The sequence below is a fragment of the Pseudomonas sp. Pseusp21 genome (assembly GCF_059492145.1).
This window is the reverse complement of sequence record NZ_CP168520.1, coordinates 230,687-344,727: the sequence shown is the minus strand read 5'-3', so window position 1 is coordinate 344,727 and position 114,041 is coordinate 230,687. Positions and strand designations below refer to the sequence as shown.

104 protein-coding genes, 1 tRNA gene and 4 pseudogenes (1 of these 109 cut by a window edge) are annotated in these 114,041 nt (G+C 60.2%); 65 read left to right on the top strand and 44 right to left on the bottom strand.

Annotation, left to right across the window (positions count from 1 at the left end):
- Positions 1-718, bottom strand: partial view of a nitrite/sulfite reductase gene (locus ACEN93_RS01535; RefSeq protein WP_495610937.1) — the 5' portion only. The gene continues 956 nt to the left of window position 1, outside the view; only the first 718 of its 1,674 coding nucleotides appear in the window; the start codon lies at positions 716-718; its stop codon lies off the left edge, out of view.
- A gap of 255 nt (positions 719-973) precedes the next feature.
- On the opposite strand from ACEN93_RS01535, the gene ccoN reads away from it, so the two are divergent.
- Both ccoN and ACEN93_RS01525 read left to right on the top strand, forming a co-directional pair.
- Complete coding sequence (gene ccoN, locus ACEN93_RS01530; RefSeq protein WP_085667259.1) at positions 974-2,401, top strand: cytochrome-c oxidase, cbb3-type subunit I; 1,428 nt, start codon at positions 974-976, stop codon at positions 2,399-2,401.
- Between the two features lie 15 nt (positions 2,402-2,416).
- Entirely contained in the window at positions 2,417-2,638 is a 222-nt protein-coding gene (locus ACEN93_RS01525; RefSeq protein WP_074690898.1) for a hypothetical protein, read from the top strand.
- A gap of 132 nt (positions 2,639-2,770) precedes the next feature.
- Here ACEN93_RS01525 and ACEN93_RS01520 read toward each other — a convergent pair whose 3' ends face one another.
- Positions 2,771-3,262 (bottom strand): hypothetical protein, encoded by a 492-nt coding sequence (locus tag ACEN93_RS01520; protein ID WP_039772365.1) that lies wholly within the window; start codon positions 3,260-3,262, stop codon positions 2,771-2,773.
- Between the two features lie 116 nt (positions 3,263-3,378).
- On the bottom strand, positions 3,379-3,888 hold the full coding sequence (locus ACEN93_RS01515; protein ID WP_074690896.1) for a GNAT family N-acetyltransferase: 510 nt from the start codon (positions 3,886-3,888) through the stop codon (positions 3,379-3,381).
- Between the two features lie 410 nt (positions 3,889-4,298).
- Between ACEN93_RS01515 and ACEN93_RS01510 the strand changes: the two genes are divergently transcribed.
- Positions 4,299-4,670: a DUF6124 family protein gene (locus ACEN93_RS01510; RefSeq protein WP_103386887.1), complete on the top strand. Its 372-nt coding sequence runs from the start codon at positions 4,299-4,301 to the stop codon at positions 4,668-4,670.
- A gap of 147 nt (positions 4,671-4,817) precedes the next feature.
- On the opposite strand, the gene ACEN93_RS01505 is transcribed toward ACEN93_RS01510, so the two are convergent.
- The 13 genes from ACEN93_RS01505 to ACEN93_RS01445 form a co-directional block, all read right to left on the bottom strand.
- Positions 4,818-5,795: a LysR family transcriptional regulator gene (locus ACEN93_RS01505; protein ID WP_495610936.1), complete on the bottom strand. Its 978-nt coding sequence runs from the start codon at positions 5,793-5,795 to the stop codon at positions 4,818-4,820.
- Positions 5,796-5,834: 39 nt separating this feature from the next.
- Entirely contained in the window at positions 5,835-6,782 is a 948-nt protein-coding gene (locus tag ACEN93_RS01500) for a peptidylprolyl isomerase (RefSeq protein ID WP_495610935.1), read from the bottom strand.
- Complete coding sequence (locus ACEN93_RS01495) at positions 6,779-7,246, bottom strand: YbjN domain-containing protein (RefSeq protein ID WP_039772356.1); 468 nt, start codon at positions 7,244-7,246, stop codon at positions 6,779-6,781. The genes ACEN93_RS01500 and ACEN93_RS01495 overlap by 4 nt, the downstream gene beginning before the upstream one ends.
- 29 nt (positions 7,247-7,275) lie before the next feature.
- Positions 7,276-7,905: a DNA repair protein gene (locus ACEN93_RS01490; RefSeq protein WP_495610934.1), complete on the bottom strand. Its 630-nt coding sequence runs from the start codon at positions 7,903-7,905 to the stop codon at positions 7,276-7,278.
- 16 nt (positions 7,906-7,921) lie between these two features.
- Entirely contained in the window at positions 7,922-9,619 is a 1,698-nt protein-coding gene (locus ACEN93_RS01485; RefSeq protein ID WP_495610933.1) for a putative porin, read from the bottom strand.
- 39 nt (positions 9,620-9,658) lie between these two features.
- Positions 9,659-10,363 (bottom strand): energy transducer TonB family protein, encoded by a 705-nt coding sequence (locus ACEN93_RS01480; protein ID WP_074690891.1) that lies wholly within the window; start codon positions 10,361-10,363, stop codon positions 9,659-9,661.
- Positions 10,364-10,366: 3 nt separating this feature from the next.
- Positions 10,367-10,792, bottom strand: a complete 426-nt coding sequence (locus ACEN93_RS01475; protein WP_007955109.1) for an ExbD/TolR family protein — start codon at positions 10,790-10,792, stop codon at positions 10,367-10,369.
- 11 nt (positions 10,793-10,803) lie between these two features.
- Positions 10,804-12,603 (bottom strand): DUF2341 domain-containing protein, encoded by a 1,800-nt coding sequence (locus ACEN93_RS01470; protein WP_495610932.1) that lies wholly within the window; start codon positions 12,601-12,603, stop codon positions 10,804-10,806.
- A 14-nt stretch (positions 12,604-12,617) separates the two neighbouring features.
- Positions 12,618-14,213 carry a ShlB/FhaC/HecB family hemolysin secretion/activation protein gene (locus ACEN93_RS01465; protein ID WP_495610931.1) on the bottom strand — a complete coding sequence of 532 codons (1,596 nt, stop codon included), beginning with the start codon at positions 14,211-14,213 and terminating at the stop codon, positions 12,618-12,620.
- A gap of 56 nt (positions 14,214-14,269) precedes the next feature.
- Positions 14,270-14,896: a transposase gene (locus ACEN93_RS01460; protein ID WP_074690888.1), complete on the bottom strand. Its 627-nt coding sequence runs from the start codon at positions 14,894-14,896 to the stop codon at positions 14,270-14,272.
- A gap of 297 nt (positions 14,897-15,193) precedes the next feature.
- Positions 15,194-16,402: a DSD1 family PLP-dependent enzyme gene (locus tag ACEN93_RS01455; protein WP_495611538.1), complete on the bottom strand. Its 1,209-nt coding sequence runs from the start codon at positions 16,400-16,402 to the stop codon at positions 15,194-15,196.
- Positions 16,403-16,476: 74 nt separating this feature from the next.
- Positions 16,477-17,805, bottom strand: a complete 1,329-nt coding sequence (locus ACEN93_RS01450; protein WP_495611537.1) for a D-arabinono-1,4-lactone oxidase — start codon at positions 17,803-17,805, stop codon at positions 16,477-16,479.
- A 76-nt stretch (positions 17,806-17,881) separates the two neighbouring features.
- Positions 17,882-18,235 carry a c-type cytochrome gene (locus tag ACEN93_RS01445; RefSeq protein WP_495610930.1) on the bottom strand — a complete coding sequence of 118 codons (354 nt, stop codon included), beginning with the start codon at positions 18,233-18,235 and terminating at the stop codon, positions 17,882-17,884.
- A 353-nt stretch (positions 18,236-18,588) separates the two neighbouring features.
- Here ACEN93_RS01445 and ACEN93_RS01440 point away from each other — a divergent pair, with 353 nt between their 5' ends.
- The 3 genes from ACEN93_RS01440 to ACEN93_RS01430 all read left to right on the top strand — a co-directional run bounded on the left by ACEN93_RS01440 (position 18,589) and on the right by ACEN93_RS01430 (position 23,270).
- Entirely contained in the window at positions 18,589-20,214 is a 1,626-nt protein-coding gene (locus tag ACEN93_RS01440) for an NADP-dependent glyceraldehyde-3-phosphate dehydrogenase (protein ID WP_192564817.1), read from the top strand.
- A gap of 46 nt (positions 20,215-20,260) precedes the next feature.
- On the top strand, positions 20,261-21,301 hold the full coding sequence (locus tag ACEN93_RS01435; RefSeq protein ID WP_170844937.1) for an FUSC family protein: 1,041 nt from the start codon (positions 20,261-20,263) through the stop codon (positions 21,299-21,301).
- Between the two features lie 76 nt (positions 21,302-21,377).
- The gene (locus ACEN93_RS01430) at positions 21,378-23,270 is read left to right on the top strand and encodes an acyltransferase family protein (RefSeq protein WP_414881648.1); all 1,893 of its coding nucleotides are present in this window, start codon (positions 21,378-21,380) and stop codon (positions 23,268-23,270) included.
- A 2-nt stretch (positions 23,271-23,272) separates the two neighbouring features.
- Here the strand turns inward: ACEN93_RS01430 and ACEN93_RS01425 are convergent, their stop codons facing one another.
- The gene (locus ACEN93_RS01425; protein ID WP_414881647.1) at positions 23,273-24,166 is read right to left on the bottom strand and encodes a DMT family transporter; all 894 of its coding nucleotides are present in this window, start codon (positions 24,164-24,166) and stop codon (positions 23,273-23,275) included.
- Positions 24,167-24,305: 139 nt separating this feature from the next.
- Here ACEN93_RS01425 and ACEN93_RS01420 point away from each other — a divergent pair, with 139 nt between their 5' ends.
- Positions 24,306-24,743: an Lrp/AsnC family transcriptional regulator gene (locus ACEN93_RS01420; RefSeq protein WP_064381847.1), complete on the top strand. Its 438-nt coding sequence runs from the start codon at positions 24,306-24,308 to the stop codon at positions 24,741-24,743.
- A 40-nt stretch (positions 24,744-24,783) separates the two neighbouring features.
- Positions 24,784-25,110: a YceK/YidQ family lipoprotein gene (locus tag ACEN93_RS01415; RefSeq protein WP_495610929.1), complete on the top strand. Its 327-nt coding sequence runs from the start codon at positions 24,784-24,786 to the stop codon at positions 25,108-25,110.
- 72 nt (positions 25,111-25,182) lie between these two features.
- Here the strand turns inward: ACEN93_RS01415 and ACEN93_RS01410 are convergent, their stop codons facing one another.
- Positions 25,183-25,854, bottom strand: a complete 672-nt coding sequence (locus ACEN93_RS01410; protein WP_495610928.1) for a Bax inhibitor-1/YccA family protein — start codon at positions 25,852-25,854, stop codon at positions 25,183-25,185.
- A gap of 122 nt (positions 25,855-25,976) precedes the next feature.
- On the opposite strand from ACEN93_RS01410, the gene ACEN93_RS01405 reads away from it, so the two are divergent.
- Both ACEN93_RS01405 and ACEN93_RS01400 read left to right on the top strand, forming a co-directional pair.
- Positions 25,977-26,064 (top strand) — tRNA-Ser (locus tag ACEN93_RS01405).
- A 374-nt stretch (positions 26,065-26,438) separates the two neighbouring features.
- The gene (locus tag ACEN93_RS01400; RefSeq protein ID WP_074690881.1) at positions 26,439-26,690 is read left to right on the top strand and encodes a DUF2790 domain-containing protein; all 252 of its coding nucleotides are present in this window, start codon (positions 26,439-26,441) and stop codon (positions 26,688-26,690) included.
- 76 nt (positions 26,691-26,766) lie between these two features.
- Here the strand turns inward: ACEN93_RS01400 and ACEN93_RS01395 are convergent, their stop codons facing one another.
- Positions 26,767-27,693: a LysR family transcriptional regulator gene (locus tag ACEN93_RS01395; protein ID WP_085611760.1), complete on the bottom strand. Its 927-nt coding sequence runs from the start codon at positions 27,691-27,693 to the stop codon at positions 26,767-26,769.
- A gap of 239 nt (positions 27,694-27,932) precedes the next feature.
- Between ACEN93_RS01395 and ACEN93_RS01390 the strand changes: the two genes are divergently transcribed.
- The 4 genes from ACEN93_RS01390 (at position 27,933) to ACEN93_RS01375 (ending at position 31,290) form a co-directional block, all read left to right on the top strand.
- A complete protein-coding gene (locus ACEN93_RS01390) occupies positions 27,933-29,369 on the top strand; it encodes an NAD-dependent succinate-semialdehyde dehydrogenase (protein WP_074690880.1) in 1,437 nt (478 codons plus the stop codon).
- A gap of 11 nt (positions 29,370-29,380) precedes the next feature.
- Positions 29,381-29,713: a carboxymuconolactone decarboxylase family protein gene (locus ACEN93_RS01385; protein WP_130926588.1), complete on the top strand. Its 333-nt coding sequence runs from the start codon at positions 29,381-29,383 to the stop codon at positions 29,711-29,713.
- On the top strand, positions 29,714-30,715 hold the full coding sequence (locus ACEN93_RS01380) for an NAD(P)H-quinone oxidoreductase (RefSeq protein ID WP_039772202.1): 1,002 nt from the start codon (positions 29,714-29,716) through the stop codon (positions 30,713-30,715).
- A gap of 107 nt (positions 30,716-30,822) precedes the next feature.
- On the top strand, positions 30,823-31,290 hold the full coding sequence (locus ACEN93_RS01375; RefSeq protein ID WP_495610927.1) for a hypothetical protein: 468 nt from the start codon (positions 30,823-30,825) through the stop codon (positions 31,288-31,290).
- Positions 31,291-31,417: 127 nt separating this feature from the next.
- Here the strand turns inward: ACEN93_RS01375 and ACEN93_RS01370 are convergent, their stop codons facing one another.
- Both ACEN93_RS01370 and ACEN93_RS01365 read right to left on the bottom strand, forming a co-directional pair.
- Positions 31,418-34,507 carry an efflux RND transporter permease subunit gene (locus ACEN93_RS01370; RefSeq protein ID WP_490841791.1) on the bottom strand — a complete coding sequence of 1,030 codons (3,090 nt, stop codon included), beginning with the start codon at positions 34,505-34,507 and terminating at the stop codon, positions 31,418-31,420.
- A complete protein-coding gene (locus ACEN93_RS01365; protein ID WP_039772197.1) occupies positions 34,504-35,613 on the bottom strand; it encodes an efflux RND transporter periplasmic adaptor subunit in 1,110 nt (369 codons plus the stop codon). Before ACEN93_RS01365 ends, ACEN93_RS01370 begins: the two co-directional genes overlap by 4 nt.
- 190 nt (positions 35,614-35,803) lie before the next feature.
- On the opposite strand from ACEN93_RS01365, the gene ACEN93_RS01360 reads away from it, so the two are divergent.
- On the top strand, positions 35,804-37,264 hold the full coding sequence (locus ACEN93_RS01360; protein WP_495610926.1) for an efflux transporter outer membrane subunit: 1,461 nt from the start codon (positions 35,804-35,806) through the stop codon (positions 37,262-37,264).
- Positions 37,265-37,289: 25 nt separating this feature from the next.
- Here ACEN93_RS01360 and ACEN93_RS01355 read toward each other — a convergent pair whose 3' ends face one another.
- Complete coding sequence (locus tag ACEN93_RS01355) at positions 37,290-37,910, bottom strand: TetR/AcrR family transcriptional regulator (protein ID WP_495610925.1); 621 nt, start codon at positions 37,908-37,910, stop codon at positions 37,290-37,292.
- A 126-nt stretch (positions 37,911-38,036) separates the two neighbouring features.
- A complete protein-coding gene (locus ACEN93_RS01350) occupies positions 38,037-38,633 on the bottom strand; it encodes a TetR/AcrR family transcriptional regulator (protein WP_170844938.1) in 597 nt (198 codons plus the stop codon).
- Between the two features lie 148 nt (positions 38,634-38,781).
- Here ACEN93_RS01350 and ACEN93_RS01345 point away from each other — a divergent pair, with 148 nt between their 5' ends.
- From ACEN93_RS01345 to ACEN93_RS01330, 4 genes are all read left to right on the top strand, one after another.
- Positions 38,782-39,882, top strand: a complete 1,101-nt coding sequence (locus ACEN93_RS01345) for an alkene reductase (protein WP_103386870.1) — start codon at positions 38,782-38,784, stop codon at positions 39,880-39,882.
- A gap of 39 nt (positions 39,883-39,921) precedes the next feature.
- The gene (locus ACEN93_RS01340; RefSeq protein WP_495610924.1) at positions 39,922-40,710 is read left to right on the top strand and encodes an SDR family NAD(P)-dependent oxidoreductase; all 789 of its coding nucleotides are present in this window, start codon (positions 39,922-39,924) and stop codon (positions 40,708-40,710) included.
- An 82-nt stretch (positions 40,711-40,792) separates the two neighbouring features.
- Positions 40,793-41,662: an alpha/beta fold hydrolase gene (locus tag ACEN93_RS01335; RefSeq protein ID WP_039772187.1), complete on the top strand. Its 870-nt coding sequence runs from the start codon at positions 40,793-40,795 to the stop codon at positions 41,660-41,662.
- A 67-nt stretch (positions 41,663-41,729) separates the two neighbouring features.
- Positions 41,730-42,728 carry an NADP-dependent oxidoreductase gene (locus tag ACEN93_RS01330; RefSeq protein ID WP_210710429.1) on the top strand — a complete coding sequence of 333 codons (999 nt, stop codon included), beginning with the start codon at positions 41,730-41,732 and terminating at the stop codon, positions 42,726-42,728.
- A 188-nt stretch (positions 42,729-42,916) separates the two neighbouring features.
- Here the strand turns inward: ACEN93_RS01330 and ACEN93_RS01325 are convergent, their stop codons facing one another.
- Entirely contained in the window at positions 42,917-44,125 is a 1,209-nt protein-coding gene (locus tag ACEN93_RS01325; protein WP_495610923.1) for an MFS transporter, read from the bottom strand.
- Between the two features lie 229 nt (positions 44,126-44,354).
- Between ACEN93_RS01325 and ACEN93_RS01320 the strand changes: the two genes are divergently transcribed.
- From ACEN93_RS01320 to ACEN93_RS01295, 6 genes are all read left to right on the top strand, one after another.
- Entirely contained in the window at positions 44,355-45,287 is a 933-nt protein-coding gene (locus ACEN93_RS01320; RefSeq protein ID WP_495610922.1) for an AraC family transcriptional regulator, read from the top strand.
- Positions 45,288-45,364: 77 nt separating this feature from the next.
- Positions 45,365-45,820 carry a (2Fe-2S)-binding protein gene (locus tag ACEN93_RS01315; protein WP_085611777.1) on the top strand — a complete coding sequence of 152 codons (456 nt, stop codon included), beginning with the start codon at positions 45,365-45,367 and terminating at the stop codon, positions 45,818-45,820.
- Positions 45,820-48,069 carry a xanthine dehydrogenase family protein molybdopterin-binding subunit gene (locus ACEN93_RS01310; protein ID WP_495610921.1) on the top strand — a complete coding sequence of 750 codons (2,250 nt, stop codon included), beginning with the start codon at positions 45,820-45,822 and terminating at the stop codon, positions 48,067-48,069. Before ACEN93_RS01315 ends, ACEN93_RS01310 begins: the two co-directional genes overlap by 1 nt.
- Positions 48,070-48,086: 17 nt before the next feature.
- Positions 48,087-49,439 carry a c-type cytochrome gene (locus ACEN93_RS01305; RefSeq protein ID WP_074690867.1) on the top strand — a complete coding sequence of 451 codons (1,353 nt, stop codon included), beginning with the start codon at positions 48,087-48,089 and terminating at the stop codon, positions 49,437-49,439.
- Between the two features lie 157 nt (positions 49,440-49,596).
- Entirely contained in the window at positions 49,597-49,758 is a 162-nt protein-coding gene (locus tag ACEN93_RS01300; protein ID WP_495610920.1) for a hypothetical protein, read from the top strand.
- Between the two features lie 221 nt (positions 49,759-49,979).
- Entirely contained in the window at positions 49,980-50,399 is a 420-nt protein-coding gene (locus tag ACEN93_RS01295) for an organic hydroperoxide resistance protein (protein WP_039772166.1), read from the top strand.
- Positions 50,400-50,521: 122 nt separating this feature from the next.
- On the opposite strand, the gene ACEN93_RS01290 is transcribed toward ACEN93_RS01295, so the two are convergent.
- Complete coding sequence (locus tag ACEN93_RS01290; protein WP_495610919.1) at positions 50,522-50,962, bottom strand: hypothetical protein; 441 nt, start codon at positions 50,960-50,962, stop codon at positions 50,522-50,524.
- A gap of 402 nt (positions 50,963-51,364) precedes the next feature.
- On the opposite strand from ACEN93_RS01290, the gene ACEN93_RS01285 reads away from it, so the two are divergent.
- Both ACEN93_RS01285 and ACEN93_RS01280 read left to right on the top strand, forming a co-directional pair.
- Positions 51,365-53,542, top strand: a complete 2,178-nt coding sequence (locus tag ACEN93_RS01285; RefSeq protein WP_495610918.1) for a TonB-dependent siderophore receptor — start codon at positions 51,365-51,367, stop codon at positions 53,540-53,542.
- Between the two features lie 345 nt (positions 53,543-53,887).
- On the top strand, positions 53,888-54,706 hold the full coding sequence (locus ACEN93_RS01280; protein WP_495611536.1) for an alpha/beta fold hydrolase: 819 nt from the start codon (positions 53,888-53,890) through the stop codon (positions 54,704-54,706).
- Between the two features lie 110 nt (positions 54,707-54,816).
- Here ACEN93_RS01280 and ACEN93_RS01275 read toward each other — a convergent pair whose 3' ends face one another.
- Positions 54,817-55,791, bottom strand: a complete 975-nt coding sequence (locus ACEN93_RS01275) for a LysR family transcriptional regulator (protein WP_495610917.1) — start codon at positions 55,789-55,791, stop codon at positions 54,817-54,819.
- A gap of 402 nt (positions 55,792-56,193) precedes the next feature.
- Here ACEN93_RS01275 and ACEN93_RS01270 point away from each other — a divergent pair, with 402 nt between their 5' ends.
- The 5 genes from ACEN93_RS01270 (at position 56,194) to ACEN93_RS01250 (ending at position 60,441) form a co-directional block, all read left to right on the top strand.
- A complete protein-coding gene (locus ACEN93_RS01270) occupies positions 56,194-56,841 on the top strand; it encodes a response regulator transcription factor (RefSeq protein WP_011333881.1) in 648 nt (215 codons plus the stop codon).
- A gap of 346 nt (positions 56,842-57,187) precedes the next feature.
- Positions 57,188-58,642 (top strand): sensor histidine kinase, encoded by a 1,455-nt coding sequence (locus ACEN93_RS01265; protein ID WP_495610916.1) that lies wholly within the window; start codon positions 57,188-57,190, stop codon positions 58,640-58,642.
- A gap of 116 nt (positions 58,643-58,758) precedes the next feature.
- The gene (locus tag ACEN93_RS01260; RefSeq protein WP_495610915.1) at positions 58,759-59,400 is read left to right on the top strand and encodes an AraC family transcriptional regulator; all 642 of its coding nucleotides are present in this window, start codon (positions 58,759-58,761) and stop codon (positions 59,398-59,400) included.
- Positions 59,401-59,415: 15 nt separating this feature from the next.
- Entirely contained in the window at positions 59,416-59,940 is a 525-nt protein-coding gene (locus tag ACEN93_RS01255; RefSeq protein ID WP_039772157.1) for a hypothetical protein, read from the top strand.
- A gap of 126 nt (positions 59,941-60,066) precedes the next feature.
- Entirely contained in the window at positions 60,067-60,441 is a 375-nt protein-coding gene (locus ACEN93_RS01250) for a response regulator transcription factor (protein ID WP_495610914.1), read from the top strand.
- A 144-nt stretch (positions 60,442-60,585) separates the two neighbouring features.
- Here ACEN93_RS01250 and ACEN93_RS01245 read toward each other — a convergent pair whose 3' ends face one another.
- Positions 60,586-61,545, bottom strand: a complete 960-nt coding sequence (locus ACEN93_RS01245) for an MBL fold metallo-hydrolase (protein ID WP_074690860.1) — start codon at positions 61,543-61,545, stop codon at positions 60,586-60,588.
- Positions 61,546-61,820: 275 nt separating this feature from the next.
- Here ACEN93_RS01245 and ACEN93_RS01240 point away from each other — a divergent pair, with 275 nt between their 5' ends.
- The 3 genes from ACEN93_RS01240 to ACEN93_RS01230 all read left to right on the top strand — a co-directional run bounded on the left by ACEN93_RS01240 (position 61,821) and on the right by ACEN93_RS01230 (position 64,788).
- On the top strand, positions 61,821-62,840 hold the full coding sequence (locus tag ACEN93_RS01240) for a GlxA family transcriptional regulator (RefSeq protein WP_039772153.1): 1,020 nt from the start codon (positions 61,821-61,823) through the stop codon (positions 62,838-62,840).
- A 147-nt stretch (positions 62,841-62,987) separates the two neighbouring features.
- On the top strand, positions 62,988-63,362 hold the full coding sequence (locus ACEN93_RS01235; protein ID WP_039772152.1) for a response regulator transcription factor: 375 nt from the start codon (positions 62,988-62,990) through the stop codon (positions 63,360-63,362).
- 223 nt (positions 63,363-63,585) lie between these two features.
- On the top strand, positions 63,586-64,788 hold the full coding sequence (locus ACEN93_RS01230) for an NAD(P)/FAD-dependent oxidoreductase (protein WP_085667153.1): 1,203 nt from the start codon (positions 63,586-63,588) through the stop codon (positions 64,786-64,788).
- 118 nt (positions 64,789-64,906) lie between these two features.
- On the opposite strand, the gene ACEN93_RS01225 is transcribed toward ACEN93_RS01230, so the two are convergent.
- Both ACEN93_RS01225 and ACEN93_RS01220 read right to left on the bottom strand, forming a co-directional pair.
- Positions 64,907-65,824 (bottom strand): LysR family transcriptional regulator, encoded by a 918-nt coding sequence (locus ACEN93_RS01225; protein WP_103386854.1) that lies wholly within the window; start codon positions 65,822-65,824, stop codon positions 64,907-64,909.
- Between the two features lie 100 nt (positions 65,825-65,924).
- Positions 65,925-67,124 (bottom strand): MFS transporter, encoded by a 1,200-nt coding sequence (locus tag ACEN93_RS01220; protein WP_103386853.1) that lies wholly within the window; start codon positions 67,122-67,124, stop codon positions 65,925-65,927.
- Between the two features lie 307 nt (positions 67,125-67,431).
- Between ACEN93_RS01220 and ACEN93_RS01215 the strand changes: the two genes are divergently transcribed.
- The 5 genes from ACEN93_RS01215 (at position 67,432) to ACEN93_RS01195 (ending at position 73,249) form a co-directional block, all read left to right on the top strand.
- Positions 67,432-68,691 (top strand): c-type cytochrome, encoded by a 1,260-nt coding sequence (locus tag ACEN93_RS01215; RefSeq protein WP_103386852.1) that lies wholly within the window; start codon positions 67,432-67,434, stop codon positions 68,689-68,691.
- Positions 68,688-69,161: a (2Fe-2S)-binding protein gene (locus tag ACEN93_RS01210; protein ID WP_103386851.1), complete on the top strand. Its 474-nt coding sequence runs from the start codon at positions 68,688-68,690 to the stop codon at positions 69,159-69,161. Before ACEN93_RS01215 ends, ACEN93_RS01210 begins: the two co-directional genes overlap by 4 nt.
- Positions 69,158-71,395 carry a xanthine dehydrogenase family protein molybdopterin-binding subunit gene (locus ACEN93_RS01205; RefSeq protein WP_495610913.1) on the top strand — a complete coding sequence of 746 codons (2,238 nt, stop codon included), beginning with the start codon at positions 69,158-69,160 and terminating at the stop codon, positions 71,393-71,395. The genes ACEN93_RS01210 and ACEN93_RS01205 overlap by 4 nt, the downstream gene beginning before the upstream one ends.
- Positions 71,396-71,545: 150 nt before the next feature.
- Positions 71,546-72,658, top strand: a complete 1,113-nt coding sequence (locus ACEN93_RS01200) for an alkene reductase (protein ID WP_495610912.1) — start codon at positions 71,546-71,548, stop codon at positions 72,656-72,658.
- Positions 72,659-72,769: 111 nt separating this feature from the next.
- On the top strand, positions 72,770-73,249 hold the full coding sequence (locus ACEN93_RS01195; protein WP_039772141.1) for a helix-turn-helix domain-containing protein: 480 nt from the start codon (positions 72,770-72,772) through the stop codon (positions 73,247-73,249).
- A gap of 57 nt (positions 73,250-73,306) precedes the next feature.
- On the opposite strand, the gene ACEN93_RS01190 is transcribed toward ACEN93_RS01195, so the two are convergent.
- Complete coding sequence (locus tag ACEN93_RS01190) at positions 73,307-78,448, bottom strand: trifunctional serine/threonine-protein kinase/ATP-binding protein/sensor histidine kinase (protein ID WP_495610911.1); 5,142 nt, start codon at positions 78,446-78,448, stop codon at positions 73,307-73,309.
- 261 nt (positions 78,449-78,709) lie between these two features.
- Here ACEN93_RS01190 and ACEN93_RS01185 point away from each other — a divergent pair, with 261 nt between their 5' ends.
- Positions 78,710-79,702 carry a response regulator gene (locus ACEN93_RS01185; RefSeq protein ID WP_490841806.1) on the top strand — a complete coding sequence of 331 codons (993 nt, stop codon included), beginning with the start codon at positions 78,710-78,712 and terminating at the stop codon, positions 79,700-79,702.
- Positions 79,699-80,103, top strand: coding sequence for a response regulator transcription factor (locus ACEN93_RS01180; protein ID WP_490841807.1), 405 nt, complete (start codon positions 79,699-79,701; stop codon positions 80,101-80,103). Before ACEN93_RS01185 ends, ACEN93_RS01180 begins: the two co-directional genes overlap by 4 nt.
- Positions 80,104-80,194: 91 nt before the next feature.
- Here ACEN93_RS01180 and ACEN93_RS01175 read toward each other — a convergent pair whose 3' ends face one another.
- On the bottom strand, positions 80,195-80,620 hold the full coding sequence (locus tag ACEN93_RS01175) for a cupin domain-containing protein (RefSeq protein ID WP_490841808.1): 426 nt from the start codon (positions 80,618-80,620) through the stop codon (positions 80,195-80,197).
- Positions 80,621-80,743: 123 nt separating this feature from the next.
- Positions 80,744-81,646, bottom strand: coding sequence for a transcriptional regulator GcvA (locus tag ACEN93_RS01170; RefSeq protein ID WP_490843379.1), 903 nt, complete (start codon positions 81,644-81,646; stop codon positions 80,744-80,746).
- A 108-nt stretch (positions 81,647-81,754) separates the two neighbouring features.
- Here ACEN93_RS01170 and gstA point away from each other — a divergent pair, with 108 nt between their 5' ends.
- The gene (gene gstA, locus ACEN93_RS01165; protein ID WP_495610910.1) at positions 81,755-82,369 is read left to right on the top strand and encodes a glutathione transferase GstA; all 615 of its coding nucleotides are present in this window, start codon (positions 81,755-81,757) and stop codon (positions 82,367-82,369) included.
- 155 nt (positions 82,370-82,524) lie between these two features.
- Here the strand turns inward: gstA and ACEN93_RS01160 are convergent.
- A pseudogene (locus ACEN93_RS01160) lies at positions 82,525-82,716 on the bottom strand (hypothetical protein); the annotation flags it as partial.
- Positions 82,717-82,873: 157 nt separating this feature from the next.
- Between ACEN93_RS01160 and ACEN93_RS01155 the strand changes: the two are divergent.
- Complete coding sequence (locus ACEN93_RS01155; RefSeq protein WP_085667158.1) at positions 82,874-83,470, top strand: paraquat-inducible protein A; 597 nt, start codon at positions 82,874-82,876, stop codon at positions 83,468-83,470.
- Positions 83,467-84,138 carry a paraquat-inducible protein A gene (locus ACEN93_RS01150; protein WP_039772131.1) on the top strand — a complete coding sequence of 224 codons (672 nt, stop codon included), beginning with the start codon at positions 83,467-83,469 and terminating at the stop codon, positions 84,136-84,138. Before ACEN93_RS01155 ends, ACEN93_RS01150 begins: the two co-directional genes overlap by 4 nt.
- 6 nt (positions 84,139-84,144) lie before the next feature.
- On the opposite strand, the gene ACEN93_RS01145 is transcribed toward ACEN93_RS01150, so the two are convergent.
- Entirely contained in the window at positions 84,145-84,894 is a 750-nt protein-coding gene (locus ACEN93_RS01145) for an SDR family NAD(P)-dependent oxidoreductase (RefSeq protein ID WP_011333861.1), read from the bottom strand.
- A gap of 164 nt (positions 84,895-85,058) precedes the next feature.
- Here ACEN93_RS01145 and ACEN93_RS01140 point away from each other — a divergent pair, with 164 nt between their 5' ends.
- Together ACEN93_RS01140 and ACEN93_RS01135 are read left to right on the top strand one after the other, a co-directional pair.
- On the top strand, positions 85,059-85,955 hold the full coding sequence (locus ACEN93_RS01140; RefSeq protein WP_163974987.1) for a LysR family transcriptional regulator: 897 nt from the start codon (positions 85,059-85,061) through the stop codon (positions 85,953-85,955).
- A gap of 116 nt (positions 85,956-86,071) precedes the next feature.
- Positions 86,072-87,064, top strand: a complete 993-nt coding sequence (locus ACEN93_RS01135; protein WP_490843380.1) for a zinc-binding dehydrogenase — start codon at positions 86,072-86,074, stop codon at positions 87,062-87,064.
- A gap of 8 nt (positions 87,065-87,072) precedes the next feature.
- Here the strand turns inward: ACEN93_RS01135 and ACEN93_RS01130 are convergent, their stop codons facing one another.
- Complete coding sequence (locus ACEN93_RS01130) at positions 87,073-87,999, bottom strand: LysR family transcriptional regulator (protein WP_490843381.1); 927 nt, start codon at positions 87,997-87,999, stop codon at positions 87,073-87,075.
- Between the two features lie 101 nt (positions 88,000-88,100).
- On the opposite strand from ACEN93_RS01130, the gene ACEN93_RS01125 reads away from it, so the two are divergent.
- From ACEN93_RS01125 to ACEN93_RS01100, 6 genes are all read left to right on the top strand, one after another.
- A complete protein-coding gene (locus ACEN93_RS01125; RefSeq protein ID WP_495610909.1) occupies positions 88,101-88,940 on the top strand; it encodes a type 1 glutamine amidotransferase domain-containing protein in 840 nt (279 codons plus the stop codon).
- A gap of 109 nt (positions 88,941-89,049) precedes the next feature.
- Positions 89,050-89,901 (top strand): putative selenate ABC transporter substrate-binding protein, encoded by an 852-nt coding sequence (locus ACEN93_RS01120; RefSeq protein ID WP_495610908.1) that lies wholly within the window; start codon positions 89,050-89,052, stop codon positions 89,899-89,901.
- Positions 89,898-90,695: a phosphonate ABC transporter ATP-binding protein gene (locus ACEN93_RS01115; protein ID WP_414881629.1), complete on the top strand. Its 798-nt coding sequence runs from the start codon at positions 89,898-89,900 to the stop codon at positions 90,693-90,695. Before ACEN93_RS01120 ends, ACEN93_RS01115 begins: the two co-directional genes overlap by 4 nt.
- The gene (locus tag ACEN93_RS01110) at positions 90,689-91,516 is read left to right on the top strand and encodes a PhnE/PtxC family ABC transporter permease (protein WP_495610907.1); all 828 of its coding nucleotides are present in this window, start codon (positions 90,689-90,691) and stop codon (positions 91,514-91,516) included. Before ACEN93_RS01115 ends, ACEN93_RS01110 begins: the two co-directional genes overlap by 7 nt.
- Positions 91,513-92,280, top strand: a complete 768-nt coding sequence (phnE, locus tag ACEN93_RS01105; RefSeq protein WP_495610906.1) for a phosphonate ABC transporter, permease protein PhnE — start codon at positions 91,513-91,515, stop codon at positions 92,278-92,280. Before ACEN93_RS01110 ends, phnE begins: the two co-directional genes overlap by 4 nt.
- Before the next feature lie 143 nt (positions 92,281-92,423).
- The gene (locus ACEN93_RS01100) at positions 92,424-94,583 is read left to right on the top strand and encodes an AAA family ATPase (RefSeq protein ID WP_495610905.1); all 2,160 of its coding nucleotides are present in this window, start codon (positions 92,424-92,426) and stop codon (positions 94,581-94,583) included.
- Positions 94,584-95,434: 851 nt separating this feature from the next.
- Here the strand turns inward: ACEN93_RS01100 and ACEN93_RS01095 are convergent.
- Complete coding sequence (locus ACEN93_RS01095; RefSeq protein ID WP_495610904.1) at positions 95,435-96,391, bottom strand: DUF6602 domain-containing protein; 957 nt, start codon at positions 96,389-96,391, stop codon at positions 95,435-95,437.
- A 157-nt stretch (positions 96,392-96,548) separates the two neighbouring features.
- Complete coding sequence (locus ACEN93_RS01090) at positions 96,549-97,253, bottom strand: hypothetical protein (protein ID WP_495610903.1); 705 nt, start codon at positions 97,251-97,253, stop codon at positions 96,549-96,551.
- A gap of 515 nt (positions 97,254-97,768) precedes the next feature.
- On the opposite strand from ACEN93_RS01090, the pseudogene ACEN93_RS01085 reads away from it, so the two are divergent.
- The 9 genes and pseudogenes from ACEN93_RS01085 (at position 97,769) to ACEN93_RS01045 (ending at position 105,949) form a co-directional block, all read left to right on the top strand.
- A pseudogene (locus tag ACEN93_RS01085) lies at positions 97,769-98,127 on the top strand (DUF6124 family protein).
- Positions 98,128-98,435: 308 nt separating this feature from the next.
- A complete protein-coding gene (locus ACEN93_RS01080; RefSeq protein ID WP_495610902.1) occupies positions 98,436-99,410 on the top strand; it encodes a quinone oxidoreductase family protein in 975 nt (324 codons plus the stop codon).
- Positions 99,411-99,446: 36 nt separating this feature from the next.
- On the top strand, positions 99,447-100,376 hold the full coding sequence (locus ACEN93_RS01075; RefSeq protein WP_495610901.1) for a LysR family transcriptional regulator: 930 nt from the start codon (positions 99,447-99,449) through the stop codon (positions 100,374-100,376).
- 134 nt (positions 100,377-100,510) lie between these two features.
- Positions 100,511-101,143, top strand: coding sequence for a glutathione transferase (yfcF, locus tag ACEN93_RS01070; RefSeq protein ID WP_495610900.1), 633 nt, complete (start codon positions 100,511-100,513; stop codon positions 101,141-101,143).
- A gap of 539 nt (positions 101,144-101,682) precedes the next feature.
- On the top strand, positions 101,683-102,042 hold the full coding sequence (locus tag ACEN93_RS01065) for a hypothetical protein (RefSeq protein ID WP_414881621.1): 360 nt from the start codon (positions 101,683-101,685) through the stop codon (positions 102,040-102,042).
- A gap of 138 nt (positions 102,043-102,180) precedes the next feature.
- On the top strand, positions 102,181-103,371 hold the full coding sequence (locus ACEN93_RS01060; protein ID WP_495610899.1) for an MFS transporter: 1,191 nt from the start codon (positions 102,181-102,183) through the stop codon (positions 103,369-103,371).
- A 250-nt stretch (positions 103,372-103,621) separates the two neighbouring features.
- On the top strand, positions 103,622-104,380 hold the full coding sequence (locus tag ACEN93_RS01055) for a sulfite exporter TauE/SafE family protein (RefSeq protein ID WP_085667172.1): 759 nt from the start codon (positions 103,622-103,624) through the stop codon (positions 104,378-104,380).
- Between the two features lie 117 nt (positions 104,381-104,497).
- Complete coding sequence (locus tag ACEN93_RS01050) at positions 104,498-105,550, top strand: NAD(P)/FAD-dependent oxidoreductase (RefSeq protein ID WP_495611535.1); 1,053 nt, start codon at positions 104,498-104,500, stop codon at positions 105,548-105,550.
- Between the two features lie 138 nt (positions 105,551-105,688).
- The gene (locus tag ACEN93_RS01045) at positions 105,689-105,949 is read left to right on the top strand and encodes a hypothetical protein (RefSeq protein ID WP_495610898.1); all 261 of its coding nucleotides are present in this window, start codon (positions 105,689-105,691) and stop codon (positions 105,947-105,949) included.
- A gap of 118 nt (positions 105,950-106,067) precedes the next feature.
- Here the strand turns inward: ACEN93_RS01045 and ACEN93_RS01040 are convergent, their stop codons facing one another.
- Positions 106,068-106,514: an anti-virulence regulator CigR family protein gene (locus ACEN93_RS01040; RefSeq protein ID WP_039773166.1), complete on the bottom strand. Its 447-nt coding sequence runs from the start codon at positions 106,512-106,514 to the stop codon at positions 106,068-106,070.
- A gap of 251 nt (positions 106,515-106,765) precedes the next feature.
- Here ACEN93_RS01040 and ACEN93_RS01035 point away from each other — a divergent pair, with 251 nt between their 5' ends.
- Entirely contained in the window at positions 106,766-107,683 is a 918-nt protein-coding gene (locus ACEN93_RS01035) for a bifunctional helix-turn-helix transcriptional regulator/GNAT family N-acetyltransferase (protein ID WP_495610897.1), read from the top strand.
- Between the two features lie 147 nt (positions 107,684-107,830).
- Here ACEN93_RS01035 and ACEN93_RS01030 read toward each other — a convergent pair whose 3' ends face one another.
- The 4 genes from ACEN93_RS01030 to ACEN93_RS01015 all read right to left on the bottom strand — a co-directional run bounded on the left by ACEN93_RS01030 (position 107,831) and on the right by ACEN93_RS01015 (position 111,141).
- The gene (locus tag ACEN93_RS01030) at positions 107,831-109,189 is read right to left on the bottom strand and encodes an ATP-binding protein (RefSeq protein ID WP_495610896.1); all 1,359 of its coding nucleotides are present in this window, start codon (positions 109,187-109,189) and stop codon (positions 107,831-107,833) included.
- Positions 109,165-109,830, bottom strand: a complete 666-nt coding sequence (locus tag ACEN93_RS01025; protein WP_495610895.1) for a response regulator — start codon at positions 109,828-109,830, stop codon at positions 109,165-109,167. Before ACEN93_RS01025 ends, ACEN93_RS01030 begins: the two co-directional genes overlap by 25 nt.
- Positions 109,831-109,911: 81 nt before the next feature.
- Positions 109,912-110,349, bottom strand: coding sequence for a hypothetical protein (locus tag ACEN93_RS01020; protein ID WP_495610894.1), 438 nt, complete (start codon positions 110,347-110,349; stop codon positions 109,912-109,914).
- 27 nt (positions 110,350-110,376) lie between these two features.
- Entirely contained in the window at positions 110,377-111,141 is a 765-nt protein-coding gene (locus ACEN93_RS01015) for a COG4705 family protein (RefSeq protein ID WP_495610893.1), read from the bottom strand.
- Between the two features lie 185 nt (positions 111,142-111,326).
- Between ACEN93_RS01015 and ACEN93_RS01010 the strand changes: the two are divergent.
- Together ACEN93_RS01010 and ACEN93_RS01005 are read left to right on the top strand one after the other, a co-directional pair.
- A pseudogene (locus tag ACEN93_RS01010) lies at positions 111,327-111,593 on the top strand (aldo/keto reductase); the annotation flags it as partial.
- Positions 111,511-111,927: pseudogene (locus ACEN93_RS01005) on the top strand (hypothetical protein); the annotation flags it as partial. The pseudogenes ACEN93_RS01010 and ACEN93_RS01005, both read left to right, overlap by 83 nt.
- Before the next feature lie 137 nt (positions 111,928-112,064).
- Here the strand turns inward: ACEN93_RS01005 and ACEN93_RS01000 are convergent.
- Together ACEN93_RS01000 and ACEN93_RS00995 are read right to left on the bottom strand one after the other, a co-directional pair.
- Complete coding sequence (locus tag ACEN93_RS01000; RefSeq protein WP_495610892.1) at positions 112,065-112,799, bottom strand: SDR family oxidoreductase; 735 nt, start codon at positions 112,797-112,799, stop codon at positions 112,065-112,067.
- 180 nt (positions 112,800-112,979) lie between these two features.
- On the bottom strand, positions 112,980-113,924 hold the full coding sequence (locus tag ACEN93_RS00995) for an AraC family transcriptional regulator (RefSeq protein ID WP_495610891.1): 945 nt from the start codon (positions 113,922-113,924) through the stop codon (positions 112,980-112,982).
- Positions 113,925-114,041 lie beyond the last annotated feature (117 nt).

Sequence of the window (114,041 nt, the reverse complement as noted above, 5' to 3'; positions counted from 1 at the left end):
GGCGGTTGTAAACCCGCAGCACCGCCTCGACGTAGGACAGCAAGTGCTGCCACGGCAGGCCATCACGGATCTGCAGACCAAGGATCGGCGTGCGCCCCAACCCGCCGCCGACGATCACTCGCAGCAGCATTTGCCCGTCACGGCCGGGGTAAAGGTAGAGACCGATGTCGTGCATCATGATTGCCGCGCGATCCTGCTTCGCCGAGCAGATGGCGATCTTGAACTTGCGCGGCAGGAACAGGAATTCCGGGTTGATCGTCGACCATTGCCGCAGGATTTCCGCCAGCGGACGCGGGTCGATCAGTTCGTCCGCCGCGACCCCGGCGAAGGCTTCGGTGGTGATGTTGCGCACGCAGTTGCCCGAGGTCTGGATCGCATGCATGTTGACCTGCGCCAAGCGCTCGAGGATGTCCGGCACTTCGTGCAGTTCGATCCAGTTGAACTGCATATTCTGCCGGGTGGTGAAGTGGCCGTAACCACGGTCATAGTCCCGGGCGATGCTTGCCAGTGTGCGCATCTGTTCGGCGCTCAGCGTGCCGTAAGGAATGGCCACCCGCAGCATGTACGCGTGCTTTTGCATGTACAGGCCGTTTTGCAGGCGCAGCGGCAGGAATTCCTCTTCGCTCAACTCCCCGGCCATGAAGCGCTCGACCTGATCGCGAAACTGCGCAACGCGCTCGAACACCAGCGCCCGGTCGTAATCATCGTATTGATACATGCAACTGCCACCTCATCAGGAGTTTCCCACAGTTTTGTAAAAGCACTATGACGTTGCAGCGCAGCCGGTTACAGATTCACCTGAACGCATAAAAACCGTATCAGGACGCGGCAGATGGCCGCAGGCAGCGCCTGGATCTGATCCGCATAAATCAACAATTCCTGAGCCTGTTTTGTTTCCGGTGGGGTTTCTACAGTGCAGCTCGTGCCAGACCGGGTGGCCTGGCAAGACTTTGCAACCGTGGATGAACTGACCATGAGCACAGCAACAATCGGACAGGCTTATAACTACAAGGTCGTCCGCCAATTCGTCATCGCGACTGTTTTCTGGGGTGTCGTGGGCATGGCGATGGGGGTATGGATCGCCTCGCAACTGGTATGGCCGGAGATGAATCTGGACCTGCCGTGGACCACCTTTGGCCGCTTGCGACCCTTGCACACGAGCCTGGTGATTTTCGGTTTCGCCGGCAGCGCGCAATTCGCCGCCAGTTATTACGCCGTGCAGCGCACCTGCCAGGTGCGGCTGTACTCGGACAAACTCGCCGCCTTCACCTTCTGGGGTTGGCAATCGGTGATCGTGATCATGCTGGTCACCCTGCCGCTGGGCTACACCACCACCAAGGAATACGCCGAGATCGAATTCTCCGGCGCGGTGTGGATGGCCGTGGTCTGGGTCGCGTACGCCGTGGTGTTTTTCACCACCGTGGTGCAGCGCAAGACCAAACACATCTATGTCGGCAACTGGTTTTTCGGCGCGTTCATTCTGGTGATCGCCATGCTGCACGTGGTCAATCACCTGTCGATCCCGGTGGACTGGTTCAAGTCCTATCCGGTGTATTCCGGCGCCACCGACGCCATGGTGCAGTGGTGGTACGGCCACAACGCGGTGGGGTTCTTCCTGACCACCGGGTTCCTCGGGATGATGTATTACTTCGTGCCCAAGCAAGTGAATCGGCCGGTGTATTCGTATCGCTTGTCGATCGTGCATTTCTGGGCGCTGATCACCCTGTACATCTGGGCCGGCCCGCACCATTTGCATTACACCGCGCTGCCGGACTGGGCGCAGTCGCTGGGCATGGCAATGTCGCTGATCCTGTTGGCGCCGAGCTGGGGCGGCATGATCAACGGGATGATGACCCTGTCCGGCGCGTGGCATAAATTGCGCACCGACCCGATCCTGCGTTTCCTCGTTCTATCGCTGGCGTTCTACGGCATGTCGACGTTCGAAGGGCCGATGATGGCGATCAAGACCGTCAACGCCCTCTCCCACTACACCGACTGGACCATCGGCCACGTACACGCCGGGGCCCTGGGCTGGGTGGCGATGATCACCTTCGGCGCGACCTATCACATGGTGCCCAAGGTGTTTGGCCGCGAGCGCATGCACAGCACGCCGCTGATCAACCTGCACTTCTGGCTGGCGACCATTGGCACGGTGTTGTACATAGCTTCGATGTGGGTCAACGGGATTACTCAGGGTCTGATGTGGCGGGCGATCAACGAGGACGGCACGCTGACTTATTCGTTCGTAGAAGCGCTGCAGGCCAGCCATCCGGGGTTTGTCGTACGGTTTGCCGGCGGGGTGTTCTTCCTCAGCGGCATGTTGCTGATGGCCTACAACGTGTGGCGCACGGTGCGAGTGGCGGATGTTGCGATTGCCCATCGTGAAGCGCAGATCGCCTGATCAAGGGAGCTGGTCATGTTCGATGTTTTATTGAATGTGTTGGGCGTGGTGTTTCTGTGGCTGGCGGTTGAGTACTGCTTGCGGCACGAGACGGCCGAAAGTCTGGATGAGGCGAGTCTGACGCCGTTTGCGGATGATCCGGAGGTGGCGCGGCGGGTTGAGATGGCCACCGGTAAAACCGTGAAAGCGGTGGCGCCGGAGATAGCCAAACCGGGCTGGATCAACCTCGAAATGTGAGCCACCCCTTACTGATCGTTCCCACCCTCTGCGTGGGAATGCCTCAAGGGACGCTCCGCGTTCCAGCTCCGGAAGGGACGCGGAGCGTCCCGGGCTGCATTCCCACGCAGAGCGTGGGAACGATCAAGTGTGTCAACCTCGGTCGCGAGGGATGAGGCTCTGTAACTGCTGCGCGAGAAAATTCGCGTCGAAGGCAAAGGTATCCGGATCCTTCAACCCATTGGTCTTGCGCCACTGCCACTCCCCGCCCGGCAGTCCCACCAACGAAACACTCCCATACCGCGCCGCCGTCAACCCCATCACCGCCAGCGAAATCTGCCCGCCGCTGCCCATCACATCCGGCACGAACTCCACCGGTTTGCCGGCAATCACGATGCTCAGTTTTTCAGTCTTGAAGGTCGAGGTCTCAACCGGAGTGCTCGGCCCGAACGCCACATAAGCCTCGCGGCTCACCTCCAGCAACCCCGGCGCCTGCACCGGTTCCAGCCATTGCTGAATCTGCCCGAACAACTCGGTAATCCGTGTAGCCCAGGTCGCCGATTGCGTCTCGAACAGTTGCTTCTTGTGCGCTTCGCTGTCGGCATAGTGGCGAAGCATTTCGCCCAGTTGCTGTACGTCGTCCATTGCGGTGTTCCTTTGAGGAAGCAGTGCTGCGGACTCCGAGCATGGCAGATGCCGATGACGGCCGTGCAAGTCATTTGCCTGCACGGTCGCCCCATCGACCATTGACGGACAGAAGGTCAGCGTTTGCGCAGACGCGCCATGCTCAAGGTGTCGACCCATTGCCCATCACGCACGGCGTAATCGCGGAACAGGCCCTCATTTTCGAAGCCGAACTTGCGATAGAGGCCGATGGCCGCCTCGTTGTCGGCGTACACCGAAAGCTCGACCCGGTGCAGGTTCATCCAGTTGTCGGCGATGTCCAGCGCCGCTGCCAGCAGCTTCGAACCCACGCCCTTGCCCTGCCACGCCACCGCAACGGCCATGCCGACACTGCCCGCATGGCTGCGGCGAATTCGTGAATACTGCTCCAGCCCCAGATTGCCGATCACCACCCCCTGATGCAGCGCTACCAGTTGCACCACCCGCTCGTTGTCCGGCGCCAGGCGTTTGCGCCAGACCTCGGTGGTCTGAAACGGCATCTGCAACACCTGCCGGGTCACGGCCGGGTCGTTATAGAGCGCGGTGATGCCCTCGACGTGGGATTCGTTGTAGCGCTCAAGGTGAATGGCGGGGTTGTGCTCAGGCATGAAAGATCCCTCCTGGATCAGTGCGTGGCCGGTCACTGTAAACCGCTTCTTCACGGATTCGCCACGACTGTTTAAAGCCGTTGACCGAAACGTCCGGCAAGCCACAACGGCTTGCGCCATTGCCTACGCATCCGCCAGAATCCGCCGGCTTGTGCGCCTTGAGGGCGGGCTCTATCGTTTCCGGGTCGCTGATGAATCAGCGATCGGGTTTCGCAGCCCGGATCAATCAAGGCGCCCAGAGCGTCGTTTCCGTTCAGCATTCTTTGCTGGTCGCGTAATGGCGGTTGTGCGCGGGATACCTTCGGGTATGCCGGGTTCCTTGATTCCCGGTCTGCGAACCCGCGTACAGCTGCCACCTCCATTCGTTTCGCAGCGAACCGTGGCAGCTCCATCAATCAGGGAGTACTACCATGATCAAACCAACGCCAAACCCACCCGAATCCGATACCACCTCGCCCTACGAATCCCTCGATTCAAAGACCTTCCACGAAGCCGCCGAACGCGCCCTCGACCACTACTTCAATCCCCTGCTCCCCAGAAAACCGCTGCTCAAACCCAACACCCGCTACCTCATCGCCCCCGGCATCGACAGCGAAGAACTGCTGGCCGACGCCTGCGAAACCCTGACCTCGGCCAAAACCATGGCCACCGACTTCGCCGGGCTGGTGGACGGTTCGCATCGACACGTGCTGCTGGGCATTGCGCAACTGATCATGCTGGGTGAGCTGGCGGTAAATCGGGCGCTGGATAATCTGGAGTTGAAGGCCGAGGCGCCGCTGTAACCTGATCGCCTGATCGTTCCCACGCTCTGCGTGGGAATGCAGCCCGGGACGCTCCGCGTCCCTTCCGGAGCTGGAACGCGGAGCGTCCCTTGAGGCATTCCCACGCGGACGGTTCGACGCCTCGACGTGGGAACGATCTAAGTCCGCCTACTCAAACCACTCCTGCCGCTCATTGAACGTCCGCTGAATCAACTCAACCAACGTCTGTACTTCAGCCACATCCTGCGATGCGGAATTAATCGCCAACCACGCTTGCAACCGCATTGCCTCGTCAAACAACCCCGGCAACGCCACCAACCCGCGATCAAACCGGCTCATGTACATCGGCAGCAACCCGATGCACGCACTGCACCGGATCATCTCCAGCATCAGCTCGTAAGACTGCATCTGCACCACGCCCGCCAGACGCTGTTCAACCAGTTCATTCCACGGCCGAAAGCTGTCGATCTGCCGATCGTGCTGCCATTGCACCAGCATGAAATCGGCGAGGTCATCGGGGCTTTCCGGGCGTGCAGTCACGCGCGAATAGCGTTTGGCGATGTGCGGCTGGTATTCCAGTTGTGCAAGGCGTTGCGGTTCGCTGATGGTGAAGGTCGGGCCAGGATGCGGGGTGTCGCCGTGGGCGAGCCACAGCACGATGTCGGCGCTGACGGCGCGCAGGGCCAGTTCGCTGTCGAGGGCGATGATTTCGAGGCGCACGCTGGCGTTGCGGCGCAGCAGTGCGATGAGGTCGCGGCCAAGGATGTCATGCAGGATCGATTCGGCGACGGCCAGCCTGATCAAGGGTTGCTCGATCACCGGCAGTTTGCGTTCGTGGGCCAAAGCGATCAGTTGCGCCTGCAATTGCAGGCCTTCGCGGGTCAGGCTTAAGGCGCTGCCCTGAAAGCTGAACAGTGCGCATTGCAGTTGCTGTTCGAGTTGCGCCAGTTGCTTGCGCAGCAGGGTCGAGCGCACGTTGAGGCTGCGGGCGGCCTGCATGAAGCAGCCGCAACGGGCGCTGACCAGAAAGTATTGGGCGACGTCGCCGTCGAGGGTCGCGGCCTGCGCCAGCCAGGGTTCGTCCTTGTCCCGGGGCCAGCGGAAATCGGCGCTGCTCTGTCGTGCTGCGGGTTCGGTGAATGACATCGATGACTCCCTGTCGATCTTTGTTTTGATGTGCAGCGCTTAAGGTTTGGTCTCCAGCACCTTGTTGAGCTCGGCCCCGTCAATGCTCAGCGTCGCGGTGTTGAGCATGCCGTCCAGATACGCCTGGGCGATCTGCTCCTGACGTTGTGCCCGCAAGGCCTGGGTCAGTTGATCGCGCAACTCGTCGAGGGTCGCGGTGCGGGCCGGTTGTTGTTCGGTGAGTTTGATCACGTGAAAACCGGCACTGCTTTGCACGGGATCGGAGACCGCGCCAACCTTGAGCCGCGCCACGGCACCACGCACTTCCGGCACCAGTTGCTGCAACGGTTGCAGGCCGGTGTCGCCGCCGCGTTCGGCAGTGAGGCGATCCTGGGAAAACTCCTTGGCCAACGCCGCAAAGTCCGCCGGGGTCGACTGGGCTTTCTTGCTCAACTCCGTCGCCTGTTTGCGCACGGCTTCGAGATTCTGCGGCTCATTCACCCCAAGAAAAATCTGGCTGACCCGATACAACGCCGGCGTCTGCCAGTTGGCTTTGCCCGCGTTATACGCCTGCTGCAACTCGGCAGCGCTCGGGTAATCCGTCGGCACCTGACTCACCGACTGCAAATAGTCGCGAAACACGATCTGTTCGGTGGCGGCGCGGGTCTGCCGCACCACGTCCGGGCGCTGCGCCCAGCCTTGGGCATCGGCCTGTTCCAGCACGGCTTTTTCGGCCAGACGTGAACGAATCCAGCGCTCGAGCGCCTCACGATTACCGCGCAGTTGCTCGCGGGTCTGCGGCGGGACGGCCGCCAGCAGCGCCTGCAATTCCTCCGGCGAGACCTGCTGATTGCCCAATCGCGCCACCGCAGGCCCACTGTTCGCCGCAGTGACCGGCGCCGGTTGCTGGGCGGCGACCGGGTCATTACCCGGCCGCACCACCAGCGCCACGGCGACCACCAACAGCGCCACCGCAGCGGCGCTGATTACCATGGCAGGTTTTGTCACAGCGCGACTTCCTCTTGCTCAACTTTTGGTGCCTGAGCGGCAGCGGCGTTCTGGGTGAAATCACGCAGGTACACGATGAACTCCTGCAACAGGCGATCCCACAATTCCAGGTTGCCGCGCAGGTAATCGCCGCTGACGCCAGCAGCCACCACCACGTCCATCTCCATCACCAGAAACTCGCCCTGCAACGACAACCGGGCAAACCGGCGAGTCGCGTTCCACTGCTCAGCCACACCGGCCGGCAACTCACCCTGCACGCGCAAGGCGCAGCTGAACGTGAAGTCGACGTAGCTGCCCTGCTCCGCCACCGCCGGGTTGCCGAAACGCACGGCGTAACCGATGCCCTGGCTGGCGCTGAGCAACTGGACGATGCCGTTCTGTTCGGTCTGGTTGACGCGGTAACCGGCAGCTTGCAGCACGTCGGTCAGGGATTGCGGGGATACGTGGGAGATCAATTGAGTCATTACTTCTTCCTTGTCCATGAGTCTTTTAATCAGTGCGCAATCGCGGCTTGCGGCGCATCGAATTGAGTCTTGTACAGTTCATCGCCAAAGCCCTGAGCCAGTTCATCGAACTTGACCCGGGCACTGCCGGCGAAGGGCTGGCGGATCTTCATCACCTCGGCCACATCGATGTTTTCGTAGGCGGTGAGAATCTGCTTGGCCACGCCGTACATCTGCTGATTCTTGACCGAACATTGCTGCACTTGTGTGTCACGTTCAGTCAATTGCGCTTGAAGCTTAGACCGTTCTGCCTCTTTGGCACGGGCCATGACCAACAACTCGTCATAGGCTTTCTTGAACTTGCCGGTCTGCTCGTTGCTGGCCGCGACTTGCGCCTGGGCCTGGCTGTGCAGGGCTTGCTGCTGCCCGGCCAGCTGCTCGGCGAGGCCTTTGGCCTTGGCCAGTTCGGCGGTCAATTGCTTGATTTGTGCCTGCGCAGCCTTGGCTTCGTTCTGCGCCGCCAGTTGCGCGGCGCTGGCCTGGGCCTGTTGGCTTTGCAGGGCTTGCAACTGCTGGGTGGTGCTGCGCAACTGGGTGCGCAGGCGTTCTTCCATGCCTTCGGCGCTCGCCCCGGTGGCGATCAACATCCCGAGCCCAAGCCATAAACAGCGGATTTTCATATCCCTCTCCCGGCGCTTAGAAGCGCGTGTTGATCTCAAGCTGCATGACGTCGATGTCGAACGGCGCGCCATACACCGCCTCCGAACTCAGCCAGCGGCCGGTGGCGTAGACGTTCTTCGCCAGACCGTAATTGCCGCCCAGGAAGTAGCCCTTGGCGTTGGTGCCGCCGAGGTGGAACGACGAATCGTTGAAGCCGTCCGGCAAGGCATCCGGCTGGATGTACTTGTAGCCGGCGAACAGGTTCCAGTCGCCCTGCTTCTTCAGCTCCAGTGCGTTGCCGAGGGTGAACTGGACCATCCACGCATTGGCGCCGCTTTCGATGTTGCCGTTGCTGTCGAGGTTGTTGACCAGTTGCCCGGCCGAACGCTTGCGCATGTCGCCTTCGTCGTAACCAAGGTTGTGGATGTAGTTGCCCTGGCTGCGCAGTTTGAAGTCTTCCGCCAGGTCGGTGTCCCACACCACGTTGAGGTCCAGCAGGTTGAACTCGGAAGCGAGACCAACGAACTGCGGTTGCGGCGTGGTGGTCGGGTTGAGCGGGTTAGGCGTGATGTCGCGCAGCAGGAACACGCTGTTGCCCTTCTGCATGAACGCCGCGCGGGTGCCGTCGCTGTCGCAGCCCGGTGCGCCGGCCCAGGGTTCGCAAGGACTGGAGCGCTGGCCTTCGATGTCGTCGAAGCGGTAGTAGGCCAGCGCGCCTTTCAGGCGGTTGTTGCTGTTGATCGCCCATTTGGCGCCGATCTGCGCGCCGTACAGCCATTTGTTGTCGCTTTCTTCCTTGTCGAAGCCGTTGCTGGTGGTGGTGTCGTTGGTGTAGTCCACCGGGAACGCGCCGACGGTGCCGAATACGCCCCAGTCGCGGCTGAGCTTGTGGTCGAAAATCGCCGCCACGCCGTCGAAGTTCAGGTCGTTGGAATACAGCATGTCGGTGGACATGAACGGATTGGCGAAGCGGCCACCGGTCAGGGTCAGTTCATCCGACGGCTTCCAGGTCAGGTAACCCTGATCGAGCCAGATGTCCTTTTTCGAGAAGCCACCGCCGAGGTTCTGGGTGGTCGACACCGGATTGTTGTCCGAGCCGGTGCCGATACGGATGCCGGCGGTCCATTCCGGCGAGATTACTGCTTTCATGCCCAGCCGGGCGCGCAGGCGGAACAGGTTTTCGCGGTCTTCGCGAGTGTTGAGCAACGGTGGCAGCGCGGTGCTGCTGTTGGGGTTCACGTCGTACGGGCCGTTGTTGTTGAGCTTGGCGAAGTCGACGATTTCGTTGCTGTTGCTGCCCGAGTAGTAGCGCGATTCGTCACGCAGACGGATGTCGCCGTCGAAGCTGATGCGCGACGCCCAGTCCGGGAACGTATTGGGCGCAGCCCAGTTTTCCTGTTTGGCGGTGGCCATGACCTCAGCCTTGACCTGATCGCGGATCTGGTCGCGCACTGCGGCCGGCACGTATTGCACCCGCACATCGCCCGGTGCGGCGACCGGCCCGGCGGCCACAGCGGTGGACGCCGCAGCCTGCTTGGCCTGGGCCGCTTCGTTCTGGGCCTGGGCGATCAGCTCGTCGGCCTTGTCCTGTTTCAGAATGCCCTGCTCGACCAGCAAGCGGATCAGATTGATCGTGGCGTTCTCCGAGGGCGCAGGCGCTGCCGCGGCCTGACCGACCAGGGTCGCGATGACCATGCCGACCGCCAGGGACAATCGATTCACGTTGGAAATCATCTGCACACAACTCCTTTTCATACAGCTTTATGAATTCGGTTAACCCGGACGCCGCCCTTGCAGGGACATGCGCACAGGCAAGGTGATGGAGGCCGGTGGCCGTTCGCTCAGGTGGGGCGCGTTACGCAAGGCGGCCAGCACCTGACTGTCAATCTCGGGGTTGCCGCTGGACTTGATGAGCTCGACCCGGGTGATCTCGCCGACGCTGCTCAGCCACACATCGGCCTGCAGCGAAAACGCCAGGTTGCGCAGGTCGGGGTTCTCGCGCAGCAGCTTCTGGAAGGTGAACGCCAGGAACTGGCTGTAGGTGCCGTTGCCCAGTCGCCCACCGCCGGAACCGGCCATGCCGCCGCCCTTGCCCGCGCCGATGTTGAAGGCGTCGCTGCCGCTCTGGGCGTCGCCGTCCATTTGCATCGGGTTGGCCAGGTCGTCCGCCGGCGATGGCGGTGCCTCTTCCTCGGGCTTGACCTCTTGCGGTTCGGGCGTTGGCTCGGGCTCGACGATTTTTTCTTCCACCGGGGTTTCCGGCTCCGGCGGTTTTTCCGGCGGCGGTGGTGGCGGTGGCGGCAACGGAATGATCGTCGGCACCTTCGGCGCTTCCCGGCGGATGCCGCTCATGTCGTTGGCCCACTGCCACAACAGGAACGCCGCGACGGCGCCCAGCAGCAGCCCGGCGCCCCACTTCGCGTAGCGCAGTGGCGACTTCTTCACCGGCAAAGGCTCGATTGGCAGTTGTGCAGTCATCACTCAGCCCTGCGTCGGTTTGCCGGTAACGAGACCGACCTGGGACAGTTCGAGCCGGCGCAGCAGGTCCAGTACTTCGATGACCTTCTGGTATTGCACCGTGGCGTCGCCGCGCACGATCACCGGGAAGTCCGGGTTCTGCGCCTTCTCGATGCGCAGGCGTTCTTCCAGCTCCGGCAACGTCACCGGGTAGGCGTCGAGGAACACCTGGCCGCCGTCGTTGACCGAAATCGCCTTGGTCTTGGCTTCGGACAACGACACCGCGGCGCTGGCCTTGGGCAGGTTGATCTGGATCCCGGAGACCTGCGCGGTGGCGGTGAGGATGAACATCACCAGCACCACCATCAGCACGTCCACCAGTGGCGTGATGTTGATGCTGTCCACTGCGGCATCTTCGTCATCGTCGTGGGAGGCATTTACGGACGCCATGTCTGTGCTCCTCAGGCCGGTACGGAGTGGTTGGCGTGATGGCCGCGCTGATGCGCCGCTTCACTGGACTGGCCTTCGCCGTGCATCTCCGCCAGACGGGTGATGAACTCGTCGACGAACACGCGCATGTCGGCGCTGACTTCCTTGTTGCGGGTGATCAGGCGGTTGTAGCCAAACAGCGCCGGGATCGCGACGAACAGGCCCATGGCAGTAGCGAGCAACGCAGCCGCCATACCCGGCGCGATAGCGTTGATGTTGACGTCGCCGGCCATGGCCGTGCCGAGGAACACCACCATGATCCCCAGCACGGTGCCGAGCAGGCCGATGTACGGGCCGCCGGCGATGGCGTTGGACAGGGTCGAAAGTTTCGAACTCAGCTGCTGGTTTTCCCGGGTGCGCACGCCGTCCATGGAGCAGCGGATCGCTTCGATGGTTGCGGCGGAAACCGACGAGGTATCGGCGCCCTGCTCACGGCGGGTGCGGATCTCTTTCACCGCCACCAGGTACAGGCGCCACAGCGGCGAGTGCTGCAGACGCTGAGCGAGTTGGGTGTCGTCGGCAAACATTTCCAGGCGAGTGCCGACCTTGGCGAATTGCACGCGGAAGTCTTCGTTGGCAGCAGTGACGCGGCTCAGGGTGCGGTTCTTGCGCAGCATGATGATCCACGACTGGAACATCATCAGCACCAGCACCGCGATGATCACCCAGGCGTCCACAGGCACCGCGTTGAGCAGGAAGCCGAGGCTGCCGAAACCGAAACCGGACTGTTCTTCATCGACGCCGTAGGCGACCAGTTTCGACTCGGCGCCCTGGGAGGTAGCGTCAGCCAAAAGCAGCGGCGCCGGACGGGCGACTTTCGACAGGCGCAGTTCATCAATGGCGCCCACGAATGGCTGGAACGCGCTCGGGGAAAGATCAGCACCAATGGCCATGACCGAGTTGAACGCCGGCATCGCCTGAGCCAATGCCGCGCCTTCGCGACCGTTGATGTACAGCGTCACTTTTGCGCCTTCGGCGGTCAGCGCGACGTGCTGCCATTGGCCCGGATTCAGCGGCTGCGTGGCCACGGCGCGCTGGCCGTCGATTTCCACAAACGGCACGCCCTGATTCACACCCACCAGCAGGCTGTTGGCGCCTTCGCGGCGGGCCAGGATCAGTTGCTCGCCATTGGCCTGATCCAGTCGCAGCCAGGCACTGAAGGTGAACGCGCTGCCAGCGTTGTGCTGCAACGACGGACTGGCCGGCAACAGCAACGGCTGGCCGCTGAACTGCAGGGCCCGCCCTACTACGCCGTCAATCGCGGCGCCGGTCGCGCTCTGCGCGGTATTGCCGTAAGCGGTGGTGTCTTTCGCCGGGGTGCCGGTGGCGCCGTCGAAGTGATAGAGCGCGGTGTAATTCGGATCGAACGTCAGTTGGCCGTTGCCGGTGGCCGGGGCTTTCTGGTTGCCGTAGTACATCCAGATGTCCTGACGCTGACCGCCCTCGACATTCGGCACATCGACCCAGATCAGCGCCATGCCCATCAACGCGTCGAAGCTTTCGATCTGGTGGTTGAGCACGGTCTTGTCATCGGCGGCGACGAAGCGCAGGTCCGAGCCGTCCTCTTTAACGCCGTCGAAGGTGAAGTTGCCGGTGTGCAGGCGCACCAGCAGCGCGGTGCGGCCCAGGGCCTGATTGATCGCGGCGCCTTGCGGCGTGGTGTCGACGGCGATCTGTTTGCGGTAATGCCAGTCGTCCTGCCACCAGGCCTGAGCCGTGGCCGGGAGCACGAAGCCCAGGCAGATCAACAACGAAAGGAAAAGGCGCTGCATGAAAAGTGCTCCTGTTAGAAAGTGGCCTGAAGGTTGAAGTGCAGGCGCGATTCCTGTTTCGAGGTGTTCGGCCCTTCGAGTAGCGGATAGCCCCAGTCGAGGCTGCCGGACAGCCATTTGCTCAGGCTGGCGCGGGTGCCGAGGCCGACGCTGGCCAGGGCGTAATTGGCGTCCTGATCCGGCAGTTCGTCGCGCAGGTAGAGTTGCGCGCCTTCGGCGAAGGCGTAGAAGCGCCAGTCCTGCATCCAGCCGCCGACGTACTTGGCCAGCGACGGTGTGCGCAGCTCTTCGCTGATCAGGAAGCCGTCATCGGCGGTGCGTTCAGCGGCCAGATAGCCGCGTACCGATGTAGCGCCGCCGGCGGAGAATTGTTCGTTGGAAACCAGCGGCCCGGACGCCAGTTGGAACGCGGCTTTGCTTGCGCTCTGCCAGTCGCTGTCGAAGGTCCAGGTGAAGTTGGTATCGCCTTTGAGCACGGCGAAGCTCGGGTTGGCGCGGTAGCGTTTGTAGTCGAAGTCTTCGTCGGAGCTGCCGTAGCCGAAGATGCTGCGGGTGGCGGCGACCAGGCTCAGGCCGAGGCCGAGCTGGCTCTTTTCTGTGTAGCGATAGCCGTTGTAGGCGAAGGTGAACGGCGCGTATTTCAGCGGCACCTTGTCGCTCTCGCCGGACAGGGTCAGGCGCTCGTCGAAGTCCTTGAAGTCGATGCCGGCCGACAGCGAGTTCGACCAGTTGCCGCTGGACGGGATCGTGTAGATCGCCGCTACGCCGTAGGAATGGCCCTTGCCGAGCACGTTGCTGCCACCGATGGTGGCGACGTTGCTGTCGGACTGGTAACCGGAGAACTGCACGCTCCAGCGCTCGGTCAGCGGCGCGGTGTAGGAGCCGGACCAGACCTTGGCATTATCGGTTTCCTGTGGCGCGGTGAAGAACGTCAGGTTGACGCTGTGTCCCAACTGCCAAAGGTTGTTGTAGCCGAGGCTGGTGACGGTCCGCAGTTTTTCGGTGTCGGCGCTGTAGTCGTTGTTCAGGCCGACGCTGGCGGTCCACGGGTTCTGGTCTTCGACCTGCAAGTCCACGTCCATGGTGCCGGGGCGCTGGCCTTCACGCACCAGCGGCATCACCTGGCGGCCCGGGGTCTTGTTGAGTTGCGCCAGTTCGCCCTGGACCTTGGCGAAGTCCGGCACCTCGCCTTCCTTCAGCGCCGGGACATTGTCGCGGATATCCAGCGGAGAATAGTGTTTGGCGCCGACCACGCGGACCCGGCCGACCTTGGTTTCGCTGACTTGCAGGTAGACGATGCCGTCGGCCACCGCTTGCTCCGGCAGTTCGACGAACACCGATTGATAGCCACGTTCCTGATAGGCCTTCTGCAAGGCATCCCGCGCGCCTTCGATGTCGCTCAAGGCTTTTTGCGGGCCGAGGAACGGGTACACCGCTTCTTCGATCGCCCGCGCATCGAGCACGGTGTTGCCGCGCACGAAGTATTCGTTGACGTCCACCAGACGCTGCGCCGCTGCGTTTTCGGCCCCCTCGGCGAACGCCGGCTGCGCACCGGCCGTCACCAGCAGCCAGCCCCACAGCGCCAGCCGTGACGTGAAAATCTGATCCACACTACCCCCTGAAAATTCGCGATGACCTGTTGGCGCTTTTGCGCCTTGCGTGTGCGTCAGTTACTGGCGTTCTTGATTGCTGAAGTGCAGGCCCCGGTGTGCTTGCCCAGCCAGGTGTGCAGCAGCGCGAAGTTCAAGGAGAACTCGGGCATTTGCAGCAGCGCGCCGCAGAACACTTCACCGATGATTTTCTGGATGAGCTGCACCGCACGCGGCTCGTTGAGCAGCGTGGCGATGTCGCGACTGAGGACGTTGAAACTCCAGACTTTCTGGTTCAGACCGAGGCCGACGAACCAGCGAAACAGCAGGTTGTAATTGAGCTGTTCGTAGAGCTGCTGCTCGCTGGGCACCGAATACAGCAGTTGCAGGAGCAGGATGTGCATGACCGTCTGCGGGGCGATCAGCATGCCGGGTTGGGCATTGAGGTCGTGCAGGAGGTCGCGGTGCGCGTCGAGCAGGTCGTCGATCTGCGGGCGCAGCAGCACCAGCGAATGCCCCGGCGGAATGTAGCTGGAAACCTCTTTCAAGGCGCCCTGCCAGTCATCCTGCGACACGATCCAGACCCACGGCGCGCCGTAGCGATACACCGAAACCGGCTTCTTGCGCGCGGCTTCGACGATCTTCGACAGGCGTTGATCGAGTTCCTGCATGCCCACTTTCGAGTAGCGTTCCATAGTCCCCATTGCCTCACTCCCGGCGTCCCGCCTCGGCTTGTGAAAAGCGCCCCTCAGGGCCCCTCAAGCGCGTTACATAGGCATGACCGGACTGGCGATGTGCTACCGAACTTTTGTCATAAAAGCTTCATTACAGAAATTGATCGGGATTTGGCAGACAACACAAAACCCTGTGGGAGCGGGCTTGCTCCGGGCGGCGTTCCGACGAAAGTGGTGTGTCTGTCACTTAGAGAGTGACTGACGGGACGCCTTCGCGAGCAAGCCCGCTCCCACAGGGTTATGGGGCGTTTTCAGAAAAACATTCCGTCAGGTGTAGACCGGCCAGATGTCGACGATCTTACCGCCACGCACCGCCAGCAAGTCGCCGAATTGCAATAACACCGCCTCGGTCTGGGTCGGCCGCAGAAAGACTTGATCCTCCACCGTCAGGCCAACGGCATTCGAACCATTGACCATCTCCTGATTCGAGCTACGCCCATAAACGCCATTGCTCTGCAATCCGGGCGGTGATTCGAACTCGGCCATCCAGTTGCCGCCGTAGATGAAAAAGGTCTGCCGCTGGTTGGTGTCCCACCACGAAAACAGCCTCGACTTGTCATCCAGCGCCGGGATGTTCACCGGCCCCGTGCTTTTCAGCACCGGGGTGGAGATGTACGTGGCGGGCTCATGTTCAACCAGCGACGGCAGATCGTAATGCGTCGGCTTGAGCATCGCTGTCCCAACCGACACCTCACTGCTCAGGCTTTCGTTTTCATGCATGCGATAACTCGGGCTGCCAGCAGTGTTCAGGCACAAGCCGTCATGCCACAGCGCCGGATATTGCTGCCGGGTGAAGTCGACGCAGCGCTGATAAATCACCATCACCTTGGCGAACAGTTCCTCGGGCGAACCGAGAATCCCCGGCACGCCCATACCCACGAACGGGTCGTAGCCCATGAACCCGGCGAACTCCAGATGCTGCGGGTAGGCGGCGATCAGCGCGAGCATCTGCCCGAGCACGTTCACGTCACTGACGCCGCCCCGGTGCAGGCCGACGTCGAGCTCGATATTGATCCGCATCCGCGTGCCCACCCCCTGAGCCAGTGCGAGGTATTGCTGCAGACGTTCGGGGTTGTCGATCAGCCATTGCAGTTGCTTCGTCGGGTCGAACGGGCCCTTGTGGGTTTGATAGAACAGCTCGGCGGAACGCACCGGCAGCGGCTTGCCGAGCAGAATGTCGGACTGCGGGAACGTCACTGCATCGTGATTGAGAAACGGCTGATGGAACGACATCAGCTGCTGCGTCCCTGCCCTTTGGCCGATGTAGCTGAGCAGACCCGGTGATGGCAGGGATTTCTCCACCAGCCGCAACTGCTTGCCCGCGCGTTTGACCGAGCGCATCACCACGTCGATGTTGTGATCGAGGCGATCCAGATCGATCAGCAACACCGGGCGCATCGGGCCTTTGGTCTTGAGTTCGTTGTTCAGCGCTCGGAAATAGTCGCTGTAAGGCCCGCCGCGATCCCCCGGCCGCAGCCACGCCCCCACGCCCACAAGCAGGGCACCGACACCCAAAGTCCCGAGCACGAAATTACGTCGATTGACCGCCATCAGCTCACCCCCAGAATCGACGACAGATGCCCGTTGAGAAACTTGCCGCTCGGGTCCAGCGCCTGGCGTACCTGAATGAATTCCTGCCAACGCGGATAGAGCGTTTGCAACGTGCGGGCATTCAGCGTGTGCAACTTGCCCCAGTGCGGGCGGCCGTTGTATTTCCAGAAGATCGGCTCGACGGCGGCAAAGAAGTTGTGATGGTCCATCTGGTAGTGCTGGTGGACCGAGATCGAACAGCTGTCGCGGCCTTCGAACATGCTCAGCGGAATGTCGTCGGCCTTGACGTAGCGGTACTCGATGGGAAACCAGGTGCGCAGGTCCTTGTCGCGGATCAGCTTGAGAATCTCGCGCAGGCAGGCCGGGCCGTGTTCGGCGGGCACCGAATATTCCATCTCGTTGAAACGCACGGTGCGCACGTTGGCGTAGATATCGAACGAGTCGCCGACCCGGTCATCGAAACTAGCCAGATGCCGCAGGCTGTTGAGCAGCGAACTGCGCAGGTTCGGGAAATCGCTGCCGTACTTGTCGATCTTTTCGATCAGGGTCACGAACTCGTTGCCGCCCTCCTCTTCGGGCGGGATCGGCGGCGTGGGCGGGTCAGTGGTTTCGTTGAGGGCGATCGACAAGGCGTAATCGGAATGGGTGACGACGAGCATTTCCCAGTGCTGGTTTTCGCGGGTGTTCTTGTCCAGGTCTTCGAGCAGTTCTTCGGTCTTGGCGATCCACTGAGTTTCCCGCAGGCGATAGGCCGGGCGGTTTTGCAGGCGGATTCTGGTGGCTACGCCCAACGCGCCGAGGGATACGCGAGCAGCGTTGAACACGTCGGGATGACGCTGGCTGTCGCAATCCAGCACCTCGCCGTTGGCGGTCACCAGCTGCATCCCGCAGACGTGGGCCGAGTAGGACTGGAAGGTTTTGCCGGTGCCGTGGGTGGAGGTGGAAATCGCCCCGGCGAGTGTCTGGTAATCGATGTCGGCCATGTTTTGCAGCGCCTGGCCGACATCCTTGAGCGGCGTGCCCATGCGTGACATCGGGGTGCCGGCGGCGAATTCGGCTTGCAGGGTTTTCGGGTCGTGATCGAGCAGGCCGTTGAAGTAGCTCAGGGACAGTAACGTGCCATCGGTGGGCACCAGCGCGCTGAAGGAATGCGCCGAGCCGACCGGGCGAATCTTGCCCGGTGCCTGCTGAATGACCGTCGTCAGTTCATCCAGATTCTTCGGTGCCACCCGCGCCACCGGCAGGCAACTCTGCCCGCCCGACCAGTTGCGCCAGGGAATCAGCCGAGGTGCGCGCATCAACTGGCCCAGCGCCGGATTGCAGGCCAGCGCGCTGAACGCGCCGACGATGCTTGCCCGTTGCAACAACTGCCGGCGTGTCAGATCTATCGGCATGCCAGGGTCCTTATTGTGGGAGCGGCTGGTCGGCCATGAAGCCGATCAACTGAAGAAATTGTTCTTCCGAGCACTCGACGCACTGGCCCATCGGCGGCATGCCGTTGTAGCCGTTGATGGCGTGGTCGAGCAGCGTGTCGGCGCCCTGCTGGATGCGCGGTTCCCAGGACTTGCGGTCACCGGTCAGCGGCGCATTCGCGGCGGGGTTGGCGTGGCAGAGCTGGCAGCTGTTAGCGTAGATCTGCGCCAGCGCCGGGTCTTTGGGAATGGTGTTGTTGGTGCTGGCCGGGGGTTTGGGGTCTTCGCCGCAGCCAGGCAGCGTCATGGCCAACGCCAGTAATAATGTGAGTCGGATTGCCCGCATAACGGCCTCGCTTATTGTTGTGGTCACACCTTAAGGCAGGCGGGTCGGCGGGTTGAGGGCATTGCGGGACATTGAGGGGGGCAAACGGGGCCAGCCCATTACCTGAAGACGATCGTTCCCAGGCTCCGCGTGGGAATGCAGCCCTGGACGCTCTGCGTTCGCTTGGAACGCGGAGCGTCCCTTGAGGCATTTCCACGCAGAGCGTGGGAACGATCATGTGTGGATGCCCGCTCTGCTGTGCGGTTTCGCGTGACATTCGCGTGACATTTGCGGGTTTAAATTTCCGCGCATTCAGGCGTATAACCTGTTGAGACTTTTTGATCTGCATGCGGACATCAACACGGGGTAGCGACATGACCACAGCAAACATCCTTGGCAACCTGTTCCCTTCTGTCAGCGACATCCCGGAAAAATACCGCCTCGACGGTCAGGTCGAGCAACGCGAATACCTGGTCGATGGCCAGTTGCGCCGCTGGGACGGCCCGCTCGCCACCGTGCGCAGCCCGGTCTATCTGCACGGCGACAACGGCGACGAACAAGTGATCCTCGGCAGCACGCCGCTGCTGGACGCCGACACCGCTCTCACCGCCCTCGACGCCGCCGTCCGCGCCTACGACCGGGGCCAGGGCCTGTGGCCGACCATGCGCGTGGCCGAACGCATCCAGCACGTCGAAGCTTTCCTCGGGCGCATGCGCCAACAGCGCGACGCCGTGGTGAAACTGCTGATGTGGGAAATCGGCAAGAACCTCAAGGACTCGGAAAAAGAGTTCGACCGCACCTGCGACTACATCGTCGACACCATCAATGCGCTGAAAGAACTGGACCGCCGCTCCAGCCGTTTCGAGCTGGAACAGGACACCCTCGGCCAGATCCGCCGCGTCCCGCTCGGCGTGGCGCTGTGCATGGGCCCTTACAACTATCCGCTGAACGAGACGTTCACCACGCTGATACCGGCGCTGATCATGGGCAACACCGTGGTGTTCAAGCCAGCCAAGCTCGGCGTGCTGCTGATCCGTCCTTTGCTTGAAGCTTTCCGCGACAGTTTCCCGACCGGCGTGATCAACGTGATCTACGGCAGCGGCCGCGAGACCGTCAGTGCGCTGATGGCCAGCGGCAAGATCGACATCTTCGCCTTCATCGGCACCAACAAGGCCGCCAGCGACCTGAAAAAACTGCACCCGAAACCACACCGTTTGCGTGCCGCGCTGGGGCTGGATGCGAAGAACCCCGGTATCGTCCTGCCCGAGGTGGATCTGGACAACGCGGTCAGCGAAGCGGTCACCGGTTCGCTGTCGTTCAACGGCCAGCGCTGCACCGCGCTGAAGATTCTGTTCGTGCATGAAGATGTGGTCGACAGCTTCATCGAGAAATTCAACGCCAAACTGGCCAGCCTCAAACCAGGCATGCCGTGGGACAGCGGGGTTTCGCTGACGCCGCTGCCGGAGTCGGGCAAGGTCGATTATCTGCACGGGCTGGTGGCCGACGCGCAGAGCAAAGGCGCCCAGGTAGTCAACCCGAATGGCGGCGAAGCGCGGGCTTCGTTCTTCTACCCGGCGGTGCTGTACCCGGTGACGCCGCAGATGCGCGTGTATCAGGAAGAGCAGTTCGGCCCGGTCGTGCCGATTGTGCCGTACCGTCACCTCGATACCGTGATCGACTATGTGCTGGAGTCGGACTTCGGCCAGCAATTGAGCATCTTCGGCACCAATCCGGTCGCCGTCGGCCGCCTGGTCGATACCTTCGCCAACCAGGTCGGGCGGATCAACCTCAACGCCCAGTGCCAGCGCGGCCCGGACACTTACCCATTCAACGGGCGCAAGAACTCCGCCGAGGGCACGCTGTCGGTACACGATGCGCTGCGGGTGTTTTCGATCCGTACGCTGGTGGCGACCAAGTTCCAGGAACCCAACAAGGATCTGATCAGCGAAATCATTCGCGGACGGGATTCGAACTTCATCGCCACCGACTACATCTTCTGAGGAGGAATCAGCGCTGAGCACTTTCAGCCCCCACCGCTGGCCGCCGCTGTTGCGGCGGATCCTGCGGCCATTGCTCGACCCGTATCGACGTTATCGCCATGCACGAACGATTCACGCGGTGCGGGTCGCGCTGGGATTGCTGGCGACGATCCTGCTGACCACCGGCATCAACCTGCCCCACGGCGAGTGGGCGTCGGTGACCATGCTGGTGGTGATCGGCGGCTTGCAGCACCACGGCAACATCGGCAAGAAAGCCGCCGAACGCGCCATCGGGACCTTGATCGGTGCTGGCGTCGGTTTGTTGATAGTGGCGCAACAGGCGTGGCTGGGAATGCCGTGGCTGACCTATTTTGCGATGGCGGTGGTGTGCGGATTCTTCTCGTATCACGCCATCGGCAAGGGCGGCTACACCGCCCTGCTCTCGGCCATCACCGTATTCATCGTCGCCGGGCATGGCGACAACCCGATCACTGACGGGCTGTGGCGCGGGGTCGATATCCTGATCGGCATCGCCCTGGCCCTGGCCTTTTCCTTCGCCCTGCCGCTGTACGCGGTGTACTCGTGGCGCTACAACCTGGCCGATGCGCTGCGCGATTGCGCCACGGTGTACGGACGGATCATCGGCGGCCAACCGGTGACCGCCGACGAACACTTGAAGTTGATGAACCGACTGAATGCGGTGATGGTGCAACTGCGTTCGCTGATGCCGTCGGTATCCAAGGAAGTCAAAGTGTCGATGACCGAACTGGACGCGATCCAGCGCAACCTGCGCATGTGCATCAGCACTCTGGAAATCCTCGGCAACATCCGCCCGGACGCCAACGACCCCGACGCCATGACGCACCTGCAAGCGGCGCTCAAGGCCGAACACCGGCACATTCGCGTGCAATTGATCGGCATGGCCCGGGCGTTGAAAACCGGTGCGTCCGGTCGATTGGGGCGTCCGGTGGAGTTGCCGGACGCCAGCCTCGATACGCCTGTCTACAGCCCGCTGGACGGCTACCGTTTGTTGACCCGGCAACTGGCAGCCAACATCGGCGAAATGCGCCAGCGTCTGGCGAAGACTGCGCCGCGCTGGAACATCTGATCCCGATTTTTCGATGTAACAAACTCGACATCCTCTCTACAATGCGCCTCCACAATGGACGTGGACGGATGCCTCAATGCAATTCAGGACGAATATCAATGCCCTGCGGGCGCTTGCCGTGCTATCGGTGGTGCTCTATCACTTCGCTATTCAGGGATTCGGCGGCGGATTTGCGGGCGTAGACGTGTTCTTCGTCATTTCCGGCTTCCTGATGACCGGCATCATCTTCACCGGTCTGGAACGGCAGCGCTTTTCGCTACTGGGGTTTTACGCTTCGAGAGCCCGGCGCATCATCCCGGCGTTGTTGGTGGTGTGTATTGCCCTGCTGCTGTTCGGTTTCGTCTTTCTGCCGCTGGATGACTTTCGCGACGTCATCAGAACGATCAAAAGCAGCCTGTTGTTCAGTTCCAACTTCTTGTTCGCCAAGGGTGGCAGTTACTTCGACGCGCCGCTGCACGAGAACTGGTTGTTGCACACCTGGTCGCTGTCAGTCGAATGGCAGTTCTACATGCTGTATCCCTTGCTGCTGATGGCGCTTTACAAGTGCCTGGGCGCACAAAAGACCCGCTGCAGCTTGTTGATACTGGCTGCTGCGTCTTTTGCCGCCTCGACTGTCATCACACGCTCGGATCCGGTGTTTGCCTTCTACATGCTGCCGACCCGAGCCTGGGAATTGATTGCCGGCGGACTGGTGTATCTCTTTCCTTTGCACCTGAGCAAGCGCCACGGATCTATTGCTGAAGGCGTGGGGCTGCTGGCCATCTTGGGTAGTGTGTTGTGTTTTTCGGAACAGGACCTTTGGCCGGGTTACCTGGCACTCTTGCCGGTTCTGGGCACGGTACTGGTGATCTACGGTAATACCCGATCGGTTTTCAGCACGTTCAAGCCACTGCAATTCACCGGCACCATTTCCTACTCGGTTTATCTGTGGCACTGGCCGCTGGTGGTTCTTCTCTACACTTGTGGCCTGCTCAATAGCTGGCCACACGTCTGGGGCGCAGTGTCGTTGTCATTTGTTCTGGGTGCCGGGTCGTATTACCTGGTGGAATCCAGGGTCAAGCCGATGACGTCGGTACGCGGTACGCTCTTCAGGTTTGCATCGTGGGTGATCGCAATGGTTGTCGTGTCTGCCGCGACGGCGTCGCTGGTCAAGAATCACCCATCACTGCGCTTTGCCTTTGTCGACCTCGGGCAGCCCGAGTACACCAGCAAACTCTATACCCAGGAATGTAATCCGAATGCGTACGGCGCCGCTGATTGCAAACTGGGTAACGGCGAGGTGTCAGTCATTCTGTTTGGCGACAGTCATGCGCAATCCACCGCCGCCGCTGTGCAGATGGATAATCCGCAAGCAGCTTTGTCGTGGTCCCTGGGCGGTTGTCCGACATTGCAGAACTTCCAGATGCACGACAAAACACTCGAGCGTCAATGTCAGGCGTTCAATCACGAAAAACTGCAAATATTGAAGAATTCATACACGGGAATTCCAGTGGTGCTGTTCAGCAGAGCGGCGCTGTATGCCGACCCGAGTCGTAACAACAGCTATCGGATTCGCTTTCCCGATCAGCAGCCAATGTCTTTCAGCGAGGCCTACGTCGCTGAATACACGAACACCGTATGTGCCATCGCCGAAAACCATCCGGTTTACATCGTCAAACCAATCCCGGAGATGCCGTTCAGCGTCTATAAAGGCCTGAATCTGCATCAACGCATTTTTGGTGACACTGCCGATATTTCCATCCCGTTGCAGGATTACGAGCAACGCAACCGAATCGCCAACGATGCCATTGAAACTGTGGCGAAACGGTGCAATGCACAGGTGCTGGACCCGACCCCGCTGCTTTGTCCGGACGGTAACTGCATGGGGTCAAAGCAAGGTGTGCCGTTGTATTTCGACGATAACCATCTGGTCGATGCCGGCAATCAACAACTAAGAGGACTGTTCAAAGCCGCGGTCAAGGAGATCTGAATTCACTGAGCGAGCAGACGACGTGACTTCAATCCCCAACCCTGTTGCATGCCGGCTGCTGCCAGCAGGATTGCCGCCACACCGATCCATTGCAGGGTTTGCAGTTGATGGCCGAAGGCAAACCAATCAACGAAAATCGCCGCGATCGGGTAGATGAACGACAGCGCGCCGGTCAATGCGGTCGGCAGTTTCTGAATCGCGCCGTAAAGCAGCACATACATCAGACCGGTGTGGACAATGCCCAGCGTCACCAGACTGGCCCAGGCACTCGGGGCCTCGGGCATCGCTGAAAAATGCGCAAACGGCGCGAGCAGCAACACACCGGTGCAGACCTGGATCAACGCAATCAGGTGCGGCGGCGTGCCGGTCAGGCGCTTGATGATCAACGCGGCGATGGCGTACAGAAACGCCGCCCCCAGTGCCAGCGCGATCCCCATCAGGTAATCATTGCCACCCTCGCCCTGCCCGCCATGGGCACTGACGATCGCCAGCATTCCCATAAATGAAATCGCCAGCCAGAACAGCTTCTGCAGGGTGATCTTCTCGCCCAGAAACAGCGCCGCCAACCCCACCAACATGAACGGCTGCACGTTGTACACCGCCGTGCCGATGGCAATCGAGGCCCGTGAATACGAGGCGAACAACAGCACCCAGTTGCCGACGATTGCCACCCCGCTGAGCACCGCCAGCAGGAAGGTGGTAAGAGTCAGAATGCCTGGGCGCAGAAAGCCGAAAGCGGCGCAGATCAGCAGCAAGGTGCCTGCGCCGAACACACAGCGCCAGAACACCACGTCCAGCACCGGTTGCCCCGACACCAGCACGAACCAGCCGATTGTCCCGGATATCAGCATGGCGGCGGTCATTTCGAATGAGCCGCGACGGATTGTTTTGTCCATCATCAATCTCCTTAATGTGTGGCAAAAGTATGCCAAGCGCGACCGGGGCTTCTCCAGCGCAAAAAGCAGGCTAAACTCGATTTCTGCCTTTTTTATCAAGGGTGGTTTGCGTCATTCGCCTAATGCGGGAGTTTTTTGTATGACCGACGATATCGACCAGATCCTGATCGGGGCCTTGATGGAGGATTCGCGGCGCTCGCTCAAGGCGCTGGCGCAAATCAGCGGGTTGTCCTCGCCCAGCGTGGCCGAACGCCTGCGGCGTCTGGAGGAGCGCGGTGTGCTTAAGGGTTACACCGTAGAGATTGACCCGAAATGCTTCGGTTATCAGTTGCAGGCGATTGTCCGGGTGCGGCCATTGCCGGGGCAGTTGCAGGAGGTCGAGCGGCAGATCCTGTCGATTCCCGAGTTCACCGAGTGTGACAAGGTCACCGGAGAAGACTGTTTTATCGCGCGCCTGCATGTGCGCTCGATGGAGCAGCTGGACACCCTGCTTGATCGGTTGAACACGCTGGCGGAAACCAATACCGCGATCGTCAAGAAGACCCCGGTGAAACGTCGGTTGCCGCCGATGGCGTGAGCGGCGTAGATTGTGTTTTTTCCGGCGAAGGATTGGCGGCATGAAAATTCAGGCAATGATGCTGGTGGCGTTGATGCTGGCAGGGTGCGGGACGGTGCAGACCGTGGCGTTCAGCGATAAGTCTTCCACCGACCAGTTGAAGACTAAAAAATCCTACTGCGGCGCTGTACCGCGCATCTACAGCGGCGTGACGTACGATTTCTGCATGCTGCACGCCGAAAAGCCGGATGACGTTGATGCGTTCAACTACAAGAACGCGACGCCGGGTTTGCTGGTCGATGCGGCCGTGTCGGGAGTGCTCGATACGTTGCTGCTGCCCTACACGATTTACAAGCAACAGGCCGATGGCAGCATCGTGATCAATTGATCGCCCGCTCTCTTTTTCGCAGGCAACAAAAAACCCGCTTTCGCGGGTTTTCTGTTTATAGCGGTGCAGCGATCAGTCGTCGCGGCTTATGATGCCGAAGATCTGCAACAGGCTGACGAACAGGTTGTAGATCGATACATACAGGCTGATGGTCGCCATGATGTAGTTGCGCTCGCCGCCGTGGATGATGGCGCTGGTCTGGAACAGGATGCAAACCGAGGAGAACAGCACGAAACCTGCGCTGATCGCCAGTTGCAGGCCGCTGATCTGGAAGAACATGCTCGCCAGCGTTGCGCCCAGCAGGACGAAGAAACCAGCGGTGATGAAGCCACCGAGGAAGCTCATGTCCTTGCGGGTGATCAGCACGTAGGCCGACAGACCACCGAACACCAGCGCAGTCATCGCGAACGCGGAGCTGACCACTTCAGCGCCGCCCTGCATGCCCAGGTAACGATTGAGGATCGGGCCGAGCAGGAAACCCATGAAACCGGTCAGGGCAAATGCCGACACCAGGCCCCAGGCGGAATCACGAAGCTTGTTGGTGAGGAAGAACAGCCCGTAGAAACCGATCAGCACCACGAAAATATTCGGGTAGCCGACCCGCATCTGCTGGGCCACGAACGCCATCACACCGCTGAATGCGAGGGTGAGCGCCAGTAGACCGTAAGTGTTGCGCAGGACGCGGCTAACCTCTAGCTGCTCAGCCTGCACGCTGTTGTGAACTGCGTAATCCTGTTCGCGCATGGCGACACTCCTGTTGGTTTGAAACGTTCAGTCGCAAAGATCATAACAGACGCTCTGTAACAAGCCATGCACAGAGTTTGACAGTGTGTTTCATTCAGGTATTATGGCGCCCGCAACGCAACGGAGGTGTGGCCGAGTGGTTTAAGGCAACGGTCTTGAAAACCGTCGACTGTAACAGGTCCATGAGTTCGAATCCCATCGCCTCCGCCATATTTGATACGACAAAGCCCTGATTATTCAGGGCTTTGTCGTTTCTGGCATCCGGAAATTTTACTCCTCTCCCTCAGGAGGGTTTGCGCATCTTTTCGGTCATTTCCGCCCCCTTGCTCTTCCGACACGGCTGCGCGCGCCCCCAAAAAAATTTAGTTCCTCCACCTCGCAACTGAGGGAGGCAGCTGTCTTCAACATGCGGTTTTCAGTCAAAAGCCGACAGTCCCGAAATCAAGCGTTCTGACGTCCGAAACCTGACAATTGTGTTCGGAATGTAGAAAAGTCTTTCCCTGATTCGCTCCTGTTTCCACAAATCCCTCGAGCCTAAAGTTCGTCCTGCCAGCAAGATCACATTTACTTCAGGGAATCTCATCATGAAAACTGCAATGATCATCGTCGCACTCTTGGGCTTCAGCTCTGTGGTAGCGGCACAGGACGGTACTGCCAAGAATCAACAGGTCGAGCAATATGGCTACGGCACCCACCTTGATGTCGCCAAGGTCATCTCTGAAGACCCGGTGCCGGATATTTGTGCAGTCGTACCGACACACATGACCTACCAGGATTCGCAAGGCAAACAACACGTACTGGCCTATAAAGTCATGGGCCGGTGCAGCCAGGGCTAAGTAACCTGTTCGCCGATCATTGCGCCTCGGGAAGTTGCTTCATCGAGGCGCAAATACCTTTCTGCCCCGCAGCGTTTCAACCGATAAGTGCTTTGGCCGTGGCTGCCAGCTGACTGCCAACCTGATCTTTCAACGTTTCGATGAAACGCGTGATTTTTGCATCGACGAACTGTCGCGAGGTATAGACGGCATACACGTTACGCTCGTAGGTATGGTAGTCAGGCAAAACCCGCACCAGCTTGCCGGAGCGCAGATCGTCGATGGCCGTGAAACCGGCCAGCAAGCCAATCCCGGCACCCTCTCGAATGGCAAGCGCCATCGCATCCATATCGTTGACGCTGAAACTCGGCCCTGTCGGGATAAATGTCGCGTCCCCCGCCTTGCTTTTGAGCTGCCACTCATCCCGCGCATAGTCCACCGTACCCAGCAGCAAACACTGGTGATCACGCAGATCTTCAGGCGTCTCAAGAGGCGCATGCCGGGCCAGGTAGTCTGGCGACGCCACCAGAACACAATGGCTGACACCGATCTTTTGGCTGACGTACGCGGAATCGGGTAGCGCTCGGGCGATCAGAATCGAGACATCCAGTTGATCTTCCAGCAGGTTAGGCATGCGTTGTGAAAGCAGTAAATCCACAGACACCTCCGGGAATTGCTGGCGGTAATCCAGCACGGCCCGCGTGACCAGATGCCGAGCCAGTCCGGGGACGCAATGCACCCGCAGTGTTCCCCGAGGCTCCAGCGCCGCATTGCTGGCTTCGGCTTCGGCACTTTCCAGATCAGCCAGAATTTTCGTGCAGCGCTCATAGAACCGTCGCCCCGCATCGGTGACCGACAGGCGCCGCGTCGAGCGCTGCAACAGTCGTGCGTCGAGCACGTTTTCAAGCGCAGATACAGCACGCGATACGTTACCGACTGTGGAGTCCAGATGATTGGCCACGGCCGTGAAACTGCCCATCTCGACAACCTTTATGTACACCGACATGTTCGAAAGCTTATCCATCGCGACCTTCCTGTGGATCTGGCGCACACCCGTGATAACCGCTTTGTTCAGGATGCTACACGGTCGGCCCGCAGCCCGATATTACCTCTGCAGACAACAATGATTCCCTTCGGCCCGACTAAATCAACGGGCCCTCCTTCCATAGACTTGGTTGCACAAGCTTCCTGATCTGGCTTTGCAGCACAGCCAATCAGGCACCGAGCTTCATACGAAGCTCACAACCAACTGAAGGCCACATCATGAAGACTTCCTACGATCCGCTTTATCTTTTCATCGGTGGTGAATGGCTCAACGCCGAAGGGCGCGAGACTGCCGCCGTTGTTAACCCGGCAACCGGCCGGGAAATCGGACGCGTCCCACTCTCCACCGCAGACGACCTTGATCACGCCCTGGCAGTGACTCGCCTGAGCTTCGAGCAATGGCGCCAGACCGTGCCCGACAAACGCGCAAAAATTCTCAAACGTGCCGCCGACCTGATCCTCGAACGTGCACCGCAGATTGCTGCGCAGATGACCCTGGAGGAAGGCAAACCGCTGGGTGAAAGCCTGGATGAAGTGACCCGCGCGGCGGAGTATTTCGAATGGTTCGCCGAAAGTGCCCGGCGCATCGACGGCCGTGTGGTCCCGGCCAATCGACCAGGCGTGCTGCAACTGGTCAAACGCCAGGCCATCGGCCCGGTGGCCGCATTCACGCCCTGGAATTTCCCGGCCATCACCCCGGCACGCAAACTCGCGGCAGCGCTGGCCGCGGGTTGCAGCGTCATTCTCAAGCCAGGTGAAGAAAGCCCCTCCACAGCGCTGGCCCTGGCGCGTGCACTCGATGATGCAGGATTGCCCAAGGGTGTGCTGCAAGTGGTCTTTGGCGTACCGGATCAAGTGTCCAGCCATCTGATCGCCTCGCCGATCATTCGCAAAGTGACGTTCACCGGTTCGGTGCCCATCGGGCGCCTGCTCTCCGCACGAGCGGCTGAAGGCGTGAAGCCCATCACCCTCGAACTGGGTGGGCACGGACCGGTTCTGGTATTCGAAGATGCCGACATTGAAAAAGCCGCCATCGAAGGTGTCGCCAATCGGTTTCGCGGGACCGGGCAAGTGTGCATTTCATCCACTCGGTTTCTGATCCAGCGTGGTGCCTATCAAGCCTTTGTTGATCACTTTGTCGCTGCGACCCAGGCCCTGCGAATCGGCGACGGCTTGCATCCTGACACCCAGGTCGGACCATTGGCCAACCCAAGGCAATTGGCAAAGATGGAAGAACTGGTCGCCGACGCCGTCGAAAAAGGTGCACGGGTATTGGTGGGTGGTGAAGCCTTGTCAGGCGAAGGCTACTTCTTCCAACCCACGGTTCTGGCGGATGTGCCGATGGATGCCCGCGTGATGCACGAAGAGCCTTTCGGCCCTATCGCCGTACTGATGCCGTTCGATGAACTGGCAGATGGTTTGAAAGAAGCCAACCGCCTGCCCTACGGCCTCTCTGCCTATGCGTTCACCACCAGCGCTCGCACGGCCATTGACGTCGCGGACGGATTGGAGGCCGGGATGATCGGGATCAACCAATACCGCATCGTCGCTACCGAGCTCCCCTTCGGCGGGATGAAAGAGAGCGGTCACGGCTCCGAAGGTGGCATTGAAGGTATCGAGCACTATCTCACCCACAAATTCATCAGCCAGGTTTAAGGAGCTCGCCCATGTCCAAGCTCAACTTCAACAGTCCTCGCGAAGCCGCGCGCGCGTTCACGCCAAAGCTGGCGCAATTCGTCGACTCGACACTTTATCCGCAAATCTGGAGCGATCCCGCGCTGTCCCCGCGCGACCGTAGCCTGATCACCGTGGCGGCATTGATTGCCGCTGGTCACTCGGAAGAGTTGCCTGCCCACTTACGTCGCGCGGCTGGCAACGGTGTAACCCAAGACGAACTGGCGGCAGCGATCACGCACCTGGCTTTCTATGTGGGCTTCCCTGGCGCCATCACTGCTTCTGCTATTGCCAACGCCACGTTCAGCGAAACGGAGAACAACTGAATGAAAGCCATCAACATCAGAGAATTCGGTGCGCCAGACGTCCTTGAACTCGTCGAAGTCGCCAATCCTGAAGTGCGGCCTGACGACCTGCTGGTACGTGTCTATGCCGCCGGGGTGAATCGTGCGGACCTGACTCACCGGACCGGTGGGTACGGCCGTCCGAATTTCGGCGACTCAATGATCATCGGTCTGGAAATCGCCGGCGAAGTGATCGGCAAAGGTAGCGCGGTGACGGGATTCGAAGCAGGAGATCGAATCATGGGCGTGGTCGGTGGCGGTGCCTACGCCGAACTGGCACGCATCGATTACCGCATGGCCATGCACATCCCGGCGCAGCTTGACTATGTACACGCGGCAGCCATTCCCGAGGTCTTCGTCACGGCCCATGAAGCGATGATGCATCTGGCTCGGCTCAAGGCCGGCGATTCAGTGTTGATTCATGCGGCCGCCGGCGGCGTCGGGTCGGCCGCGGTGCAGCTGGCGTACGCTACGGGTGCCACGGTGTATGCGACGACCGACGGCAGCAAGTTGGCGCGTGTCGAGCATTTGGGCGCTGACGTGGCGATCGACTACAAGACGCAGGATTTCGCTGACGTAATCGCCGCCAAAACCCAGGGGCGCGGCGTCGATGTCATCATCGACTTTATCGGGGCGCCCTACTTCGCACGCAACATTGCGTCCCTTGCAAAGGGCGGTCGCCTGGTGCAAGTGGGCATCCTCGGCGCAGGCGGCAACGTGACCGTAGCGCTGGAGGACATTCTTTACCGCCATTTGCAAATCATCGGTACGGTGATGAAGTCGCGTACGCAGCCGGAGAAGCACGACATGATCAAGCGCTTCCGCGAGCACTGGCTTGATCGCTTTGAGGGGGCCGGAAGCCTTGAGCCTGTCGTCGATAGCACGTTTGCGTTATCACGGGCTGCCGATGCTCACCGCCGAATGGAGTCTTCCGAGAACGTCGGGAAAATCATTTTGACGATGCAGCCTGAAGACTTGCTTTGAGTCTGGCCAAAACGGGGTGAAGACGCCTCCTGGAAAAATCGGCAAGACTATTTTGCTAACATCGCGCGCTCCAGCCCAATTGCACGAAGTAAACCGCAGGTATTTACATGTTCGACAGAAGCAATTTCGATCAACTATCGAGTGACCAGCAGATTTGTAGTGCTGCACGAAGTGAATGTCGCGGTCTCTACTACGTCACCTATCCAAACGACGCCTTTCGATATTCTGAGTCGCAGGAGACCATCAGAATAACTCGCGCACCCAAACGGCATGGTGAAGACGGACTGAAATTCTGGCTCCAGGCGGAGTACCTGGATTGGCGACCTGAAAGTGACAGCCGTTTCCCGCAACACGTATCCGACGCCAAGTTTGAGAAAATCCCGGAAGCTGTTTTCAATCAGATGATTGTGGATCGGACGATTGATTTGATTGCTCCGCTCAAGCAACCGCTGCATGAGCCGACAGGTTTTGTCGGAGCGTTGTTGATGTACTCAATGAAGACGGATTTCATCGTTTCACTGTTCGCGGAGTATGAAGACGAGTACATCCATTTCCACTGGTACACGATTTCATAAGCTCTGGCACCAAGGGCTCACGCGGACGTTTCCGGGGTTTGGAAATGACGAGCCAATAGCGCCAGGCTGTTCACGTGCGCGGACAAAGAGGTCCGCCAGAACGGGCCTCGATTTCCTGCATTTATCGCTACATCGGTTTGACTATTGCAGCCCGCGCCCTGGCGTCGGGACCGATCTTGAACCAGATCGAGTACATCGCGGGCAGGAACACCAACGTCATGACGGTGCCGACGAGCGTACCGCCAATCAGGGTATAGGCCAGCGTCCCCCAGAACACCGAGTGTGTCAGGGGAATGAACGCCAGGATCGCCGCCAGGGCCGTCAACAGTACCGGTCGCGCACGTTGCACCGTGGCTTCGACGACAGCGTGAAACGGATCCAGCCCTTCTTGCGCGTTGTGATGGATCTGACCGATCAAAATCAGCGTATTGCGCATCAGGATCCCCGACAGTGCAATCAACCCGACCAGCGCATTGATGCCAAACGGCTGATTGAAGATCAGCAGTGTCGGCACCACGCCAATCAAGCCTAACGGCGAGGTCAGGAACACCATGATCATCGCCGAGATCGAACGGACCTGCACAATGATGATGACCAGGGTCATGGCGATCATGATCGGCAACAACGGCAGGATCGCCTTGCCGGCCTTGCCGGACTCTTCGATCGCACCCGCCTGCTCGATCCGGTAACCGGAAGGCAGTTTCTCGATGATCGGCTGCAGTTGCTTCAGCAGCGCACTGGAAACGTCCGGTGGCTGCAAGTCTTCGGCAATGTCGCCGCGCACGGTGATGGTCGGGGTGCGATCACGCCGGCGCAGGATCGGATCCTCCATGCGCACATCGACCTCGCCTATCTGCGACAACGGGACCCGCTGCCCCGACGCACCGACCAGGGTGAAGCCTTCGATTTGCTGTGGATCGAGCCGGATATCGCCCGCTGCCCGCCCCATGACCTGCACTGAACGAATATCCTCACGCACCGCCGTGATCGGTACTCCGCTGAGCAGGAACTGCAACTGCTGCGCAACCGCAGTCGATGTCAGCCCCACAGCCTGCAGACGGTCCTGATCCAAATTGAAATGCAACGACGGCGTCAGCGGCCCCCAATCGGTGTTCACGGTTCTCATCATCGGGCTGTCCTGCATCACGCCCCGCACCTGCTCGGCGATCACCCGCAACTTGGCCGGATCAGGCCCCATCACCCGGTAGGCCACCGGAAACGGCGAGTAAGGACCAAACACGATTTGCGTTGCCCTGAGACGCGCCTCCGGGGCGAGCCCTTGAGCGACCGCGTCACGAAAACGCAACTTGAGGGTTTCCCGTGCTTCCTGACTGTCGGTCAGCACCACGATCTTGGCGAACGACGGATCGGGCAGTTCCGGCGCCATCGCCAGGAAGAAACGCGGCGCCCCCTGACCGATATAGGCCGTGACGATTTTCGCCTCATCCTGCTGGCGCAGCCAGGCTTCGACCTTGGCGGCCGTGGCGCTGGTCTGCTCGATGGAGGTGCCGTAGGGCATTTGCACCTCGATCATGACTTCGGGACGGTCAGAGGTCGGGAAGAACTGTTTCTTCACCAGGCCCATGCCCGCCGCCGCCACGAAGAACAGCACAATAACCATGCCCGCGACCAGCCATTTGCGCGCAATGACCCGAGTCAGAACCCGGCGGAAGCGGTTGTATCGCGGCGTGTTGTAGATCGCCGCATGTCCACCCTCGACTGCCTTGATGTCCGGCAACAGTTTCACGCCCAGATAAGGAGTAAACGCCACCGCCACGACCCACGAAGCGATGAGAGCGATGCCCACAATCCAGAACATGTTGCTGGTGTATTCGCCGGCCGTGGACTGAGCGAAACCGTTGGGCAAAAAACCGATCGCCGTCACCAGGGTTCCGGACAGCATCGGCGCCGCCGTGTGGCTCCAGGCATAGGCAGACGCCTTGATGCGATCGTAGCCCTCCTCCATTTTCACCACCATCATTTCAATGGCAATGATCGCGTCATCGACCAGCAGCCCGAGCGCCAGAATCAACGACCCCAGGGTAATACGATCAAAGTTTTTGCCGGTGGCCGCCATCACCACAAACACGATCGCCAGGGTCAACGGCACCGCAGCGGCGACCACCACGCCGACACGCCAGCCCATGCTCAGAAAGCAGACAAGCATGACCACCAGCAGCGCGACAAAGAACTTGACCATGAACTCGCCAACGGCGGAGTCGATATTCACCGCCTGGTCGGTGACCTTGGAGAGGCTCATGCCCAAGGGCATTTCCTCATTGATCCTGACGGTCTCGGCATCCAGCGCCTTGCCCAGATCAAGGCCATTCCAGCCCTCGCGCATCACCACACCGAGCAACAGCGCCTCTTCGCCGTTATTGCGCACCAGGAAGGTGGCCGGGTCTTCGTAACCGCGTTCGACCGTCGCCACATCAGACAACTTGAGTGTCCGCCCCTGCACGATCACAGGGGTGTCGCGGATTTTTTGCAGCTTGTCGAACGCACCGTCGAGACGCAGAAAAACCTGCGGCCCGCTGGTTTCGATTGATCCGGCCGGGGTCAGTGCGTTCTGACTGTTCAGCGCGGCGAAGATGTCCTGCGGCGACAAGCCCAGAGTCGCCAACCGGTCATGCGAGAAAGAAACAAATATCCGTTCGGCTTGTTCGCCGATGATGTTGACCTTCTTCACACCCGGCACATGCAACAGGCGCTGGCGCATGGACTCCGCATCGCGGACCAGCAGACGCTGCGGCTCGCCCTTGGCTTTCAGGGCGAACAGCGCAAAGGTCACGTCCGAATACTCGTCGTTGACCATCGGCCCGATGACGCCCGCCGGCAACTTGATCGCTTCATCGTCGAGTTTTTTACGCGCCTGATAGAACTCTTCCTGCACTTGCGAGGGCGGCGTGCTATCGAGCAACGAGACCATCGTGAAAGCGAGCCCTGGCCGCGTATAGGTTTCCGAGCGGTCGTACCATTTGAGTTCTTGCAGGCGTTTTTCCAGTGGCTCCGCGACCTGATCCTGCATCTCCTGTGCGGTCGCCCCCGGCCACGCCGTGATGACGGTCAACTGCTTGACCGTAAACGGAGGATCTTCGGCACGCCCCAGCTGGAAGAACGCCAGGGTGCCGGCAACGGCGATCAGGAAAATCAGAAAGACCGTGATCGAACGCTCGCGAACGGCGATGGCAGAAAGGTTGAATCGGCCCTCGCTCATGGACGACTCCCGGCAACGGTCGCCGCATCAGGCACGGGCATTCTTACTGCTTCACCTTCGCGCAACAGGTGAGCGCCCAGCGCCACAATCTGTTCGCCAACCCGGAGATCGCCAGCGACTCGCGCTGAATCGTCGCTCAACCCCAACACCTGAACCGGTCGCCAGGTCACGGTTGGCGGTGTGCCGGCGATGATCCACACGCCAGGACCTTTACCGGCGTCGTAAAGCGCGGCGACAGGCACTTGCAACGATGCGGCAGGTGTCGAACCCTCGGCGATTCTGAGGGTGACTGTCGAACCTATCGGCGCATTGGCCAGCGCGCCTTCCAGTACATAGCGCGCCTCGAACGTACGCGTCGTGCGGTCCGCCGAATCCGAAAGCAACCTCAGTTTCGCGGTAACAGCACCCGAGGCGTCGCCATAGAGCGTGGCTTGCGCAGTGGATCCTGCTGCGGGGCGCAAGGTCTCGGGCAAGTGCACGATGGCCTCGCGCTGCCCTGCCCGCGCCAATCGAACCACCGGTTGTCCAGGGCTGACGACTTGTCCGGGTTCGGCGAGTGTTTCCACCACAACGCCGTCGGCATCGGCAACCAGCACCGCATAACCGGAAGCGTTGCGGGCAACGTCCGCTTGCGCTTCAGCGGCGCTGAGTTGGGCCTTGGCGGTATCTGCGGCGGCTCTGATCTGATCGTAGGCCGATGCGGAAATGGCGCCGGCGCTGACCAGAGTGCGATAGCGGGCTTCGTCATCGGCTGTCTGCCTGGCGCGGGCCCGTGCGGCGATGACCGACTCCTGCTGCGCGCGTGCCTGCAACCCCAAGTCGATGGGGTCGAGCCGCATCAGCGGCTGACCGCGTTTGACGCTCTGCCCCGTGTCAACCAGACGCTCGAGCACCTTGCCCGAAACGCGAAACCCCAGGTCGCCCTGAATGCGCGCAGTCACCACTCCCGTGAAGGTGCGAGAACCGTCAGCCGCAGCCTGAACGGCGGTGAACCTGACCAGAGGCGCCTGTGTGCGCGGGTCTGCAACGGATGAGGAATCACCGCACGCCGCCAGGGCGAGCGGCAACAGGCATGCGGCAATGGGGAACGTTCGGAGCCGGCGCATAGGTTCTCTTACTGAAATAGGATGATCATCATATTCTCATCCTTGTGACCAATATCGTCAACAGTCACATTGCATGAGGTATTCGACGCTCCGGCTTTATCATTTATGCCGTGATTGCCTTTTCAAGCCTTAATTGACACATTGTGACCATTACGTAATATGGTCACGAAAATCTCGTTAAGGAACGCCGATGCCTCCCCTGCGCCCGATTGCTCTTTTAGTTACCGCCAGCCTCATGGCAGGTTGTGCGGTGGGTCCGGATTACCATCGTCCGGACGCCCCGCTTTCAGATCATTACCTGGGGCAGTCTGCTGTCGAACCACGATCCGGATCGACACCGGACAGCCTTGCCGCCTGGTGGGAAAGCTTCAATGATCCGCTGCTGACCGACCTCATCGACCAGGCCTTGCAGCAGAATCTGGACCTGGCACAGGCATCAGCGCGCGTCACCCAGGCCAAGGCCGGACTGGGCGCCGCAAATGCAGCATTGCTGCCCTCGGCGAACATCAACGCACAGACGGCACGCGCTTATCAGTCCGTCGAGACACCTTTGGGCCAGGTGTTGAATTCAACACCCGGCTATGATCGCTATGGCAATGCCTACGAGGTCAACTTCGAGGCGGGCTGGGAAGTCGATGTTTTTGGCGGACTGCGCCGCGGGCGTGAGGCGGCACTGGCTGAGTATCAGGCCTCAGCTGCGGGTGTCACGGCGACGAGGTTGGCGATCGCTGCGCAAACGGCCGACATCTACATCACCCTGCGCGGATTGCAGGCGCGGCTGGATATCGCCAACCGGCAAGTCGATACCCGGCGTGCGTTGCTGGAAAAGGTCCGGTTACTTTACGGCAAGGGTCTGGCCGCGGAGTATCAGGTGCGCCAGGCCGAGGGCGAGTTGTCGCAAGTCGAGGCGACCGTTCCGGTACTGCAAAGCGGTCTGGAGGCAGCCATGAATGCGATGGACGTGCTGCTCGGCACGCCTCCCGGCACTCACCGCACGCAACTGGCACGTGAGGGCGAAATTCCCGATGTGCCGTCGCTGACTGCGCTGGGTACACCGGCAGATCTGCTGCGGCGCAGACCGGATCTGATCGTGGCCGAACGCCGTCTTGCGGCCTCCAACGCGCGTATCGGTGAAGCGATTGCCGAGTACTACCCGAAATTTTCCCTCAGCGCCTTGCTCGGCAGCGCGACAGCCGTATCCGGCGGCAATCTTTTCACTGGTGGCGCAAGCCAATCTGCCGGTGTGTTGGGTTTGCGCTGGCGGCTATTTGACTTCGGACGCATCAACGCCCGGATCGATCAGGCCAAAGGTCAGGAATCTGAAGCATTGGCGGCCTATCGCCAGTCGGTACTGCGCGCCACCGAAGATGTAGAGAACGCGCTGTCCTCACTGGTGAATCGGCAAACCCAGACCACGACCCTGACTGGCGGCGAAGCAGCGCTGACTCAAGCACGCCAGTCCTCGTTCACCGCCTATGAAAAAGGCACCGCCAGCCTGATCGATGTCCTGCACGCCGACGAAACATTGCTGCAGGCCTCCGACGCCAGAGCGCAGGCGCGGACGGAATCGGCCCGCGCGGCGGTGGCGGTATTCAAGTCGCTGGGCGGGGGTTGGCAACCCACTGAATCACAACCTGTAGCGGCACGCTGAGCAGCACCACCAGATCGCTTTCAGGTCAGGGCATCAGGCTGCGCAGAATGAGGTTGGAGGTGAGCGTGGGCGCAACCTCGATAAAATCGAGATTGTGCTGCAGCAGCAACGGGTTGACGAAGGGACGCAGGGCCAGATGAATCGCCTCGACGGTCTCGTCCAGCGGGGTCTTGCGCTCGAACTCTCCGAGCTCCCGCCCTTCACGCACGATGTCGAAGATAAAGCGCTTGATCTGGTCTTCATACATCTGCGCACTGGGCCAGCGCTCCGCTGCCGAGAATGCCGCGATGTCGTAAAGCTTGCGATCATTGAAGAACAGGTCCACACCCGTGGCAATCACGGTCTTCACCAGCCGGCGTAAACGCTCGGTCGGCGAAATCGCCTCTGCGTTAACAGCCTGTTCGACCGCTGCAACCATTTGCCCCAGACAATTTGAGCAGATCGCTTCGCCGATCGCCTGCTTGGAATCAAAGAATTTATAGATGTACGCCTTGGAAAAACCGATGGCCCTGGCCAGATCGGAAACCGTGGTTTTGCCATAGCCGTATTGGCTGAAGTGTTCATTGGCTGCCGCGACAATCTGATCACGAATCTCGTGATCGACTGGGCCACGTGGGCCGGGCGAAGATATGGATGGCTGATTCATGGGCGTAGCTTACTCAGCCTGTCGAGGTCTTACAAATCGTGACCAATAGCGTACATATTTCACGAAAATCCGACTGGCTGAAAACGCGCCGACGTTCAAGTCATCGAACAGCGCGGATCGGCCCTTCTACGGCGTTTCCACTTCATCGACCGGCAACACCGGCAATGAAGCAAACATTTCGGCGCGGCATACCTCAAGGATTTCATCCGCCAAGGCGGAATCATCCGGACAGGCGCGTGACAAGACAATCGCGCCGACCGCACGCGACAGCAAGTCGATCATTTTCTTCCTCCCCTCGCCCTCCGCGGCATCCGGCCCTGTCGGATATTTTTCCCCCAGAGTTTGCAGGGTGCGTTCAATGCCTTCGGCAAACGTGGCTTTCACATCGTCCGACTGACGCGCCGCGTCGCCACACAGTGCGGCCATCGTGCAACCGCTGCCGCGTCCGTCGCGATGTTCTCTGTTCACGTAGACGTCGATGAAACCGGGAACATCGAGCGCCTGGGCGCCGGTCAACGATTTGCCAAGACTGCAGGCCGAGGCTTCGGCCATCAGATCAGCCTTCGAGCCGAAGTGCTTGTAAAAGCCTCCATGGGTGAAACCGGCAGCCGCCATGAGATCCGCCACACCGACGCCGTCAAAGCCACGCTCACGGAACAGCTCTGAGGCCGTCTCAACGATGTGTTCTCGATTGGCCTGCGCCTGGGCCTTGGTCACTCTCACGTGCAATACCTCGTGTTTAGCGGGAATTCCTACGTCCGATGATACATAGATGTCGCCCATAATCAAAACCGTTGACAGTTTAGATTTCGATCATCATCCTAATTTCACACCCACCGATCTCCATTCACGGGCACGGAAGATTCATCAGATGACCAAACAGACTCTTTTCTCCCCTTACACGCTAGGCAGTCTCACGCTGTCGAACCGCGCTGTTCTCGCGCCGCTGACACGCAACCGCGCGGGCCAGGGCTTTGTCCCGAGCGAATTCGCGGCGATCTATTACAGCCAGCGCGCCAGCGCCGGTTTGCTGATCAGCGAAGCGACGCAGATTTCCCGACAGGGTCAGGGTTATCAGGACACCCCCGGGATCTACACACAGGCGCAGATAGACGGTTGGCGCACGGTCACCGATGCGGTTCACGCCAAGGGCGGAAAAATCTTCCTGCAGCTGTGGCATGTCGGCCGCGTTTCACACGTTGACCTGCAAGAAAACGGCGCCGCACCGGTGGCCCCGTCTGCGCTGCGTGCCGCGACCAAAGTGTTCGTCAACAACCGTTTTGAAGACGTTTCCGAACCCCGCGCGCTGGAACTCGACGAACTGCCGGGGATCGTCTCCGATTTCCGCCAGGCCGCGGCCAACGCGGTCGCGGCCGGGTTCGATGGCGTGGAGATTCACGGTGCAAACGGCTACTTGCTGGATCAATTCCTCAAGGACAACGCCAATCTGCGCACCGACGCTTACGGCGGTTCGATTGAAAATCGTGCGCGTCTGTTGCTCGAAGTGACGGCGGCGGTCGTCAATGAGATCGGCGCGGATCGCACCGGTGTGCGTCTGTCTCCAGTGTCGCCAGCCAACGGCGTATCCAGCAGCGATCCGCAGGCGCAATTCAATTACGTCGTCGAGCAACTCGACGCCCTCGGTGTGGTTTACCTACACGTGGTCGAAGGCGCGACCGGCGGCCCGCGCGACGTGGCGCCTTTCGATTTTGGCGCCCTGCGCCAGCGCTTCAAAAACACCTATATCGCCAACAACGGCTATGACCTGGACCTGGCGAACGCGCGGCTCGCCGAAGACCAGGCCGACCTGATCGCCTTCGGTCGCCCGTTCATTGGCAACCCGGATCTGGTGGAGCGCCTCAAGCAGGGCGCGCCGCTGTCCGCGTTCAATCCCGCCACCCTCTACGGTGGCGGCGCGGCGGGCTACATCGACTACCCGACGCTGGCTGAATCAAGCGTCAGCGCAAGCTGAGCGCGTTCCGTTTCTCAACTCCTGAAAGAGAGATACCCCATGAGCACTCGCCCTACTGTTCTCATCACCGGCGCCTCCACCGGCATTGGCGCCGTCTATGCCGAACGCTTCGCCAAACGTGGTCACGATCTGGTACTGGTCGCCCGCGATCAGGCTCGCCTGGACACACTGGCAGCGCGCTTGCGCAGCGAGCACGACGTCGCCGTCGATGTCATCCCGGCAGACCTGACCCAACTCGGTGATCTGACCACCGTTGAAAGCCGCCTGCGCGACGACGCCCGTATCGGCATCCTCGTCAACAACGCCGGCGCTGCGCTGTCCGGCCACTTTGTCGACCAAAGCACCGACAGCGTTGCGCAGCTGGTTGCCCTGAACACCACGGCGCTGGTGCGGCTCGCCAGCGCCATCGCCCCACGCCTGGCCAAGGCCGGCGACGGCGCAATCATCAACATCGGTTCGGTGGTGGGCCTGGCGCCGGAATTCGGCATGAGCGTCTACGGTGCGACCAAGGCCTTCGTGCTGTTCCTGTCCCAGGGACTGAGCCTGGAACTGTCGCCGCAAGGTGTCTATGTGCAAGCCGTGCTACCCGCCGCCACTCGCACGGAAATCTGGGATCGCTCCGGCGTCGACATCAACACCCTGAGCGAAATCATGGAAGTGGGCGATCTGGTGGATGCCGCACTGGTCGGTTTCGATCGCCGCGAACCTGTGACCATCCCGCCGCTGCACGAAGCCGAGCGCTGGGATGAACTGCAGGGCGCACGTCAGGGCCTGCTGGGGCAAATCCGCCAGTCTGCGGTTGCCCAACGCTACCAGACGCCACAGTGATTTTTTGCTAGCGAGCATTCGCGGCAGATTCGATGCAGGCACAGGGCATTGCATCGAATCCTGTCGGCTTGCCGGAGTGACAATGAGTTCAATACAGACAAATTCCCGCTCGGGTTCGCCGACGTCATTCATCGACGCAGCGAACCAGTCGATCACGGTCAACGGCATTCCCTACGCCTACCGCGACACCGGGCCCGCAACCGGCGTGCCCCTCGTGCTGTTCAATCATTGGGGCGCGGTGCTGGACAACTTCGACCCCGCGATCATCGATGGCCTGGCGCAAACCAGACGCGTAATCACCACCGACTATCGCGGCATCGGCAACTCGGGTGGAACCGCGCCACTGACGGTGGGTGAAATGGCCGACGATGCGATCCAGCTGATCAGGGCGCTGGGGCTGAAAACCGTGGATGTGCTCGGATTTTCCCTCGGAGGTTTCGTCGCTCAGGACATTGCCCTCAAGGCGCCTGACTTGGTACGCCGGTTGATTCTGACCGGTACTGGACCGGCGGGCGGCACCGGCATCGACAAGGTCGGCACAGTGTCATGGCCATTGATCCTCAAAGGCTTGCTGACCCTTCGCGATCCCAAGTTCTACCTTTTCTTCACCTCGTCGGCCAATGGGCGACGATCTGCCTCGCAGTATTTAAGGCGCCTCAAGGCACGCAAGAACAATCGCGACAAGGGCCCGACACCACGCGCCTTCCTGCGGCAATTGAAAGCCATCACAGCGTGGGGCAAACAACCGCGGCAAGCGCTTGGACGCTTGCGCACACCGACGCTGGTCGTCAACGGCGACAACGACATCATGGTGCCCAGCGTTAACTCGTTTGAACTGGCCAGGCTTATCCCCGACGCACAGTTGGTGATTTATGAGGATGCCGGGCACGGCGGGATTTTCCAGCATCACGCCGACTTTGTGGCCAAGGCGCAGGCGTTTCTCGATGCTTGACCCCGTCACGCAGCAACACCGCACCCCACCGACTACCCTCCGTACAACCAGCAAGAGCCGCACCACGATGAAAGCATTTCTGATTGATGGCTATGGCAAGAACCCCGGACGCATTGACGAAGCGCCCGCCCCCGCAGTCGCTGCCCACGACGTCTTGATCGAGGTCCATGCGAGCAGTGTCAACGTGCTGGATTCGAAGATCAGCAAAGGCGAGTTCAAACTGATCCTGCCCTACGCCTTTCCGTTGATCCTGGGCAATGACCTGGCGGGGGTCGTGGTTGAAGTCGGTTCGAAGGTGACACGCTTCAAACCGGGAGACGAGGTGTACGCTCGCCCGCCCGAAGCGCGGATCGGGACGTTCGCCCAATTGATCGCCGTGAACGAAAACGCCGTGGCCCTGAAACCTGGCAATACCGACATGGTACAAGCCGCGTCCTTGCCCCTTGTTGCACTGACTGCGTGGCAAGTACTGGTTGAAACCGCCCGGCTGCAAAAGGGCCAGAAAGTGCTGATTCACGCAGGCTCGGGCGGCGTTGGCACCATTGCCATTCAGCTTGCCAAACACCTCGGTGCGTTTGTCGCCACAACCACCAGCACCGCCAATGTCGAATGGGTCAAGGCGCTGGGGGCCGATCTGGTGATCGACTACACACAGCAGAACTTCGAAAATGTACTGCATGACTATGACGTGGTGCTGAACAGCCTCGGCGCCGACGTACTGGAGAAGTCACTCAAGGTCCTGAAACCTGGTGGCCAGCTCATTTCCATCTCGGGCCCACCCACTGTGCAGTTCGCGCGGGAGCAAGGGTTGTCCTGGCCATTGCAGCAAGTCATGCGCCTGCTGAGCCTTGGCATTCGTCGCAAAGCGCGCAAGCAGGACGTCAGCTATGCGTTTGTGTTCATGCGAGCCAATGGCGCTCAACTGCAACGCATCACCGCGCTCGTTGAGGGCGGAATCATCAAACCTGTGGTTGATCGCTCCTTCCCCTTTGAATCAACGGCCGAGGCATTGAAGTACGTTGAGCGGGGACGCGCCAAGGGCAAGGTCGTTGTTGCGCTCAAATGACCACGCCGCCTGTTCCTGAATCGAACGTAGACACTGCACAGCCTTTACTGCTGGAGCGGCCCTCAGCCGAAGTGATTTCGCCAGAGGAGCAGCAAGTGCTTCAACCGGATGATGTGCAGGTTCAACCGCCCGTTATCGTTTGGCACAGTTTGATGCTTGAGCCATAAGGAAGGTTGCAGGTGATCTCGTCAGGCTGTCGCGCTCGACTCGACAAGACGAATTTGCGTGGCATTGCGCCCGGCCAGCCAGGCCAGCACGGAAGCGGCGACCAGGACAGCGGCGCTAAGCTCGAAGGTGGCTTTGTAGCCGCTCAAATCAAAGGCCAGACCGCCAATGATTGCGCCGCCGGCGATCGCCAGCTGGACGATGGCTACCAGCAAGCCGCCTCCCGCTTCAGCATCATCCGGGAGCGTCTGCGCCAGCCATGTCCACCAGCCGACCGGTGCGGCCGTGGCGACCAGCCCCCAGAGTCCGAGCAACACGGCGGTCAGCACCGGCGATTTGCCGAAGCTGATCAACGCCAGCGCAATCACCGCCATGATCAGCGGAATGGCGGTCAGCGTGCGGTAGAGGCCGCGCCCCATAAACCGTTCGATCAGAAAGGTGCCGATAAACCCGGCCAGTCCCAGCCCCAGCAGCATGAGCGACAAGGTTGAGACACCGACGCCCGTCACGCCCTCAAGAAATGGTCGCAGGTAGGTGAACAGCATGAACTGGCCCATGAAAAAGACGCTGACGGCGACCATGCCCAAGGCCACTGGCAATTGCTTCATCAGACGCAGAACGTTGCCGCTACCTGCCTGGCGTTCGGCCTTGAAGGACGGCAGGCTGATCAGCAGCCACACGGCGGCAAGCACCGCGACCGGAACCACACAGAAGAATGCGCCGCGCCAGCCGATCAACGAGCCCAGGAAGCTGCCCGCCGGAGCGGCGATGACCGTGGCCAAAGCGTTACCGCCATTGACGATGGCCAGCGCGCGGGAAACCTGTTCAGGCTTCACCAGGCGCATGGCAGTCGCCGCCGACAGCGACCAGAAACCACCAATCGCAATCCCGATCAGCGCACGTCCGAACATGAAGGACGGGTAGCCCGGGGCGAGCGCGACGACCGTTCCGGAGACGATCATAAGCAGGGTCAGGCCCAGCAGAAGCTGCTTGCGTTCGATGCGAGCGGCGACCGAGGCGATCAACAAACTGGTGATCAAGGCAAAGGCACCGGACACGGAAATCCCCTGCCCGGCCTGACCTTCGGTGATATGCAGGTCCGCCGCGATGGGCGTCAGCAGACTGACGGGCATGAACTCTGAAGCGACCAGGGCGAATGCGGCCAACGACATGGCCAGCACGGCGCTCCAGCCGCCCGTTCTTTTAGAAGGTTTTGTAGAAGGTAACGTCATGAAAACTACCTGTGGTGCGAAAAACCGTAGGGGGGTGATGCGCAGGGGCAAGCAGTTTGTCGCCCGTCCGGGCACTGCCCCTGTAACAGATAGACACATTCTCCCGGTCAATCCGGTGCTTCCCTAGTGCATTCCTCTTGAATGCTTGCCTGATCCTCTGGGGATGCAGGGTGATAGATAGGAAACGTCTCGCGCGCGCATTAGAGTTCGGTCAAAGGAGTGAGCCCACATGATCCCTACCCCTCTGCCCCAGGAATCACCTTTGGCACGGCACATCGACCCGCGTGTGAAAGCACCGGGTGACTTCGCCACGTCGATACCCGGGCTGTCGCTGTTTCGTCGCGACCAGCCGGCGCCCCCCGTGGTGTGCATGATCGAACCCAGCCTGATTCTCGTGGGTCGCGGCGAAAAGCGCTTGTGGGTCGGCGGTGAGGGCTACAGCTATGACCCGTCGCGGTTTCTGGTCACGTCGCTGGACCTGCCCGCGAACTCCGAAGTGATGCTCGCCAGTCCCGGACAGCCCTGCGTCGGCCTCGTATTGAAACTGGATGTCAGCATGCTTGCCGAGGTCATTACCAAGAGCGGCTTGCCCTCGAAACGCCAGCCATCAACGGGTACGGGCGCTGCGATTGGCAGCCTGTCGTCAGCGTTGGAGGACGCGCTCGATCGCCTGCTGGCATTGCTCGATGAACCCGAGGCGATCCCGGTCCTGGCGCCGCTGATTCTGCGAGAAATCCACTATCGGCTGCTGCACACCGACCAAGGCCCACGGCTGCGGCAGATCACTGCCGTCGACGGTCAGGGCTATCGCATCGCCAAGGCCATTGACTGGCTCAAGGTCAACTACACCGATGCCCTGCGCATCGACGATCTGGCCGCGCGGGTGCAGATGAGCACGCCGACCTTTCACCATCATTTCCGCCAGCTCACCGGCATGAGTCCGCTGCAGTACCAGAAATGGCTGCGGCTCAACGAAGCGCGCCGACTGATGTTGGTCGAGCGCCTCGACGTGTCGCGGGCGGCGTTTGCAGTCGGCTATGAAAGTCCTTCGCAGTTCAGCCGCGAATATGGCCGGCTGTTCGGCACCGCACCGAGCCGCGACATGGCCCTTTTACGCGGACAGCCCTACGAGGCAGAAGCGCTCGGCACAGTCGCGAATTGAACGAAAACCGGTGATGCGCCTCGCTGCGTGTCACTGCTTATAACAATGCACGTCAACCGATGATCAGCGGGTGAATCATGGAACTACGAATCAACCAGAAGACCTACCAGGTCGATGCCGACGCCGATACGCCCTTGCTGTGGGTGATCCGCGATGATCTGGGCATGACCGGCACCAAGTACGGCTGCGGTCTGGCGCAATGCGGCGCCTGCTCGGTGCTGGTGGACGGCAACGTCGTGCGCTCGTGCGTCACGCCGGTGGCGGGTGTGGTTGGCCGCGAGGTCACCACCATTGAAGCCATCGAAACCGATGACGTGGGCAAACGAGTCGTCTCGACCTGGGTCGATCTGCAGGTCGCCCAGTGCGGGTACTGCCAGTCCGGGCAGGTAATGGCCGCCACCGCGCTGCTCAAGCAGAACCCCAAACCGAGTGATGCGCAGATCGAGGCGGCGATGGTCAATCTGTGCCGCTGCGGTACGTACAACGCCATCCATGCCGCCGTGCATGAACTTGCCGGCAAGGGGGACGCGTGATGAACGTTCGTATCGATCCTTCACAACACGCTTCAGTCCTGGATCTGCAGGAACCGATCAATGTGTCGCGCAGACGCTTTCTGACCGGTACCGCCGTCGGCGCACTGGTGCTCGGTTTCGGTCTCCCACTCGGTGCGACACGGGTGCAAGCTGCAGCGGCGACGACGGCCGAGCGCGGCACGCAGGTCCCGGCGTTTCTCGAGATCCGTCCGGATAACCGCGTGCGTCTGCTCTGCCCGTTCATGGAAGGCGGACAAGGCACATTCACTGCGATGGCGCAGATTGTCGGTGAAGAACTGGATGCCGACCCGGCGACCTTCCTGGTCGAAGCCGCTCCGCCCGGCGAAGCCTATGTGGTGATGGAAAACGGCATGCGCATCACCGGCGGCAGTATGTCGGTGCGCATGAGTTACCCGGTCATGCGCCGCCTCGGTGCCCTTGCCCGCGCCATGCTGTTGCAGGCGGGCGCGCAGCAACTGGGCGTGCCGGTGAGCGAGTTGAGCACCGAGCCTGGCAAAGTGGTGCACGCCAAATCGGGCCGCTCGCTGGCCTACGGTGAACTGGCCGAGCGCGCGATGGATTTGCCGGTTCCCGACCCGGCCTCGGTGAAGCTGCGTGATCCGAGTCAGTTCCGCTGGATCGGCAAACCGGTGAAGCGCCTCGATGCCTACGACAAATCCACGGGCAAGGCGCTGTACAGCATCGATCTGAAGGTCGACGACATGCTGCATGCCGCCGTTCAACATGCCCCGCGCCTGGGGATGACGGTCGGCAATTTGCGTAACGAAGAGCAGGTCAAGGCGATGAAAGGCGTGCATTCCGTGCATCGTCTGCCGGGTGCCGTGGCGGTGGTTGCCGAGCGCTGGTGGCACGCCAAACGTGCCGTCGAGGCGATCCAGGTCGACTGGCAAGAGCCGACGGCCGACAGCCAAGTGCGGCCGATGCCCGCCGACTTTTCCAGCGACGCGTGGTTCAAGCGCCTCGCTGAAGATAAAAGCCCCGCCAAAGATGATGAACACGAAGGCGATGTGGCTTCGATTCTCAAGGACGCCAAGACCAGGATCGACGCCACTTACCACAACCAATACCTGAACCACGGCCAACTGGAACCGCCTTCAGCCCTTGCCCGATTCAATCCGGACGGTTCGCTGGAAGTCTGGTTGCCGAATCAGGCGCCGGACATGTTCCGCGCCGACATCGCCAAACGCACCGGGCTCGATCCGTCGCGCATCACCTTGCATTCGCCGCTGTTGGGCGGGTTCTTCGGTCGGCATTTCCTCTACGACTCGGCCAGCCCTTACCCTCAGGCCATCGCGCTGGCCAAAGCGGTTGGACGCCCGGTTAAATTGATCTGGAGTCGCGAAGAAGAGTTCCTGCGTGACGTGCTCCGACCGGTTGCCGCCGTGAATTTCCGTGCCGCGCTGGACAACGACGGCTGGCCGCTGGCAATCGAAGCGATCAGTGCCACCGAAGGCCCGACCGAGGCCCTCGCCGGCAAGCAGGGTGAAAAGCTCGATCCGACGGCGCTTGAAGGCTTGTCGGGCAAGTCCTATGCGATCCCCAACAAGCGCATCGCACAAATCTACGTCAAGGGTCCGGCGATGCTCGGCTACTGGCGTTCGGTGGGCAATTCCCTCAACGACTTCTTCTATGAATCGTTCCTCGATGAACTGGCCGACAAGGGCGGCAAAGACCCGTTCGACCTGCGCCTGCATTTGCTGCGTGACAACCAACGGCTGACCACACTGCTGCAAGCCGTGGGTGAACTGTCGGGCGGCTGGAAACGTGGGCCGTTTACCGCCGAGGATGGCAGCCGGCGCGCGCGCGGGGTGGCCATGGCTTCGCCGTTTGGTACGGAGACGGCGGTGATCGCCGAGGTGTCCATCGAGAACGGCCAGGTCAAGGTGCATGACATCTGGCAGGCGATTGACCCGGGCAGCATCGTCAACCCGGCGATTGTCGAGGCTCAGGTCAATGGCGCCGTGGCGCTGGGATTGTCGCAAACACTGGTGGAAGAAGCGGTGTGGATCGATGGCAAGCCTAGGGCGCGCAACTACGACTTGTATCCGATCCTGCCGCCTGCGCGGATGGCACGGGTCCATGTGCGTGTGGTCGAGAGCGGGGAAAAAATGGGTGGCATCGGTGAACCGCCGTTGCCTGCGGTCGCGCCTGCCGTCGCCAATGCGGTGGCAGCGCTGACCGGTCAGCGGGTGCGCAGCCTGCCCATGAGCCGACACACCTTCAGTTGATCAGCGCCGGAGCGTCCATGAATAACAGCCGATTCGCAAGAACCGCTGGCTGGCTGGCGGTGCCGTGCCTGGTCGCGGCAGGCCTGCTGGCCTGGTATGTCACCCGCGAGCCAGTCTCGCGCCTGGAAAACACTCAGATCGCCGTGGCCGATATCGACCCGGCGCTGGTCGCCCGTGGCGAATACGTCGCCAGGTTGAGCGATTGCGTGGCCTGTCACAGCGTGCCGGGTGGCGCGCCATTCGCCGGCGGCCTGGAAATGGCCACGCCGCTGGGCGCGATCCATGCGACCAACATCACCCCGGACTCGGAAACCGGCATCGGCCACTACAGTCTGGCGGACTTTGATCGTGCCGTGCGCCACGGCGTGGCGCCTGACAGTCGCCGTTTATACCCGGCCATGCCCTACCCGTCCTACGCCAAGCTCAGTGATGACGACGTGCGAGCGCTGTATGCGTTCTTCATGAAAGGCGTGGCGCCGGTCAAACAGGCGAACATCCCTAGTGCGATTCCGTTTCCGCTGAACCTGCGTTGGCCGATTGCACTGTGGAACGGTGTGTTTGTCGACGTCGAACCTTATGTGACCAAACCGTCGCAGGATGAGCTGTGGAACCGCGGCGCTTATCTCGTGCAGGGTGCCGGGCACTGTGGCAGTTGCCACACGCCGCGCAGCCTGGCGTTCAACGAGAAGGCACTGGATGAGTCCGGCAAGCCATACCTGGCCGGTGCCCTGCTCGATGGCTGGTACGCACCGAGCCTGCGCGATGACCACAACACCGGGCTGGGCCGCTGGAGCGAGCAAGAGATCGTGCAGTTCCTCAAGACCGGTCGCAACCAGCACGCGGTGGTCTACGGCTCGATGACCGAGGCGTTCAACAACTCCACGCAGTTCATGAACGATGACGATCTGACGGCCATTGCCCACTACCTGAAGTCGCTACCGGGAGATCGCGAACGGGATGGCGCGCCTTGGCAGTATCAAGCGGTTTCGGCAGCGCAACATCTGGACTCGCCCGGTGCGCATACCTACGTGACGCGCTGTGCGTCGTGCCACGGTCTGGACGGCAAGGGTCAATCGCAGTGGATGCCGCCACTGGCGGGCGCCACCTCGGCACTGGCCAGGGAAAGTGCCTCGGCAATCAACATCACTCTGAATGGATCGCAACGAGTGGTGGCGGCCGGCGTGCCGGATGCCTATCGCATGCCGGCCTTCCGTGAGCAGCTGTCGGATCAGCAGATCGCCGAAGTGCTGACCTTCATGCGCAGCACCTGGGGCAATCAGGGCAGTGCTGTTGATGCAAACACGGTTGGCAAGCTACGTGAGCACACCGATCCGGCCAGCAGCAGTCCGATCATCCTGCAGATGCGTTAAGAGGAAAACCCGACGGGAGCCATCGACTTGCGTGTGGAAACGCCCTTGCGCCGTAGCACATTCCACACCTCGTCGAATGAACATACATTCATCTAAAACATCGCTCCAAGCGTCTAGTCTGCGGGTTCCGACATAGTGACTACAGGAGTTACCCACCATGTTCTCGCATGAAAGCATCCCGCTGATCATCATCTTCACCATCATGCTGCTTGGCGTTCTCGTCGCCGTCCTCCACCCGGTACATGCTGTCGTCACGTGGCTTCGCAGACGCCGCGAAGCATCTGCAACGCAACGTACGCAAAACGCCGATTCGCGCTGAATGCCTCCATCACCCGCCCGGCAAGGTCCGGGCTTTCGGCTCACCCCTGCGCTGCACCCGGTTAAAAACGGCCAGGTGTGACCCCTTCCACACCGATAAGGCTACAGAGCGATACAAAAGCGCCACTGCACGACACATCCCGGGTACACGCCAATGCAAAAGTGTGGGCCATCGGAACCTTCGCTGTCCGACATCCCCCCATCACTCAGGCAGGTATTTCCATGATCAATCAACTCGACACCGTGCTGTACACCGGCAAGACCCGCACCACTGGCGGGCGCGATGGCGCATCGCGCAGTTCGGACGGCAACCTGGACATCAAGCTTTCGCCACCGGGCTCGAATGGCAGCGGCACCAATCCGGAACAACTGTTGGCAGCCGGTTGGTCGGCCTGCTTCATCGGCGCCATGGGCAAGGCAGCCGCGGCACAGAAGATCAGGCTTCCGGCGGATGTGGCGGTCGAAACCGAAATCGATCTGGGCAAGGCCGGCGACGCATTCTTTCTTCAGGCGCGCTTGAATGTCAGCCTGCCGGGGCTGGAGCCTTCGGTCGCTCAGGCGCTGGTGGACGCTGCGCATCAGACCTGTCCTTACTCAAAGGCCACTCGCGGCAACATCGACGTCACCCTGCGGCTGATCTGAATCAGCCCTGTTTGATCCTGCAAACCGCCCGATGCACGGCTTCGGGCGGTTTTTTTACAGGGTTGAGCGATGCCGTTCCTCCGATTCAAACAACCAGAGGAACGAAACGGTCATTGAATGGTTTACGCGAACGATGTCTCGTGCTCGCTTTCGTGGACGTAAATCCACGAGATTCCCGATGGCGAATCCGGGTCGAGACGCATGAGCGCCGAGTCGACTTTCTTCTTGGTGATCCCGTTCTTGACCAGGTCGAAAACCGTCAGGAAGAAATCACCGGGAAGCGGCGTGATCGAGAGGTTGATGATGTGTGATTCGGGGCTGCCGGCACGCTGGCCGTGCAGGCCCCAAAGGCGTTCCCAGTAGTTTTGCCGGTCCATGATCTGACCGTCCGTGAGCACCACCCGGAAATCATTCGCCAGGGCATCGTACAAAGGCTTGATCGCCTCTTCCGACTGGGAAGCCACACCGCGCGACCACGGGAAAAAGAGGTTGTACCAGCGGTACACCTCGGCTTTGACGAGTGCGGTTTTATCGGTTGTTTCGGTGACTCGGCTGATTGCCATCTGCGTTCTCCTTAACGAGTTCAAAGGCGCGGGTTTCCGTTGCGCATCGCCTGAGCGACGCTCCGCGCCTCATTCAAGATCCATCCTGAAATCAACGTCACGGATCAGCTCGAAAGCGCTTGAATGACTTCAGAATTTCTCCCGTCATTTGGCTGACCCGGCCACAAAAGTAGACACCAACCTGTTGGTTTGCATCGCAAGCTGACCAACGGTGTAACCGGCTCTTGCGCTGCAAGTGCCGCGCTTGAGCGGTTCCTTGATCACGTTTGTCCTCTCCCTCTCCTCCTGCGCTGTTTCACATTTTTTTCACGAAGCGCTTTGTTGCTGTAAAAAACCCTGACACAATTATTGGCAATGATTCTCAACTGCTCTTTGTTTGCTATTTAAAATCAGGAAGCCTCAATGTCGCGCCCAGCCTCGCCGCATCGTTTCAACCCGTCACGCAACCTCCTGTCCATGGCCATCTGCATGGCCGTCATGGCCCCGGCGCTGGCCGATGAAACCCGCGAGGCGCAGGACACCGCCCCGCCCCCCGCCACCCTCGAGCTCGGCGCGACCGCCATCACATCGACACAGCTGGGCAGCACCACCGAAGGCTCCGAGTCCTACACCACCGGCACCATGGCCACCGCCACCAAACTGCCGTTGACCTTGCGCGAAACACCGCAAGCCGTGACCGTCATCACGCGCCAGCGCATGGACGATCAGGCGATGACCAGCATCAACGACGTGGTCAACGCCACGCCAGGGCTGTTCCTCGACTACTCCAGCGGCCCAGGCCGGCAGTCCTACAAAGCCCGGGGTTTCGACATTGATAACCTGATGTACGACGGCATTCCGAGCGGCTACAACGGCGTGAACGTCGGATCCCAGCCGAATCTGGCGATGTTCGATCGGGTCGAGGTGGTCCGCGGTGCGACCGGTCTGGTCACCGGTGCCGGCAACCCTTCGGCGGCGATCAACCTGGTGCGCAAACGGCCATTGGCCGAGCAGCGCGTCACCCTGACCGGCGCCGCCGGGACCTGGGACAACTATCGCGGCGAGCTCGATGCTTCCAGCCCGCTCAACGACAGCGGCACCCTGCGCGGCCGGGTGGTCACGTCCTACCACGACGCCAACAGCTTCATCGATGACGTGGACGAACAACACAACCTGTTCTACGCCGTCACCGAAGCCGATCTGAGCGAAGACACCACTCTGACCCTCGGTTTCTCGCACCAGAAGGACAGGACCAACTACTTCTGGGGTTCATCAATGATCGGCCTCGACGGCCATCACCTCGACCTGCCGCGCTCGTACAACCCCGGCACCTCCTGGGAAGACAAGGATCAGGAGATCAACACGGTCTTCGCCGAGATCCGTCAGCAACTGGCCAACGACTGGAAGCTGCAGGTCAACGCCAACTATTCCGAACAGAACGCGCTGTTCTCCGGCTCGTACCAGTCGCGCTGGGTCAACGACACCCTGGCCCGCACGGTTTACCAGTCCAAGGCCGATGAAAACCAGGCCGGTCTGGACGCCTTCTTCAGCGGCCCGTTCGAAGCCTTCGGGCGCAGCCATGAACTGGTGGTCGGCGCCAGCAAACGCATCTACGACCTGACCACTCACAACTACTCGCCCTATGACACAAACTGGCCGATCAACGCCGGCAAGCCTGACTTCGTCCACACCAACAACACGCGTGAAGTCACCACTCAGGACGGCGTGTACCTGACCACCCGACTGAGCCTGGCCGACCCGCTGAAGCTGATCCTCGGCGGGCGTCTGGACTGGTACGACTACGACAACCGCGATGGCGACGGCGATTACAAAGTCACCCGCAACGTCACCCGCTATGCCGGCCTGATCTACGAGCTGGACGACCATCATTCGGTGTACGCCAGCTACAGCGACATCTTCACCCCGCAGAGCAACAAGGGCACCTCCGGTAACCCGGTCAAGCCGATCGTGGGCAAGAACTACGAGGTCGGCATCAAGGGCGAATACCTGGGCGGCGCGCTGAACGCCAGCCTCGCCGTGTTCCGCGTCGATCAGGAAAACCGCGCGGTGCAAGTGTTCGTCCCGAACTGCCCGCAGTCTTCCTGCTATGAAGCCTCCGGCGAGATCCGCAGCCAGGGTATCGACCTCGAGCTGCAAGGCGCGCTCACCGACAACTGGCAGATCGGCGGCGGCTACACCTACGCCCGCACGCACACCATCAAGGACGCGGCGAACCCGCAGAACGTCAACAAGCAGTTCGACACCGACACCCCGGAGCACCTGTTCAAACTGACCACCCGCTACAACTTCCAGGGCCCGCTGGAAAAACTGCGTGTGGGCGGCAACATCTCCTGGCAGAGCCGCATGTACAACGACATCGAACTGCTCGATGGCGGCAACTACCGCCTCAAGCAAGGCGCGTACGCCGTGACCGACCTGATGGCCGGCTACCGGGTCAATGAGAACCTCGATCTGCAACTCAACGCCAACAACATCTTCGACCGCAAGTACTACTCCACCATCGCCAACTCCGTCAGCTACGGCGGCGACAGTTATGGCACGCCGCGCAACATGATGCTGACGGCGAAATACACCTTCTGACTTGTCCAGGCGCAGGGACGCGCCACCCCGCCAACATGCCCCCCTTCATGCCCTACATACCAAAGCGTTAATTTCAAAAACCCATGTCTGGTGGTCAGTCGTACCCCTTTGCCCAAAGATTGCCTTCGGCCAGGGCGGCAGCCTTGCGCCGCCTGTGCGATTTCAATAACTCAATGGGTGTTCAAAATGACTGACGAGAAAAACGGAACCACGCGTCGTGGCTTGATCACGACGGGTGCCATGGCCGCTACCCTGGCGGTGGCATTGCCAGCGCTGGCGACGCAGCAGACACCGGCATCCGCGTCAGGGGTCAGCAAAAGCGCCGGCAACGGCAGTGGCTCGGGGATGATTACCGTCAAGGATGGCACGCAGATTTTCTACAAGGACTGGGGCCAGGGCCAGCCGATCGTTTTCCACCACGGCTGGCCCCTTTCCAGTGATGACTGGGATGCGCAAATGCTGTTTTTCCTCAGCAAGGGCTTTCGCGTCATTGCCCATGATCGACGTGGCCATGGTCGCTCTTCGCAGACCGCCACGGGCAACGAAATGGACACCTACGCCGCCGACGTTGCCGAGTTGATGGCGCACCTGAACATCCGCAACGCCGTGCACATCGGCCACTCCACCGGCGGCGGTGAAGTGGCGCGCTACGTGGCGCGGCATGGTCGCGGCCGGGTGGCCAAGGCCGTGCTGATCGGCGCCGTGCCGCCCATCATGCTGCGCACCGCAAAAAATCCCGGCGGCCTTGCAATGGAAGTCTTTGATGGGTTGCGCAAGGTACTCGCGCAGAATCGCAGCCAGTTTTATCGAGACTTCCCGAGCGGACCGTTCTACGGCTTCAATCGCCCAGGTGCGAAAGTGTCTGAAGCGATCGTCGAAAACTGGTGGCGTCAGGGCATGAACGGCGGGATCAAGCCGCAGTACGACTGCATCAGCGCTTTCTCCGAAACCGACTTCACCGATGACCTGAAAAACATCGATGTGCCGACCCTGGTGCTGCACGGTGAAGATGACCAGATCGTGCCGATCACCAATTCGGCTCACCTCTCAATCAAATTGCTCAAGCACGGTACGCTGAAAACCTACCCCGGCCAGCCCCATGGCATGTGCACCACCCACGGCGACACCATCAACGCGGACCTTCTGGCGTTTATCAATGCATGAGGTTCCAGGGCCGCGCCCTCACGACAAGCCACGTACAGCCCCCTGAAAAGAAAAGCTCCGATCGAGTCGGAGCTTTTTTATTGGGCGAATCACACAGCCGTTGCAGTTATCTACCGGGCCATCATCAACGTCTGATCGACGGGCAACGCCGGGCGTAATTTTGGCACTACCTGCAATTCAATCGGCGTACCGAAAAACGCCTGGCAGCGCGAACGCAGCCAACGCTGAGCGCAATCGTTGTGCGCAGCGGCACGCCAGACCATGGAAAGCTCCCGCGATGGCAGCAACAGAGGGGCCGGCTCGGCCCTGATGCCATTCACCGAGGCCATGGCCCTGGCCACGTAATCCGGAACGATGACCAGCATGTCGCTCTGCGCCAACAACCTTGGCAAGGCACTGAACTGCGGCACTGCCAGCACCACTTTGCGCCGACGTCCGAGCAGGTCCAGCGCGTGGTCGGTGTCGTCTTTGGCTTTGCCCATGGATGACACGATGGCGTGCGGTCGCTCGCAGAACTCATCGAGCGCCAGCAGGCCCGGGCGGGTATCCGAGCGCAGGAGCATTGGCCGGATCGACCGCAGACTCTTGCGTCGGGCGTTGGCCGGCAGATCGAGCGTAGGGCTGATGCCCAGAGAAATCTCGCCATTGAACAGCCGCTGCGACATCTGCTGCTGATCGACGCGCAGCACCACCAAGGCGATGTTCGGCGCCTCGATACGCAGTTGGCGCAGCAGTCGCGGGAGCAACGCGTATTCGACATCGTCGGACAGGCCGACCTGAAAGGTCACCTCGCTGGTAGCTGGGTCGAAGGGCTGGCAACGGCTCAACGCCGCGACAACGCCATCCAGCGCCGGCGTCAGGTTGGCGAAAATTTCCTCGGCCCGCCTTGTCGGCTCCATCACCCTCCCCGCACGAACGAACAACGGGTCGTCGAAAAGCACGCGCAAACGGCCCAGCGCTGCACTGATGGTCGGTTGACCGAGAAACAGTTTCTCGCCGACCCGGCTGACGTTGCGCTCATGCATCAGCGTCTCGAAGACCACCAGCAGATTGATGTCGACACGACGGAGTTCATTTCTGTTCATGAAGTTCACCACCCGGCACGCGGCCATTGAAATCGACGGAGAGCTGATAGAGGTTAAGGGCGCGCCTGCCGGACGTCTGTGGTACTTGGGGACAGCGGGATCATGCGTTAGGTGAGTGTTTTGATACTTGTGTATGAACCGTTTGAAACCGATAGCTGCATCGGGCCGCGCAAAGACCGGTGCAATGGCCGTTTTTTCGGGTTTTTTGTCCTAGCTGACGGCGTGCTGCGCCACTACGATGCTTAACCGTCTATCTACTCACGCCCACACCTGCGCAACGTGTCGCACGGCGCTATCGCCAGCGGGACCGTGTCTCTGGTCGGGCATCAACCCGCACGAGCAAACACCGGCCGCCGGGCCAAGGGATTCGCCACAACGTCACAACCTTTTGGGAAAAGAGCAATGAACAACAATCCCATCAGCAACAACCCCAGCGAGCCGGTGGTATTCATCGTCGACGACGATGCCGCGTTGCGCGAATCCCTCGGCAGCCTGTTGCGCTCCATTGGTCTGCGGGTGGAGCTGTTCGGGTCGGTCGCCGAGTTCATGACGTATCAACGTCCGGACACGCTGAGTTGCCTGGTACTCGACGTGCGCCTGCAAGGCAGCAGCGGGCTGGATTTCCAGAATGAACTGGCCACCGCCGGAATCAATGTGCCAATCGTGTTCATCACCGGACACGGCGATATCGCCATGACCGTGCGCGCGATGAAAGCCGGCGCGGTGGACTTCCTGACCAAACCGTTTCGCGAGCAGGACCTGATCGATGCCGTCTGCGCCGCACACTCGCGGGACAAGCAGCGTCGCGAGTCCGGGCGACATGCCGATGAGCTGCGCGCACGCCATGGGACGCTGACACCCCGCGAGCAAACGGTCATGGCACTGGCGGCCTCGGGCCTGATGAACAAGCAAATCGCCGGGGAAATCGGCCTCAGTGAAATCACTGTGAAGATCCACCGGGGCCAGGCCATGCGCAAGATGGGCGCGCGCTCATTTGCCGACCTGGTGCGCATGGCCGAAGTCATCGCGGCGCTGCCTGCACATCGGTGACCGAATGAAACGATACGGTATGGCTCAAGCCGCCGTGGCTGGCCGGCACCATCAACACTCAAGTTCAGAACAACTAACACTTGGGTATAGCCGGTTCATACGCAGTCATACTGCAAATGACCCAATGCAGCAGTGCCAGAGAACAACGCTTCGAATAACATCTTTATTCAAATAAACATTACTCAATACAACGATTGGTGAATGACCGACAGTCGCCAACAACCGTCATGCCTGAAAAACAACTTCAGACTTTTAAACCTCTTCATTAATACGCCTTTCATAGCGTTTGCCTGCTTCATCGAAAGAACACGACCTGCCGTCCGATAGCAAAAATCTGGAAGAATAAATGTCTATCATCAAACGTCGCGCACAACTTCTTTGTTCAGACGCCTTCGCCTGGCTTTGCGCCATAGCGGTCGGCAGCATGATCTATATCACCAACGCGTACCTCGATCTGGACGTTGCGCCGACGTTGTTCTACATCACGCTGGTATTCATGTCAGCGAACATCTTCCCGGTACCGGTATTTCTTGCCGTCGCGTTGGGTTGCCTCACACTGCTGACGGCCGACTTCCTGGTCGATGAAGGTTATCGCGATCACCGCAGCATCGCCGGATTCGTCAGGTGCCTGATCGCGCTGACGACCATTTCCCTGCTCGCGTTGCGCAGCAAACGCGCCACTGAAACGCTGCGGCGCAAGGAAGCGTTCTTTCTGGGCGCACAGAAACTTACCCACACCGGCAGTATCGGTTTCATCATTGATAAAAAAGTCAGCGTGTCATGGTCGCAAGAGTCGTCGCGTATTTTCGAGTATTCGCCGGACGTCACCCCGACACTGGCGCTGGTCAAGTCACGCACTCATCCCGACGACCTGCCGGTTATCGATCAGGTGCTGGAGCAGTTTGCGCGCCGGCAGGAGCTGGTCGAAGTCGAGCATCGGCTGCTCATGCCGGATGGTCGGATCAAGCACGTGCAGATGATCGCCAGCCCGTTGCCCAGACATCGCGGTCGCACGCAATACGCCGGGGCGCTGATGGACGTCACCGCCAGCAAACAGTCGGAAGAGGCGCTGTTTCACTCGCAAGCCACCCTCGCCCACGTCACGCGCCTGACCTCCATGGGCGAACTGGCCGCGTCGATTGCCCACGAAATCAATCAGCCGCTGGCGGCGGTCATCACCAGCGGCGAATCCTGCAAGCGCTGGATCAACCGTCCCGAGCCCAACCTGGAAGAAGCGCGCCGTTCGCTGGATCGAATCATTCAAAACTCCGTCCGGGTTTCCGATGTCATCGCCTGCATTCGGGCCCTGTCACGACACAGCGAGGTGCAGCGCAATGTCGAAGTGTTCGACGACATCGTCAGTGACTCGCTGACACTCATGCAACACGACATCTGCTTCCATGAGGTTCGCCCGCACGCCCAACTGGGCACAAGCAGCGCACTGATCAAAGGCGACCGGGTGCAGCTGCAGCAAGTCATCATCAATCTGATCATCAACGCCTGCCAGGCCATGGCCAACGTGCATGAACGGGCCCGGACGCTGCGGATCACCACCTCGATCCTGCACAACGAGGCCGTGCTTGAAATCGCCGACTCCGGCGTCGGCATTGCCGAAGACATCCTGCCTTCACTGTTCGATCCGTTCTTCACGACCAAGCCAACGGGCCTGGGAATGGGGCTCTCGATTTGCCGCTCGATCATTGAATTCCACGGCGGGCGCATCTGGGTCAACAGCACCGAGGGCGTCGGCACGCAGTTTGTGTTTGCGATTCCATTGGCTGCGCTCGAACACGATCAATGACCGTCATCCACCCCTGATGTCGCCGGCCGGCGACATGGAGATCAGCATTGTCTATCGAAAGTACAAACCCTGACGCTGGACCCGAAACCCCGCAATCAGGCCGTACCGTCGTTTTCGTGGCATACCCGCAAATGGGCCTGCTGGATCTGACCGGTGCGCAGACCGTTTTCTGGGCGGCGACCTGCAGACTGGCGCAACTCGGTTTGCCCGGTTATGCCTTGCACACCGCGAGCCTGCAAGGCGGACCGGTCCAGACCGGCGAAGGCCTGGTGGTGCAAACCCGGCGGCTGGATGAGCTAAGCGACGAGCCGATCAATACGCTGATTGTTCCGGGCTCGGCGTCCATCCGCCAGGCCATGCTCGACAACGCGCCGCTGGTGGACTGGTTGCGCGTCACCTCAGCCACGGCCAGCCGTACGACGTCGGTGTGCAGCGGCGCTTTTTTCCTGGCCCAGGCGGGCTTGCTCGATGGCCTGCGCGTGGCGACACACTGGTTGATGGCTGACATGTTCGAGCGGCTGTTCCCCAGGGTCGAGCTGGATCGCGAGGCCATCTTCGTCCACCAGGCATCGGTGTGGACCTGCGCTGGCGTCAGCGCTGGGATCGATCTGGCGCTGGCACTGGTCGAGGCCGATCACGGTCGCGAGCTGGCCATGCAGGTCGCCCGGCGCATGGTGGTGTACTACCGACGCCCGGACAACCAGAAACAGTGGAGTCCGCTGCTGCAATCACAACATTCAATCGCGCACGAGCGCTAGCCGGAGACGGTGGTCATGAACGCACCGCACAAACTGTATTTGGTCAGTCACCCGCCCTGCGTCACCCGCTATGGCACGCACACATCGTTGTCCACCGCTGAGCGCGTGGAGATCATCGACGCATTGACGCAGACCCTGAGCGCGACGCTGAGCATTCTGGCGCGGCTCAGGCACAGCCAGCAGACACTGCACGCTGTCAGCTTTTTACCGGTGCAGACGCTGTTTCGCAGGCTGTTGAATGCCAATACCCGTTACGCCGACTTTCTCGTCACCGGCATCACCGACCTGGGCGGCCATGCCCAGCGCGACGCGCTCTACCACCTCAATGAGGCTCCCGAACCTTTATGCTTTGCCGACTGCCTTAAAGGCATTGACCGCGCCCTGCGCCGACTGCGGGCCGCCGATGCCTTGTTCCGCGACTGTCGCGCCAGCGCAATTGCCAACAACGATTGCGCCAGCCGACAACTCTTTGAAGCCTGCACTCGACATAACAGTTACTTTCTTTCGTTAATCAACAACCATTTATTTGCTGAACATTGATTAACTTTCGCAACTAACAAAAAAACCAACTAAACATACCCACGTATACTATCCCACAATTTTTGAAAGCGTATCTTGCAAGTATGGCGGGCGCGACAGACACCCGCAAAGAACGCAAGGTTTCCCATGTTCAACTCAGCTATTGTTTCAGTTGTCGATGATGACGAACTTGTTCTGGTTTCAATGGACAGTTTGTTGCGGTCTTGCGGTTATACGGTCAAGACATTCAACAGCGCTTTTGCATTTCTTGAATCGAGCGCGCCAGAGCAGACCGGGTGTCTGATTTCCGACATTCAGATGCCGGGCATGTGCGGGGTCGAAATGTACGAGGCACTGGCGGCCAGGAAGATCCACATTCCGACGATCTTCATCACCGGCAAGCCAGGCCTGCCCCCTGAATTCAGCACCCGTGTGAAGACGCCGGAAGGCTACTTCTCCAAACCCTTCCATACCGAGGCACTGCTGGCCTGCATCGCGCAGGCGCTGATGCGCCGTCGTTGAGCGGTCCTCTCGAACAACTCGATGCAGAGCCGCCGCTGCCCGACCGACAAACCTCAAAGCAAAAAAAGGCCCCGCAAGTTCATCACTTACGGGGCCTGATTTTTATCGAGCCCGGCCGAATGCGGCCGGGCCGCCAGCAGCCGATCAGTAATCCCAGAATGCTGCGATCCAGCGGAACGCATCACCATCGACCGCAACTCGGCCCACCGACGGGAACGGCAGGTGGGTGGCGACAAACCACTCGCCACTCGCCGCCGCCTCACGCATCAGGCGTACGCGGACACGCACCGACTCTTCAGGATCATGCTCGAAACCGTTGTGCCATTCCGGATGCTCGAAGGCCACCGGAAACAGGGCGTCGCCAGCAAAGGTCAGGCGTTCGCCGCCCGAGTTGACGTAGACAATGCTGTGCCCCGGCGTATGCCCGCCGGTGAGTTTCACCACCACCCCCGGCGCCACTTCGTATTCATCCTCGAAGGTGCGCACCTGGCGGCGGTAATCGTTGATGAACTGATTGGCCGTCGCGCGCAGAACGTCAGGCACCGGCGCCGGCATGACGGTCTGGGTGAAGTCCGGCGTCTCCCAGAACTCGACCTCTTTCGCCGAGACGTGGATACGCACGTCCGGACGCAGCCGGCTCTTCACTTCATCCACCAGCAGACCGCCGACATGATCCATGTGCATGTGGGTGATCACGATGTCGGTCACGGCTGCCAGATCGATTCCGGCCGCTTCCAGCCGTTTCGGCAGCTGGCCGGCCCGAGGGAAACCGGGAAACTGCCCGCCCAGTCCGGCGTCGACCAGTATGATCTGCTCGCCGCTGCGCACCACCAGCACGTTGAGTGCCCAGTCAAACGCATCAGGCCCCAGGAACATGTCCTTGAACCAGGCGGCGCGAGCCTGCGGGTCGGCATTTGTGGACATGGTCGAGGTCGGCAGCGGCAGCACGCCGTCGCTGATCACCACCACGTCGATGTCGCCGACCTGCAGTGCGTAGCGCGATGGCACCAGCTCCTGCGCCGGAGCGAATGGCTGGCGGGTGACGGACGCCTGCCGGTCATCGGTTGCGTTGGTTTGATTGGAGTGATTCAGATACGTTGACATGGTCGCTTTCCTCTTGGCTGAGTCAAAATTTCCCGGACGAATGCCCTTGCTGGCGCAAGCGCTGAATGGCGCGCCTTGAAATCGAGTGTGCATCGCGACCACGACGTCCAACACCATACGCGGGTATAGGGCTTGAACCACATCGACCGAGTAACGCCGCTGTTGAGGTGGCTGTGGCCCATACCAATGTATATTCGCGCTCCTGCCCGCAAACACCGACACTACGGCGCACCGGATCGCCGAAAAGCGGGCGATCATCAGGTCCCTGAGCAGTCATGAACTCTATTTTTCACCAACCCGACCCTCTCACCTGCTTGCTCGCGCAACCGCGCATGCTGGTGTTCCTGGCGTATCCGCAGATGGGCTTGCTGGACCTGACCGGCGCACAAACCGTGTTCTGGGCTGCGTCCAAGGCGATGGCCGAACGCGGCTTGCCTGGCTACGCGTTGCACACCGCCAGCCTGGAAGGCGGATTGATCGCCACCGCCGAAGGGCTGTCGGTCAACACCTTGGCCCTGCGCACCTTTGACGAGACAACCATCGATACGCTGATCGTGCCCGGTGCGCCGAACATCCGTCAGGCCATGCTCGACAACGTTGCGTTGGTCGACTGGCTGCGCGCGGCATCGGCCAAGGCCAGACGCACCGCCTCGGTGTGCAGCGGCACCTTTCTGCTGGCCCAGGCCGGGCTGCTGGAAGGCTTGCGCGCAACCACGCACTGGGGCATGTGCGACATGCTCAAGGGTGGTTTTCCGAGTGTCGATGTCGACCTTGATGCGATCTACATCCAGCAAGGCAACGTCTGGACTTCCGCCGGGGTCACCACCGGGATCGACATGGCGCTGGCGCTGGTCGAGGCCGATTGCGGCCGCGCCGTGGCGTTGAAGGTGGCGCGGGAGCTGGTGGTTTTTCTCAAACGCCCTGGCGGTCAGGCGCAGTTCAGCCAGTTGCTGCAAGCGCAGATCGACGACAGAGGCTGCTTCGAAGAATTGCACCTGTGGATCAGCGAAAACCTCGGCGACCCGCAATTGAGCGTCGAATCGCTGGCCCGACAGGCGCAGATGAGCCCGCGCAATTTCGCGCGGGTCTACAAACGCAAGATCGGCCGCACGCCGGCCAAGGCACTCGAGCTGTTTCGCCTGGAAGCGGCGCGACGAATGCTCGAAGACTCTCAGCGCAACATCGACCAGATCGCGCAGTTGTGCGGGTTCGGCGACGAGGAACGCATGCGCGACACCTTCTACCGTCACCTCTCGGTCTCGCCCCGGGAATACCGCAGCCGGTTCTCGCGCTGACGCCAAACAGCGCAATGGCGCCGGGCTCGCAGACGTTCAAATACTGTCGCTATACACACGTATAAGTACGCCGCCGAACCGAGCGGCGTATCGTGCGGCAATGCGGGCGTCCTCGACGGGCTACCCGAGATCAGCCCTGGTAAAGCAATGTCCCACACCGCTGTTGTATCGGTTGTCGATGATGATGAGTCCGTGCGCATGGCGCTGGACAGCCTGTTGCGCTCTCACGGCTACACCGTGCAGTTGTACCCGAACGCGGAGGCTTTTCTGGCGATGAAGGCGCCGCACCGCCCCGGCTGCATCATCTCGGACATCCAGATGCCCGGTCTGTCCGGCATCGAGATGTACGATGAGCTGTGCGCCCGAGGCGTGCGCATCCCGATCATTTTCATCACGGGTTACCAGGGGCGTCCGCCACGGGTCAACGCAGCATTCCCCGAGCCCCTCGCCTATTTCCCTAAACCCTTCCCGTGCGGCGAACTCATCACCTGCATCGAAAGCGCATTCAATCGCGCCGTTTGACTGCCCTCTTTCTATACCTGTGTATACCCCAACCCATACCTAAGCATGTCGGCACTGACCCTATGTAGAAGTGTCGCGCCGCACCTTCCCCGATAGCATCTTCCCCAGCGAATCGAACCGGCTCTGCGGTTGTTCACAACCACCTGCTTCGTGCAGTGCGGCAGACGGTCACGCATGAACGGACAATCCGTTCAACGACCAGAATTTCCACAGGAGTCATCCGATGAAACAGCACATTTTAGTGATAGGCGCAGGGTTTGGTGGAGTCTGGAGCGCCCTGAGCGCCGCACGTCTGCTGGACCAGCATGATCGTAACGACGTGCAGATCACCGTCCTCGCGCCCCAGGCAGAACTGCGCATCCGTCCGCGCTTCTACGAGCCGGATGTCCACAACATGAAGGCGCCGCTGGGTGAACTGTTCGATGCCGTGGGCGTGAAATTCGTCAAAGGCATCGCCGACAACATCGACACCGCCAGCAAGCAAGTGACCTACAGCGATGCCTTCGGCACACAAGGCACGCTGAACTATGACCGACTGGTATTGGCTGCCGGCAGCCGAGTAATCCGGCCACCGCTCAAAGGCATGATCGAACACGCCTTCGATGTCGATCAGATCGAAGAAGCAGCACGCCTCGAAGCCCATATCAAGTCGTTGAAGGACCAGCCGTCGAGCGCTGCGCGTAATACCGTGGTGGTCGCCGGTGGTGGTTTTACCGGGATCGAAACCGCCACCGAAATGCCGGCCCGCCTGCGTGCCGCACTGGGTGACGATGCGCCGATCAGGGTCATCGTAGTGGATCGCGCGCCGCAAATCGCCGCGACGCTGGGTGACGGTATTCGGCCCTCCATTGTGGAAGCGTCCCGAGAGTTGGGCATTGAATGGATAGTCGACGCCTCGGTGGCCTCGGTCGATGCCGGCGGCGTGACCCTGGCCGACGGCAAACGGATCGAGTCCAGCACCGTCGTCTGGACCGTTGGCTTCCGCGCCAGCCCGCTCACCGAACAGATTCCGGGCAGCCGTGATCCGCAAGGTCGCCTGCACGTCGACGGTCACCTGAAAGTGCTGGGGCACGTGGATGTCTTCGCTGCCGGCGACGTCGCTTATGCCGCCACGGATGACCTCGGAAACTACGCCGCGATGTCCTGCCAGCATGCAATCAGCCTGGGCCGTTATGCCGGCAACAATGTGGCCGCTGACCTGATCGGTGTCGCACCGGTCACCTACCGCCAGCCCAAGTACGTGACCTGCCTTGACCTCGGGGCCTGGGGCGCGGTGTTCACCGAAGGCTGGGACCGTCAATTGAAACTGGTCGGGCAAGAGGCCAAAGACCTCAAGACCCAGATCAACACCGTGTGGATCTACCCGCCGGCCGCCGATCGCGCAACCGCACTGGCCGCTGCCGACCCATTGATTCCGGTGGCCTGATCACCCGACGGTTCACACTTCCCTATCGCTGCGCATTCCCAGGCGCCCGCCACGGTTTTTTTGGCGGGCGCTTTTTTATGCAGAACTCACAAAGCGTCGGGCGGCAATAAACGGCTCTCTAGCGTTGACGCGATGGATCCGCCACCAGAATGTCTTCCAGAAAGTCGATGAACACATTAATACGGCTGGAGCCCCGGTGATTGGGCAGATACAACGCATTGATGCAGCAGCTCGCATTACCGGGGTTGACTTCATAACCCTCCAGCAGCCGCGTCAACCGACCGGCCTCGACATCGGCGCGCACCAGCCAGTCGGCCAGCAGGGCCACCCCGCGCCCCGCCACCGCTGCTTCGCGCAGGATATCGGCGTTGTTGCTTTGCAGGCGACCATGCACATTGAGCTGGATGGTTTCCTCGTCGCCCTGGAACGTCCAGTGCTGGTGCGAACCCGCGTAGTCGAAGCGCAGGCATTGATGCTCGAGCAAGTCTCGTGGATGCGCCGGCATAGCGTGACCGCTCAGGTAATCCGGACTCGCCACCACCCAGCGCTGGAAGCCGCCCACCCGCTTGCTGACGATATCGTCACTGACCACCGATGATCCCAGGCGCACCGAGACATCGATCTGCTCGCTCAGCAGATCGCTGACCTGATCGCTCAACGACACACTGATTTCAAGCCCCGGATGGCGGTCGAGCAATACCCCCAGTTGCGGCGCAATGATCTGCCGGCCGAACTCCACCGGCACGCTGATGCGCAGGCGTCCCTGCGCTTCGCTGCCACGGTCGGCGACAACCGCGTCGGCCTCATCGATGGCATCGAGAATGGCCACCGCTTTCTCGAAATAGGTTTGGCCGGCGACCGTCACGCTGGTGTTGCGTGTCGTGCGGTTGAGCAGGCTGGCGCCCAATTCGTGTTCCAGCCCCGCCACCTGGCGTGTCACCGAAGAAGTGGAGATGCCGAGTTTGCGCGCCGCCGAGGAATAACCACCGCAACGGACGGTTTCAACGAACATCTTCAGTGCCAGCAACTTGTCCATAAGTGGAGCCCGATCGAAAGGAAACGGTGATGATTGTGCATCACCGTTCGCCAATCGTCTTGTAGGACCGTGCTTCATCGGACTCAGCGGTGCCTGCGGTTCAGGCATCGGCTTTGCGGCTCAGGAACAACGCCAGGGCCAGCGCCGGCAGCAACGCCACGGACACGGCGGACAGGTTCCAGCCAAAATGCTCGTAAAGCGGACTGGCGACCAACGATCCCAGCGCGCCGCCGACGAAGATGCTGGTCATGTACACGGCATTCAGCCGGGCCCGGCTGTGCGGATCGAGGGCGTACACCTCGCGCTGACCCAGCACCATGTTCAGTTGCACGGCGAAATCCAGCAGCACCGCGCAAACCACCAGCCAGACATAACTGCTGCCCGGCAGCGCGGCGATCAGCAACGAGGCTGGCGCCAGCAACAGTGCAACGAGCGTCCCGCGCCGACCGTGCCCGGCATCGGCCAGCCGCCCGGCAATCGGCGCTGCGACCGCGCCGACGGCGCCGACCAGGGCAAATATCGCCACTTGTGCCTGACTGAAACCGTGGTGCCGCATCAGCTCAATCGGTGCGAGGGTCCAGAACAGGCTGAAGCTGGCGAACAGCAAGCCCTGATACAGCGAACGCTGGCGCAGAACCGCGTGCCGACGGGCCAGCGCAAACACCGAGCCGATCAGCGCAGCGTACGTCGCCTGATGGCTCGGGACGCGGCGCGGCAAGGCAATCGCCGTGATCAGGGCGATGACGGCCATCAGTGCCGCCGCGCTGAAAAACACCCCGCGCCAGCCGAACACTTCCACCAGCAGACTCGACAGTGGTCGCGACAGCAGAATGCCCAGCAACAGGCCACTCATGATGTTGCCCACCACCCGGCCACGGCTCGCCTCGGGCGCCAGATGCGCGGCCAACGGCACCAGAATCTGCACCGCCACCGAAGTCAGGCCGATCAGCAACGACAGGACAAGGAACATCGACGGCGAATGCGTCAGGCCGGCGCACAACAGCGTCACGCTCGCCGCGAGGGTAAACCCGACCACCAGCCGACGGTTTTCCATCAGGTCGGCCAGCGGCACCAGCAACAGCAGGCCCAGCGCATAACCGAACTGCGTGAGTGAAACGATCAGACTGGCATTGGCGCTGGACAGGCCGATCTGCGGCGCGATCAGTTCGACGATCGGCTGAGCGTAATAAAGGTTGGCCACGACCGCGCCGCAGCAGAATGCCAGGAACGCGACCATCAGGCCGGAAAGAGAAGCGGATGGTTCGGCCTTGGCCGCCGCTGCCGGATTGCCCGTGAGCATGATGACACCTCGATGAGTTGGGAAAGTGACGCCAAGGCTAAGGGTCGCGCAGGCCTTCGAGTATCCATCCCAAAGGCAATTGAGTGATGCGCCAAATGCAACGACCCTCGGCGTTGCACTTGGCGCAACGTGCTATTGCGCGGTCTGGCAATACTCGGACGTATGCACCTTCTCTACCCTTGGGCACCTGGCGCAGGGCTTTGCATCGGCGCCCTTCCCCGGTCGTTCAGGAGTTGTCGAAGATGCCGAATCCGTCCCTCACGCCCACCGCGTGCCTCTTGGGCAACCGCTCATGAACGGCCATTTCATGAAATCCAGAGCGCTATGGGTCAGCGCGGCAGCCCTCGCGTCGATCGGTGCGATCGCGGCCCTGGCGCTGATGTGGCGGCCGGCAATTGCGCCGGTCGAACGCCCGCAAACCTTCGATTCCGCACAACTGCAACGCGGCGCGCGCGTCGTCGAGGCGGGCGACTGTGCGGTGTGTCATACGCGGCCCGGCGGCCAATACCTGGCCGGCGGACTGCCGCTGGTGACGCCGTTCGGCACCCTCTACAGCACCAACATCACCCCGGATCCACAGACCGGCATCGGCCAATGGTCGTTGCCGGCCTTTGAGCGGGCGATGCGTGAAGGGATCTCCCGCGACGGCCACTTCCTGTACCCGGCCTTCCCCTACGTTCATTACCGGCGCATGAGCCAGGACGACATCGCCGACGCCTATGCGTACCTGATGAGCGGCCCGGCCGTGGACTCGCCGCCACAACAGAACCGCATGAACTTCCCGATGAACATCCGGCCTCTGGTGTCGTTCTGGAACCTGCTGTTCCTGCATGGGCAGCCGATGACGCCGCTGGCGGAGCAATCGCAGGGGTGGAATCGCGGGCGTTACCTGGTCGAGGGGCCCGGTCACTGCGCGGGCTGTCATTCGCCGTTGAACCTGATCGGCGCCGAAAAGTCCGGCGAAAACCTGGCCGGCGGCAGCGTGGATGGCTGGGACGCGCCTTCACTGCTGGGCATGGCGCACCGGGCAAACCCGTGGAGCAGCGAGCAACTGGTGAGTTACCTGCGGGCCGAAGTGGTCGACGGACACGGCACGGCAGCGGGCCCGATGCGCCCGGTCAGTCTCGGTCTGGCGCGCTTGCCCGTGGAAGATGCCCAGGCGATTGCCGAATACCTGCTGAGTCTGCCGGCGAAAACCGCGATCAACGAAATCCCGAGCGCCAGCGCTGAACCTGCGGATCGATCCTCTGGCGCGCTGCTGTTCGCCAGTGCCTGCGCCGGCTGCCATGCCCAAGGCGCGCCGATGCGTGACATCGACGGACGCCCGGCACTGGATCGCACCTCGGCGCTGCAGTCCGCCAGCCCGCGCAACTTTGTGAAAACCGTACTCGAAGGCATCCTGGCAGAACCCGGCCAACCGGGACCGGTGATGCCCTCGTTCGCCGCCAGTCTCGATAACACCCAACTCAACGCCCTGGCCGTCTACCTGCGCCATCAGGCCAGCCCCGATCAACCGTGGACCGACCTCCCTGCCACCCTCCAAGCGCTACGTCAGGAGACGAAATGACTCAGATCACCCTCAACGTCAACGGATCTTCCCGGGCTCTCGAGCTGGAACCGGACATGCCGCTGCTCTATGCGCTGCGCAATCACCTGGGCCTGAACGGCGCCAAGTACGGGTGTGGCCTGGGCCAATGCGGCGCCTGCACCGTCATCGTCGATGACCAACCGGTGTTTTCCTGCCTGACACCCTGCGCGGGTCTTGAGGGCAAAAAGGTGCGGACGGTCGAGAGCCTGGGCACGGCCAAACGCCCCGGCACTCTGCAGCAAGCATTCATCGACAAGCAGGCCGCTCAATGCGGTTACTGCATCGCCGGCATGTTGATGCGTGCGCAGGCACTGCTGGAAAGCAATCCGCATCCCGACGGACAGACCATTCGCGAACACATGTCCGTCAACCTGTGCCGCTGTGGCACGCATTTGCGCATCATCGAGGCGATCAGCGTTGTCGCCCGGCAAAACGGGAGTGCGCAATGACCACGATCAATGAGGTCGATCACAGTCGCCGTGCGTTCCTGCGCGGGGGCGCGCTGCTGGTGGCGTTTGCTTTGGTGCCGGTCTCGCGCCGCGCCCTGGCTGACACCGAAGTCGATACCCTCGGCACGGTCGTCTTGGCGCCGGACCTGCCCGGCAGCCTGCGCACCAACCCCTGGCTCGATGCGTGGATCCGCGTCGGCCACGACGGCATCACCGTCTACACCGGCAAGGTCGAACTGGGCACCGGGGTCAAAACCGCGTTACTGCAAATTGCCGCTGAACGGCTGGAGGTCTCCCCGACCGCGATCAACCTGCTCACCGCCGACACCGCACTCACGCCGAACGAAGGCTACACCGCCGGCAGCCACACGATTTTTGACAGCGGCACCGCGCTGTTCAACGCGGCGGCACAAGTGCGCGAGATGCTGCTGGAATCGGCCGGACGCAGCTGGAACGTTGCGCCGGCGCTGCTGACGACTCGCGACGGCAGCATTCTCGGCCCGACCGGGCAACACATGTCTTACGCCGACGCCGTGCAGCAGGTCGATCTGCACCGCTATGCAACGTCCGAGTCACCCTCGATGCCGCCGGCGTCGTTCAAGCTCATCGGCCATTCGCTGCCACGCCTGGACATTCCGGGCAAAGTCAGCGGCGGCGCCGCGTTCGTGCAGGACATTCGCCTGCCGGGCATGCTTCACGCCCGGGTCATCCGCCCGCCGCGTCCCGGCTGCACGCTGGAAGCCATCGATATTGAATCGATCAAGGCGCTGTCCGGGGTGGTGCAGGTGATTCGCGACGGCAATTATCTGGCCGTGGTGGCGCGGGACGAATGGCAGGCGATCAAAGCCATGCGTCATGGATACGCATCGGCGCGCTGGAGCGGCGGACAGGCGATTCCCGAATCGCGGGACATCCACACCTTGCTCAAACGCCTGCCCTCGCGTCGTTATCCGATCAGCCATGAAGGCACGCCCCAGGGCGCGACCGCCAACCAATACCGCGCCCGGGTGACCAAGCAATATCTGATGCATGGTTCGATCGGTCCGTCCTGCGCCGTGGCCTGGTTCAAGGACGGCACCCTCACCGTCTGGACCCACACCCAGGGCGTGTACCCGTTGCGCGCCGGAATCGCCGAGATGCTGCGGCTGCCACCCGAGCGCGTGCGCTGCATCCACACTGAAGGCTCCGGCTGTTACGGCCACAACGGCGCGGACGATGCAGCAGCCGACGCGGCGTTGATTGCCATGCGCGTACCGGGCACGCCGGTGCGGGTGCAATGGATGCGCGAGCAGGAAAACCTCTGGGAGCCCTACAGCTCGGCGATGGTCACCGAGGTGCAAGCCAACCTTGACCCACAGGGTCGGCTGCAGGACTGGAACTATGAGCTGTGGACCACGCCGCACAACGAACGCATCGTCAACGCCGGGCGCTTGCTGCCCGCACGCCTGCTGGCCCGGCCGTTCGCTTCCGCACCGTCGGTGCCGATCGCTCAGCCCGAAGGCGACGGCGATCGCAACGCAGTGCCGCTGTACACCGTGGCCTCCTCGCGGATCGACATGAACTTCGTCACCGAAATGCCGTTCCGCACCTCGGCCATGCGCTCGCTGGGCGCCCACATCAACGTCTTCGCCATCGAAGCCTGCATCGACGAGCTGGCCGCCAAGGCCGCAGTCGATCCGGTTGCCCTGCGCCTGGCGCACCTGACCGATCCTCGGGCACGGGCTGTTGTGGAACGGGTGCGCGATGCAATCGACTGGCCGCACAAAAGCAGCGACCCCGGCGCAGGTCTTGGCTTCGCCTTCGCGCGCTACAAAAACATCATGGGTTACTGCGCCATTGCCGTGCGTCTGCGGGTGCATCCGCAAACCGGCGAAGTGCAGATCGATCACGTCGTCACCGCAGTGGACGTGGGGCAGATCGTCAGCCCCGATGGCCTGCGCAACCAGGTCGAGGGCGGGATCGTGCAGTCCACCAGCTGGACGCTGTATGAAAAGGTCGCCTATGACGCCGGCGGCATCCGCAGCTACGACTGGAGCGGCTACCCGATCCTGCGTTTCTCGCAACTCCCCAAAAAGGTCGACGTTCACCTGCTCGACCAGCCGGGGCAACCGTTTCTGGGAGCCGCCGAAATCGTCCAGGGTCCCATGGCGGCCGCCATCGGCAATGCCGTGGCGAATGCCACCGGCCGGCGTTGGCTGAACCTGCCCCTGACCCGCTCGCAACAGCCTTCCTGAACCGCGCCACGTTGCATTTCACGCAATGCAGCGTGGCGTCGCGTGTGGATTATCAAGCACCGGACAGCCGCTTAACGTAGGGCCATCCGGTGTCGGGCCAAATGTCCCGACACCGCCCTGCCGATCCTTTTCGAAGACTGGAGAATCCCCATGACACAACAACTGTTCCGTCCCATCGCCCTCGGCCCCTACACACTTCCCCATCGGGTGGCGATGGCGCCGTTGACTCGCTCCCGTGCCGGGCAACCGGGCGACATCCCGACGTCCATGAACGCCGAGTACTACCGCCAGCGGGCGAGCGCCGCGCTGATCATTACCGAGGCCACGCAGATTTCCCGTCAGGGTCAGGGTTATGCGTGGACGCCTGGCATCTACAACGACGAACAAGTGCAAGCCTGGCGCGAAGTCAGCCGCCAGGTACACGAGGCTGGCGGGTTGATCTTCATGCAGCTGTGGCATGTGGGCCGCGTATCGCACCCAAGCTTTCAACCGGACAACGGGCTGCCGGTGGCGCCGAGCGCATTGCCGGTGCCGGGCAAGACCTTCATCGTCGATGCCGAGGGCAACGGTGTCTGGGGCGACGTGCCAGTGCCGCGCGCACTGCAGGTTGCGGAAATCGCCGACATCATCAACGACTACCGCCGCGCCGCCCGCAATGCGCTGAACGCCGGGATGGATGGCGTGGAAATTCACGCCGGCAACGGCTATCTGCTGGACCAGTTCATCAACAGCAACAGCAACCAGCGCACCGACGGTTATGGCGGCACCCTGGAAAACCGTGCGCGCCTGTTGCTGGAAGTGGTGGCGGCCGTGGTCGACGAAGTCGGTGCCGACCGTGTCGGCGTGCGCCTGACACCCATGGGTCGCTTCATGGGCATGGGCGATGAAACCCCGCAAGCCACGTTCGGCTACATCGTGCGCTCGCTGAACCGCTGGAAACTGGCCTACCTGCATCTGGTCGAGCCGGCCGTGGTCGGCACCGTCAAGGACGAGAATTTCGACCCGCGCTGGGACGCGATCATCGGCCAGTTGCGTGCGGCATGGGAAGGCGTGCTGATGATCGCCGGCGGCTACGACCCCGAGTCGGCGGAACAGGCCCTGGCCGACGGTCGCGCCGACATTATCGCGTTTGGCCGACCGTTTCTGGCCAACCCTGATCTGCCTCGGCGAATCCGCGAAGGCCTGACGCTCAACGCACCGGACCCGAGCACGTTCTTTGGCGGCGATCAGCGTGGTTACGTTGACTACCCGACCCACGCCTGACCCGCTGACCGCAGGGGGCTGACCGAGGGAATTTAATAACTCTTCAGGATTGTTTAAGGACTTTAAAGGGCGTCGACGCAGAGACTTTGCACAACGATAAGGAGAGCAAACATGAGCCCGCAATCGCTGATTTCCGACCATCCGCGCCCCCTGATGCGCCCGCTGGGATCGTTGACCAGTTGGCAGGAACGTCGCGCCAAGGAACTGATGCTCAGGGACCTGAGCCGCAGCGCGCGCATCAGCGAGATCGCCGGCCTCTGCAATCTTTCGCGCAGTCATTTTTCCCGTGCGTTCAAAAAGAACACCGGGTACTCACCGCAGGAGTGGTGGCTGAGGATGAAGATCGAGAAAGCCAAAAGCCTGCTGATCACTTCGATGCCGATCACCGAAGTCGTCTACGAATGCGGGTTTTCGGACCATTCGCACTTCACCCGCACCTTCAACCGCCTCGAAGGCATGCCGCCCCGAGAGTGGCGTCGCGCCTTCGTCGCCAACCGCGCGCCCATCGCGCTTCAGTTGCCTGCCATCGAACTCGACGCTGCACTCTGGAGCGTGCACAACGCTGGGCACGCCCACCCCTCGCACGCTTGACCTGATCGAACCTGACGTTACCCGCTCCTCCCCTTTGGCCGCTGATGCGGCCTTTTTTTATTCGGCGCCAGCCGGTTCCAGCGGCAGGTCGAAACTGAGTCGGGCACCCTGCTCGCTGTCCTCGATCAGCAATGTCCCGCCATGTGCGCCGATCACCGATCTGCAGATGGCCAGGCCCATTCCCATGCCGCTGCCCTTGGTGGTGTAAAAGGCATCGAATACCTGCTCGCGCTGAGGCACGCCAATCCCCGGCCCGTTGTCCTGGAACGTCACCCGCACATGGCCGTCCCTGACGGTGGAGCTGATGACGATGCGCCCGTCCGGGACCCCGGCGCCGGCGATCGCCTCCATCGCATTGTTGATCAGGTTGTACACCACCTGCTGGATCTGCACCGAGTCGCCCCACACCTGACATTGCGCTTCGAGTCGGGTGTGCAGGGCGACGTTGCGGTTGGCCAGTTCGGTCGCCGTCAGTTGAACGACACCACTCACCAACTCGTCGATTTGCACCGGCAAGCGCTTGAGCGGCGCCTGCCTGGCCAGTGCGCGCAAGGCCTGGACAATGTCGGCGGCCCGCGTGCTGTCCGAGCGGATGTCTTCCAGGCCCTGAATCGCCTCGTCCAGATCGGGCTTTTCACGCTTGAGCCAGCGCAGGCTGGCCGAGGCATTGGATTGAATGCCAAGCAGCGGCTGACTGATCTCGTGGGCGATGGAGGCTGAAAGTTCGCCCATGACCTTGAGGTGCGAGTTGCGCGCCAGTTCGGCGCGGGAGCTGCGCAGATCCGCTTCCATCTGCGCCCGCAAGCGGTTGTCTTCCACCAATTGCGCATACAGCCGGGCGGTCTCCAGCGACACCGCTGCCTGGGAGGCAAGAATTTCCAGCATGGTCAGCCGTTCGGCACCGAACAGGCCGGGCACCAGGCTGTTTTCCAGATAGACCAGACCGATCAACGTGCCTTGTCTGAGCAGCGGCAGGCACAACATCGAGCGGGTCTTCCGCCGACGCAGATCGGCGCCATAGGCTTCCGGGCAATCGACCCGCACATCGTCGAGCACCAGGGGTGCACGGGTGCGCATCGTTGCATTGAGCACCGACGCAGGCGCCAGCGCTTCGAGCGCCTGATCGCTGTCCAGCGCAATCAGCAGATTGCCGGCTTCCATCGACGCAGCGGCCGCCAGGCGCAGGTCGCCTTCAGCGACCATCATCAGCACACCTTGGTCAGCCCCGGCCTGAACCATCAGGTGGTTCATCAAGGTCTCGACCAGCCGATCCAGCAAGACCTCCTGGGAAAGTGCCCGCGCGGCCTCGATACCCGCCTCCAGGTCCAGCCGGCCCCGGTTGATCGGTTGTGAAGGTTGCGAAGCGGGTTCCGTACGCAGAAATGGATGGCGGTTTTCCAGTTGCCGCGCCTTGGCGCTCGCCCCCCAGAGATCGTAGCAATCCCGGGCAAAACGCAGGTGGTGATGAGCCCCCGAGACCAGCTCATTGGACATGCAGACGTCGGCCAGTTGCTCGTGCGCCAGTGCCTGTTCGTGAACGAAACCGGCGCCCGCCGCTGCGATCTGCGATTGATCGAAGCAACGGATGGCAATCAGGTCCTGACCGCGCAAGCGCGCGATCACGCCCTCGATCAACAGCAGTTTGTTGCGGAACGTCGCCGGATTGAGCGCGGCCCATGCAAGAAAGCGCTGGCGTTGCTGCTCAAGCACTTGCGGCTTTCGCTCAACGTCACCCGGCACTTGCGCACTGGCCAGTGCGAGGCTACGAAAGAGATGGTAATCGGCAAGATTGATATGCGCAGGAATGGACCAGGCCACCGTCGCGGCGTCTTCGAAACGCCGCCAGGCATACAGCGCATCGCCTGCATAAAAGGCCGACATGCCGGAATACAGCCACGACAGGAACAACGTCGACTGCGAAACGCAGGCTCGATCGATGGGGCCGAAACGGTCGTGTTCCACGCCCTCCAGTTCAGACAGTGCCCGCACGGGGCGACCGTCACGCAGGTCGATGGCGAACGCCTGTTGCGCCAGCAGAATGCGTTCGATATCGACGTAATTGAACTGCCTCACCCAGGCCAGACCGTGCTCCAGTTCGTCCAGCACCTTTTGCAAGGGTTCGCCCATGAACAGCAGGTCGGAAACAATGTGATTGCAGGCATAGCAGGACATGCCCAGGTCACCCCCGGCCTGACCGCACTCGAACGCCGCGAGCGCTGTCTGCCGGGCATACGCCATCGGCCGGGTCCACGGGCTGACCTGATCGAGCGCCACCAGGGTGCCTGTGCGGCCGGCCTCATAGCCATGCAGGTCAGTCAGTTTCAGGGCGACTTGCGCAAATGCCAGTCCGTCCACGTATTCGCCGAAACGCTCGGCGATCATCACGCCAAACCACGCAAATCCGTAGCCACTGCTTGGCGTAGTGCCGTGCTCGAGGGTGAGTTCGACCATTTTCGCCAGGTGCAGCAAGCGGAGATCGTCATCGACGAAGAACGAAGGAATCAATGTGCCGAGCAGCTCCATGGCCGCCTCGATCTGCGCATCCTCAGCCTTGGGCAAATGAACCAGATCGGCGATCGCTCGCGTGCCGATCAGGTCGCGCACCTGCGCAAAGGCCCGGGTCAGATGGTCCTCGGGAGGTTTGCGTTGCAGGGTGATGCCCAGCAGCGCCAGGCCGGTCAAAGCCTCGGTGATCGCCCCTTCATAGTCGGAGTGCAGCGTGCGCAACGTGGCACGCAAGCGATAGGTTTTCGCGCGATCAGCGTCCGTGAGCGCGTGGCTCAGGCAATCATCGAGACGTCCCCGGGCCCCCGCCAGATCCGCCAGCAGCATCGCGCACTCGGCAGCCAGCCAGGTGCTGGCGAACGCTTGCGGATAAAGGTGGGACCAGCCGCTCTGACCGAGCAGGCGTTCGGCCGTCTGCAGATAATCCGCCGCCAGTTGCACGGCGGCCGAATCCCTCGCGCGCTCGGCAGCCTCGACCAGGACATCAATAAACGCGGCGCGGTGCGGCTCCATCAGTGCAGCATCGTCGACACGCTGAATCTGACCGGCAATCTCGAACACGCGCTCATGGGCCTGTTCGCCCCACAGGTTCAGCATGGCAGCGGCGATGCGCGCATGCTCGCTGCCACGCCCCACCGGCGAAGGCAGCTGACAGGCCGCCTCGAGCACCCGGTCGTGGCCGAACACCAGTTGCGCGCCGGCGCGCAGCAGTAATCCCCCCTCGACCAGACTTTGTACATCGCGCGCCAGTTGCACCGAATCAAACGGCAACAACCGGCCCAGCAGCGACTCGTCACAGCGACCGCCGATGTAACCCGCCGTGCGCAGGACGTCTCGTTCGGTCAATGTCAGCCGGTCCAGTCGCTGCACCATCAACTCCGCGACGTTGTCGGCATAGCGATAGCTGTCCACATCGCTCTGGTTCCAGACCCAGCGATCCGCCGCCGCGTCGAAACGCACCAGACGCTCATCGATCAGCGCCCGCAACACCTGACTGACGAACAGCGGATTGCCGGCCGTTTTCAAATGCACGACCTGGGCGAGCACTTCAATGCTGGCGGGATCGGTGTCCAGTTCTGCGGCCAGCAGTTGCGCGACGGCGGACACCGACAAGGCGCCCAGCGTGATGTGAATACCGGGCAATGCCTGTTCGCCGCGCAGCACGTCGAGTAGGGCGTCCTCCCGCGCAAAGGCCTTCGACCCGCTGTCCCGGTACGCCAGGATCAGTACCAGATGCCGCGGTGGCCGGGCGAAGAAAGCGCGCAGAAACGCAAGCGTCGAATCGTCCGCCCACTGCACGTCATCCACGAAAAGCACCAGCGGCCGCCCGGGCTGAGCAAACACGTCCAGCGCATCGAGCAGCGTGCGATTGACCCGCTCAAGCGCGTGCCGGGCGGGCATGTTGGGCAGTTCCGGCGTGGCACCGATCACCAGTTCGGCCTCGGGTGCCAGATCCACCAGGATCCTGCCGCGCCCCTTGAGCCGTTCAATCAGTTGCGCGCCGAGGGTTTGCAGTTCCAGTGCGGGTTTGCCCAGCAACTGAGTCATCAGCGAACGAAAGATTTCCGCCAGCGGCGCATTGGGGATTTCCTGCTGCAACAGGTTGATCTTGCCGCTGGCCCAATAGCCGGGAACCAACGGCCGCACGCCCTGATGGATCAGGGTTGACTTGCCCGCTCCCGGTGTACCGCCCACCCACAGCACTCGGGCGATACCGTCGCTGCGCACCTGGCTGATCTGTTCGAGCAGTTGTGCGCGCTCCGCCTCCCGACCAAACAGTACCGGGTCGTCAGCAACGGATGGCAGTGCATCGAAGGTGCCCAGCCTGAAAGCCTTCACATGGCCATGCTCCAGCCATTGCTGACGGCACCAGACAAGGTCAGTGGCCATCGACTCCATGCTCTGATAGCGAGCGCCCGGCTCCTTGGCCAGGCCTTTGAGCAACACGCGACAGAGGCCTTCCGGCAGGTCGGCGACATGCACGGCCGGCGATGTCGGCTGGACCGCGGCATGCACATGCCGCCAGTGCGACGGGTCACGCGCCGTCAGGGGCGGCTGGCCGGTCAAGGCGTGATAAAGAATGCTCGACAGCGCGTAGACATTGCTGCGCTCATCGAAACCGGCGCCATCGCGCCGAACCTGCTCGGGGGCCAGGTAGGGCCAGTGCTCCAGCGCAGGAAGCTCGGCGACGGCGCCCGCCTGCTCGTCGGTGTGATAACCCAGAAGGCTCACCGAATCATCGGCGCCCACCCGCAAGTGCCAGGGCAACAGATTGGACTGCCGTGCGCCGGCCTTCCCGGCATTGACCAGCGCATGGGCCGCGGCGACCGCGATGGCAAGCAAGCGGCCCGGCGGCAGGCCGGGCTGACCGAGCAGATCAGACAGGGCCACGCCCGTCTCGGGGTAGACCAGCAACGGCCCTTCTGCCGAGCGGATGAAGGCGACCGGCCGGATGGCCCAGGCTGAATCCGGGCGCAGATGAAAGTCCCGTTCCAGACGCTTGCCCACGTCAGGACGCTGGATCGGTGCGCGGGCGGCCAGCCAGCGGAAGTCCGACCGAGGATCGTGGATGGTGAACCAGGTCAGGTCGTTTTCCCGGCGCAGCAGCTCGAATGCACAGCCCTCCAGCCAGGCGTCATCCGGCACGACATCCGGGTTGCAGAGGGCTGGAGAGGAGGAAAGTCTGCCGGGCATTCGCTGTCACCGCTCATTATTCGTTTCAGGCCTGGCGCAGGAGTATACGCAAGGCTCTGGCGCAGAGGTTTCGTGGTGACGCCCATGTCCGCATCCGGCACCATCATGGCCGTCGAGCGCCTGTCCCGACCGGTTGCAGAGATTGAAAAAACACCGGCCTTATCCCTCGGGATAATTGCATTGCGCGAGGTCGTCGCCTAGCGTGTCGTCCTGATGAACCGGCGCCCTGTGCCATTCCTTCGACACCACGCAGAGAACCGTATGATCCGACTCGGCCAAGCGACTATTTCCCTGGAGCGGCGTGAAGCCTTTCTTGACGGACGGCCGCTGCGCGTGGGAGGACGGGCGTTCGAACTGCTGTCGGTGTTGATGCAGGCCGATGGCCGGATCGTCAGCAAAGATGAATTGCTCACCCAGGTCTGGCCCGATACCGTCGTCGAGGAAAACAATCTTCAAGTGCAGATCTCATCGCTGCGCAAGTTATTTGGAGAGAATGAGATCATCCAGACGGTCCCGCGCCGAGGTTACCGATTATTGAAAGACAGTGCCCCTTCCCTGCCCCCGTTTCACCCGGTCGCCGCGAGCGTCCCTGCAACAGAGGTTCAGCCTGCGATTGATCCGGACAGCGTGCCGGTGTTCATCGTGGACGACGAGGCTTCCGTGCGCACGTCACTCAGCCGCCTGCTGCGGGCCGAAGGCGTGCCCCACCGGATCTTCAATTCGGCAGAAGAGCTGCTTGGCGCTGACCTCGAGGCCGGGCCGGCCGGCCTGTTGCTCGATGTCAGCCTGCCGGAGGCGACCGGTCTGCAGCTGCAGTCGACGCTCGGCGAGCGAGGACATCCATGGCCGGTCATTTTCATGACCGGTTACGGCACCATCCCGATGTCGGTACAAGCGATGAAAGCGGGCGCCGTCGAGTTTCTGACCAAGCCGTTCGACGACGACCAGTTGCTGGCCATCCTGCAAGCGACCCGCCAGCGCGCAGCGGTTGATTTCCAGCAGTGGCAGCGGGTCCAGAGCGTGCGCCAGCGAGCCGCCCTGCTGACGCCACGGGAGCGTGAAGTATTGCCGTTGATCGTCGCGGGTCTGTCCAACAAGCACATCGCCAACAGGCTGGGCACCAGTGAAGTGACGGCCAAGGTTCATCGCAAACACATCATGGTGAAAATGCAGACGCGCTCGCTCGTCGGGCTCGTCGAGCTGTATGGCCTGATCAGCACGCCGCCACCGTCCGGCGTGCAGAACCCTTCATGAGTCAGGACACCGACAGCCCCGCGCTCACTGTCAGCGCGGTTATCGTCTGCATCGTCGACGACGATGCGTCCGTACGTAAAAGCCTCGCCAACCTGCTGCGCTCCGCCGGTTACCACGCCCGGTTATACAGCGGTGGCGAGGATTTCCTGGCGCAGGAACATTTCGAGGACATTGCGTGCCTGTTGCTGGACCTGAAAATGCACGGTTTATCAGGGATCGAGGTGATGCAGGCGCTGGCGTCCCGAGACAGGAAATTCCCGGTCATTTGCATGTCCGCCCATTGGGACGACGCCGCCCTGGCCGAGACCCGTCGCTACAACGCCTTCGCCTGCCTGGGCAAGCCGTTCTCCGGTGATGTGCTGCTCAGGGCCGTGGAGTCGGCACTCGAAAACGACAGTTGAAGCGGTCGTTCGCCGCGACCCACGACTTTGGCTGCACGCGAGACGCAAGAAGGCCTGCCAAACCGGCAGGCCTTCTTTTTTTCGCGAAACGTTATTGCTTGAGAATCAGCAGCGGCTCGCCCTTCTTGACGATGTAGGTCGCCAGTTCCGAGCCCTTCTCGCTGCCGACGTTCCTGGCGATATGCGCCACACCCGCCGGGATGAACAGTGAATCACCCGCCTTGAGCGTCACCGGTGCCTGGCCTTCCAGTCGGTATTCGAAGGTGCCGCTGATCACGTAAGCCACCTCCACACCCGGATGCGCATGGTTAGGCGAAGTAACGCCCGGTTCGAAATCGACGCGAGCCTGGATCACTTCGCGATCCGCAGCACCCAGATCCTGACGGACCAGATCGGTACGGCTCAGGCCTTGTTGCCAGTTCTTCGCCGGGGCGGCAGATGGGGTTTCAGCCGCCTGTGCGAGGCCGGTCAGCGAAACGAGTACGGCGGCAGCGGTCATCAGAAGTGTGCGGCGCATGGTGTTGTCCTCTTGGCAGTCGTGGTGTGTTGGCACCTACTTTGGGCGAGGCCTGTATGCGGGATGTGTCCTGATGACGGGGTTTGTTACCCGTTTGTGTACGGCGGCGCGATGGATACACGCTTATACAAAGGGTTTGGCCAGCACCTGCGATAGCCAGCCTCTGAACGCCACGATCTTTTTCGATTCGGCCTGATCGTGGGGCGTGACGAGGTAGAAGCCGGAAGCGGATTTCAAGCGCAGATCAAACGGCGCCACCAGCCTGCCCGCGCGCAGATCATCATCGACATAGGTCGAGCGACCGATGCACACGCCCTGCCCGTCAATCGCCGCCTGCACCGCCATCATCGCCAGGTCGAAGGTCAATCGCGGCCCCTTCGCAGTCAGCGGTGGCTGGCCTGCCACATGCAGCCAGTCGTTCCAGTCATTGGCGGTCACGCCGCTGACTTGCAGCAAAGGGTGATGGGCCAGGTCCACCGGCGTATTCAACGGCTTGTCGCCGGTCAGCAAGCGCGGGCTGCACACCGGGAAGATCTCGTCGGACATCAACCAGTCGGCGCGCAGCCCCGGCCAGTTTCCGTCGCCGTAGCGGATCGCCGCATCGATGCCGCCCTTGCGAAAGTCCACCCACTCGGTGGAGGCGCTGATCCGCACATCAATCTCGGGATGCGCCTCGCGAAATGACGGCAGACGCGGCAACAGCCATTTGGACGCCACCGACACCAGGGTGCTGATGGTCAGGACGCTGTTGTTGCTCGACTCCAGCAGCTTTTCAGTCGAGTAGCGCAACTCAAGAAACGCCGAACGAATGCCGGGCAAGTAGGCATTGCCCTCCTCGGTCAAAGCCAAACCGTCCTTCAAGCGCATGAACAGACGCACGCCCAGTTCATCCTCGAGGCGACGGATCTGATGGCTGATCGCGGTTTGCGTGACGTTCAGTTCTTCGGCGGCGCGGGTGAAGCTCATGTGCCGGGCGGCGCATTCGAAGGCGCGCAATCCATTGAGCGATGGCAGTCGGGGCAGCATATGACCTCTTCAGTCCATGAGATTTTGTCATACGCTAGCACCGGATTTGTCCTTTGCGAAGTCGAGCGGCGATGGCGGATTCTGAGCCTCCACCAGCAAGGAGATCCCATGAAACTGTACTTCGCCCCCATGACCTGTTCGCTGTCGCCGCACATCGTATTGCGCGAGCTGGAACTGCCGTTCGAGCTGATCCGGGTCAACAACCAGACCAAGCAAACCGCCGACGGCCGAGACTTTCGCCAGATCAACCCGAAGGGCTACGTGGCCGCGCTGATGCCGGACAACGGTGAAGTGCTGACCGAAGGGCCGGCGATTCTGCAGTACCTCGCCGACCTCGTGCCCGGTCATGCGCTGGCCCCGGCCAATGGCAGCTGGGAGCGCTCGCGTTTGCAGGAGTACCTGAACTTCATCAGCTCGGAAATTCATGGCGGCAGCGCGCCGTTGTTCAGCAGCGAAATCCCGGAAACCACCAAAACGTTCTTCAAATACAAACTGTTCAAACGTCTGGATTACCTGAACCGCCTCCTCGCCACCCAGCCGTTTCTGATGCAGGCCTTCGGCGTAGCGGATGCCTATCTGTTCACGGTGCTGAAGTGGTTGCCGACATTCAGTATCGCCATCGAAGACTGGCCAGCGCTGGCGAGCTACATATCGCGCATCGCCGAGCGACCCAGTGTGCGGGCGGCCATCGCGGCAGAGGAAGCCACGCAACCGGTGCTCTGACGCGACCGATTGCGCTGAATGCCCTCAAATGGGCCGGCGCGCAGTCAGGCGCCCGACTCCGGATCACTTGCCGGCAGGCCCCGCGCCTCTCTGTCTTCATCATCCCTGGCGGTGCTCTGCGGGTTGGCGTCGGCGCTTCCCGAACCGTTGCCGTCCTGCGGATGCTCAGAACCCACCGAATTGTTGGCCGCCACATCGCTCATGTCTTCTTCCAGGGGCGCTTCATCGTCCGGAGGCAAGGGGACTGGCGACTCATCCTTGCGGGGATCATGGCCGGTTTCGTTGTCGGTGGTGCGGGTCACGGCCTGTTGTGACAGGTTGCCGGGTGCATCTTCATCAATGTCCATGGGGTTCTCCGTTCTGCTGCGGGATAGGGGTACCTGAACGTGTGAAACAAGCGCGTGCGGGTTAGTGCCCGGTGTTGGACGAATGGCACCCCGGTTGCCGAATGCCCCAGCGCTTCTATAGTGAAGGGGTTCAAGCCTTCCTTCCGTCGAGCGCCCCATGGCCAGCACCGATCAACTGATCATCTGCGAGCATTGCGACTGCGTGTACGAAAAAGTCGTGCTGGCCAGACACCAGAAGACCCTCTGCGTGCGTTGCGGCGCCGTGCTCCAGCGCTACAACAACCTGAGCGTGGAGCAACGGCTGGCCCTGAGCTTCACCGCGGCGATGCTGTGGCTGTTCGCCAATTTCTACCCGGTGATGAGCATCAGCATGAAGGGCCTGAAAAACAGCGCGACCCTCTGGGATTCAGTGCTGGCCCTGAGTCAGGGGCCGATCACCTTCATGGCGATGGTCGCGGCGATCTCGATCATCATCGCCCCGGCCTTTCAATTGGTTCTGTTGATCTGGGTCCTGAGCTTCGCCCTCGCTTCGCGCCGCTCGCCGGGGTTCAAGCTGTGCATGCGCTGGCTCGAAACGCTGCGGCCGTGGAGCATGCTCGAAGTGTGCCTGCTCGGCGCGATGGTCGCGGTGTTCAAACTGGCGGGCATGCTCGACGTCATTCCCGGCATCGGCCTGTTTGCCCTGGCCGTGCTCAGCCTGTTGCTGATCCGCATCGCCGGGCGCGACGTGCGTGAATTGTGGGACATCCTATGAAACGACCACCGACGGCAACCGAACTCAACCTCTGCCTGTGCCACAGCTGCGGACTGGCCTGCGACATGACCGGCGAACCGCACCAATGCCCGCGCTGCGATGCGCCGCTGCACCGGCGCAAGACCAACTCGCTGACCCGCACCTGGGCCTACATGTTCGCCGCGCTGGCGTTTTACGTGCCGGCCAATCTGCTGCCGGTGATGAACACCACCCTGCTCGGCAGCGGCGCCGACAGCACCATCATGAGCGGCGTGCTGGAGTTCTGGGAACACGGTGCGTGGGACATCGCCGTTATCATCTTCGTCGCCAGCATCGCCGTACCGGGGGTGAAATTCGTGGCGCTGACCTTGCTGCTGGTCACCGTGCAACGGGACAGCCATTGGGCGCGCAAGGAGCGTTCGAAGCTGTACCGCTTCGTCGAGCTGATCGGCTATTGGTCGATGCTCGATGTGCTGGTGGTTGCGCTGGTGGCGGCGCTGGTGAAATTCCAGGCGCTGGGGGATATCGAGCCGCGCGTAGGGATTCTGTTTTTCGGCCTTGTGGTGGTGTTCACCATGCTTTCGGCGATGAGCTTCGACCCACGGCTGATCTGGGATAACGCGCCGGACGAAGAAACGGAAAAACCCCGGCACTCGACTGAACAAGTGCCGGGGCATCAAGCGGTTTAAATCACATCAGATCTGCGCGGTGCCACCGTCAACGAACAACTCGATGCCGTTGACGAAGCTGCTGTCATCCGAGGCCAGGAACAGTGCAGCCTTGGCAATCTCGCTCGGCTCGCCCAGACGCCCGATCGGCACGATAGACGCCAGTTGATCGAACAGCCCCTGGGTGTGTTCCGCCGGCACCAGCCCTGCCAGACCTGGCGTGCGCACCGGGCCAGGGCTGATGGCGTTGACGCGGATGCGCCGTGGTTTCAAGTCCAGCAACCATGAGCGGGCGAAGTTGCGCACCGCCGCTTTACTCGCGCTGTAGACGCTGAAGTTCTCCGTGCCCTGCACCGACGTGGTCGACGAGGTCAGCAGAATCGAGGCGCCATCGCGCAGCAGCGGCAAGGCCTTCTGCACGGTGAACAGCGTGCCCTTCACGTTGGCGTCGAAAATCCGGTCGAAGTGCTCTTCGGTGATCGAGCCCAGCGGCAGCATGTCCCCGCCGCCGGCGTTGGCGAACAGGATGTCGAGGTGCCCGGCCTTGGCGGAAATCTCGCTGTAGATGCGATCCAGATCCTCCAGCTTCGCCACATCGCCCTGGATGCCGATGGCACGCGGGCCGATGGCGGCGACCGCTTTGTCCAGTTCGGCCTGACGGCGGCCGGTGATAAATACCGTGGCGCCCTGGGCGACGAATTCCTGCGCCGAGGCCAGGCCGATGCCGGTGGTGCCGCCAGTGATCAGTGCGATTTTGCCTTCAAGTCTGTTGCTCATGATGAATCTCCAGTAACCGTTTCGAGGTAGGTGACGGGTCGTAGGTGAGCCGTTGGAAGCGACTTTAGGCCGATGGATTGAATTGAAAAATCCGCAAAATCGGTTTTGTTTGTGCACAGACATGCACAATACTCAACCGCATCTACCCCACCGAGTCCGAATCGATGAATCAGTTAATGGCGATCCGCACCTTCGCCCGCGTCGTGGAAAGCGGTTCTTTCACCAAAGCCGCCGACTCGCTGAACCTGCCGAAAACCACAGTCAGCAAACTGATCGGCCAACTGGAAAACCACCTCGGCGTACGCCTGCTGCAACGCACCACCCGCCGCCTCACCGTCACCGCCGACGGCGCCTCTTATTACCAACTGACCCAACAACTGCTGCATCAACTGGACGACATCGATCAGGGCTTCAGCCAGGCTCAGGGGCTGCCGCGCGGCAAGATCCGCGTAGACATCGGCGGCTCGACCGCGACGATGCTGGTGATCCCCGAACTGCCGAAGTTCTTCGAACGCTATCCGGACATCCAGGTTGATCTGGGCGTCAGCGACCGCCCGGTGGACCTGATCAGTGAGCGGGTGGACTGCGTGATTCGCGGCGGCCCGCTGACCGAACAAACCCTGGCCGTGCGCCGCCTCGGCGAAGTGTCCTGGACCACCTGCGCCACGCCCGATTATCTGCAACGGCACGGCACCCCGAGCCACCCGCTCGACCTGGCCAGCCATCAGCTGATCGCCTACCGCTCGGCCTCCACCGGGCGCATCCTGCCGTCGAACTTCCAGCGCAACGGCGAACGCCATCAGATCGAAGGCAAAGGCCTGATCAGCGTCAACGAGAGCAACGCGCACCTGGCGGCCGGGCTCGCCGGGCTGGGGATCATCCACACCTTCAGCTACACGGTCAGGACAGCCATCGAGCGCGGCGAACTGGTGCCGGTCCTCGAAGATTGGCGTCCGCCGGCGTATCCGTTTCATGTGCTGTACCCGCCGAACCGGCATTTGAGCAACCGGGTGCGGGTGTTCATTGATTGGCTGGTGGAGCGGTTTGCGCAGGTCGATTGAGGTGCTGCGGGAGCATTGCTGACTTTTACGCAAAACACCTTTGACCCAGGGCCGGTTCTTCTCATGCCCGTTGCCACCGATACTGGCGGCCATTGACAGTCATGGGAAACCGCACAATGCAAACCGATTACGCTGCCTGGGCCTGGACGTCCGGCCAAGGGCTGGATGGCCTGACACTGACCCGCAAACCCCTCCGGCAACCCGACCCCGGGCAAGTGCTGGTGGCCAACCGCGCCATCGCCTTGAACCCGGTGGACTGGAAGATCATCGAGTGGGGCCATCCTGCCTGGAGCACCGGCCGTGTGCCGGGTGTCGACGGCATGGGCGTGGTGGTCGCAGCCGGCGCCGGCGTGACACTGCAACCGGGCAGTCGCGTGGCGTATCACCAATCACTGGCGAGCGATGGCAGCTTCGCCGAGTATTGCCTGCTGGACGCCGCCACCGTGCTGTCGGTGCCCGCCGCGCTCGATGATGCCGCGGCGGCGTCACTGCCCTGCCCCGGACTGACCGCGTGGCAAGCCGTGGAAAAAGTCCCCGCGAATGGCGCGGCCGATGTGCTGGTGATCGGCGCCGGCGGCGCGGTCGGTCTGCTGCTGGTGCAACTGGCGGTACAACGCGGATGGCGAGTCTGGGCGACCGCGTCCGGCGCGCATCATGCAAAGCTCAAGGCCCTGGGCGCAGTCGGCGTATTCGATTACCGCGAACCGGACTGGCAAACCGCACTCGCAGCCAGCCTCGGCGAACGTCGTTTGCACGCCGTATTCGACACGGTCAGCGGCGCTCACGCGGCGAAAATGGCCGACCTGCTGGGCTACAACGGCCATCTGGTGTGCATTCAGGATCGTCAGGAAAGCGCGCCGCTGCCGGCGTTCACCAGCGCGATTTCGCTGCATGAAGTGGCATTGAACAGCTTCCACGTCCACGCCAGCCTGCACGATCGCCAGACCTTGCGCCGCAACGGCGAGCAGTTGCTGCAAGCCCTGCTGGACGGCAGCCTGATCGGCCCGGCGCTGCAGATGTTCAACTTCGATGAATTGCCCCAGGCCTTGCGCGCCCTGAAGGACGGCGCAGGTGGCGGGAAATGGGTGACGCGTCTGCCCGTCGTTTGAAAATCGCGTCAGTCGAGGCCTTCCCCAATGCCTTGACTGACCTCTCGGGTCAGACAATCAATCAGCGCCCGCGCCGAAGCCGACAGCTGCCGGTGCGGCGGGTAGATCACCGAGAACGGTCGGGAGCGCCCGCCCGACTGTTCAAGCAGGCGCACCAGTCGCCCGCTTTCGATCCGTTCGCGGACGATGAAGTCATAGGTCTGGCAGATGCCCAGCCCCTGCTCCGCCAGCGACACAATCCCCAACACATCGTCGGACACCTGAATATTGGCGCTGGGCAACCATTCGCGGTCTTCGCCCTGCTCACGGAACAGCCACGGTCCAACACGGCCGGTGCTGGGCATCACGAACGGCAGGCACGCATGCCGCTGCAAATCGTCGACGCGCTGCGGTGTTCCGGCCCGTCGCAGATAATCCGGCGCGGCCACCACACATAAACCGGCGTCCTCCAGCTTGCGCCCGATCAGCCCGCTGTCCGGCAACGCGCCCAGCCGAATAGCCAGGTCGAAGCCTTCGGCTACCAAATCGACGTTGCGATTGCTGATGCTCAACTCAACGCGCACTTGCGGATGTTGCCGGGTGAAACGGCCGAGCATGGCCGGCAAACGATAGTGGCCGTAAGTGGTCGGCACGCTGAGGCGCACGCGGCCGCTGAGTTCGCCGTCCTGTCCCTGAATCGTGCGCTCGGCGTCGTCGATCAGGCCAAATGCCGCCCGCGACTGCTCCAGATACAACACACCGGCGTCGGTCAGGCTCAAACGCCGCGTGGTGCGCCGCAGCAACTGCACGCCCAGACGCGCCTCCAGCCGCGAAATCGCCCGACTGACCACCGACGGCGTGGTTGCGAGAAACACTGCACCGGCGCTCAGCGAACCCTTCTCCACCACCGTGACGAACACTTCGACGTCGGCCAGATAATCGAATCGGCGACTCATCTTGATCTCCAGAGAATAAATGCTTTGCTGTGGCGCGAGTTTATCGCCGCCATGAGCATCAATACAGTGAGCCGCACTTTCTTCCACGTTCAGGAATCGCCATGCGCTCAATGACACGTCTTGCTTTCGCCCTGTCTCTCTCCGTTGCCGCGTTGAACGCCCAGGCGGCCAATGTGCTGGTGGTGCTGTCGGACTCCGACCATCTCGATCTGAAGGACGGCAAGGTCTTCAGCACCGGTTTCTACCTCAACGAACTGATGCAACCGGTCAAGCTGCTGCTCGATGCCGGCCACACCGTGACCTTCGCCACACCGACCGGCAAGGCGCCGACTCTGGATCGCTCCTCCGACGACAAGATGTATTTCAACAATGACGTGGCAGCCCTGCAGACCCACAAGGCGCTGCTGCAACACCTGAAGATCACCTCGCCCGGTGAATCGCCGGTCATCAGCCTGTCGCGGGTCGAGCAAGTCGGCTACGAGCATTTCGATGCCGTCTACATTCCGGGTGGCCACGCACCGATGCAGGATCTGCTGCACAGCCAGGCGCTGGGCAAACTGTTGAACAACTTCCATCAAACAGGCAAAACCACAGCGCTGGTGTGCCACGGCCCGATTGCACTGCTGTCGACCCTGACGGATCCGACCGCATTCACCCGCCAACTGGAAACCGGCAAAGCCACGACGGCAAACAACTGGACCTACGCCGGCTATAAGTTCACGGTCATCAGCAATCAGGAAGAAGAAATCGCCAAAGGCCTGTTGAACGGCGGCGCGATGAAGTTCTATCCGCAGACGGCACTGGAAAAGGCTGGCGGCGTTTTCAGCAGTAACACGGCGCCGTGGGCCAGCCATGTGGTCGTTGATCGCGAACTGGTCACCGGACAGAACCCGGCGTCGGCCCTGGCCGTGGGCAAGACCCTCGTTGACCGCTTGAAGTGATCTCGGCGCCCTCGCACTTTCACCGTTTCGGCTAACCTGACGTTGCACCCGACGATGATTGCCCATCGACGGGTGCACCGACCTTGATGCCCACGAAACGGAGAATTCCATGCTCAAGCGAACCCTGGCACTGACCGCTGGTTTGGCCCTGTCCCTGTCCGCCGTGCTGGCGCAAGCCGCGGAGGTGTTGAAGGTCAGCGCGATTCCCGATGAAGCCCCGACCGAGCTGCTGCGCAAGTTCGAACCGCTGGGCAAGTACCTGCAACAGCAATTGGGCATGGACGTGCAGTTCGTCCCCGTGGCGGATTACCCGGCGGTGGTCGAAGCGTTGGCCACTGACCGTCTCGATCTGGCGTGGCTCGGCGGTTTCACCTTCGTCCAGGCGCGGCTGAAAACCGGCAACGCCATTCCGCTGGTGCAGCGTGAGCAAGACGCGCAGTTCACCAGCAAATTCATCACCGCCGACCCGAACGTCAAAAGCCTCGCCGACCTCAAGGGCAAGACCTTCGCCTTCGGCTCCGTGTCGTCCACCTCCGGCAGCCTGATGCCGCGCTATTTCATGCTCAAGGACGGCATCAAACCGGAAAGCTATTTCAGCCGCGTCGGCTACTCCGGCGCCCACGACGCCACCGTCGCCTGGGTGCAGGCCGGCAAGGTCGACGCCGGTGTGCTGAACGCCAGCGTCTGGCAGAAACTGGTGGACGCCGGCAAGGTCGACACCAACAAGGTCAAGGTCTTCGCCACCACCCCGACCTACTTCGATTACAACTGGACCGTGCGCGGCACCCTCGATCCGGCGCTGGCGGCGAAGATCAAAAAAGCCTTCCTTGACCTCGACCCGGCCAACCCCGAGCACAAGAAAATCCTCGACCTGCAAGCCGCCAGCCGCTTCATCGAAACCAACCCGGACAATTACAAAGGCATCGAGGAAGCCGCCCGCGCCGCCGACTTGCTGAAATGACGCTGCGCCTCAAACAGGCTTTTCTGCACCACACCAATGGCGTGGAGGCCTTGCGCGGCGTCGATTTGCAGATCGAGGCCGGCGAGCAGGTGGCGATCATCGGCCCGTCCGGCGCCGGCAAATCCAGCCTGCTGAACCTGCTGGCAACCGCCATTCGGCCCAGCAGCGGCGACATCGAAGTGCTGGGCGAGCGCGCCTGGCATTTGTCCGCCCGCCAACGGCAACGCCTGCGCGCCCGTATCGGCCTGGTGCATCAGGCGCCGCCGCTGCCGCCCCGGCAACGGGTGGTGACGGCGGTGCTGGCCGGTAAACTCGGCCAATGGAGCCTGGGCAAAAGCCTGATCAATCTGCTGCATCCGCTCGACGTGCCCGGCGCCCGCGCGGCCCTGGCAAAACTGGATCTGGCCGACAAACTCTTCAGCCAGTGCCAGCAACTGTCCGGCGGGCAATTGCAGCGGGTCGGCATTGCCCGCGTGCTGTATCAGGCGCCGGAAGTGTTGCTGGCCGACGAACCGGTCTCGGCGATGGACCCGGTGCTGGCCGGGCACACGCTGTCGATCCTGTCGCGCCATGCTCGCGAGCGCAACGTCACGCTGGTGGCGAGCCTGCACGCGGTGGAACTGGCGCTGGCGCACTTCCCGCGCATCGTCGGTCTGCGCGAGGGGCAGATCCTGTTCGACTGCCCGTCCGCGCAGGTCAGCCGCGACATGCTCGACACCCTCTACGCCAACGAACAACTGCAATCCCCGGCGCCCGCCGTTACCCCACTGATTGTGCAGATTCCGCGATGCTGAGCGCCGACACCCGCGACCCCGCCGCGCTGCCACGGTTGCTGCTGACCGGGCTGGCGATTGCCTTGCTCTGGCCCGGCATTCAGCTCAGTGAGCTGGATCTGGGCGTGCTGTTTCACGCCGACAGCCAGAGCGAAATGGGCCGCTTCGTGTCGATGTTCTGGCCTCCGGCCCATGACCGCGAGTTTCTGCAATTACTGCTCAAAGCCACCCTGCAAACCATGGCCATCGCCACCGCCGGCATGGCCCTGGCGCTGCTGTTGGCAGTGCCGGCCAGCCTGCTCGCCAGCCGCGCCCTGTCGCTGACCGCCGCCTCCCGCAGCGGCCGCCCGAGCCTGTTGGGCCGCCTGCTGCGCTGGCCGGTGCGCGGGCTGCTGATCTTCCTGCGCAGCGTGCCGGAAATCGTCTGGGCGCTGCTGTTCGTGCGCGCCGTCGGCCTCGGCCCGGCGGCGGGCGTGCTGGCCATCGCCATCACCTACAGCGGCATGCTCGGCAAGGTCTACGCCGAAATCTACGAATCCACCGACCAACGCCCGGCCCACGCCCTGCTCCAGGCCGGCAGCGGCCGCCTCGCCAGCTTCGCCTACGGCGTACTGCCCAACGTCGCGGCGGAACTGCTCTCCTACACCGTCTACCGCTGGGAATGCGCCATCCGCGCCTCAGTGGTCATGGGCTTCGTCGGCGCCGGCGGCCTCGGCCAACAGATCGACCTGTCGATCCGCATGTTCGCCGGCGGCGAAGTCGCCAGCATGCTCCTCACCTTCCTCCTCCTCGTCCTCGGCGCCGACCAACTCAGCCGCCTACTGCGCTGGAGGCTGGCATGAAACGCCTGATCAATTTGGTGCTGATTCTTGCCATTGTCGTGGCCGTTATCTCGTCGTTTGCCTACCTGGGCCTTGATCTTGAAGAACTCGGCAGCGCTACCAGCCTGAAACAGATGGGCTTGTATGTGGGGCGCTTTCTCAGCCCGGACCTCAGCGCCGATTACCTGACCGCCATCCTGCGCGGATCGATGGAAACCCTCGCGATGTCGGCCCTCGGCACCCTGCTCGCCGCTGTGCTGGGCCTGTTATTGGCCCTTCCCGCCGCTGGCCGATTTGGCTGGTTTTTTCAGAGTGCCGCGCGCCTGCTGCTCAATGCACTGCGCGCGATTCCGGAACTGGTATGGGCTGCGTTGATGGTGCTGGCGGCTGGGCTTGGGCCGAATGCCGGGACACTTGCGCTGGCCCTGCACACCACGGGCGTGCTGGGGCGGTTGTTTGCGGAAGCGCTGGAGAACACGCCGCCGGAACCGGCGGATGCGATCCGGTTGCAAGGGGGGAATCCGGTTTTGGCGTTCTGCTACGGCACGCTGCCGAACCTGGCGCCGCAGTTGCTGGCGTACTGTTTGTATCGGTGGGAGAACAATATTCGGATGGCCAGCGTGCTGGGGTTTGTCGGGGCTGGGGGGCTGGGGCAGATGTTGTATGTGAGCTTGAGTTTGTTTCAGGAGGCGCAGGCGGGGACGGTGATATTGGCGATGTTGGTGCTTGTGTGGGGGGTGGATTGGTTGAGTGGTTGGGGTCGGGGGCGGTGGGTTAAGGCTTAGGTTGTGGCTGAGCCACGAGCAACGCCTCAAGACATTCCGTTACCGGATGTTCACCGATTCGTGGTGATTAAAAAAAAGCGACCTATGCTTCTCTACGGCAACGCTAATGGCGCATCGCCATCCGACACCTAGAGGACATTATCGTGATAACGGAATTAAATATCGAAGGTGTAACAAGCTATAAAACAAAATCTTGCTTAACACCGAAAAACAAGACCTGTCTAATGTACGGACTAAATGGAGCAGGAAAAAGCACGATATCAGAATACTTATACAATCCCGACAACGCCGCCTTTCACAAGTGCAGCTTTAAGATTAGCCAGCCTTGCGACATCCTAGTCTACAACCAAAGCTTTCTAAACGACTATTTTTTTGAGGAAGACAACTTAAAAGGAATTTTTACACTTTCGAAAGAAAATAAACAGGCACTCCAACAAATTGAAGCCGAGACCATAGAGCTTGAAAAAGCGCAAGCCTCGCAAATAAAAAATTCCGAGATAGTTAAAGAAATCACAACCCGTCTAGAACAAGAAAAATCCAAAGCCAGCGGCAAGACGTGGGAAATCAAAACAAAATACTCAGGCGGCGATCGCGTTTTAGAATTTTGCCTTGAAAATTTAAAGCGAACAGAGCTGCTTTTTCAGCATATAAACGGGGTCAACCGTCCTGAGGAAGCCCCGGATTACACCACTGATGATTTGAGAGCTGAAGCCTCGTCAATTGAAGGTGAAGGTGCCGTACAGCTGACAACTATTGCTGAGTTGGTAGCAGATTGGCTGAGTGTTGAAAATAATCCAATCTGGCCGAAAGTTATCGTTGGAAGCCAAGAAGGGTCTGTCGCGGAGTTTATTAGCAAGCTTGGGAGTTCAGATTGGGTAAAACAAGGACTCCAATACATTGACATCAACACTAGCTTGCCCCAAGCCTGCCCATTCTGCCAAGAAAACACAGTTACAAAGGGTATTATAGAAGCGATTCGTAATGTTTTTGATGAGGCATACGACCGAGACATATCTGCCCTTGAATCTACTAAGGCACGATATGAATTACTCACCAACCAAATCAATATCCAAGACATTTCGAATCATCCACTAGCAAATAAAGAGCTCATCAATACTTGGAAACTGGCCTCCGAAGCCCTTAGATCTTCAGTCAGGGAAAATACACTGCTTATTGGCAACAAACTTAAAAGCCCGAGCACCCCGATCACTCTCCTGACTAGCGAATCTGCTGTGAAGTCAATTAACGACGCAACTGCGGAATTGAATAAAATAATCAAAACACACAACGAAAAGCTTACCAACAAGAAAAAAACGAAAGAAGATATAAAAAATCGCTTCTGGAGTTTAATGCGCTGGGACTATGACCAAACAATATCGGCGTACGCTCAATCAGCTTCAGAACTTCAGGAAGAAGCTCGCAAGGCGAGCCAGGACGGGAAAGACATTCAGCAAAAAATCGCAAATGCTCATGAAAAAATTGCAAACCTTAGAAAGCAAACGGTAAACATCGAGGAATCAATTCAAAATATCAACAACGGTCTGCTTGAGATTGGAATTGATGGATTTTCAGTGATTAAGCATACTGACACCCTTTACAGAGTATCTAGAGCCACGGATCAAGCCAATGCTTTCCACTCGCTTAGTGAAGGCGAAAAAACAGTTATTAGCTTTCTCTACTTCATTGAGTTATGCAAGGGACAAAAAAATCCATCAGCCGTCCCTCTTGCCAAAGTAGTTGTAATCGACGACCCCATTTCAAGCCTGTCGCACCTGTATGTATTCAACATTGGACAGCTAATAAAAAAATATTTCATTAATGACGAGCTTTATAAGCAAGTCTTTGTACTCACGCATAGCTTATACTTTTTCTACGAACTGACACACACCAACAAGGACAAGCGCGCAGAAACACAACAACTTTACAGAATTATCAAAAATGCACATGGCAGTAGCATTATTTCCATGAAGTACGAGGAAATACAGAATGACTACCAATCATATTGGTCTATAGTAAAGGATCCTGAATCCCCACCGGCACTCATTGCAAACTGCATGAGAAACATAGTCGAATACTTCTTCAATTTTGTTCAGAAGAAAGATTTCAACAATGTATTCCAACTGCCTGCCTTATCAGCTGACAAATTTGCCACATTCTATAGATACATGAATAGAGAGTCACATTCTCTTGGCCAGAATATCTTTGACATAAAAGAATTTGACCACCAAACATTTAAAGATGGTTTAAAATTAATATTTGACGAATGCGGATACTCTGAGCACTACAAAGCGATGAACAAATAAGAACTCTAACTCCCCATTACAAAATGGATGGATTTAATTTCGAAGAAATAAATCCGTCCATTTTTCTTTCGTAGGAGGCGCCATGGACGAAATAATAAAATTTTCACTACCTGTTTTGCTGGCTATTCTCGCGTGGTGGTTAAAGCTTGCACGGGAACACAGTACTGTCGGCCGGGCAATTTACTCAGAGATAATGGCGCTCACGGAAATAACTAGGCATCGTCATTTCCTACAGGACCTTAAAACTCGAGCTGAACTTTATCGCAATACACCCTCGGCGCCAGCAGAGGTGTATAGAATATCGGTGGCTGACCACTATTGCAGGGTTTACGTCGGAAACATTCAAAACATTGGTTGCTTAGATTCGGAGCAAGCAGCGCTTATTGTCAGATTCTATCAACTAGCTGATAGTGTTGTAAGAGACGTTTCAGAAGGTGGACAACTTTTCCAAGGGACTAATGATCCATCTGCTTACGAGGAGAATGCTTTGCTTCTTGAGCTAGCGGTAAATGTTGCAAACGACCTTAGAATCTTGCGTGAGAGGCAGGCAAATGAGCGCTGGTATAGGCGCTGTTTGAGAGCGATCACATAACTTTCTAAGTGAAACGCTAAAAAAATAAATTAAGACAAATAGAGGAGGGATTTATTTTCAGATGCTGATCTCCCTTTTTGGGCCCGTGAAGGCAATGTGATAGCATGCTTGCACCTCCCCCCGGAGCGATCCCTTAGGGACAGATTTATTTTCTGAAAATAAATCCCCCCTTAGTAGTCCACCGCCTTTAGCAGCCCCCTTTAGTAATAAGAAAGCAAGTAAGAAATTACAGCTACACTTCACCTACCCAGATCAACGATCAAAAATTTTTCCCCCAAGGATTCCAGTAATTACTAGCTCCACCAGCTTCAAAATAACGTTCAACAACACCTTCTTCCAAATCAATTCCAGTACTGCTAACAAAACCAATTGAGGCCGCAGCGATGTCGGTATCCTTAAAATATGAAGTCAGACTCCTCAAACCTACATCATAATAAGCCAACTTTTGCATAACAAAAGATATTAGCGTGCCGTGGACAGTCCCGTACATCCAGCTACTTTCATCATCGCTCCAATAAGCATTGTATGAAAGACTCAATACCGCATTAGCTTTCGCCTCACTCAGAATCTCTTTTTCATCACCCTCAGCGTCTTCCGAAAAAATAAAACTCTTCCCGTAGCAAAATATTCCTGTATCTGAAATACATACCAGATCTGGATATAATCGGGCCTTTTCAAAATCAAATCCACTACTAGCGACCAGCTTCTTCATAACCCCAAAAATCTGGTTTGATACAGGGATTTTTTTTGTCCAGGAGTGAGAGTGCGAAAGGAGTCCATACAGAATTGGCGAATTTAGCGCTTCATATGGATTACTTCCAGCAACCGAGCCTGACTTTATAACTTCCGAAGTTCTCAAAAGTTCGCGGAGATGGCTCGCCCGGAGAGTTAATTTGCATTCAAAGGCAGCCACTACCCCGCCTGCGAAATACATTTTTTTATTTCTAAGATGCAATGGATAATTTGGCGTTAGCACTAAGATATCTATTTGAGGGGTCGCCGTATCATCCGCGAACAATATTCGTCCTTTTGTCACGACGTGATATGTAGCTGGCAACCAGTTTCTAAGTAGCTCCGCCCAAGACTCCTCACCTTCATCGCCGGCTGTCCCAGGATCTTCTTTAGCGCGCTTCAAAATACGGCCATACTCCATCGCCATATCTTTCGATATTTTACGCATAAAATTGAACAACTCGTGCCGTTCTCGCACAAACATCACCGTTCTTTATCTATTAATTTAAAAGGGCGAAAACCTTCATACCGCACACATAAAAAACTAAAAAGATGACAGATTTATTCTACAACAACAAATCTGTTCACTTTTTTCATCTCCATTTTTTCACATCCCATGCCAATCGTTCAACATTCAACACCTACAGTTGTATTACACGCACCTTTCTTTTTTCTTTTTTTGAGTCGCGCCATACTTCTACACGAAATTGTTGGCCTAATGGTGGTTCTGGTCTAGGTCGCGACGGGCGCGGCAAACTCATCTTACGGCTAGTCTTAAGAAGTACATCTTGCTCGAAAGCACTGAAGGGTAAATCCAACTGCTGTGCTAGCAAAGGCATATTTTCAAACGACTTTTTCATGTCATTCATAAAGCCAGGCTCAGACTCACTGTCTTCGCCGAACATAACTTCGACCTCAAGCATTGCCTGTTCGGCGGTAAGCTTCCCATTCTGCACCTTTAAAAATAGGCGCTGCAACCCACCTAAAGAACCACTGCCTTTCTTAACTTTTGGTTTTACATTTTTAGCGGAGAAAGGTGCAACTGCTTGAGCAACAAGAAAATCACCCGCAGAACTTAACTGACCCTGAATTGTTTGAACCCCAGACATGAACGATCCGTATTGCCCCACCCCTATATAGAGAGCGTAAAGCGTTGCCGCAACTTTAGCCCCACCTTTAATTGAGCCTTCTTCCACTTCCAGCGAAAGCGAGTAATCCGGAATTTTTAAATATTTTTCGACATGAGCTTCCCACTCATCGAAAAGTTTTGTGGAGTACTTCTCAAACTGATGCCGGGACAGGCTTGGCACATCAATATAAAAATCTGTTGATCCGAGGTCGATCATTTTTCATCCATGTATTGTTTTGATATTCCACGAATAAAATCAGAAAACACGCTAAGTCGTAATTAGACCTGACGCAGACGACCCGTTTTTCGAGCCGTTCTAATGGCAGGCTATCGCTTTGCCACTACCCTGTCCACCAACGGCAGCAAGTGATGGGGGAGCTTAAACACTTATGTTTAACGCCATCCATCGTATCGCTCACCTAGGCTACAACGCCTTGCGTCATTGCCTACGACTACGCCAGAATCCGCCGGCTTGTGCGTCTACGACGCGGGTCTTATCGTTTCCCGGTCACTGAAAAACAGTGATGGGGTTTGGTAGCCCGAGACAAACACAAGATGCAGAGCACACCATCGCGGCGGTCAATCGCCCCGGTTTTATGGTGGCCATGCACAGGGCGTCTTCGGGCGCGCCGGTCTCCTTGTGTCCCGGTCTACCAACCTGCGTATGGCCACCACCCAACGTTTGGTAGCGTGTGGGGGATGGCTCCTGATGACGACACAAGGAGTTTCACCATGATCAAACCAACACCCAACCCACCCGAAATCGACCCCACCTCCCCTACGAATCCCCCAACTCCAAAAAACTCCACGACGCCGCCGAGCGCGCGCTGGATCACTACCTCTTCCCCGCCGCCGGGATCATGTCGTCCTTGAACGAGCCCGAGCGGATGTACCTGGCCAATCCGAAATTCAACACCGAATGCTTGTTGGCCAATGCCAGCGAAAACCTCGGTGCGGCCAGTGAGATGCTGAGTAATTTCGCGGCAACGCTCGATCCGTCGCATCGCAAGACGGCGATCGGTATTACGCAGATCGTGATGATTGCCGAGCTGGCGGTGAATCAGGCGCTGGATCACGTCGAGGTCGCGTAACCCGGCGATGGCTGTAGTAGCCGTTCGTGGCGGCTTCCATAACGCGATTTATTGAGTCTCCCGCTGCTGCAGGAAAAGCGCGGCTCAAGAGGTTAGGGAATGCAAAACAGCCCGGGCCGACACCCTCGTCAACGACGAAGGCATCGGCCCGGGCTGTTTGCGTTTCAGTAAAGGGCATTGAATTCGAACCACGGGGCCTTGATCCAATTACTGCATCAAATGCACATATGAACTGCAATCAACCCAACTAGTGCTCCCCAAGCAGGCCTTTAGACTCTCCCCAAGATCAACGTAAGGGAGCGTTCAACATGGTCACCACCGCCGTCATCCACCAAACTGGCGAGCCTCAAGTCATTCAGCTGGAGCAATCCACCGCGCAAACACCCGGCCCCGGCGAGGTCTGGCTTGAGCAGTTCGCCATTGGCGTCAACCCGCTCGATTTGAGCCAACGTTCCGGTGCCGCGCCACTGGCGTTGCCTTCTGGGTTGGGGCTTGAGGGTGCCGGACGGGTTGTGGCGGTGGGGGCCGATGTGACGAACGTGGCCGTCGGCGACCGGGTCGCTTATGCCACGGGCCCTATCGGCGCCTATGCCAGCGCCCGCCTCTATCCGGCCAATCGTCTGGTGAAGATCCCCGACAGTATGAGTTTCGAGGACGCGGCGGCTGTGCTGTTCAAGGGCATTACCGCGCAGTATTTGCTCAAGTCCACTTACCCGGTCGGGCCGGGGTCGACGGTGCTGATCTACGGCGCGGCCGGTGCGCTGGGGCAGATCATGGTGCCGTGGGCGAAGCATTTGGGGGCGTTGGTGATTGGTGTGGTGTCCGGCGCCGAGAGTGTCGAGCGGGCCCGGCTGGCGGGTTGTGATGAGGTGTTGGTGTTCGAGGCGGCGACGCTGGCCGACGCGGTGATCGACCTCACCCAGGGCAAGAAAGTGGATGTGGTGTACGACCCGATTGGCCGGGTGTCTTTCGAGGCGTCGTTGAATTGCCTGCGCCCGCGCGGGTTGCTGGTGTCGTTCGGCATGGCGTCGGGGGCGCCGGCGCCGGTCGAGATAAGCACTCTGAACGCCAAGGGTTCGCTGTTCCTGACCCGACCGTCCCTCGCCGCCCACACCGCCACGCCGGAGGAATACCAGCAGCGTGCAAAGGACGTGTTGCAAGCGATTGACGCCGGTATCATCCGGCCCAATGTCGGGCGTCGCTATCCGCTGGCGGACGCCGCCCGGGCCCATGCCGATCTGCACCGGGGCGGTTTGCCGGGGGCGGTTGTGCTGGTGCCTTGAGTCTTTTTTCGGGTCATCCACGAGGGTTGTCGTTGCATGGATCTGTTCGATAGCCGTCAGGCCGATGAAGTCGCCACCCTGCTGGCCCTGGCCGAGCACGGCTCGTTTGCGGCGGCGAGCCGGACGTTACAGCGCCATCCCTCGGTGCTGTCGAAACGGCTCAGCGCGCTGGAGTCGCGGCTGGGGGTGCGGCTGATCGAGCGCACCACCCGGCAATTGCGTTTCACCGATGAGGGGCAACGGCTGGTGGCGCGGTTCGGGCATGCGGTCAGCCTGATCGCCGAAGCGGAGCAGGATGCGCGCGAGGGTGCCGCCGAAGTTCGCGGGCGTTTACGCATCGCCCTGCCGGCCGCCATGGGTCGGCTGTGGCTGGGCGATATCGTTTCGGCGTTTGCCTTGGCCCATCCGAACGTCGCGCTGGAGGTGGAATATGCCGAGCGCTTTGTCGATATCGTCGCCGAGGGTTTCGACGCGGCGATCCGCATCGGCGAGCTGGCGGACAATCGGCTGGTGGCGAAGAAACTCTGCGATCACCGCCGAATCCTGTGTGCCGCGCCCTCCTATCTTCAACAGCACGGCGAGCCGAAAACGCCGGCGGATCTTGCCGATCATCATTGCCTGGGGTTTACCGGGTTGCATTCGTATCCCGAATGGCGACTGACCCGAGGCGACGAGAAATACACTCTGAAAATCCGCAGCCGACTGGTCAGCAACGACAACGAAGCGCAACTGTGTGCCGCGCGCATGGGCGTGGGGATTTTGGCCGGCGGCGACTGGCTGATGACCAAAGACCTGCGCGAGGGGCGCCTGGTGCGGGTGCTGCCCGAGTGGCAACTGGATGCGGACACGGGGGTTTATCTGGTGCGGCCTTCGGCGCGGTTCAACACGGCGACGACTACGGCGTTCAAGAACTGGATCGAGGGAGCTTTTGCTGAAGGTGCGCCCTGGGTGACGCTGCCCCGCTGATTTGCAAACGGTGATGGGAAATCGTGTCGGCCCTTTTTGCCCATTCCTGATGGGAATGCCCCCATAAAAAACATGAATTTTATTTAAAGCGCTCAATCTTTTAGCGTGGCCATTCCGCATATGGAGATGACGCAATGAATGACTCAAGCCTGCGCCTTTACGTCGATGCTCAATTCACCAGTCCCTACGCAATGTCGTGCTTTGTGGCCCTTCGAGAAAAGGGAATCGAGTTCGAAATGAGCACCCTGGACTTGGACAAACTGGAGAACCAGGCCAGCGATTACGCCCGTCTGTCCCTGACTCAAAGAGTGCCCACCCTCGTGCACGGTGACTTTGCGTTGTCGGAATCATCGGCGATCACGGAATATCTGGAAGATGTGTTCCCCCAGACACCTGTTTACCCCCAGAACCCACAAAAACGCGCTGCGGCGAGACAAGTTCAAGCGTGGCTGCGCAGTGATTTGCTCCCGATCCGACAGGAGCGCTCTACCCTTGTCGTGTTCTATGGTCAGAAATACGGCCCGTTGTCAGCGTCGGCCGAGGCTGCCAGGCAAAAGTTGATTGATGTCGCTCAATGGCTGCTGACCGACAATCCGGATTACCTTTTTGGTGAATGGTCGATCGCCGACGTTGATCTCGCCTTGATGCTGAACCGATTGATACTCAACGGGGACACGGTGCCGGCTCAACTGGAGGATTACGCTCAACGCCAATGGCAGCGCCCGACGGTACAAGAGTGGATTAAGCTGGAACGACCTCGAATTTAGCGGTACTAAAAATGGGGACACCCATTAGCCGGTCTCAAGTCAAGGTTAAGAAAATAAATCCGTCCCCTTTTCTCGCCACGCTCAGTTCGGGAAGGATTTCTCACTCAGCCCGCGCACCGACGCGGAAATCACCGCCCGCGCCGAGGGGATGGCGGACATGTTCAGCGCTTACATGATTGCGCTGAACGCCAGATGAAGTTCGCTTTGCACAACCATAGCTTGCCAATATCGAAATTCTGGTCTGCACAGGATTGATATTTAAATACCAATGCACGCCCCCCCCACATTCTGATCATTTGTTACAACAAGGCTTTCTTTCACTTGGATATAACTATTAATCATAAGTATAAAATATTTTCCTCAGCCATTTACCCCACCATTCATTTGACAAGGAGAATACTGTCTAATACTGTTCATCCGCTTTGTACGATATCGGCATTCAGTCATGGCTGGAAACTCTACACAGGGATCGCATTGCCTTTTGCCAAGTCGCAAGCATATTAATACATGCGCAACCAACGACAAATTGGAGAGATAGAATGGAATCTCAGAAATGCGAAGTGGTCATTAGTGGAGAGCGTGAAATTGACAAGCCTGTTGTTGCATTAACCAACTGCGAGGTTGTCTTTTCCAGCAAGGATGAACTTGACCGGTGTATCATCGCCGTCAAAGAATCTGATAAAAAGCTGGCTGCACGCCCGCTGGAATCGGTTCTTTATGACTGGCAAATGATGACTGTCGTCAAAGGACTGACTATGTTTTTCGGAGTGAGGTGGTATGACCGCGAATACTTCGACAAAAACCGAGACATCTACAAGAACCAGATGCATGGACACTTGTTTTCGAAATTTGGCGTTAGTGCGGAAAGTTTTAACGTCAAGCACTTCGTAGCAAGTTAGCCTGACGCATGAGATCTGCAAGATGGATAACCCTTGCAGATCTCGTGCAATTAAAGGACATATGGCTTGAGCATATTTAGAAAGTATCTTTGCCTTGAAGCTTTAATATGGATATATCTCGGCTGTTGGAATGCAACCGTGCCCCTTATTATCGTTCAGCGTGGAAACTTGTTGGAGCTGGCAACCTATGAAACGGGGCTGGCCCTTGCCGCCGTCATTTCCATACTGTTTTTGGCGTCCCGCGTCGAAGTCATGCGACGCAGCACCGCTCTAAGAGCGGGTTGTATCGCCATTGTGTTGACCGGCATCCTGCGCTACGTGTCTGTTTCCGCTTCGTATTCGATAGAGGCTCTGCTGATAATTGACATCCTTGCGGTCGCGGCTTTCGGCGTCGTTCAATCTCTTTTCGGTGTTTATCCAGCTGAAACCGTAGAAAAAGTTCGAATAGAACATGCCTTTCGCATCCGGCGCATCATCGTAACCATAAGTCGCGTTATTGGCCCGCTCCTGGCGGGCGTTGTCATTGGATTGTCTTCCCCACAAGCCTCACTTCTCTTTGCAGCCATTGTGGGTGTGTTCGCAATGGGGTTAGCGTTCGTATTGCCGCACAGCGTCAAATCCGACTCGACACAGATAAAATCGCCGGCACAACGAGTTCGGGAAATGTTTTTGGGAATTAGACTTAAATTAATTCTTCCACCTGAAAGATTCCTGACTGTTGCTGGTTTCATGTTGAGCCTGGCTGTTACTGCCACAGTACCCATGCTGGTTCCAATTCAAATTCACACCCATAATCTCGCTGAAAGCAGTGTCGGCCTGTTCAACGCCATATTTGCGGGAGGCGCAATCGGTGGCCTGTTATTTTTGAGCCCGCTTGTTGCCAGAAGACACAACCAGCGAAACAAATATATTGGACTCTGGACTTTATTAACCGCCTCCCTCGTCACAGCGGCTCTCTCTGTCGAAGTCTGGCAACTGGCTCCATGCCTCTTTATTGCAGGAGCTTCCAGTGCCTCGCTTTCACTGATCGGGATGGATAAGAGAACTGTCTCGGTGCCGTCTGGAGTTCGTATCAGATTAATGGCCGCCACACTTATTGTCGGCCAACTCGCAAATTCGGCCTCTTATATGATGATGGGAACAACGATGACGCAGTTCGGCACCCATGGTTTGCTATTGGTTTACTGCGCAATTTTCCTGTTTGTCTTGTTTCATGCAGCACTTTCGAAGTCCATCTGGTTTTTCCTTGAAGATGCGGCAGACTCCGAACTTTTTTATAAAAATAACCATCCCGGACTGGAGTCGATCATGGTTTCGGTTGCAAAGTGATGGATGCCGGATACCCGCTGCCGCCAATAAACCCGGATTGATTCCGCAGAACACCACGTAAAGGTCTTCGGTCAGGATGTCTTCAAGCCGCATATGCCCCTATCTCCCCAAACCGAACTTTGCCCGAGGCCCACATTCGATCCAGTTGGCAACTGGTCCGTGGATCGGCCTCGAAACTGTAACTGTTCATCCTGCAGACCGTGAGCGAAATTAAGGCCACTCCCCGCCCGAAATGAAGTGAGCACACGCCGTGGATCTGACCTTCACCACCCTCCTCGTCACCTTCGCCGGCGTGTTCCTGATCTGCTTCATGAAGGGCGCGTTCGGCGGCGGCTTTGCGATTGTCGGGATTCCGCTGTTGTCGCTGGTGATGGACCCGATCACGGCTGGCGGGGTGCTGGCGCCATTGTTCGTCGCCATGGATCTGTTCAGCCTGCGCTACTGGAAGCCTTCCACCTGGTCAAAACCCGACCTGAAGTTGTTGGTACCAGGTTTGATCGTCGGCATCGGCGCCGGCTATTTGCTTTTCCGGGTGCTGGACCACCGCGCCATCGCCATCGTCATGGCGGCGATCACGCTGTTGTTTGTCGGTTTGTGGTTCAAGGCCGGCGGAGAAGTGCGAGTGCGGCCGCGCTCCTCACCCAAAGCCGTGGCTGCCGGCATTACTTCGGGTATTACGACGATGGTGGCGCATTCCGGCGGGCCGCCACTGGCGATCTATCTGCTGCCGCTGGGGCTGAGCAAGCAGATGTATGCCGGAACGACCAGCCTGTTTTTCACCGTGGGCAATCTCCTCAAGGCAGTGCCATGGCTGCTGCTGGCCAAACCTACCGGCAACGTGCTGACACTGATGCTCGTCAGCTTGCTCGCTGTACCCTGCGGCGTCTGGCTGGGCTGGCGGCTGCACGCCAGACTGGACCAGCGTCAGATGTACCGCGCCTGTTATGGCTTGCTGGTGGTCACGGCGTTGAAGTTGTTGTGGGATGGAGTCGGGGGATACATGGCCTGAACGAAGTTCAGGCCGGGCCGGGGTTATTTGAACGCAGGCACGGCAACCGATTGATCCGAATGCTGGATGGATGAAATAGGCTTCATACCATTGCGAATCGACAACCTGGAGGTTGATTTGAAAACAGAGAGTGCAAGGCGTGTGATTGTCATCGGTGCCGGCATCGTGGGTGCGTCCGTCGCTTATCACCTGGCTTGCAAAGGTGCGCAGGTCACTGTGATCGAGGCCGGTGAGGTCGCGAGTGGCGTGACCGGGCGCTCGTTTGCGTGGATCAACACGTCGCAAAGTGGGCCCGATCCCATTGCGCAACTGCGCGCTGCGGCAATCCAGGAGTATCACCGGCTCGAAGCGGAACTGCCGGACCTGAAGATTCATTGGACGGGCGCCCTGAGTTATCCGCCCGGCACAGACCTGGAAGCGTCAGCCAACCTGCTCACTCAAGCACAAATTCTCGACCTTGAGCCGAACCTCAAAAATCCCCCTCGACAAGCCTATTACAATCCACAGGAAGGCGCATTGGACGCCGTGCAAGCCACCCATGCGTTGATCGCCGGTGCTCAGGCTCTTGGAGCGATGGTACTGGTGCATACCCAAGTGCAGGGTTTTACCCTCCGCGATGCAACGGTGACTGGCGTCGAAACCGCAACCGGTGCCATCGAAGCTGACGTGGTCGTATTGGCCGCAGGAACGGCCATCAGGCAACTGACTGAAACTCTGAACCTATCCCTTCCGATCGAGGCCTCGCCCGCTGTTTTCATCCGCTACAGGATGCAACCCGATCGGGTGAATACCCTGATCTCCAGTCCTGAGATGGAAGTCAGACAGGATTCGCAAGGGATCTTGCTGGCGGCGGAAGACTATCTGGACAACTCCCTGGAGAACCGCCCGCAAGCCATAGCGCAACGAACCGCGGCGGCCATCCGCAACGAGTTGGCGGGTATCATTTCCATTGAGCCAGAATTGGCGTGTATCGGGCTCAGGCCCATGCCTGCGGACGGCGTGCCCATCATCGGTTATCTGCCCGGGATCGGCGCAATGTACGTTTGTACGATGCACCCTGGCGTCACACTCGCGGCAGTCGCAGGCCGCCTGGTCAGTGACGAGCTGATCGACGATCAGGTTTCACCTGCCCTGGCGCCATGCCGGCCTGACCGTTTTTTCAAGACGTAAGAACAAGCCCGCGGTGGCCGGGCCGAGCACTCCCATTGACCGCATCAATAACAACCATTAATTCAATGAAGTTCTCATATCAAATCCAAAGCGTAGGATCTGCTCCATACCAACCCACTGCACACGGAGTACAGAACCATGAAACGCCAAACTATCCTCGGCATCACCTTCTCGCTCTTCGCCCTGAATGCTTTTGCGGCGACTGAAACCGATCCACTGTTCAGCGATGCGGTTGCCGCTGCGACTCAAACCGACCCACTGTTCAGCGATGCCGTAGCTGCGACCGAAACTGATCCGCTGTTCAGTGACGCCGTTGCCGCGACCGAAACCGATCCGCTGTTCAGTGATGCAGTTGCCGAAGGTGGTTCTGACCGTCTGATCGAAAGTCGTAACGCCTGAATGCTCGGTTTTACCGCAGTACCCGACGAAAGCCCGGCCTTATCCGCCGGGCTTTTTCATGTCTGAGTGGAAAATAAATCTGTCCCCAAAACAGGCGGAATTGTTCGCTCCGCTGACCTCAATCAAAGGCGCCATTCAGCACTTCATAAATCAGCCCTGTAGCCAGCGCGACCAGGATCAGATCGGTGCCGACCTGCTGCCATTCATAGCCGTCGTAGTGCGGCAGCCTCCCGACCAGTCGACCATCGAGCTTCTTCGCAATACCGGGCGGCAGCGGTTTGCCCCGCGCCAGGTTCTTCTGAATGCCGGGCGGCAACGCCGGGCCCGGGGTCCAGTAGCCACGATAGCCTTCCACAATCCCGATCACCCCGCCGCGATCGATACTCGGGCCGTGCCCCTGATAACCGCCCCCGCCTTTTTTCCCCTGATTGCCATGATCCTGGCTGTTATGCGGATTGCCTTTGCCCTGCCCCTTTCCATTGCCAGGATCGGCCAGCGCTGACACCGAAGTGCTCAACAGCGCAATACAGGTCGTGGTCGCAATCAACGTGCGTAAACCGGACATGGGTCGTTCCTTGAATGAATGGGTGTGTTTGGATTCTAGTCAGTTTTTTTTACAGGCATGGAGAGATGGCCCTGTCATCGCGGTCACGCGGCGACGCATCTGGAAACCGTGAGCCTCAGAAACATACGAATGGACACGACTGAGCGTTCGTTCCGGCTGACTTTGCGTTCGGGATCGTGAAATCATTCATTTGACTTGCTTGCCTAAGGCAACTATATAGTTGCCTAAAGCAAACATATGAGCATCACGCCATGTCCACGATCACCGACCGCGCCGACATCGTCCGGCAGTTCAACCGTTTCTACACCCATCAGATCGGCGTGTTGCAGGAACACTTGCTGCAAAGCGACTACTCGCTCACCGAGCTGCGCATCCTCTACGAACTTGCGTCCCAGGGCGATCTGACCAGCACCGACCTGCGCCAGATGCTGGGCCTCGACGCGGGCTACATGAGTCGCCTCATCAGCGGTTTCGACAAAAAAGGCCTGATCCAGAAAGTCCCCTCCACCACCGACGCCCGCGCCAGTCAGTTGCACATCACCGACCTCGGCCGCGAAATCCTCGCGCCGCTGGAGCAAGCCTCGCGGCAAGAAGTCATCACCCTGCTCGAACGCCTGTCCGAACCGCAGCAACTGCAATTGATCGCATCGATGAAGCAGATCCAGACGCTGCTCGAGGGTGGTCAGCCAAAGACCTATCTGCTGCGCGATCCGCAGCCCGGTGACATGGGTCTGGTGGTGCATCAGCAAACCGCGATCTACAGCCGTGAATACGGCTGGAATTCAGAGTTCGAAGCGCTGGTGGCAGAGGTCGTCGCCAAATACCTGCGCGAATTCGACCCCACCGGCGAGCGCTGCTGGATCGCGGAGAAGGACGGCAAGGTGGTGGGTTCGGTGTTCGTCATCCGCCACGACGAAACCACCGCGAAACTGCGCATGCTCTACGTGGATGCCAGTGCGCGGGGCCTGGGGATCGGCAATCGGCTGGTCGAGGAATGCCTGCGTTTTGCCCGGGATGTCGGCTACAAAAAGATGATCCTGTGGACCACCAGCAATCTGGTGGATGCCCGCCGGTTATACCAGCGGGCAGGATTTGAGCTTGTCGAGGAAGAGCCGATTCACAGCTTCGGTAAGGATTTGGTCAGTCAGACGTGGGCGATTGAGTTGTGAGGTTTATGCCCAGTCTTTGTAGCCAGGCAGAACGGGGCACAAACCACGGGTGATTGCGCCCGGAACGACTCAGTGCGGACTGGCGGTCGGACGAACCACGATCTCACTCACATAAAAAAGGGGACTGATTAATTTTCAGAAATTAAATCAGCCCCCTCCTTTCCTGTTCAATCGTACCGAAACAAGCAGCCCTTTCTGGTTTGGCTCGTCTGAGAACCCAAACGTGACGCTTGCATCGTTACGATTGACGATCGCGCAGACAATAGACAGACCCAGCCCCGAGCCCGCTTCACCTGTACCCAGACTGCGGTAAAACGGGTCGAACACCAGCGCTTGTTCTTCGGTGCTGATGCCCGGGCCGGAGTCCTTGATCTCGATGAGTACACCCTGCGCCACCGGCTCGACATTCAAGTCGACCCGGCCGCCTGCCGGTGAATAGCGGATAGCGTTGTCGACCAGGTTCTTGATCAGAACAAACAGGTCCAGCTCGTTGATAACGACCTTCACGTCCTCGACACTTTCCACACCGATATCGATGTCCTTGTTTTCTGCCAATGGCAGCAGGTCTTCCAGCACTCGACGAAAGATTGCATGCACCGAAACTACCGTCTCGGTTCGTTGCGCGATCGATTGGGCAGCGGCCAGGGCCAACAACTGTTCGATGAGTTTGCGACTGCGCTCGATGCCCTGAGCCAACGGTACAAAGCTCTGCCGGGCTTCCTCCGACATGGCTGTGGCGTTCAATCGCTCCGCCTGCAAGGACAGCGCCGTCATCGGCGAACGTAATTCATGGGCAGCATCTGCGATAAAGCGCCGCTGAGCCTCCATGGCCTGCGCGACGCGTTTTAGCAGGCGATTGATCGCCACCACGAAGGGCCGAATTTCATTTGGCAGGTGCTGTTCATCGACAGGATGCAGCGCCTGCTGATCGCGCTGATCGATCTCTGCCGAGAGCGTGGCAATCGGACGGAACAGCTTGCGCACAAGATCGCCCACCACCAACAACAGCACCGGGAACAGAATAAGAAACGGCAGCAGACTGCGCCAGGCACTTTCCCGCGCTTCCTTTTCGCGCACGTCGGCCTCTTGAGCGACCACGATGCGCTCGCCTGTGGAGGTGGTTCTGACCAGCGCGCGAAAGTTTTCACCGGCGATGTTCAGCGTCGACAACCCATCGGCCAGGGAAACGGGAAACGGCAACGGGATGCTGGCGTCGTCATTACCGGACGCTTTGGCGCTATCGGCCAGGTACTGCACGATAATCCTCGACTCTTCATCGTCACCAACGATGCGCTCGTCGCCGGGATAGCGCAGGGTCATGTGCTGGCGATCGAACAGCACCGCCACCTGGCGCAGGCTTTCGTCCTGCATTTCGTGCGCTTCGTTGAGTGCCGAAATAAACGCGAACACAGCGGCCAGCAAAGCGACGATGAGAATGGCCAGAGACAGCGTGATGGAAAGTCGCGACTGCACCGAATCGCTCAGACGCCTTTTGAAACCATCCATCCCATCCCCCTGACATTCTTGATGACATGGCTCCCCAGTTTTCGCCGCAATGCATGTATCAGAAACTCCACTGCATTGCTTTCCACTTCATTGCCCCAGCCGTAAATCCGGTCTTCCAGTTCACTGCGCGAGAGAATGGCTCCCGGGCGGATCAACAGCGCCTGCAACAGCGCAAATTCGCGACTGGAGAGTTGGACCTCGGCGAGTTCGGCGGTGGAGGCCTGTTTGGAAAGCAGATTCAACGACACTTCACCGTTGTCCAGCAGCGATTGCGCGTTTCCACCGCGACGGCGCAATACCGCGCGCATACGCGCCAGCAGCTCGGCCATGGCGAAGGGCTTGAGCAGGAAGTCATCGGCGCCGCCATCAAGGCCACGCAGGCGATCATCCAGGCCATCGCGGGCGGTGATGATCAGCAACGGTACCGGATTGTTGCGTGCGCGAATGGTATCCAGCACATCGAGCCCGTCCTTGCCGGGCAGGCCGAGGTCCAGCAGCACCAGGTCGTACGTCTGCGTGTCCAGCGCGGCCAACGCGGTGAGACCGTTTTTCACCCAGTCAGTAGCGTAGCTGGCGTCCTTGAGCACACCCTCGATGGCATCCCCGATCATCAGGTCATCTTCGACCAGCAGAATCCGCATGCACCACTCCGACAGAAAAGGCGCGACGGTAGTCCCGTCGCGCCTGTATTGAAGCACTTGAACCGGCGTTTGTCCGCTGGCTTATGGCTGACCTTTCATCGAATCGAAAACCTTGAGCAAGTCGTCCATGGCCGCCTTGCATTCAGCCTGCTTCGGCGCACTGGCACGCAGGGCGTCGAGTGCACGGTCAATGGCTTTGTCCAACACATGCCAGTCAGCGGCGGCGCGCGGCTTGATACCCGCTTCGGCAGAGTCCCAGGATGTTTCCAGATCCTTGATGCGGGTCTTGGCTGCAGGCAGGTCGTTCTTGCCGACCAGTGCGGATACGTCGGAGGCAATGGTGCGGAACTCACTCAGATCGCCCAGCTTCGAGCCGGACTGCGCTGGCGCACTCATTGAGTTGGTTGACGCACCGTTAGCAGGTTTGTCGGCGGGTTTCGAGCAGCCGGCCAGACTGCCGAGCAATACCAGTGACGAGATGATCGCGACGTGACGGATAGCCGTTTGAAAGGTTCGCATGTGGATTCCTTGATAGAGGTCTGAAGGTTATTGAATGGCGGCTTTACGGTTGCCGAGGCTGATTTGCGCAACCGCTACCAACAGCACGATGACGGTCAGGAATATCGCGCTGGTCCAGGCGGCGCCCATGCCCAGGCCTCCGTAGGTCTTGGCCTGCGTCAGCAAATCACCGAGTGAGGCACCGAACGGACGGGTCAGGATGTAGGCGATCCAGAAGGTCAGCACCACATTGGCTCCGAGGCGCCAGGCCAGCAGTGTCGCCGCAATCAGCGCGCCGAAAATCACCGCACCGACGGTGAACCCCAGCCCCAGCGCTTCCGTGGCCAGATCGCCGGCGGCGGTGCCCAGGGCAAAGGTGCAAAGCACAGTGGACCAGTAGAAAAGTTCGCGCCGCGGAGTGTTGATTTCGCGAATCGAAAGGTTGTTTTCCAGGGTGAACCAGATAAGGAAGTTCAACGCCAGCAGGACCGAGAACACCGCAGTGCTGAAGTAAAGACTGATGTCGAGCATGTCGGTCATGATATCGGTGATCTGCGTGCCGACGATGCTCACCAGTACCACGGTCAGCCAGTAGATCCACGGTGAGTACGCCTTTTTGCGCATTTGCAGGAACAGCGCGCCCCCCAGCAGCAGCGCCATGCCGATGCTGGTCCAGCCAGCGCCGAACCCCACGTCCACGGCAAGGTAATCGGCGCCGGTTTCACCCACCGTGGTCGATAGAATTTTGATTACCCAGAAGGCCAGTGTCACTTCGGGGACTTTATTCAGCCATCCGGCTTTTGCGGGATTCATGGGCGGGCAACCTCTCCTGAGCAGCGCTGAACTTGCGCTGGAGGAAAGATACGACCCGAAACTTAGCTGGGACTGAGGCTTCGGATTAATGAAAGAATTTCATAAACCCTTGCCGATTTACCTGCCTAGTCCCTTCTCCTGCGCTCGCTTACTGTTCCCCCAACGCCAAACCACGGGAGATCAGAATGCACAAGCGAACACTCGGCAACAGCTCACTCGAAGTCTCGGCCCTGGGCTTTGGCTGCATGGGTCTGAGCCATGGCTACGGCCCCGCCACCGATACTGGACAAGCCATTTCGCTGATCCGCTCAGCGGTTGATCAAGGCGTGACGTTCTTCGATACCGCCGAGGTCTACGGCCCTTACTTGAATGAGCAAGTGGTGGGCGAAGCGCTGGCGCCGGTCCGCGATCAGGTGGTCATCGCCACCAAGTTCGGCTTTACCTTCGGTGAGCGCCTGCGCGAACCAGCCCGAAAGCCCGCTGCTGATTCAGTCACAAGGCAGCTTTGCCGCTGGCGGAACCATGACCACCGCACCGGGCACCTTCAATCCGCGCAAACCGCTGACGCCCGAGGGCCAGACCTACCACGGCGACCACGCCTACGCGTTCTACCAGATCCCGTTCGATGCGCGAAAACTGCCCATCGTCATGTGGCACGGCGCCGGTCAGTTCTCCAAGACCTGGGAAACCACCGCCGATGGCCGCGAGGGTTTTCAGAACCTGTTTCTGCGTCGCCACTACGGCGTCTATCTGATCGATCAGCCTCGACGCGGCGATGCGGGCCGCCGTCGGCGTTTGGGGTTGTGGTGGATGCGCTGCTCCATAGAGGCTGAGAATCCAAAGCCTTAATCTGCCATGCCTGACGAGAGCAGCCGCTCATGAGCGGCTGCTCCGAACCAGGTTTTGCTTGCACCCAGGAGGTCTCAGTGCGGACTGGCGGTCGGACGAACCACGATCTCACTCACATCGACATCGTCGGGCTGTTCGATGGCATAGGCGAGCGCTCGCGCAATGGCGTCTGCATTCAGCGCCACACGGCGGAAGGCTTTCATTTCCTCGCGGGCCACCTCATCGAAAATCGTATCCGCCAATTCGGACTCGACGACCCCCGGGCACACCACGGTGACGCGGATCTTGTCCGTTTCCTGACGCAGGCCATCCGAGATAGCCCTGACCGCGAATTTGGTCGCGCAGTACACCGCAGCTGTCGGAGAAACCGCGAGGCCACCGATCGACGAGATATTGATGACCTGACCGAAACCCTGCGCCTGCATGTCCGGCAGGACGGCGGCAATACCGTGCAATACGCCACGCACGTTGACATCGAGCATCTGGTTCCATTCGTTGACCTTCAACGAGGCCAGCGGAGACAACGGCATCACGCCCGCGTTGTTGATGATCACATCGACCTTGCCATGTTGGGTCTTGGCGAACGCCACGAAGGCGTGCATCGATTGCAGATCCGTAACGTCCAGTGCGCAGGCACTTGCCGAGCCACCTTCGGCCTGGATCTCGCTGACCAGTTTGTCCAGACGCTCGGTACGGCGGGCACCGAGGACCACATGCGCGCCTTTGGCGGCGATCAACCTGGCGGCCGCTTCGCCGATACCACTGCTTGCACCGGTAATCAGGACGACTTTGTTTTGAATGTTCGACATATCCGTAGCTCCTGCTGTCTGCATTGAGGTTCAGCACCGACCGCTGAAGACGCGTTCGTTGCTGCGGGGTACGTCGAAAAGATTAAGGGCACGGGCCCCGTCGGCGCGTGCCGAAACCTGCGCAACTTTTGCCTATTCGTGTCTGTGTGCATCGCCTGCAAACTTGTAGTGACGCGGTGCTCAAGCCCCACGGAATTCGCTGGGCGTTACGCCCACTTCACGACGAAAGACCTGCGAGAAGTGACTGGGGCTCGAGTAGCCGACCTCCAGCCCGACGTCGATGATGCTAAGGCGGGTTTCCAGTAGCAGGTGCCGCGCACGAACCATACGCATGCGAATGAAGTACTGCGATGGCGAAAGTCCCGTCGCCCGCTTGAACAGGCGACTGAAGTGGTAGTCGCTCAGCTCGGCAAGGCTGGCCAGTGCTGCCAGGCTGAATTCAGAGCTCAGATGCGCGCTCATGGCGTCGGTGACTTTGCGCAACTTGTAGGCTTGCAGGGCGTTGACCCGACGCCCGGGCTGGCTTTCAGCGAGATAGCTGCGCACCAGATGCACGGCCAGCGCCTGCGCCAGAGAGCGGGCGAAAAGCGCGCTGGGCGCGCGTTCCAGAAGCAACTCGGTGCGCAACTGCTCCATGACAAACGCGACGCGCCCGTCCCGTGCCCCTGAAACATCGCGCAAACGCACAGGCCCGGCGTGCTGGCCCGACAGCTCTCGAGACGCTTGCTCGATCAAGGGCAGCCCCAAATAAAGATGCATGACTTCAAAGGTATCGCCTCCGTGCGTCTGCCAGCGCATTTCATACGGCTCATCGGAACTGGTGAGGAAAAAATCGCCGGCACTGACATCTGCAGCTTCCCACTCGCCCCCCAATGCGCGCTCCTCTACCGTCGCCGCCCCGGCCAGAACCAGAACGAGCAGCGGTTCCACCACTGCAGGCACGAGAATGGGCTCAGTAACGCTGCGATGGGTAAACAGCTGAATCACCACGTCCGTGATTTCCGGGCGCGAGGGTAACGCCTGCGGTTCACCTGGCAGGAACTCACCCATCGACTCGCCGTTGATGCGCAAGTCTCGAGAGGATGTCGACAACGCGTCCTGGGAGGTACGCCCGGTATTTGCCATGAACTCGTCCTTTTCAGATTCGGCTGTGCGAAGCCAGACAGGTCTCCGATGCTTGCCCGCACGCCGTGTCACGGTGACCGGCTCGATGATATCGGGCTTTTCCCGTGGGTTGAATCG

What these genes read in the sequence shown, in the direction of transcription:
- ccoN (WP_085667259.1), top strand. Translation starts at nt 974, where the DNA reads ATGAGCACAGCAACAATCGGACAGGCTTATAACTACAAGGTCGTCCGC.
- ACEN93_RS01525 (WP_074690898.1), top strand. Translation starts at nt 2,417, where the DNA reads ATGTTCGATGTTTTATTGAATGTGTTGGGCGTGGTGTTTCTGTGGCTG.
- ACEN93_RS01520 (WP_039772365.1), bottom strand. Translation starts at nt 3,262, where the DNA reads ATGGACGACGTACAGCAACTGGGCGAAATGCTTCGCCACTATGCCGAC.
- ACEN93_RS01515 (WP_074690896.1), bottom strand. Translation starts at nt 3,888, where the DNA reads ATGCCTGAGCACAACCCCGCCATTCACCTTGAGCGCTACAACGAATCC.
- ACEN93_RS01510 (WP_103386887.1), top strand. Translation starts at nt 4,299, where the DNA reads ATGATCAAACCAACGCCAAACCCACCCGAATCCGATACCACCTCGCCC.
- ACEN93_RS01505 (WP_495610936.1), bottom strand. Translation starts at nt 5,795, where the DNA reads ATGTCATTCACCGAACCCGCAGCACGACAGAGCAGCGCCGATTTCCGC.
- ACEN93_RS01495 (WP_039772356.1), bottom strand. Translation starts at nt 7,246, where the DNA reads ATGACTCAATTGATCTCCCACGTATCCCCGCAATCCCTGACCGACGTG.
- ACEN93_RS01490 (WP_495610934.1), bottom strand. Translation starts at nt 7,905, where the DNA reads ATGAAAATCCGCTGTTTATGGCTTGGGCTCGGGATGTTGATCGCCACC.
- ACEN93_RS01485 (WP_495610933.1), bottom strand. Translation starts at nt 9,619, where the DNA reads ATGATTTCCAACGTGAATCGATTGTCCCTGGCGGTCGGCATGGTCATC.
- ACEN93_RS01480 (WP_074690891.1), bottom strand. Translation starts at nt 10,363, where the DNA reads ATGACTGCACAACTGCCAATCGAGCCTTTGCCGGTGAAGAAGTCGCCA.
- ACEN93_RS01475 (WP_007955109.1), bottom strand. Translation starts at nt 10,792, where the DNA reads ATGGCGTCCGTAAATGCCTCCCACGACGATGACGAAGATGCCGCAGTG.
- ACEN93_RS01470 (WP_495610932.1), bottom strand. Translation starts at nt 12,603, where the DNA reads ATGCAGCGCCTTTTCCTTTCGTTGTTGATCTGCCTGGGCTTCGTGCTC.
- ACEN93_RS01460 (WP_074690888.1), bottom strand. Translation starts at nt 14,896, where the DNA reads ATGGGGACTATGGAACGCTACTCGAAAGTGGGCATGCAGGAACTCGAT.
- ACEN93_RS01445 (WP_495610930.1), bottom strand. Translation starts at nt 18,235, where the DNA reads ATGCGGGCAATCCGACTCACATTATTACTGGCGTTGGCCATGACGCTG.
- ACEN93_RS01440 (WP_192564817.1), top strand. Translation starts at nt 18,589, where the DNA reads ATGACCACAGCAAACATCCTTGGCAACCTGTTCCCTTCTGTCAGCGAC.
- ACEN93_RS01430 (WP_414881648.1), top strand. Translation starts at nt 21,378, where the DNA reads ATGCAATTCAGGACGAATATCAATGCCCTGCGGGCGCTTGCCGTGCTA.
- ACEN93_RS01425 (WP_414881647.1), bottom strand. Translation starts at nt 24,166, where the DNA reads ATGGACAAAACAATCCGTCGCGGCTCATTCGAAATGACCGCCGCCATG.
- ACEN93_RS01420 (WP_064381847.1), top strand. Translation starts at nt 24,306, where the DNA reads ATGACCGACGATATCGACCAGATCCTGATCGGGGCCTTGATGGAGGAT.
- ACEN93_RS01415 (WP_495610929.1), top strand. Translation starts at nt 24,784, where the DNA reads ATGAAAATTCAGGCAATGATGCTGGTGGCGTTGATGCTGGCAGGGTGC.
- ACEN93_RS01410 (WP_495610928.1), bottom strand. Translation starts at nt 25,854, where the DNA reads ATGCGCGAACAGGATTACGCAGTTCACAACAGCGTGCAGGCTGAGCAG.
- ACEN93_RS01400 (WP_074690881.1), top strand. Translation starts at nt 26,439, where the DNA reads ATGAAAACTGCAATGATCATCGTCGCACTCTTGGGCTTCAGCTCTGTG.
- ACEN93_RS01395 (WP_085611760.1), bottom strand. Translation starts at nt 27,693, where the DNA reads ATGGATAAGCTTTCGAACATGTCGGTGTACATAAAGGTTGTCGAGATG.
- ACEN93_RS01390 (WP_074690880.1), top strand. Translation starts at nt 27,933, where the DNA reads ATGAAGACTTCCTACGATCCGCTTTATCTTTTCATCGGTGGTGAATGG.
- ACEN93_RS01385 (WP_130926588.1), top strand. Translation starts at nt 29,381, where the DNA reads ATGTCCAAGCTCAACTTCAACAGTCCTCGCGAAGCCGCGCGCGCGTTC.
- ACEN93_RS01380 (WP_039772202.1), top strand. Translation starts at nt 29,714, where the DNA reads ATGAAAGCCATCAACATCAGAGAATTCGGTGCGCCAGACGTCCTTGAA.
- ACEN93_RS01375 (WP_495610927.1), top strand. Translation starts at nt 30,823, where the DNA reads ATGTTCGACAGAAGCAATTTCGATCAACTATCGAGTGACCAGCAGATT.
- ACEN93_RS01370 (WP_490841791.1), bottom strand. Translation starts at nt 34,507, where the DNA reads ATGAGCGAGGGCCGATTCAACCTTTCTGCCATCGCCGTTCGCGAGCGT.
- ACEN93_RS01365 (WP_039772197.1), bottom strand. Translation starts at nt 35,613, where the DNA reads ATGCGCCGGCTCCGAACGTTCCCCATTGCCGCATGCCTGTTGCCGCTC.
- ACEN93_RS01360 (WP_495610926.1), top strand. Translation starts at nt 35,804, where the DNA reads ATGCCTCCCCTGCGCCCGATTGCTCTTTTAGTTACCGCCAGCCTCATG.
- ACEN93_RS01355 (WP_495610925.1), bottom strand. Translation starts at nt 37,910, where the DNA reads ATGAATCAGCCATCCATATCTTCGCCCGGCCCACGTGGCCCAGTCGAT.
- ACEN93_RS01345 (WP_103386870.1), top strand. Translation starts at nt 38,782, where the DNA reads ATGACCAAACAGACTCTTTTCTCCCCTTACACGCTAGGCAGTCTCACG.
- ACEN93_RS01340 (WP_495610924.1), top strand. Translation starts at nt 39,922, where the DNA reads ATGAGCACTCGCCCTACTGTTCTCATCACCGGCGCCTCCACCGGCATT.
- ACEN93_RS01335 (WP_039772187.1), top strand. Translation starts at nt 40,793, where the DNA reads ATGAGTTCAATACAGACAAATTCCCGCTCGGGTTCGCCGACGTCATTC.
- ACEN93_RS01330 (WP_210710429.1), top strand. Translation starts at nt 41,730, where the DNA reads ATGAAAGCATTTCTGATTGATGGCTATGGCAAGAACCCCGGACGCATT.
- ACEN93_RS01325 (WP_495610923.1), bottom strand. Translation starts at nt 44,125, where the DNA reads ATGACGTTACCTTCTACAAAACCTTCTAAAAGAACGGGCGGCTGGAGC.
- ACEN93_RS01320 (WP_495610922.1), top strand. Translation starts at nt 44,355, where the DNA reads ATGATCCCTACCCCTCTGCCCCAGGAATCACCTTTGGCACGGCACATC.
- ACEN93_RS01315 (WP_085611777.1), top strand. Translation starts at nt 45,365, where the DNA reads ATGGAACTACGAATCAACCAGAAGACCTACCAGGTCGATGCCGACGCC.
- ACEN93_RS01310 (WP_495610921.1), top strand. Translation starts at nt 45,820, where the DNA reads ATGAACGTTCGTATCGATCCTTCACAACACGCTTCAGTCCTGGATCTG.
- ACEN93_RS01305 (WP_074690867.1), top strand. Translation starts at nt 48,087, where the DNA reads ATGAATAACAGCCGATTCGCAAGAACCGCTGGCTGGCTGGCGGTGCCG.
- ACEN93_RS01300 (WP_495610920.1), top strand. Translation starts at nt 49,597, where the DNA reads ATGTTCTCGCATGAAAGCATCCCGCTGATCATCATCTTCACCATCATG.
- ACEN93_RS01295 (WP_039772166.1), top strand. Translation starts at nt 49,980, where the DNA reads ATGATCAATCAACTCGACACCGTGCTGTACACCGGCAAGACCCGCACC.
- ACEN93_RS01290 (WP_495610919.1), bottom strand. Translation starts at nt 50,962, where the DNA reads ATGGCAATCAGCCGAGTCACCGAAACAACCGATAAAACCGCACTCGTC.
- ACEN93_RS01285 (WP_495610918.1), top strand. Translation starts at nt 51,365, where the DNA reads ATGTCGCGCCCAGCCTCGCCGCATCGTTTCAACCCGTCACGCAACCTC.
- ACEN93_RS01280 (WP_495611536.1), top strand. Translation starts at nt 53,888, where the DNA reads ATGATTACCGTCAAGGATGGCACGCAGATTTTCTACAAGGACTGGGGC.
- ACEN93_RS01275 (WP_495610917.1), bottom strand. Translation starts at nt 55,791, where the DNA reads ATGAACAGAAATGAACTCCGTCGTGTCGACATCAATCTGCTGGTGGTC.
- ACEN93_RS01270 (WP_011333881.1), top strand. Translation starts at nt 56,194, where the DNA reads ATGAACAACAATCCCATCAGCAACAACCCCAGCGAGCCGGTGGTATTC.
- ACEN93_RS01265 (WP_495610916.1), top strand. Translation starts at nt 57,188, where the DNA reads ATGTCTATCATCAAACGTCGCGCACAACTTCTTTGTTCAGACGCCTTC.
- ACEN93_RS01255 (WP_039772157.1), top strand. Translation starts at nt 59,416, where the DNA reads ATGAACGCACCGCACAAACTGTATTTGGTCAGTCACCCGCCCTGCGTC.
- ACEN93_RS01250 (WP_495610914.1), top strand. Translation starts at nt 60,067, where the DNA reads ATGTTCAACTCAGCTATTGTTTCAGTTGTCGATGATGACGAACTTGTT.
- ACEN93_RS01245 (WP_074690860.1), bottom strand. Translation starts at nt 61,545, where the DNA reads ATGTCAACGTATCTGAATCACTCCAATCAAACCAACGCAACCGATGAC.
- ACEN93_RS01240 (WP_039772153.1), top strand. Translation starts at nt 61,821, where the DNA reads ATGAACTCTATTTTTCACCAACCCGACCCTCTCACCTGCTTGCTCGCG.
- ACEN93_RS01235 (WP_039772152.1), top strand. Translation starts at nt 62,988, where the DNA reads ATGTCCCACACCGCTGTTGTATCGGTTGTCGATGATGATGAGTCCGTG.
- ACEN93_RS01230 (WP_085667153.1), top strand. Translation starts at nt 63,586, where the DNA reads ATGAAACAGCACATTTTAGTGATAGGCGCAGGGTTTGGTGGAGTCTGG.
- ACEN93_RS01225 (WP_103386854.1), bottom strand. Translation starts at nt 65,824, where the DNA reads ATGGACAAGTTGCTGGCACTGAAGATGTTCGTTGAAACCGTCCGTTGC.
- ACEN93_RS01220 (WP_103386853.1), bottom strand. Translation starts at nt 67,124, where the DNA reads ATGCTCACGGGCAATCCGGCAGCGGCGGCCAAGGCCGAACCATCCGCT.
- ACEN93_RS01215 (WP_103386852.1), top strand. Translation starts at nt 67,432, where the DNA reads ATGAAATCCAGAGCGCTATGGGTCAGCGCGGCAGCCCTCGCGTCGATC.
- ACEN93_RS01210 (WP_103386851.1), top strand. Translation starts at nt 68,688, where the DNA reads ATGACTCAGATCACCCTCAACGTCAACGGATCTTCCCGGGCTCTCGAG.
- ACEN93_RS01205 (WP_495610913.1), top strand. Translation starts at nt 69,158, where the DNA reads ATGACCACGATCAATGAGGTCGATCACAGTCGCCGTGCGTTCCTGCGC.
- ACEN93_RS01200 (WP_495610912.1), top strand. Translation starts at nt 71,546, where the DNA reads ATGACACAACAACTGTTCCGTCCCATCGCCCTCGGCCCCTACACACTT.
- ACEN93_RS01195 (WP_039772141.1), top strand. Translation starts at nt 72,770, where the DNA reads ATGAGCCCGCAATCGCTGATTTCCGACCATCCGCGCCCCCTGATGCGC.
- ACEN93_RS01190 (WP_495610911.1), bottom strand. Translation starts at nt 78,448, where the DNA reads ATGCCCGGCAGACTTTCCTCCTCTCCAGCCCTCTGCAACCCGGATGTC.
- ACEN93_RS01185 (WP_490841806.1), top strand. Translation starts at nt 78,710, where the DNA reads ATGATCCGACTCGGCCAAGCGACTATTTCCCTGGAGCGGCGTGAAGCC.
- ACEN93_RS01180 (WP_490841807.1), top strand. Translation starts at nt 79,699, where the DNA reads ATGAGTCAGGACACCGACAGCCCCGCGCTCACTGTCAGCGCGGTTATC.
- ACEN93_RS01175 (WP_490841808.1), bottom strand. Translation starts at nt 80,620, where the DNA reads ATGCGCCGCACACTTCTGATGACCGCTGCCGCCGTACTCGTTTCGCTG.
- ACEN93_RS01170 (WP_490843379.1), bottom strand. Translation starts at nt 81,646, where the DNA reads ATGCTGCCCCGACTGCCATCGCTCAATGGATTGCGCGCCTTCGAATGC.
- gstA (WP_495610910.1), top strand. Translation starts at nt 81,755, where the DNA reads ATGAAACTGTACTTCGCCCCCATGACCTGTTCGCTGTCGCCGCACATC.
- ACEN93_RS01155 (WP_085667158.1), top strand. Translation starts at nt 82,874, where the DNA reads ATGGCCAGCACCGATCAACTGATCATCTGCGAGCATTGCGACTGCGTG.
- ACEN93_RS01150 (WP_039772131.1), top strand. Translation starts at nt 83,467, where the DNA reads ATGAAACGACCACCGACGGCAACCGAACTCAACCTCTGCCTGTGCCAC.
- ACEN93_RS01145 (WP_011333861.1), bottom strand. Translation starts at nt 84,894, where the DNA reads ATGAGCAACAGACTTGAAGGCAAAATCGCACTGATCACTGGCGGCACC.
- ACEN93_RS01140 (WP_163974987.1), top strand. Translation starts at nt 85,059, where the DNA reads ATGAATCAGTTAATGGCGATCCGCACCTTCGCCCGCGTCGTGGAAAGC.
- ACEN93_RS01135 (WP_490843380.1), top strand. Translation starts at nt 86,072, where the DNA reads ATGCAAACCGATTACGCTGCCTGGGCCTGGACGTCCGGCCAAGGGCTG.
- ACEN93_RS01130 (WP_490843381.1), bottom strand. Translation starts at nt 87,999, where the DNA reads ATGAGTCGCCGATTCGATTATCTGGCCGACGTCGAAGTGTTCGTCACG.
- ACEN93_RS01125 (WP_495610909.1), top strand. Translation starts at nt 88,101, where the DNA reads ATGCGCTCAATGACACGTCTTGCTTTCGCCCTGTCTCTCTCCGTTGCC.
- ACEN93_RS01120 (WP_495610908.1), top strand. Translation starts at nt 89,050, where the DNA reads ATGCTCAAGCGAACCCTGGCACTGACCGCTGGTTTGGCCCTGTCCCTG.
- ACEN93_RS01115 (WP_414881629.1), top strand. Translation starts at nt 89,898, where the DNA reads ATGACGCTGCGCCTCAAACAGGCTTTTCTGCACCACACCAATGGCGTG.
- ACEN93_RS01110 (WP_495610907.1), top strand. Translation starts at nt 90,689, where the DNA reads ATGCTGAGCGCCGACACCCGCGACCCCGCCGCGCTGCCACGGTTGCTG.
- phnE (WP_495610906.1), top strand. Translation starts at nt 91,513, where the DNA reads ATGAAACGCCTGATCAATTTGGTGCTGATTCTTGCCATTGTCGTGGCC.
- ACEN93_RS01095 (WP_495610904.1), bottom strand. Translation starts at nt 96,391, where the DNA reads ATGTTTGTGCGAGAACGGCACGAGTTGTTCAATTTTATGCGTAAAATA.
- ACEN93_RS01090 (WP_495610903.1), bottom strand. Translation starts at nt 97,253, where the DNA reads ATGATCGACCTCGGATCAACAGATTTTTATATTGATGTGCCAAGCCTG.
- ACEN93_RS01080 (WP_495610902.1), top strand. Translation starts at nt 98,436, where the DNA reads ATGGTCACCACCGCCGTCATCCACCAAACTGGCGAGCCTCAAGTCATT.
- ACEN93_RS01075 (WP_495610901.1), top strand. Translation starts at nt 99,447, where the DNA reads ATGGATCTGTTCGATAGCCGTCAGGCCGATGAAGTCGCCACCCTGCTG.
- yfcF (WP_495610900.1), top strand. Translation starts at nt 100,511, where the DNA reads ATGAATGACTCAAGCCTGCGCCTTTACGTCGATGCTCAATTCACCAGT.
- ACEN93_RS01065 (WP_414881621.1), top strand. Translation starts at nt 101,683, where the DNA reads ATGGAATCTCAGAAATGCGAAGTGGTCATTAGTGGAGAGCGTGAAATT.
- ACEN93_RS01045 (WP_495610898.1), top strand. Translation starts at nt 105,689, where the DNA reads ATGAAACGCCAAACTATCCTCGGCATCACCTTCTCGCTCTTCGCCCTG.
- ACEN93_RS01040 (WP_039773166.1), bottom strand. Translation starts at nt 106,514, where the DNA reads ATGTCCGGTTTACGCACGTTGATTGCGACCACGACCTGTATTGCGCTG.
- ACEN93_RS01035 (WP_495610897.1), top strand. Translation starts at nt 106,766, where the DNA reads ATGTCCACGATCACCGACCGCGCCGACATCGTCCGGCAGTTCAACCGT.
- ACEN93_RS01030 (WP_495610896.1), bottom strand. Translation starts at nt 109,189, where the DNA reads ATGGATGGTTTCAAAAGGCGTCTGAGCGATTCGGTGCAGTCGCGACTT.
- ACEN93_RS01025 (WP_495610895.1), bottom strand. Translation starts at nt 109,830, where the DNA reads ATGCGGATTCTGCTGGTCGAAGATGACCTGATGATCGGGGATGCCATC.
- ACEN93_RS01020 (WP_495610894.1), bottom strand. Translation starts at nt 110,349, where the DNA reads ATGCGAACCTTTCAAACGGCTATCCGTCACGTCGCGATCATCTCGTCA.
- ACEN93_RS01015 (WP_495610893.1), bottom strand. Translation starts at nt 111,141, where the DNA reads ATGAATCCCGCAAAAGCCGGATGGCTGAATAAAGTCCCCGAAGTGACA.
- ACEN93_RS01000 (WP_495610892.1), bottom strand. Translation starts at nt 112,799, where the DNA reads ATGTCGAACATTCAAAACAAAGTCGTCCTGATTACCGGTGCAAGCAGT.
- ACEN93_RS00995 (WP_495610891.1), bottom strand. Translation starts at nt 113,924, where the DNA reads ATGGCAAATACCGGGCGTACCTCCCAGGACGCGTTGTCGACATCCTCT.